Origin of the sequence: Hymenobacter qilianensis, from assembly GCF_014638675.1 — a bacterium.
Lineage (GTDB): Bacteria > Bacteroidota > Bacteroidia > Cytophagales > Hymenobacteraceae > Hymenobacter > Hymenobacter qilianensis.
In genome coordinates this window covers 692,059-807,401 of record NZ_BMFN01000003.1, presented here as the reverse complement: position 1 = coordinate 807,401, position 115,343 = coordinate 692,059, and the positions used below count along the sequence as shown (strand labels likewise).

General features: G+C 55.9%; 86 protein-coding genes, 1 tRNA gene and 1 pseudogene (2 of these 88 only partly in view). 37 read left to right on the top strand and 51 right to left on the bottom strand.

The window, feature by feature from the left end; all coding sequences use genetic code 11:
• The 4 genes from IEW06_RS17650 to IEW06_RS17635 form a co-directional block, all read right to left on the bottom strand.
• A protein-coding gene (locus tag IEW06_RS17650) for a GMC oxidoreductase (RefSeq protein ID WP_187731543.1) crosses the window boundary here: on the bottom strand, positions 1-129 show its start. Its footprint begins 1,548 nt before the window's first position; the window shows 129 of its 1,677 coding nt (coding positions 1-129); the start codon lies at positions 127-129; the stop codon falls past the left edge of the window.
• A gap of 49 nt (positions 130-178) precedes the next feature.
• Positions 179-1,063 (bottom strand): sugar phosphate isomerase/epimerase family protein, encoded by an 885-nt coding sequence (locus IEW06_RS17645; protein WP_187731544.1) that lies wholly within the window; start codon positions 1,061-1,063, stop codon positions 179-181.
• A gap of 613 nt (positions 1,064-1,676) precedes the next feature.
• Positions 1,677-2,906 (bottom strand): multidrug effflux MFS transporter, encoded by a 1,230-nt coding sequence (locus IEW06_RS17640; protein ID WP_187731545.1) that lies wholly within the window; start codon positions 2,904-2,906, stop codon positions 1,677-1,679.
• Between the two features lie 245 nt (positions 2,907-3,151).
• Positions 3,152-3,955 carry an NIPSNAP family protein gene (locus tag IEW06_RS17635; protein WP_187731546.1) on the bottom strand — a complete coding sequence of 268 codons (804 nt, stop codon included), beginning with the start codon at positions 3,953-3,955 and terminating at the stop codon, positions 3,152-3,154.
• A gap of 117 nt (positions 3,956-4,072) precedes the next feature.
• On the opposite strand from IEW06_RS17635, the gene msrB reads away from it, so the two are divergent.
• Positions 4,073-4,570: a peptide-methionine (R)-S-oxide reductase MsrB gene (gene msrB, locus IEW06_RS17630; protein WP_187731547.1), complete on the top strand. Its 498-nt coding sequence runs from the start codon at positions 4,073-4,075 to the stop codon at positions 4,568-4,570.
• Here the strand turns inward: msrB and IEW06_RS17625 are convergent.
• Entirely contained in the window at positions 4,542-5,573 is a 1,032-nt protein-coding gene (locus IEW06_RS17625; protein WP_223284452.1) for an N-acetylmuramoyl-L-alanine amidase family protein, read from the bottom strand. The two genes, msrB and IEW06_RS17625, sit on opposite strands and share 29 nt — an antisense overlap.
• Before the next feature lie 362 nt (positions 5,574-5,935).
• Between IEW06_RS17625 and IEW06_RS17620 the strand changes: the two genes are divergently transcribed.
• From IEW06_RS17620 to IEW06_RS17585, 8 genes are all read left to right on the top strand, one after another.
• Positions 5,936-8,488, top strand: coding sequence for an excinuclease ABC subunit UvrA (locus IEW06_RS17620; RefSeq protein ID WP_188548671.1), 2,553 nt, complete (start codon positions 5,936-5,938; stop codon positions 8,486-8,488).
• A gap of 235 nt (positions 8,489-8,723) precedes the next feature.
• Positions 8,724-9,524: a HipA family kinase gene (locus IEW06_RS17615; RefSeq protein WP_187731548.1), complete on the top strand. Its 801-nt coding sequence runs from the start codon at positions 8,724-8,726 to the stop codon at positions 9,522-9,524.
• A complete protein-coding gene (locus IEW06_RS17610) occupies positions 9,502-9,888 on the top strand; it encodes a DUF3037 domain-containing protein (RefSeq protein ID WP_187731549.1) in 387 nt (128 codons plus the stop codon). Before IEW06_RS17615 ends, IEW06_RS17610 begins: the two co-directional genes overlap by 23 nt.
• A 265-nt stretch (positions 9,889-10,153) precedes the next feature.
• Positions 10,154-10,591, top strand: a complete 438-nt coding sequence (locus IEW06_RS17605; protein ID WP_187731550.1) for a SpoIIAA family protein — start codon at positions 10,154-10,156, stop codon at positions 10,589-10,591.
• A 113-nt stretch (positions 10,592-10,704) separates the two neighbouring features.
• On the top strand, positions 10,705-11,868 hold the full coding sequence (locus IEW06_RS17600; RefSeq protein WP_187734285.1) for an MFS transporter: 1,164 nt from the start codon (positions 10,705-10,707) through the stop codon (positions 11,866-11,868).
• A 100-nt stretch (positions 11,869-11,968) separates the two neighbouring features.
• Positions 11,969-12,949: an aldo/keto reductase gene (locus tag IEW06_RS17595; protein ID WP_187731551.1), complete on the top strand. Its 981-nt coding sequence runs from the start codon at positions 11,969-11,971 to the stop codon at positions 12,947-12,949.
• Positions 12,950-12,979: 30 nt separating this feature from the next.
• Positions 12,980-13,519 (top strand): DUF4136 domain-containing protein, encoded by a 540-nt coding sequence (locus IEW06_RS17590; protein WP_187731552.1) that lies wholly within the window; start codon positions 12,980-12,982, stop codon positions 13,517-13,519.
• A gap of 127 nt (positions 13,520-13,646) precedes the next feature.
• Positions 13,647-15,002, top strand: a complete 1,356-nt coding sequence (locus IEW06_RS17585; protein ID WP_187731553.1) for a leucine-rich repeat-containing protein kinase family protein — start codon at positions 13,647-13,649, stop codon at positions 15,000-15,002.
• A gap of 121 nt (positions 15,003-15,123) precedes the next feature.
• Here IEW06_RS17585 and IEW06_RS17580 read toward each other — a convergent pair whose 3' ends face one another.
• Positions 15,124-17,292 carry a M3 family metallopeptidase gene (locus tag IEW06_RS17580; protein WP_223284454.1) on the bottom strand — a complete coding sequence of 723 codons (2,169 nt, stop codon included), beginning with the start codon at positions 17,290-17,292 and terminating at the stop codon, positions 15,124-15,126.
• Between the two features lie 722 nt (positions 17,293-18,014).
• Between IEW06_RS17580 and IEW06_RS17575 the strand changes: the two genes are divergently transcribed.
• From IEW06_RS17575 to IEW06_RS17560, 5 genes and pseudogenes are all read left to right on the top strand, one after another.
• Complete coding sequence (locus IEW06_RS17575; protein WP_188548670.1) at positions 18,015-20,564, top strand: DUF5916 domain-containing protein; 2,550 nt, start codon at positions 18,015-18,017, stop codon at positions 20,562-20,564.
• A gap of 171 nt (positions 20,565-20,735) precedes the next feature.
• Positions 20,736-21,353, top strand: a complete 618-nt coding sequence (locus IEW06_RS17570; protein WP_187731557.1) for a class I SAM-dependent methyltransferase — start codon at positions 20,736-20,738, stop codon at positions 21,351-21,353.
• Positions 21,354-21,409: 56 nt separating this feature from the next.
• Positions 21,410-21,895: pseudogene (locus tag IEW06_RS21090) on the top strand (ATP-binding cassette domain-containing protein); the annotation flags it as partial.
• Positions 21,896-22,402: a TOBE domain-containing protein gene (locus IEW06_RS21085; protein ID WP_444542858.1), complete on the top strand. Its 507-nt coding sequence runs from the start codon at positions 21,896-21,898 to the stop codon at positions 22,400-22,402. It abuts the pseudogene before it with no gap.
• 127 nt (positions 22,403-22,529) lie between these two features.
• On the top strand, positions 22,530-22,907 hold the full coding sequence (locus tag IEW06_RS17560) for a hypothetical protein (RefSeq protein WP_187731558.1): 378 nt from the start codon (positions 22,530-22,532) through the stop codon (positions 22,905-22,907).
• Positions 22,908-22,992: 85 nt separating this feature from the next.
• On the opposite strand, the gene IEW06_RS17555 is transcribed toward IEW06_RS17560, so the two are convergent.
• The 4 genes from IEW06_RS17555 to IEW06_RS17540 all read right to left on the bottom strand — a co-directional run bounded on the left by IEW06_RS17555 (position 22,993) and on the right by IEW06_RS17540 (position 31,204).
• Entirely contained in the window at positions 22,993-23,955 is a 963-nt protein-coding gene (locus IEW06_RS17555; protein WP_187731559.1) for an alpha/beta fold hydrolase, read from the bottom strand.
• A 386-nt stretch (positions 23,956-24,341) separates the two neighbouring features.
• Positions 24,342-25,205, bottom strand: coding sequence for a universal stress protein (locus tag IEW06_RS17550; RefSeq protein WP_188548668.1), 864 nt, complete (start codon positions 25,203-25,205; stop codon positions 24,342-24,344).
• Positions 25,206-25,630: 425 nt separating this feature from the next.
• Positions 25,631-27,496 (bottom strand): serine hydrolase domain-containing protein, encoded by a 1,866-nt coding sequence (locus IEW06_RS17545; RefSeq protein ID WP_187731562.1) that lies wholly within the window; start codon positions 27,494-27,496, stop codon positions 25,631-25,633.
• A gap of 477 nt (positions 27,497-27,973) precedes the next feature.
• On the bottom strand, positions 27,974-31,204 hold the full coding sequence (locus tag IEW06_RS17540; RefSeq protein WP_188548667.1) for an AsmA family protein: 3,231 nt from the start codon (positions 31,202-31,204) through the stop codon (positions 27,974-27,976).
• 227 nt (positions 31,205-31,431) lie between these two features.
• Between IEW06_RS17540 and IEW06_RS17535 the strand changes: the two genes are divergently transcribed.
• Positions 31,432-32,328 carry an alpha/beta fold hydrolase gene (locus tag IEW06_RS17535; RefSeq protein WP_187731565.1) on the top strand — a complete coding sequence of 299 codons (897 nt, stop codon included), beginning with the start codon at positions 31,432-31,434 and terminating at the stop codon, positions 32,326-32,328.
• Between the two features lie 302 nt (positions 32,329-32,630).
• Here the strand turns inward: IEW06_RS17535 and IEW06_RS17530 are convergent, their stop codons facing one another.
• Positions 32,631-33,638, bottom strand: coding sequence for a J domain-containing protein (locus tag IEW06_RS17530; protein WP_187731566.1), 1,008 nt, complete (start codon positions 33,636-33,638; stop codon positions 32,631-32,633).
• 264 nt (positions 33,639-33,902) lie between these two features.
• Between IEW06_RS17530 and IEW06_RS17525 the strand changes: the two genes are divergently transcribed.
• Positions 33,903-34,970, top strand: coding sequence for a DUF4932 domain-containing protein (locus IEW06_RS17525; RefSeq protein WP_187731567.1), 1,068 nt, complete (start codon positions 33,903-33,905; stop codon positions 34,968-34,970).
• Between the two features lie 63 nt (positions 34,971-35,033).
• Here the strand turns inward: IEW06_RS17525 and IEW06_RS17520 are convergent, their stop codons facing one another.
• Entirely contained in the window at positions 35,034-35,951 is a 918-nt protein-coding gene (locus IEW06_RS17520) for a histone deacetylase family protein (protein ID WP_187731568.1), read from the bottom strand.
• 782 nt (positions 35,952-36,733) lie between these two features.
• On the opposite strand from IEW06_RS17520, the gene IEW06_RS17515 reads away from it, so the two are divergent.
• The 6 genes from IEW06_RS17515 to IEW06_RS17490 all read left to right on the top strand — a co-directional run bounded on the left by IEW06_RS17515 (position 36,734) and on the right by IEW06_RS17490 (position 48,693).
• The gene (locus IEW06_RS17515; protein ID WP_187731569.1) at positions 36,734-38,260 is read left to right on the top strand and encodes a TROVE domain-containing protein; all 1,527 of its coding nucleotides are present in this window, start codon (positions 36,734-36,736) and stop codon (positions 38,258-38,260) included.
• A gap of 1,173 nt (positions 38,261-39,433) precedes the next feature.
• Positions 39,434-40,834, top strand: a complete 1,401-nt coding sequence (locus tag IEW06_RS17510) for an RtcB family protein (protein WP_187731570.1) — start codon at positions 39,434-39,436, stop codon at positions 40,832-40,834.
• A 371-nt stretch (positions 40,835-41,205) separates the two neighbouring features.
• Entirely contained in the window at positions 41,206-42,642 is a 1,437-nt protein-coding gene (locus tag IEW06_RS17505) for an RtcB family protein (RefSeq protein WP_187731571.1), read from the top strand.
• 170 nt (positions 42,643-42,812) lie between these two features.
• Positions 42,813-43,628: an SDR family oxidoreductase gene (locus IEW06_RS17500; RefSeq protein ID WP_187731572.1), complete on the top strand. Its 816-nt coding sequence runs from the start codon at positions 42,813-42,815 to the stop codon at positions 43,626-43,628.
• Positions 43,629-43,920: 292 nt separating this feature from the next.
• Positions 43,921-46,545, top strand: coding sequence for an MGH1-like glycoside hydrolase domain-containing protein (locus IEW06_RS17495; RefSeq protein WP_188548666.1), 2,625 nt, complete (start codon positions 43,921-43,923; stop codon positions 46,543-46,545).
• Between the two features lie 258 nt (positions 46,546-46,803).
• Positions 46,804-48,693, top strand: a complete 1,890-nt coding sequence (locus tag IEW06_RS17490; protein WP_229743161.1) for a CocE/NonD family hydrolase — start codon at positions 46,804-46,806, stop codon at positions 48,691-48,693.
• 3 nt (positions 48,694-48,696) lie between these two features.
• On the opposite strand, the gene IEW06_RS17485 is transcribed toward IEW06_RS17490, so the two are convergent.
• Positions 48,697-49,233 (bottom strand): MOSC domain-containing protein, encoded by a 537-nt coding sequence (locus tag IEW06_RS17485; protein WP_188548665.1) that lies wholly within the window; start codon positions 49,231-49,233, stop codon positions 48,697-48,699.
• 193 nt (positions 49,234-49,426) lie between these two features.
• On the opposite strand from IEW06_RS17485, the gene cfa reads away from it, so the two are divergent.
• Positions 49,427-50,548, top strand: coding sequence for a cyclopropane fatty acyl phospholipid synthase (gene cfa, locus IEW06_RS17480; protein WP_187731573.1), 1,122 nt, complete (start codon positions 49,427-49,429; stop codon positions 50,546-50,548).
• A gap of 88 nt (positions 50,549-50,636) precedes the next feature.
• Here the strand turns inward: cfa and IEW06_RS17475 are convergent, their stop codons facing one another.
• Positions 50,637-52,595, bottom strand: coding sequence for a DUF4394 domain-containing protein (locus tag IEW06_RS17475; protein ID WP_229743160.1), 1,959 nt, complete (start codon positions 52,593-52,595; stop codon positions 50,637-50,639).
• Positions 52,596-53,201: 606 nt separating this feature from the next.
• Between IEW06_RS17475 and IEW06_RS17470 the strand changes: the two genes are divergently transcribed.
• Complete coding sequence (locus IEW06_RS17470) at positions 53,202-53,870, top strand: Dps family protein (protein WP_187731575.1); 669 nt, start codon at positions 53,202-53,204, stop codon at positions 53,868-53,870.
• A gap of 251 nt (positions 53,871-54,121) precedes the next feature.
• A tRNA-Leu gene (locus IEW06_RS17465) sits at positions 54,122-54,204 on the top strand.
• Between the two features lie 95 nt (positions 54,205-54,299).
• On the opposite strand, the gene IEW06_RS17460 is transcribed toward IEW06_RS17465, so the two are convergent.
• The 3 genes from IEW06_RS17460 to IEW06_RS17450 form a co-directional block, all read right to left on the bottom strand.
• Positions 54,300-55,862 carry an NFACT RNA binding domain-containing protein gene (locus IEW06_RS17460; protein ID WP_188548664.1) on the bottom strand — a complete coding sequence of 521 codons (1,563 nt, stop codon included), beginning with the start codon at positions 55,860-55,862 and terminating at the stop codon, positions 54,300-54,302.
• Positions 55,863-55,966: 104 nt separating this feature from the next.
• Positions 55,967-56,734 carry an MBL fold metallo-hydrolase gene (locus IEW06_RS17455; RefSeq protein ID WP_187731577.1) on the bottom strand — a complete coding sequence of 256 codons (768 nt, stop codon included), beginning with the start codon at positions 56,732-56,734 and terminating at the stop codon, positions 55,967-55,969.
• Between the two features lie 69 nt (positions 56,735-56,803).
• A complete protein-coding gene (locus IEW06_RS17450) occupies positions 56,804-57,262 on the bottom strand; it encodes a tellurite resistance TerB family protein (RefSeq protein ID WP_187731578.1) in 459 nt (152 codons plus the stop codon).
• A gap of 242 nt (positions 57,263-57,504) precedes the next feature.
• Here IEW06_RS17450 and pfkA point away from each other — a divergent pair, with 242 nt between their 5' ends.
• Positions 57,505-58,476, top strand: a complete 972-nt coding sequence (gene pfkA / locus IEW06_RS17445) for a 6-phosphofructokinase (protein ID WP_187734286.1) — start codon at positions 57,505-57,507, stop codon at positions 58,474-58,476.
• A 52-nt stretch (positions 58,477-58,528) separates the two neighbouring features.
• Positions 58,529-59,251, top strand: a complete 723-nt coding sequence (locus tag IEW06_RS17440) for a hypothetical protein (protein ID WP_187731579.1) — start codon at positions 58,529-58,531, stop codon at positions 59,249-59,251.
• Positions 59,252-59,257: 6 nt separating this feature from the next.
• Here IEW06_RS17440 and miaA read toward each other — a convergent pair whose 3' ends face one another.
• On the bottom strand, positions 59,258-60,220 hold the full coding sequence (miaA, locus tag IEW06_RS17435) for a tRNA (adenosine(37)-N6)-dimethylallyltransferase MiaA (RefSeq protein WP_188548663.1): 963 nt from the start codon (positions 60,218-60,220) through the stop codon (positions 59,258-59,260).
• A 2-nt stretch (positions 60,221-60,222) separates the two neighbouring features.
• Complete coding sequence (locus tag IEW06_RS17430) at positions 60,223-61,299, bottom strand: glycosyltransferase (RefSeq protein WP_223284953.1); 1,077 nt, start codon at positions 61,297-61,299, stop codon at positions 60,223-60,225.
• A gap of 199 nt (positions 61,300-61,498) precedes the next feature.
• Between IEW06_RS17430 and IEW06_RS17425 the strand changes: the two genes are divergently transcribed.
• Both IEW06_RS17425 and IEW06_RS17420 read left to right on the top strand, forming a co-directional pair.
• Positions 61,499-65,599, top strand: coding sequence for a PAS domain S-box protein (locus IEW06_RS17425; protein ID WP_229743159.1), 4,101 nt, complete (start codon positions 61,499-61,501; stop codon positions 65,597-65,599).
• A gap of 69 nt (positions 65,600-65,668) precedes the next feature.
• Complete coding sequence (locus tag IEW06_RS17420) at positions 65,669-66,046, top strand: response regulator (protein WP_187731584.1); 378 nt, start codon at positions 65,669-65,671, stop codon at positions 66,044-66,046.
• Positions 66,047-66,175: 129 nt separating this feature from the next.
• Here IEW06_RS17420 and IEW06_RS17415 read toward each other — a convergent pair whose 3' ends face one another.
• The 5 genes from IEW06_RS17415 to IEW06_RS17395 all read right to left on the bottom strand — a co-directional run bounded on the left by IEW06_RS17415 (position 66,176) and on the right by IEW06_RS17395 (position 70,147).
• Positions 66,176-67,372: an aspartate aminotransferase family protein gene (locus IEW06_RS17415; protein ID WP_188548662.1), complete on the bottom strand. Its 1,197-nt coding sequence runs from the start codon at positions 67,370-67,372 to the stop codon at positions 66,176-66,178.
• A 190-nt stretch (positions 67,373-67,562) separates the two neighbouring features.
• The gene (locus IEW06_RS17410; RefSeq protein WP_188548661.1) at positions 67,563-68,072 is read right to left on the bottom strand and encodes a hypothetical protein; all 510 of its coding nucleotides are present in this window, start codon (positions 68,070-68,072) and stop codon (positions 67,563-67,565) included.
• 34 nt (positions 68,073-68,106) lie between these two features.
• Entirely contained in the window at positions 68,107-68,565 is a 459-nt protein-coding gene (locus IEW06_RS17405; protein WP_188548660.1) for a hypothetical protein, read from the bottom strand.
• A gap of 30 nt (positions 68,566-68,595) precedes the next feature.
• Positions 68,596-69,147, bottom strand: coding sequence for an RNA polymerase sigma factor (locus IEW06_RS17400; RefSeq protein WP_187731588.1), 552 nt, complete (start codon positions 69,145-69,147; stop codon positions 68,596-68,598).
• A gap of 124 nt (positions 69,148-69,271) precedes the next feature.
• On the bottom strand, positions 69,272-70,147 hold the full coding sequence (locus tag IEW06_RS17395; protein WP_188548659.1) for a DUF481 domain-containing protein: 876 nt from the start codon (positions 70,145-70,147) through the stop codon (positions 69,272-69,274).
• A 16-nt stretch (positions 70,148-70,163) separates the two neighbouring features.
• Between IEW06_RS17395 and IEW06_RS17390 the strand changes: the two genes are divergently transcribed.
• A complete protein-coding gene (locus IEW06_RS17390; protein ID WP_187309082.1) occupies positions 70,164-70,460 on the top strand; it encodes an HPF/RaiA family ribosome-associated protein in 297 nt (98 codons plus the stop codon).
• Between the two features lie 116 nt (positions 70,461-70,576).
• Here IEW06_RS17390 and IEW06_RS17385 read toward each other — a convergent pair whose 3' ends face one another.
• The 7 genes from IEW06_RS17385 to IEW06_RS17355 form a co-directional block, all read right to left on the bottom strand.
• The gene (locus IEW06_RS17385; RefSeq protein ID WP_187309083.1) at positions 70,577-71,533 is read right to left on the bottom strand and encodes a transketolase family protein; all 957 of its coding nucleotides are present in this window, start codon (positions 71,531-71,533) and stop codon (positions 70,577-70,579) included.
• Positions 71,534-71,585: 52 nt separating this feature from the next.
• A complete protein-coding gene (locus tag IEW06_RS17380; protein ID WP_229743158.1) occupies positions 71,586-73,034 on the bottom strand; it encodes a vWA domain-containing protein in 1,449 nt (482 codons plus the stop codon).
• 103 nt (positions 73,035-73,137) lie between these two features.
• On the bottom strand, positions 73,138-74,040 hold the full coding sequence (locus IEW06_RS17375; RefSeq protein WP_187731590.1) for a transketolase: 903 nt from the start codon (positions 74,038-74,040) through the stop codon (positions 73,138-73,140).
• 46 nt (positions 74,041-74,086) lie between these two features.
• Positions 74,087-74,539, bottom strand: coding sequence for a thioredoxin-dependent thiol peroxidase (bcp, locus tag IEW06_RS17370; protein ID WP_187731591.1), 453 nt, complete (start codon positions 74,537-74,539; stop codon positions 74,087-74,089).
• Positions 74,540-74,551: 12 nt separating this feature from the next.
• On the bottom strand, positions 74,552-75,112 hold the full coding sequence (locus IEW06_RS17365) for a lipocalin family protein (RefSeq protein ID WP_187731592.1): 561 nt from the start codon (positions 75,110-75,112) through the stop codon (positions 74,552-74,554).
• A 159-nt stretch (positions 75,113-75,271) separates the two neighbouring features.
• Positions 75,272-77,305 carry a M23 family metallopeptidase gene (locus tag IEW06_RS17360; RefSeq protein ID WP_188548658.1) on the bottom strand — a complete coding sequence of 678 codons (2,034 nt, stop codon included), beginning with the start codon at positions 77,303-77,305 and terminating at the stop codon, positions 75,272-75,274.
• Between the two features lie 13 nt (positions 77,306-77,318).
• Positions 77,319-77,933, bottom strand: coding sequence for a fumarylacetoacetate hydrolase family protein (locus IEW06_RS17355; protein WP_187309089.1), 615 nt, complete (start codon positions 77,931-77,933; stop codon positions 77,319-77,321).
• A gap of 301 nt (positions 77,934-78,234) precedes the next feature.
• Here IEW06_RS17355 and IEW06_RS17350 point away from each other — a divergent pair, with 301 nt between their 5' ends.
• Together IEW06_RS17350 and IEW06_RS17345 are read left to right on the top strand one after the other, a co-directional pair.
• Entirely contained in the window at positions 78,235-79,032 is a 798-nt protein-coding gene (locus IEW06_RS17350) for a M48 family metallopeptidase (protein WP_188548657.1), read from the top strand.
• Positions 79,033-79,056: 24 nt separating this feature from the next.
• A complete protein-coding gene (locus tag IEW06_RS17345; protein WP_187731594.1) occupies positions 79,057-79,620 on the top strand; it encodes a hypothetical protein in 564 nt (187 codons plus the stop codon).
• Between the two features lie 147 nt (positions 79,621-79,767).
• Here the strand turns inward: IEW06_RS17345 and IEW06_RS17340 are convergent, their stop codons facing one another.
• A complete protein-coding gene (locus IEW06_RS17340; protein ID WP_188548656.1) occupies positions 79,768-81,159 on the bottom strand; it encodes a UDP-N-acetylmuramate--L-alanine ligase in 1,392 nt (463 codons plus the stop codon).
• 424 nt (positions 81,160-81,583) lie between these two features.
• Here IEW06_RS17340 and dnaB point away from each other — a divergent pair, with 424 nt between their 5' ends.
• Positions 81,584-83,116, top strand: coding sequence for a replicative DNA helicase (gene dnaB, locus IEW06_RS17335; protein ID WP_223284954.1), 1,533 nt, complete (start codon positions 81,584-81,586; stop codon positions 83,114-83,116).
• A 158-nt stretch (positions 83,117-83,274) separates the two neighbouring features.
• Here dnaB and IEW06_RS17330 read toward each other — a convergent pair whose 3' ends face one another.
• The 9 genes from IEW06_RS17330 to IEW06_RS17290 all read right to left on the bottom strand — a co-directional run bounded on the left by IEW06_RS17330 (position 83,275) and on the right by IEW06_RS17290 (position 95,099).
• Complete coding sequence (locus tag IEW06_RS17330; RefSeq protein ID WP_187731595.1) at positions 83,275-83,748, bottom strand: lipocalin-like domain-containing protein; 474 nt, start codon at positions 83,746-83,748, stop codon at positions 83,275-83,277.
• Positions 83,749-84,070: 322 nt separating this feature from the next.
• Positions 84,071-84,526 (bottom strand): ankyrin repeat domain-containing protein, encoded by a 456-nt coding sequence (locus IEW06_RS17325; RefSeq protein WP_187731596.1) that lies wholly within the window; start codon positions 84,524-84,526, stop codon positions 84,071-84,073.
• Positions 84,527-84,653: 127 nt separating this feature from the next.
• Entirely contained in the window at positions 84,654-85,871 is a 1,218-nt protein-coding gene (locus IEW06_RS17320; protein WP_262891925.1) for a PepSY-associated TM helix domain-containing protein, read from the bottom strand.
• 76 nt (positions 85,872-85,947) lie between these two features.
• Entirely contained in the window at positions 85,948-88,395 is a 2,448-nt protein-coding gene (locus IEW06_RS17315; RefSeq protein WP_188548654.1) for a TonB-dependent receptor domain-containing protein, read from the bottom strand.
• Positions 88,373-89,740 carry an HTTM domain-containing protein gene (locus tag IEW06_RS17310; RefSeq protein ID WP_188548653.1) on the bottom strand — a complete coding sequence of 456 codons (1,368 nt, stop codon included), beginning with the start codon at positions 89,738-89,740 and terminating at the stop codon, positions 88,373-88,375. Before IEW06_RS17310 ends, IEW06_RS17315 begins: the two co-directional genes overlap by 23 nt.
• Positions 89,740-90,861 carry an imelysin family protein gene (locus IEW06_RS17305; RefSeq protein WP_188548652.1) on the bottom strand — a complete coding sequence of 374 codons (1,122 nt, stop codon included), beginning with the start codon at positions 90,859-90,861 and terminating at the stop codon, positions 89,740-89,742. Before IEW06_RS17305 ends, IEW06_RS17310 begins: the two co-directional genes overlap by 1 nt.
• A gap of 85 nt (positions 90,862-90,946) precedes the next feature.
• Positions 90,947-92,095, bottom strand: coding sequence for a DUF4856 domain-containing protein (locus IEW06_RS17300; protein ID WP_187731601.1), 1,149 nt, complete (start codon positions 92,093-92,095; stop codon positions 90,947-90,949).
• A 290-nt stretch (positions 92,096-92,385) separates the two neighbouring features.
• A complete protein-coding gene (locus IEW06_RS17295) occupies positions 92,386-93,417 on the bottom strand; it encodes an LLM class flavin-dependent oxidoreductase (protein WP_187731602.1) in 1,032 nt (343 codons plus the stop codon).
• Between the two features lie 92 nt (positions 93,418-93,509).
• Entirely contained in the window at positions 93,510-95,099 is a 1,590-nt protein-coding gene (locus tag IEW06_RS17290) for an MDR family MFS transporter (RefSeq protein WP_223284465.1), read from the bottom strand.
• Between the two features lie 208 nt (positions 95,100-95,307).
• Here IEW06_RS17290 and IEW06_RS17285 point away from each other — a divergent pair, with 208 nt between their 5' ends.
• Both IEW06_RS17285 and IEW06_RS17280 read left to right on the top strand, forming a co-directional pair.
• A complete protein-coding gene (locus tag IEW06_RS17285; protein WP_187734289.1) occupies positions 95,308-96,078 on the top strand; it encodes a sulfite exporter TauE/SafE family protein in 771 nt (256 codons plus the stop codon).
• 77 nt (positions 96,079-96,155) lie between these two features.
• Positions 96,156-96,830: a DUF6624 domain-containing protein gene (locus IEW06_RS17280; RefSeq protein WP_187731603.1), complete on the top strand. Its 675-nt coding sequence runs from the start codon at positions 96,156-96,158 to the stop codon at positions 96,828-96,830.
• Positions 96,831-96,920: 90 nt separating this feature from the next.
• Here IEW06_RS17280 and IEW06_RS17275 read toward each other — a convergent pair whose 3' ends face one another.
• Positions 96,921-97,412, bottom strand: a complete 492-nt coding sequence (locus IEW06_RS17275) for a hypothetical protein (RefSeq protein WP_187731604.1) — start codon at positions 97,410-97,412, stop codon at positions 96,921-96,923.
• A 214-nt stretch (positions 97,413-97,626) separates the two neighbouring features.
• Between IEW06_RS17275 and IEW06_RS17270 the strand changes: the two genes are divergently transcribed.
• Entirely contained in the window at positions 97,627-98,664 is a 1,038-nt protein-coding gene (locus tag IEW06_RS17270) for an SDR family NAD(P)-dependent oxidoreductase (RefSeq protein ID WP_188548651.1), read from the top strand.
• Positions 98,665-98,746: 82 nt separating this feature from the next.
• On the opposite strand, the gene IEW06_RS17265 is transcribed toward IEW06_RS17270, so the two are convergent.
• From IEW06_RS17265 to IEW06_RS17230, 8 genes are all read right to left on the bottom strand, one after another.
• Positions 98,747-100,336 (bottom strand): carboxylesterase/lipase family protein, encoded by a 1,590-nt coding sequence (locus IEW06_RS17265; RefSeq protein WP_187731605.1) that lies wholly within the window; start codon positions 100,334-100,336, stop codon positions 98,747-98,749.
• A 381-nt stretch (positions 100,337-100,717) separates the two neighbouring features.
• Complete coding sequence (mutM, locus tag IEW06_RS17260; protein ID WP_187731606.1) at positions 100,718-101,533, bottom strand: DNA-formamidopyrimidine glycosylase; 816 nt, start codon at positions 101,531-101,533, stop codon at positions 100,718-100,720.
• A gap of 247 nt (positions 101,534-101,780) precedes the next feature.
• Positions 101,781-102,680, bottom strand: coding sequence for a PhzF family phenazine biosynthesis protein (locus tag IEW06_RS17255; RefSeq protein ID WP_187731607.1), 900 nt, complete (start codon positions 102,678-102,680; stop codon positions 101,781-101,783).
• Positions 102,681-102,792: 112 nt separating this feature from the next.
• Complete coding sequence (locus IEW06_RS17250) at positions 102,793-103,680, bottom strand: M48 family metalloprotease (RefSeq protein WP_188548650.1); 888 nt, start codon at positions 103,678-103,680, stop codon at positions 102,793-102,795.
• A 362-nt stretch (positions 103,681-104,042) separates the two neighbouring features.
• Complete coding sequence (locus IEW06_RS17245) at positions 104,043-105,833, bottom strand: ABC transporter ATP-binding protein (protein WP_188548649.1); 1,791 nt, start codon at positions 105,831-105,833, stop codon at positions 104,043-104,045.
• A gap of 75 nt (positions 105,834-105,908) precedes the next feature.
• On the bottom strand, positions 105,909-107,324 hold the full coding sequence (locus tag IEW06_RS17240; protein WP_188548648.1) for an efflux transporter outer membrane subunit: 1,416 nt from the start codon (positions 107,322-107,324) through the stop codon (positions 105,909-105,911).
• Positions 107,325-107,424: 100 nt separating this feature from the next.
• The gene (locus tag IEW06_RS17235; RefSeq protein ID WP_188548647.1) at positions 107,425-108,921 is read right to left on the bottom strand and encodes an efflux RND transporter periplasmic adaptor subunit; all 1,497 of its coding nucleotides are present in this window, start codon (positions 108,919-108,921) and stop codon (positions 107,425-107,427) included.
• Positions 108,922-108,989: 68 nt separating this feature from the next.
• Positions 108,990-112,337 (bottom strand): efflux RND transporter permease subunit, encoded by a 3,348-nt coding sequence (locus tag IEW06_RS17230; protein WP_262891926.1) that lies wholly within the window; start codon positions 112,335-112,337, stop codon positions 108,990-108,992.
• A gap of 456 nt (positions 112,338-112,793) precedes the next feature.
• Here IEW06_RS17230 and IEW06_RS17225 point away from each other — a divergent pair, with 456 nt between their 5' ends.
• Entirely contained in the window at positions 112,794-113,975 is a 1,182-nt protein-coding gene (locus IEW06_RS17225; RefSeq protein ID WP_187731612.1) for an OpgC family protein, read from the top strand.
• A 73-nt stretch (positions 113,976-114,048) separates the two neighbouring features.
• On the opposite strand, the gene IEW06_RS17220 is transcribed toward IEW06_RS17225, so the two are convergent.
• Positions 114,049-115,343 carry the 3' portion of an MFS transporter gene (locus tag IEW06_RS17220; protein WP_187731613.1) on the bottom strand. It continues 400 nt past the right edge of the window, so 1,295 of the gene's 1,695 nt are visible here — the last part of the coding sequence; the start codon falls outside the window, past its right edge — the gene reads right to left on this strand; it ends in the stop codon at positions 114,049-114,051.

Sequence of the window (115,343 nt, the reverse complement as noted above, 5' to 3'; positions counted from 1 at the left end):
TACGTGTTCCACATTGCGGCCGCGCTCCAGCATGATGGTCTTCAGGCCTTTCTCTGTCAGCTCTTTGGCGGCCATGCCGCCCGAAATACCAGATCCGATGACAATGGCATCGTAGGTGTTCTTTTCCATAAGGGGTGGGATAAGGATAATGGAAACGCAAGCAAGAATCCGTACCGGACTATACCAAGGTACGCTTGATATGCGTAATGCTTTTCTGGATGCTGTCGAAGGGCGAGCCGGGCGTTTGGTCCTGCTCTACAAAGTAATATTTCATGCCCGACTTACCAGCCTGCGCAAAGATTTTCTTGAAGTCGATGACGCCGCTGCCTACTTCCGTGAAGTTCTTTTTGGGCGTGTTGTCCATGTCCTTCACATGCCAGAGCGGGAAGCGCCCGGGGTGTTGCTGAAACAGCGCCACGGGGTCTTTGCCGGCTTTCACGGTCCAGAATAAGTCGAGTTCCATCTTCACTAGCTCCTTGTCTGTGCCACTGAGCAGCAGATCGTAAGGCACTTTGCCGCTCTGGGGGGCAAATTCGAAGTCGTGGTTGTGGTAACACATTTGAATGCCGGCTTTCTTGGCCCGCTCGCCTGCTTTATTCAGCTGGTCGGCCACGTACTTATACTGGTCGAGGCCGCCACGCTCGGCGTCCGAGAGGTAAGCGCACACCATGTACTTCACGCCGGCCTGGGCTGCATCGTCCACGGCTTTATCCCAGCCGTGCAGCATGGTGCCCTGCACTGGCTGCCCTTTTTCCTGCTCCTGGCCCAGCCGGTAGTGGCTGCTAGGCATGATGAGGCCATTCTGCTTGAGCACACCAGCAAATGCCGTCGGCGTCATGCCATAAAACTTCTGGCTGCCCGTGTAAGTGGCGCCCTCCACCGAGTTGTAGCCCATCTTCGCCACGCGGGCCAGCGTACCCGCCGGGTCCTTTTGCATGGCGTCGCGCACGGTGTACAGCTGCAAGCCGATATACGATTTGGGCGCGGCCAGCAAAGCCGGCGAAACGAGTGCGCCGGCAGACAGCAGCGCGGCGGACTTCACGAAGGAACGGCGAGAGGTCATGGGGAGAAGTTAGTGGGAGGGAGAGGAAATGTACGGTCGTGAGTGGGCAATAAGCAGAGAGTAATTAAAAACTGACGCGCAAGTGTAAGATACTCGTTCTCCTGCTTAATTCATGATTGATCAGCCGTAAAAAAAGGATTTACGACAAGGCTACGGTTCACCAATTTACCCCTCCTTTTTCCGGTAATGCAAGCTTTATGCGGGGAAAGATCGGAGGCGGCCGCGCATCGCTGCCAAGGCTGAACCGCTTAGTGCACAACCCGGAAAGGGCGTTTATTCTGCTCTGGGGGACTTTTTTCGGACTTATAGCAGCCAAAAAGACACGGATAAAAAACAAGTGAGGAGCTTGCCCCTACAGAAAGGTTTTTGTGACTGCCTTTGCGTTGCTTAGCCCGCGGAGCATTGCAGGAGTGCTTGCAGTCAGTCTTTTTTCGGATGAGAAGTGCAGCCCAAGTACACGCGCTTTCTACTAAGCAGAGCCAGGCGGATTTTAGAAATATATGCCTCCTGCTGCTACCCTTTTGCTAATGCCAACGGCCCCACAACGGCGCGGCAAACTGCTGCGCTATCGTGGGGCCGAAGCCAATATCTCAGGAAGAACTCTGGCCGTTTGCTAGTGTACCGGCTCTGCCATCTGCTCAGCGGATACTTCCACCTGTTCGGTAATGTGTTTGCGGCCGGTAAGCAAAAGGACCAAAGCCACCACCGAGGTAACAGCCATAATGGCCACCATGGGTACGGCCGTGCCGTTGCTAAAAAGGCTGACCCCCATAGAGGCCAACGCGCCCATCGCCATCCGAATGGCGCCCATCAGAGCGGAGGCGCTGCCGGCGGTGCGGGAAAAAGGAGCCAGGGAAAGCGCAGCGGTATTGGGGCTGCTAAAGCCGAGGCAGCACAGGAAAATAAACAGCAGGGCAATCGTCCCGTAGAGGCCAATCCAGCCGCCGCTGATCAGCACCAGAAAAACCACGCCGGTTAGTACCTGGCAGATGAGGGCAGCATACACCAGCTGCTCATTCTGATAATACCGCAGCATGTAGCTGTTTACCTGACTGGCACCAATTAAACCCACCGACAGGAAGGCGAAAATCCAGCCGTACATCTCGCCGCTTACCCCAAAAATCTCCATGAATACCAGCGGCGAGCCAGCCACATATGCGAAGAGTCCGCAGAAGGACATGGCGCCGGTAAACGTGTAGGTGTAGAACTGCGGCTCGCGCAACACCGACCAGAAATTGGCCAGGATAGGCTTGGGCTTCAGGGACATGGTCGTGTCGGGCTCATAGCTTTCGGGGAGCCAGAAGAACGTGGCAACCAGCAGTAGTAGACCCATGACAGCTAAAACGATAAACACTCCGTGCCACCCAAATGCCGCTGTCACGTAACTGCCAGCGGTGGGCGCAATCATGGGTGAGAGGCCGATGACCAGCATGATCAGGGCAAAGACCTTCGCGCTGTCTTTCACCGGAAACAAGTCGCGGATCATCGCCACGGAGGCAACGCCCGCCGCACAGCTACCGACAGCCTGAATCAGGCGCAGGAAAATAAGCCCGTCGATCGTCTGAACAGCCGCGCAGCCGATAGAAGCCAGCACGTACACGGCCAGCCCCACATATAGCGGTTTTTTGCGGCCAAAGCGGTCAAGCAGCGGCCCGTACAGCAGCTGGCCGGCAGAGATGCCCACAAAAAAGCTGGATAAGGACAGGGTCACGCGGGCGGCCGTCGTATTCAGGTCTTCGGCGATGGCCGGAAAGCCCGGCAGATACATATCGATGGAAAATGGCCCGAGCGCCGAAAGGCTTCCCAGAATCAGAATCAGAAAAAAGTACTGTTGCTTAGACATTGATGCTACTGGGGGGCTTTTTTGCCCCTGTTTTTACGGAGGAGGTATGCGTGTATCAGGTAGCCCGAATGGTTTCAACGGGGCCCAAGGCTTTGCCCACTGAAACCATGTGCTGGGGCATTTTCCACCGCCGGATTCGCAATGGATAAGACGTGTGAACGGTCGGAGCGGCCGGATAATTCATCAGAGTTAATATTTATATAAAACAACATTACTTGCTCTTCGTCCGGCATCCGGGCAAGAGTCTAGATATCGGAATAAGCGGTGGGGCGCAGGAACAGAATATCAATCTTCGATACGTTGTTCTGATACTCAGGCGCCGCGGCCAGCTTTTTCCACTCCGGGTCTGCGCCGAAGGCTTTCCAGTGCTCGTCGCGGGCCGCTTGGTTTTCGAACGTGGTCAGGTACATGAGGTTGGGCATGCGGCTGCCGGCCACCACGCGGGCGTAGAACACCGCGTTGAAGCCTAGGCGCTCGAACAGTGGTATTTCGCCGCCCTGGGCAAACATGTGCACCTTATTGCGGTGTTGCTTCTCGGTGGCGCTTTCGTAGCTGCGCAGCTCGTACACGCGCTCCAGCCTCGGCCCTTGCAGCTTGGGCGCCCGCAGGCGCAGCTGATCGGTAAAGGCTTCCAGCTGAATCATTTCTAAGCGAAAGTAGGGAGGAGAAGTGTGGGCAGCGTTCCAGTAGGCAGGGCTGATTTTGCCAAAGTCCACGTCCTGTTCCAGGCGCTCCGCCACGCGCCCCAGCTGCGCCAGCGACGCGTAGGGGATAAGCACCACCACGCGCCGGTCGGTGGCCGTATCGTTGCCGATGGGCTTGAAAACCCCCACCTTCCGGACGCCCAGCTTATGCAGCTCCGGCAAAAAAGCCCCCCGCAGAAAATTCTCCACCTGCTCTTCCTGCTGCCCAGTCTTTACGTGGTAAATTCGGAGCTGGTACATTTCGCGGTCGGCGGCGGGTCGGTACGCCGACACGGTTAGTAGCGTCGCCAGCACAAGCAGCGCCGCGCCAATTTTGATGAGCCGCGCCAGGGATAATTTGTTCATAAGAATAAGGAGTAGAAAGTAGGAGGGAGATGAGCCGAATTTGGAAAAACACGTTACCCGAACCGGGCGCCCGTTTACCCGGAAAACCTACTACGTTAAAAACGAAGAATACGCCTTATGCTCCGCTGGCCCGACGTGCTGAAATATGCCAAATACAGCAACCCCGAACCTCCCAGACGGGTGGAGCAGTCGGAGGCGGCATGGAAGGCGCAGCTGACGCCCGCGCAGTTTGAAGTGATGCGCCTGAAAGGCACCGAGCCGCCGTACCGCAACGCTTACTGCCGCTCCTACGAGCCGGGCGTATATGCCTGCGTGGGCTGCGGCAGCCTGTTATTCAACTCCACCGAGAAGTACCACGCCATTTCCGGCTGGCCCAGCTTCACCCAGCCGATTACCAAAAATGCCATCAAATACGTCTTCGATAACAGCCACCGCATGCAGCGCCTCGAAGCCCTCTGCAACGTCTGCGACTGCCACCTCGGCCACGTATTTCCCGACGGACCTGAGCCGAGCGGTTTGCGCTACTGCATGAATTCGTTGAGCTTAGTTCAGACCAAAGAAGTGGCTCTGGGGGGCAAATTTCAGCCTAGCGATGGGAGCGGTAATCAGCTATAATGCCTTCACAGATCCAGTTGGCCAGCGCCTGCCGGTTATCAGGAATAACGAACCGGCGCTGGTCCTTGTCGTTGCGGATGTTGCCGAGCTCCATAAAAACGGTCGGGGCGAGGCTGTTGCGCACCACGTACAGCGAATTGCGCGTCGTCACGTTGCCGGAATAAGGTCGGTTGGGCTGAGCGCGGCGGTAGCGGGCGGTAAAGGTTTGGTGGATGCGCTGGGCAAGCTGCTGGCCGGCCTTGCTGTTGGAGTTGTGGTAGAAAAAAACGTCTATGTTCTGGCCCGCGCTCCTGCTGTCCACGTGCAAAGTCAGCAGGCGCTGGTAAGCGCTTTTATGCCGGGCATGCAGCTTATTTACAGTATTAATGCCCTGGCGCAGACGAGCCAACTGATTTAGCGGAATAGTCTGGCGCGGATACGTTACCTCGTCGTAATCGGTCTTGAGTACAGCTTGGTCGCGGATGCCGTCGTTGGGGTCCTGTGTAATCATATACACCTGAGCACCGTGCTCCATCAGGGTCCGCGCCAGCCGCAACGTCACATCATAAGCATATTCGTCCTCGGCCAATGCTGCATTGCCATATTGCCCAATGGCCCCCGGGTCGGGCCCGCCGTGTCCGGCCGCCAAGTACAAAACAGCCCCCCGCAGCTGCTGGTCGCGGACAACTATGTTAGCGTATTCATTGCCATACAGTTCCGCCCGTGAAATAGGCGCTAAAGTTCCTCGGGTGGAAGCCTTAGGGCTGGCTGCTTTAGTGCTTGAGCGGGCAGAAGCGGGAGGAAGGCGATATTTTCGGCCGGCAATCAGACCCTGATTTTTGCTCAGGTTGGCCCGATTCAGCACTAGAAAGGCCTGTAAATGCGTAGCCGGATTTAAGCCATGCCGTCGTAGCAAAGTGTGGGTGCCATCACCGGGACGAGCTGTTACCTGGCGAATGACGCCCTGACTAAATGCCAGAACCGAAGTCAGCAGCAGTGCCAGGAAAAGGGAAATTGAACGCAAAAAGAGCAAGCCGCAGGTAAAGAAAATTCGTGTATACCAATATGAGCGTAAAAGTACCGAGGCCGTGCTTATAAACATGAGCCAATTAACTGGCCTGGGCATGCCCTTCGGTTTCCGGCCTTCTGTAGAGACGCGTATTCGCGTCTAATAATCGTTGAACGACTTGTGTCAAAATAAGCAGTCTAAACAACGTCGGCAACGACTAGACGCGAATACGCGTCTCTGAAGAAAGCGTGAGGCATTCATAATCAATTCATTGTCAGGGGTTGACAAGGTTATTGACATTGCTGCCTGTATAATGCGACGCCAGATGCGTATTGGAAGGCTGATTTATTGACTGTCCAACTCTGTGCTCTTCCTGCATGCCTAAATTCACTTCCCAACCTGCTTCACCAGACTTTACCGGCTTTGTAGAGGTGCGCGGCGCCCGCGAGCACAACCTCAAAAACGTTGATCTGAAAATTCCGCGCGATGCATTAGTGGTATTTACGGGCGTGTCGGGTTCGGGCAAGTCGAGTTTGGCCTTCGGGACGCTTTACGCCGAGGCCCAGCGCCGCTACCTGGAGTCGGTATCGCCGTACGCGCGGCGGCTTTTTCACCAGATGGCCGTGCCCGAGGTCGATGCCATTGAAGGTTTGCCCCCCGCAGTGGCCTTGCAGCAGCAGCGCGGCACGCCCACCACGCGCTCGTCAGTGGGCTCGGTCACGACGCTTTCCAATCTCGTGCGCATGCTCTACTCGCGGGCCGGCGACTACCCGGCGGGGCAGGGAATTATCTATGCCGAAGCCTTTTCGCCCAATACGCCTGAGGGTGCCTGCCCCACCTGCCACGGTCTGGGCCGCATTTATGAAGTAACCGAGCGCTCCATGGTGCCCGACGACTCGCTCACCATTCGGGAGCGGGCCATTGCGGCCTGGCCCCAGGCCTGGGGGGGGCAAAATCAGCGCGATATTCTCGTCACGCTCGGCTACGACGTGGATCGGCCCTGGCGCGAGCTGCCCCAGAAAGACCGCGACTGGATTCTGTTCACGGAGGAGCAGCCGGTGGTGCCGGTGTATCCGGGCTACTCGCCCGCCGAAACCCAGCGCGCCCTGAAGCGTCGGGAGCCGCCAAACTATATGGGCACTTTCAGCAGCGCCAAGCGCCATGTGCTGCACACCTTTGCCACCACGCACAGCCCTCTGATGAAAAAGCGGGCCTTGCAATACATGCTCAGCACGGAGTGCCCTCTCTGCCAGGGCAAGCGCCTGCGCCCCGAGTCTTTGTCGGTGAAGTTTGCCGGCCTGGATATAGCCGAGCTTTCGCATCTGCCCCTGAAGCGCTTCGCTGACTTGTTGCGTCCTTACGCCGATGGCACGCACACCGGCCGCAAAAAGCACGATGCCGCCCACCCCGAGCAGGTTATCGTGGCCCAGCGCATCGCTGCCGATCTGGTAGCGCGCCTGGCCGTGTTGCTCGATTTGGGGCTGGGTTATCTGTCGCTGGAGCGTAGCACGCCAACCTTGTCGCCGGGGGAGCTACAGCGGCTGCGACTCGCTACGCAGCTGTATTCCAATCTGTTTGGCGTAGTGTACGTGCTCGATGAGCCCTCCGCCGGCCTGCACCCCTCCGACACGGAGGCATTGCTAGCCGCCTTGGCGAGCTTGAAGCAAAGCGGTAATTCATTGTTTGTGGTCGAGCATAATCTGGACGTTATCCGGCAGGCCGACTGGCTGGTGGATGTGGGTCCGGCGGCCGGCGAGCAGGGAGGCGAAGTGCTCTATAGCGGCTCGCCGGCCGGCTTGGCAAATGTCTCTGCTTCGCAAACGCGCCGTTATTTGTTTGGCGAAGAAAAGCCCCCCACGCGTCCGCCGCGCACACCCAGCGGCTGGCTGCGGCTGGCCGGCGTCACGCGCAACAACCTGAATGAGCTGGCTATAGCATTTCCGCTGGGCGTGCTCACGACCGTTACCGGCGTGTCGGGCTCGGGCAAATCGAGCTTAGTAAGCCAGGTGCTGGTGGAGCTGGTAGCTGAGCATCTAGGCCAAACAATCGAAGCCGACGATGAGCAGGAAGGCGACGAACTGGCCCGGGCCGCACCCATTGCCACTGGGGGGCAAATTGTGAGCGGCATGGAAAATATCAAGCGCCTCGTGCGCGTCGATCAGAAGCCCATTGGCCGCACACCGCGCTCCAATATGGCTACTTACACGGGCCTTTTTGACCACGTGCGTAAGCTGTTTGCCGCCACTAAAATGGCCAAAGCCCGCCGCTACGATGCCGGCCGCTTTTCCTTCAACGTGGCCAAAGGTCGCTGCGAAAACTGCCAGGGCGAAGGCTTTGTGATGGTAGAGCTACTGTTTCTGCCCAGCGTGTACGCGCCCTGCCCGGTATGCCATGGCGCGCGCTACAACGCTAAGACGCTGGAAGTAACGTATCAGGAGAAGAACATCGCCGAGGTGCTGGGCATGACCGTAGATGTGGCCTGGAAGTTTTTCGCCGCCGAGCCTACCGTGCAGCGCGCCCTCACTGTGCTGCGGGAAGTGGGCTTGGGCTATCTGCGGCTGGGCCAGCCCGCTACTGAACTTTCCGGCGGTGAGGCCCAGCGCATTAAGCTTGCCACGGAGCTACAGCGCACCCAGCGCGGCACTTCTGTCTACGTGCTCGATGAGCCTACCACCGGCCTGCACCCTTCCGACGTGGAAAAGCTCATGGCTCAGCTCGACGGCTTGGTGGAAGCCGGCAACACAGTCATTGTAGTAGAGCACGACATGCGCGTAGTAGCCGGCTCCGACTGGGTGATTGACATGGGTCCAGGTGCCGGCGATGAAGGCGGCCAGGTAGTAGCCGCCGATGCACCTGCCAAAGTAGCTAGGAGCAAAGCCAGCCGTACCGCCCCTTACTTAGCGCGTTTCCTCGGTAATGACAGTAAGTAAAATATAAACTCTGTCGACCAATAAGAACGTCATGCAGAGCGCAGCGAAGCATCTCGCGTGCGTCGTTGTTTAGCTTGGCAACATCAGCACGCGAGATGCTTCGCTGCGCTCTGCATGACGGTCGGACTTAATACATCCCTTTTCTGGCCACGCCTTAACGTGGTTTTTGGTTCTAGTTCGATAAACTCCCCGCATTGTGCGTCCTTTGCGGGTCATTCTTCTGTTTCGTGTGGCTATGCCGGCTAATCTTTCTTTGAGAACCGTTGATGTAACGCGCTATGTGACGCCCCTGCGGGAAGGTGGCTCCCTGCCAGCTTTGGCCGAAGCCGACGACGGGTTTCTGTACGTGTTGAAATTCAGAGGAGCAGGACAAGGCATCAAAGCGCTCATTGCCGAGCTCATTGTGGGCGAGCTGGCGCGGGTGATGGGCCTGCGCGTGCCGGAGCTGGTGTTCTGCCAGCTCGATGAAGCCTTCGGCCGCACCGAGCCCGACGAGGAAATTCAGGACCTGCTGCGCGCCAGCACCGGCGTCAATCTGGGGTTGCATTACTTGTCGGGCGCTATCACCTTCGACCCGCTAGTGACTGCAATCGAGCCCTATCTGGCCTCGCAAATTGTGTGGCTGGACTCGCTGACGCTGAACGTAGACCGCACGGCCCGCAACACGAATATGCTCATGTGGCACAAGGAGCTGTGGCTGATTGACCACGGCGCGGCCCTCTACGTGCACCACGCCGGCTCGGGCTGGGCTCAGCCAGACCGGCAGCGCGCTTTTGCGCAAGTAAAAGACCATGTGCTGCTGCCAAAAGCCGCTGAGCTGGCAGCCGTAAACGCCGAAAGCCGAGCGCTGCTAACAAGTGATGTTATTCGGGAGATTGTGGCTTTGGTGCCCGACGAATGGCTGCTGGAAGCTTTCTCAACGGACACCACGGCCCAGGAGCAGCGGACGGCCTATGTAGAGTTTTTGGAAGCTCGCCTTGCCGCATCAGATACCTTTGTTCAAGAAGCGCAGCATGCCCGACAAGCACTTATTTGAGTATGCCGTTCTGCGCGTGGTGCCGCGCGTGGAGCGAGAGGAGTTCCTCAACGTCGGCGTCATTGTGTACTGTCGGGCGCAGGGGTTTTTGCAAACGCAGTTTGAACTGCCCGAAGCCCGCCTGCGTGCCCTCTCCGGCGACCAGGTGGATATGCAGGAGCTAACGGAGCGCCTGAAGGCCTTCGAGCGAATCTGTAGGGGGCGTGCCGAGGGTGGGCCTATCGGTCAGTTGCCCATTGCGGAGCGGTTTCGGTGGCTTACGGCTACGCGCAGCACCGTTGTGCAAACCTCGCCCGTGCACCCCGGCCTCTGCGAAGATGCCGCCGCTACGCTGGCGCGCTTGCATGCACAGCTTGTGCAATGAAATCGCAGTCGTTTAGAGCTATGACACCAACCTGGCCGGGTAATTAACTAGTGGTGGGCGAAAAAGCCCCCCAGAAAAATTATAACCATTCTTGCGACAAGCTAAAATGCTATTCGTCAATCAACTAAACTGGTTTCGGGAGTAGAAAAGAACGTGAAAGGTAAATTATGTAAAAATCAGCCCTTGGTATGGTAGTTGGGGGCTGTGGGTGCTGCGTCAGCGTTCGGGGGCGGCATTTAGCAAAATTTGGGAAAGGGAGGTAAGGTTGAGAATATCGAATAGCTATCACATTTATTATGAGAACCCCGTGGGCCGGGCCGTGAACGATCCGCTGGGTTTTGCCCGTCTCATGTATCAGGCTGGCTCGCGGCCCGAGGATGACTTTAAAGCCTTGCTAAATAACGTTACGAAGCTAATGGCTCGGCGCGAGGATGGCTGCCTACTGGTAGATCAGCGGTTGATGAGTCCTTTTACACCTGAGGAGCAGGAATACGTGATTCAGCAGTGGCTGCCGCGCTTAGTAGAGAAAGGTGGCTACCGCTATGGCGCCGTTCTGGTGGCGCAAAACGTATTCGCACGCCTGGCGACGTCTACTATAATAGCCGCCGTGCGCGACTTATCGATTACATACCAGTATTTTGAGCAGGAAGCCGAGGCCGTCAACTGGCTTATTAGTCAGCAGCGGCACGCTATAAGCGCCTAGCTCAGAGTGTAGCAACAGGACAGAAAAAAGAGGACCTGTATAACCGCGCGGCGGCTATGCAGGTCTTCTTTGCGTATGAGGGGGCTTATTCTGGTGCTGCTTATCCGTTTGCTATGAGTCAGGTATTGACTGCCGAGCCCCGTGTATCTGCCACGCGGGCGCGCATTGCCATTGCGCTATTCTTCTTTGTGTCAGGGTTTGGATTTGCTACCTGGGCCTCACGCATTCCTCTGATTCAACACCGGCTGGGGCTGAATGAAGCCCAGCTGGGGGGCGTTTTGCTGGCCCTGCCGGCTGGCCTGATGCTCACGCTGCCCGTCACGGGGCAGCTGTTGCAGCGCTTTAGTAGCCGCCATGTGATGATGGCGGGCGCAGTGCTTTATAATGTAGCCTTGGCGCTGTTGGGCTTTGCTACCCACACCTGGCAGCTGGTGGCGCTGCTCTTTTGCTTCGGCTCCTCCCGCAACCTGCTCAATCTGAGTATGAACGCGCAGTCGGTGGGTGTGCAGACGCTGTACGAGCGCTCCATTATTGCTTCTTTTCATGGTGTCTGGAGCGTGGCGGGGTTCGCGGCGGCGGGCGTGGGCACTTTGCTGATAAGAGGTGCGGTGCCTATTAGCTATCACTTTCTGGGGGTAGCGGTGCTGCTCACGGCGCTGTCGCTGGCGTTTTTCCCCAATGCGCTGGCGCTGCCTCCTTCGCCGCCGGCTACCAAATCTCGCTTTTCCTGGCCCGATAAGCCGCTGCTGAAATACGGCCTTATCACGTTCGCCTCCATGGCCTGCGAAGGCACACTCTATGACTGGACGGGCGTGTACTTTGTGCAGGCCGTGCACGCACCCAAGGAGTTAGCCACGCTGGGCTTCACGGCCTACTTAGTTGCCATGACCACAGGCCGCTTCCTCGGCGACTGGGGAGTAAGCCGTTTTGGCACCAAACCAATGCTCCAAGCCAGCGGCATCCTGATGACAACCGGCTTGCTGCTGGCTGCGGCTTTCCCAACGCCGATACTGGCCGGCCTTGGGTTTGTACTGGGCGGATTGGGCGTGTCGTGCGTGGTGCCGCTGGTGTTTGGCCTCGTGGGCAAGGCCAGCCCCGAGCGTGCCGGGGCCGCCATTGCCTCCGTCTCTACGGTAAGCTATTTCGGCTTTTTAATCGTGCCGCCGCTGGTAGGGTTTGTGGCCAAAGCCTCGGACCTGCGCTGGTCGTTTGCGCTGGTGGCGCTTTTGGGCGGACTGGTGGTCTGGCTGGTGCCTAAGCTGCGGGAAGAAGCATAAAAAAGCCCCCCAGAAGTGCAAGGAGCGTTTACCACAAGCTCAACAACGGCCTTTACCATGGTCGGAGCGTATAGGATAGCCAGCACTTCAACATAGCAGCATGGACTACATTCGCTTAGGGGCCTCAGGCCTACAGGTTTCCAGAATTTGCCTGGGCACGATGACCTACGGCACCCCCACCGACCGCTGGCCGTGGGCGCTCAACGAGGAGCAGAGCCGGCCTTTTATACAGAAGGCGTTGGAGCTGGGAATCAACTTCTTTGATACAGCCGACGTGTATTCCAACGGCGCCAGCGAAGAAGTAGTAGGCCGGGCCCTACGCGATTTTGCCTCCCGCGACGAGGTGGTTATTGCCACGAAAGTGTATAATGCCATGGGGCCGGGACCCAACGATAAAGGGCTGTCGCGCAAGCATATAATGAAGGCCATTGATGCCAGCCTCAAGCGCCTCGGCACCGACTACGTTGACCTATACCAGATTCACCGCTGGGACTACGATACGCCCATTGAGGAAACAATGGAAGCTCTGCATGATGTGGTGAAAGCGGGCAAGGCGCGCTACATTGGGGCTTCCTCCATGTTCTCTTGGCAATTTGCGCAGGCCCTGTATTTGGCCGATCTGCACGGCTGGACGCGCTTTGTGAGCATGCAGCCCCACTACAACCTGGTGTACCGCGAGGAGGAGCGCGAAATGCTGCCGCTGTGCCAGGATCAGAAAATCGGTGTGATTCCGTGGTCGCCGCTGGCGCGGGGGCTGCTCACGGGTAAGCGCAGCAAGGCGCGCAACGAAACCGAGCGCGCCCGCACCGATATCTTCGGGCAGGCGCTCTACTCCCGCGATGATGACTTCGACGTGGCCGCCCGCGTGACGGAAATCGCTGAAGCCCGCGGGCTGCCCAATGCCCAGGTGGCGCTGGCCTGGATGCTATCGAAGCCCGTGGTCACGGCCCCCATTATCGGGGCCAGCAAAACCGGACACTTGGAGGATGCCGTCGCCGCTCTGGACGTGCAGCTTTCGGAGGAAGAAATCACCCGTTTGGAAGAGCTTTATTTACCGCACCCGGTGCTGGGTTTTGCTTAAATCAATAGTTATTTCTCGGTGTTTATGGGTATGAAAACTGTTTTTCTATTGCTCTTGCTGAGCCTAGCTGCTTGCGCGCCTGAGCAGGTAAAAAATATCACCCAGCAATCGGGCGTCGATTTTAAGGCTTATAAAACCTACAACTTCATGGATGTGAATGCCCGCAACGAGGCCGATTTTCAGGGCCCTGGTACCGGCATCGAAACCCTGAAGCAAGCCGTGAGCCGCGAGATGGCGCGGCGCGGGTATCAGCAGTCGGATACGCCGGATTTGCTGGTGAATATTGGGGTCGTTATTAAAGACAAAACCCAAACCCGCCAGACGACTATTCAGGAAGCGCCCTTTTATATTGGGCAGCGCAACTACCGCTGGCAAAGCCAGGAGGTGAAAACGGGCACTTACGAAGAGGGTACCGCCACTGTGGAAGTGGTGGATGCGGCCCGTAATGAGCTGATCTGGGAAGGCTCCGTGGCCAGCGTCCTGACGCCCAAGCCCGACAAGCTGACCAAGCGCATAAACGACGCCATCAGGACCTTGTTTGATAAATACCCGGTGCCGCCCCAAAGCTAGTGCCGCCGCGAAAACTGAAAAAGCCCCCAGGTCATTTTGGAATGGTTGGGAGGCTTTTTTCAGCTTTATTGGCAGCCAGCTAGCAATTGAAACGCTGCCCGCGACCTTCTGCCGCTACCTTTGCCGGATGCATACGCTCGATCAACTGCGCGCCGGCAAGCTGGCCGGCACCACTCACCTTGACTTATCCGAAGGTCTCACGGAGTTTCCCGCTGAGATTTTTGAGCTGGCTGACACGCTCGAAATCCTCAATCTTTCCGGTAATAAGCTCTCAGATTTGCCCCCCGACCTGGGGCGGCTGCACAAGCTGCGCATTCTGTTTTGCTCCAATAACGAGTTTACCAGCGTACCCGAAGTGTTAGGTCAATGCCCGCAACTGAGCATGGTCGGGTTCAAAGCCAACCAAATTCAAACCCTGCCCGCGGCGGCGCTTACGCCAGCCCTGCGCTGGCTTATCCTCACCGACAATCAGCTGACAAATTTGCCCCCCGAGCTAGGCAACTGTAAGTATTTGCAGAAGCTTATGCTAGCTGGCAACCAGCTGACGGAGCTGCCCGCGAGCATGGCGGCCTGCACGCGGCTGGAGCTGGTGCGCATTGCTGCGAATCGGTTTAAGGCTCTGCCCGAGTGGCTGTTGTCCTTGCCGCGGCTGTCGTGGCTGGCGTATGCGGGCAACCCTTTCAGTGAGGCAGCCGAGCAGGCCGCCGTAGTCCAGCACCCCATAACCACCATCGATTGGGCAGCACTAACCTTGCAGCAGCAATTGGGCGAGGGTGCCTCGGGTGTTATCTACCAGGGGCAATGGCAGCGCGAGAATGCCTCCCCGCAGGCCGTGGCCGTGAAGCTGTTCAAAGGCGCTGTGACCAGCGACGGCCTGCCGCGCAGCGAAATGGCCGCCTGCATCAGCGCCGGCGCTCACCCAAATCTGATAGCGGTGGGGGGCAAAATTGGTGGCCATCCTGCGGGCGCTGAAGGCTTGGTGCTGGAGTTGATTGATCCAGCGTTTGGCAACCTCGCTGGCCCGCCAAGCTTCGTGACGTGCACCCGCGATATTTACGATCCCGAAACCATTTTCAGCGTGGAAGACGCGCTACATATTGCCGCTGGCATTGCCGGCGCCGCTGAGCACCTGCACGAGCGCGGCATCATGCACGGCGACTTATATGCCCACAATATTCTGACCGCGGAAGGCGGCGTCAGTATGCTCAGCGACTTCGGGGCTGCCTGTTTTTTCGACCCCGAAAATGTGGCAACCGCTCATGCGCTGCAACGCCTGGAAGTGCGGGCTTTTGGCTGCTTGCTGGAAGAATTGCTAGACCGTTGCCCGGACTCGGACGCTATCGATGGACTGAAAAACCTACAGCAGCAGTGCGCGCAGCCCAACGCGGCGGCCCGGCCACTGTTCGCCGAAATCCGGCAGGCGCTGGACCTCACCCCCGGCCCCTCTCCCCGAGGAGAGGGGAGCCAGACGATACTTAAATAGGCCATTGTTAAGCAAGGCTCCCCTCTCCTCGGGGAGAGGGGCCGGGGGTGAGGTCCCGCAGCCAAACAAAAAAGCCCCCCAGAGCAGCTCTGGGGGGCTTTTTTCAAGATCGAAAATCAAGCTAGCTTTTCTTTTTAGCGGGGGCCTTCTTATCGGTTGGTTTGCTGGCTTTGGCCTCCGTAACGGGGAAGCCGCGCTCGCGCATCAGTGCTTCCGTTTTGGGGTCGCGGCCGCGGAACGAGCGGTAAGCCTCAGCCGGATCAACGGTGTTGCCTACGGAGAAAATCTGCTGGGTGAGACGCTTGCCCACGGCTTTGTCGTAAGGGCCGCCGGCTTCGGTGAAGGCGCCGTACGCGTCGGCGGCAATTACCACCGACCAGAGGTAGCTGTAGTAGCCAGCCGAGTAGCCATCAGACGAGAAAACGTGCGAGAACTGAGGCGTGCGGTGGCGCATGACAATCTCGCTTGGCATACCTAGCTGAGCCAACGTTTCGCGCTCAAACTTGTCGGGATCAATCTTTTGGTCGCCGGCCAGGTGCAGCTTCATATCAATGAGGGCGCTGGCCAGAAACTCGGTAGTTTCGAAGCCCTGATTGAACGTGGCTGCCTTTTCGATGCGGTCAACCAATGCTTGCGGAATGGGCTTCCCGGTTTGGTAGTGCACAGCGAATTTCTGCAATACCTGGGGCGTAGAAAGCCAGTTTTCGAGCACCTGCGACGGAAACTCTACGTAGTCGCGCACCACGCTAGTACCGGATAAAGTAGGGTAGGTGACGTTGGAAGAAAGTCCGTGCAGCGCGTGGCCAAACTCGTGAAACAACGTGGTGGCGTCGGTCCAGGAAATGAGCGTGGGCGCGCCGTCTTTCCCCTTCACGAAGTTGGAGTTGTTTGAAACGATGGTTGTGACGGGCTTGCCGTCCATGCGCTCCTGCTTACGGTAGGCGTTCATCCAGGCACCGGAGCGTTTGCCGGGGCGGGCATACGGATCGAAGTACCAAAGGCCCACCTGTTTGCCGGACGTCTTATCTTTCACCTCCCACACCTTCACATCGGGGTGGTACACGGGCACGTTGGTGACGGGGCTGAAAGTGAAGTTGAACAGCTCACCGGCTACCCAAAACATGCCTTCGCGCATCTTATCGAGCTGCAAATACTGCTTCACCTCATTCTGGTCGAGGTCATAGCGTTCTTTGCGCACTTTCTCCGCGTAGTAGCGGTAGTCCCAGGGCTCAATCTTGAAGGTAGCGCCTTCCTTTTTGGCCAACGCCTGCATGTCGGCCACTTCCTCTTTTACGCGTGCTACGGCCGGCTTCCATACTTCTTCCATCAGCGCCATGGCCTTTTCAGGCGTCTTGGCCATGGTGTTGTCGAGGCGCAGGTGAGCGTGCGTTTTGTAGCCCAGTAGCTTGGCGCGCTCAGCGCGTAATTGTAGAATCTGGGTAATGAGGGCGTTGTTGTCGTGGGCGCCGCCATTGTCGCCGCGGCTGTAGAACATGCGCCACGCTTTCTCGCGCAACTTGCGCTGGTCGGAGTAAGTCAGGAACGGATCAATGGAAGAGCGCGTGTTGGTAATCACGCCCGCGGCCGTGAGCTTGCGGTCGGCGGCAGCCTTAGCGGCATCTTCGCGCAGAGAAGCTGACAAACCACCGAGGTCGGCGGGCGTTTTCAGCACCAGCACCGAGTCGGTTTCATCGGCCAGTACGTTCTGGCTAAACTTGGTGAAGTGCCCCGCCAGCTCCTGATTGATGGCCGACAAGCGCGTCTTCGCCTTGGCATCAAGCTTGGCACCGGCACGCACAAAGTTGTTGTAATACACAAACGCCAGACGCTGCTGCTCAGGCGTCAGCTTCTGTTTGTCGGGTGAGTTGTACACCGCCTCAATGCGGCGAAACAGGGCCTCGTTCTGGGTGATCTGGTCGGAGAAGGCGGCCATCTTGGGGGCCATTTCGCGCTGCACCAACTGCACTTCGGGATTGCTCATTGTCCCGGTCCAGACGCCGTACACGGTCTGCACCTGGTCCAGGGTTTGGCCTGCCCGTTCCAGGGCGGCAATGGTGTTCTCAAAATTGGGAGCCTGCTTATTGCTGGCAATGGCCTCTATTTCCTTCAGGTTTTCGGCCATTGCAGCCTCCAGAGCCGGCTTAAACTGAGCCACTTCTACCTTATCGAAGGCTGGCACGCCGCCATAAGGACCGGCCCAGGGGGCTAGTAAGGCATTATTGTCGGGGCGGGTGGCGGTGGCGGTAAACGTGGGTGCCGCCGTTTGGGCGTGGCTGGAAGTTGGGTTCACAGAGGCAGCAAAACTGAAGGTGAAAAGAGTATTTGCCAGTAAAAGCCTACCAGGAGAAAAGAATAGTTTGGGCATGAGGTATACAGTAGTTGATAAATCAGTTTGAGCCTGAAAGGTAAGAAGGAACGGTTCGGTTCCTTTCAGCTGGCCGTAGTTTACTGCTGGCGTGAAAGCGGCCTTCCTATGTATGGTAGCCCGGCGTAGAGACGCAATAGTTGGAGTCTTGTCGTTGCTGCTGTTGTGTTATCTGAATCTTCGATACCAATCGTTCAACGGTGAGACGCAAGATGTTGCGTCTCTACAGGGCAACACAACCGATACTCATTGTGCCAGGAAAATATTTTTCTCTCCGTCTGTAACCTTGGCCAAATCGCGCAGTTACCAGCGCCGAATACGGTCGCTACTCGCATCGCCTATGTCAGTTGAAAAAATATTTTCATCCGGCTGTAACGTTTCGACTTCGTTCTGGTAATCGCCTCATTCAATACCCTGGCTCTCGTTTTTAGTAGCCTGCTAGCTTATCATTTATACAGCAAATTTCTGCTAGAAGCAGACTGATTTTTAGTAGCTGATTCCGGCCGCGCCAACCGGCCCTCACCTTTTTGTTTCAACCGCTTTTCGCGCCGCTTATTTCGGTCGCCGGTCATTATTGTGCCCAAATTTTTGGCTCCGAGAAATCTGCGCTTTCCCTTTCGCTTTCTACTCTAAAATTTCACCGCGCTATGTCTTTCAATTTTACGCTGCGTTTTTGCCTTTTGCTTGTCACTTTCGTGGCTGGGGGGCATTTTGCGGTAGCCCAGCAAACGCCGGCTCCCACCAGCTCCGCCACGGCCGCTCCCAAGCGCCAGCTGCAGGCCCTGCGCATCACGGAGCCCATTAAGCTCGATGGCGAACTCAATGAAGCCATGTGGCAACAGGCCACGGTAGCCACCGATTTTATTCAGCAGCGGCCCAACCCCGGCGTACCGGAAAAGCAGAAAACCGAAGTGCGCATACTCTATGATGACGCCAACCTCTACATCGGCGCCATCATGCACGACATTAGCCCCGACTCCATTCTGCGCGAAATGACTCAGCGCGACCAGTTTGGCAACACCGATCTGTTTTCCATTTTTCTGGATACTTATAATGACAAGCTCAACGGCTACAACTTCACCGTAACAACTTCGGGCGTGCAGCTGGATGCGCGCTACTCGCCGGCCAGCGGTGAAGACTGGAACTGGAATGCCGTGTGGGATGCCCAAACCAGCCAGCGCGGCACCGACTGGATTGCCGAAATGCGCATTCCGTATTCGGCCATTCGCTTCAGCAAAGCGCCTGAGCAGCTCTGGGGGCTAAATTTTGCCCGCCAGCGCAAGCGCGACAACGCGCAGTTTTTCTGGAATGAAGTGAAGCCCGAAGTCGACGGTTTTGTAAACCAGTGGGGCGAGCTGCGCGGCATCCAAAACGTGGAGCCGCCGCTGCGTCTTTCCCTCACGCCCTACGTATCGGCCTACGTAAACCACAACCCGCTGAACGCCGACGGCACGCGCCGCACAACAACGAGCTTCAACGGCGGCGCCGACCTGAAATGGGGTATCAATGAAAGCTTCACGCTGGACGCTACGCTGGTGCCCGATTTTGGGCAGGTGCAGAGCGATAATCAGGTGCTCAACCTGTCGCCATTTGAGGTGCAGTTCAACGAAAACCGACAGTTCTTTACTGAGGGCACCGAGCTGTTCAACAAAGGCAACTTATTCTATTCACGCCGCGTGGGTGCCACGCCCATCGGCTTCTATAATGTGGCTGCGGGCGAAAATGAGAAGATCGTGCGTAACCCCACCGAAACCCGTTTGCTGAACGCTACGAAAGTATCGGGCCGCACCAGCAAAGGCTTGGGAGTTGGCTTGTTTAACGCGCTCAGCAACGACGTGTACGCCACCGTGCGCAACACCGAAACGGGGGAGGAGCGCGAGGTGCAAACTCAGCCCTTCAGCAACTACAATATTGCCGTGCTCGACCAGAGCCTGAAGAACAATTCCTACGTGAGCCTCATCAATACCAACGTCACGCGCTGGGGCAAAACCTACGACGCCAACGTAACTGGGGGGCTTTTTCGCTTCGCTGACAAGAAGAACGCGTATGCCTTTGATGGCAGCGTCGTGTATTCGCGGCGGCGCGGCACCGCCTTCGGCTCCGATGACCAAGTAAGCGACCAAGACGGCTACAAATACCGTGTGGGCGTGGGCAAAATCAGCGGCAAATTTACCTGGGGCCTAAACCACGGCATTGAGTCGGATACCTACAACCCAAACGATTTGGGTATCCTGTTTGGCAACAACAAAATCACGCAGTCGCTGGACATGGGCTACTGGAAGTACAAGCCTTTTTGGAAGGTGAATAACTTCTACCTGTTTGGGCAGGCCCGCCACACGCTGTTGTATAAGCCCACGCGCTACCAAAGCACGAGCTTTTACCTGGGCGCTAACACCACGTTTACCAAGAACTTTCTGCAAGTCGGCTTCGACTTCAACGTGGACCCGCGCAACCACGATTACTTTGAGCCGCGCGTGTTTCCGCTGGGCGAATACTATGTACGCGTGCCCGGCAGCACCAGTCTGATTGTATTCTTCAATTCGGATACGCGCAAGAAGTTTGCGCTGGGCATGAACGCCGGCAACAGCACCTACGCCCTCGACGACCGCTTCGCCCGCGACCGGCGGGTAAGCTACCGGTTTGGCGCTTACCCACGCTACCGCGTAAATGACCACCTCACCTTTCGCTACAGCCTCGATTGGAGCTTTGATGGCAACCAGATTGGCTACGTAAATGGCGGAATGTCGCGCGATGAGCCTATGGATGAGCCGTTTATGGGACAGGTTATTCTCGGCCGCCGCGATGTGGCCACGGTTTCCAACGTGCTCTCGGTGGCCTACACATTCACCAACCGCATGTCGTTTACGCTGCGCACGCGCCACTACACCAGCAACGTGCGCTACGCCGACTTCTCGGCTCTGGCGCCGGGCGGCGATGAGCAGCTTGTGGACTACCGCCGCAACCGCGACAACACCTACAATGCCTTCAACGTGGACGCGGTGTACTCGTGGTGGTTTGCGCCCGGCTCCCAGATCAGCGTGGTGTGGAAGAACGCAGGCACCTCGTTTTTGCAGGCCAACGAAGCCACACCGCTCTACTTTGATAATCTCAGCAATACCATAAACACGCCCCACAATAACTCCGTCTCCGTCAAGGTGCTCTACTACCTCGACTACCTGGCCTTCCGGAAAAAATAAGGAGCCGCTTTACGTCGAAAAGCCCCCCAGCGCCGCTGTCAACCGTAGATGGCAGTGCTGGGGGGCTTTTTTGTGTCGCGAATACGGGGAAAGCTGTGTACTCGCAAATGGTAATTGCCGTACAAGCTGCTGCCAGCTCTGCCAGTTTTCAAACCAGATTTTTGCTTCCTTATGTCGTCCTTTTTAGAAGAATTTCTGCGTAACCCAGCCGTAGTGGGCTCCATGGTGCCCAGCTCCCGCGAGCTAACCGGGAAAGTAATGGCGCCCATCGACTTTGGCAGCGCCCGCTGCATTGTGGAGTACGGCCCCGGCACGGGCGTTTTTACAGATATACTTATTCAGCGCCGCAAAGCCGAAACGGCCATAGTGCTAATCGAAGTAAACCGCCGTTTCAGCCAGATGCTGAAGGAGCGCTACTCAGGCCAACCCAACGTACACATCATCCACGGCTCAGCCGACAAAACCGGCGAATACTTGCAGAAACTGGGTTTGGATACCGTCGATTATGTGGTGTGCGGCTTGCCATTTTCTTCCCTGCCGCGCCGCCTGGGCTGGCGCATTATGCAGCAAACCCAGCAGGTGCTACTGCCTGATGGTAAGCTCATTCTGTTTCAGTATTCTCTCCAGAACAAACGCCTGTTCGAGCGCTTTTTTCGCCTACTCGACGATACGTATGTACTGCTGAATATCCCGCCCGCTCACGTTCTGGTTTACACCCCCGAAACGACCGTTGCCGCCACCAATGCCACTGAAGTGGTGCAGAATAGCTCGGCCAACGTGCCAGCCTAGGCGTGCTTACTTTTGCGTACGCTTAATGCAGCCAATTCACCCTCTTTTTCGCTAGTATGAGTTTATTAACCGTTTCAGGAATTACACTGCGAGAAAAAGAGAAGTACATTCTAAATGACGTCAGCTTCAGCCAGCAAAAACAACAGAAAATAGCCCTGGCCGGCGAAACCGGAGCGGGCAAAAGCACCCTTCTCCAGACCATTGCCGGCCTAGTGCAGCCCGATGCTGGCGAAGTATGGTTTGATGGTCGGAAAGCCAAAGGTCCGGCCGAACAATTGATGCCCGGCAACCCGGGAATTTCGTACCTGTCGCAACAGTTTGAGCTGCCTAAATTTTTGCGGGTGGAGCAGGTGCTGAAATACGCCAATAAGCTGTCGGCAGAGGAGGCCCACACGCTGTTTGAAGTGTGTCGAATAGACCATCTGGGCGGGCGCCGCACCGACCAGCTATCCGGCGGCGAAAGGCAGCGGATTGCCCTGGCAAAACTGCTGCTTTCCTCACCCCAATTGCTGCTGCTGGATGAGCCGTTTTCCAACCTGGATATGGTGCATAAAAATATCCTGAAATCTGTGATTCAGGATATCGGCGAGAAGCTGCAAATCACCTGTATTCTCATCTCCCACGATCCGCTGGATACGCTTTCGTGGGCTGATGAGATAGTGGTGATGCATGGGGGGCAAATCGTGCAAAAAGGCCCCCCAAACCACATTTACAACCAGCCCGTCAATGAGTATGTAGCGGGACTTTTTGGTACCTATAATCTGATAACAAGCGTCGCTCAGGCAAAGGCTTTAGCAGCGGCGGCCGGAGTGAAAAGCAAGCGTAAAACGATGCTGATTCGGCCGGAGAATTTCAGCTTAGATCTCGTCAATACGGGCGGCCTTTCGGGTGAGGTGCAAAAGGTGCGTTTCTTCGGTTCGTATTCCGAAATTGACATTCAATTCGCTGGTAGTATCGTTAAGGTTCGCACCAGCGTAGGCCGCGCAACCCCCGGCGATACAGTTGGCCTTTCGCTGACCGCTGACGCCGTCTGGTATTTAGAGAATTGAAGGTCAAAACGCAGGCCTAAAGCAGCAGCGTAATCGGTAGAAACAAGATGGCCTATTTGTAGCGCTATGAGTTGGTGTTTTCCCGTTGACTATGGTTTGATATTCTGTCACTTTTCCGGCCCATCAAGTGAGAAAAATACGCTTCGTATGCTGCATACTGGCACTGCTGACAATTGCGGCTTGCGCCACGGCCCAAACAACGCCTAAGGTGCTGAATACTTACCGTAATAAAGCAGTAGTGGTGAGCAAGCCAGCGCTTATAACTACACCGCTTGGCGCTGAGGCACCAAATGGGTTTCTGGGGCGTACCTCCGCGTTTCGCAACCGGGAAATGTCGGTGATGGTAACGCTGACCCGGCCACTTTCCAAGGCAGAGACGCTACGCTATACCGAAACCAAATCGTCGGTGCGGGTAATCTGCGCAAGCGTCACTGTATATGACGCCAACGGTACGCTGATGGCGATGGGTGAAAAGTGCACCCTGGTGCCCGGAGAAAAGAAGTAGAACAATTTTGTAAGTTACTGACTAAGAGAGTAATAATGAGTGTAATAAGCTTAATTCAACTGTTTTTACGGGCATGAGCTGTTGGTTATGCGCTTTTACGGGGAAGCTTCTTTAGGTAGCTGAGAATGGCTTTGCGGAAAGCTTCGGGCTGCTCTACAAAGGGTACGTGGCCGGTTTGCAGCTGCGCTACTTGCTGGTTGGGAAAGCGGAACATCTTGTAATGGTCTGGCCCAACGGCATAGTCCTTGGCGCCGGTGATAATCAGCACGGGTACTTTAATTTGGGGAGTAAGGGCGGTGAAATCCTTGCGGTAGTCAGGGAGGCTGAAGCCGTAGCTGCCAAATTCGCCCGTGCCGGGGTTGCCCTTGTCGGCTTCGGTTACCTTTTGATGGCCGGCCTCGGTCTGATACTGAAGCTTGAACCAGATATTTTGCTCGCTCAGGTAGGGCATGAGCATACCGAAGCGCTCATCTAGGGGCTTGCTCTCGTCGAGGTAAGGAGCTTTATCGGGCAAAGTCACGAAGTTCAAACCATTTGTGAGCGTGCTTTTCATTGCTTCGTGAAGGCTGAGCGTACTATTCACGAGCACCAGGCCGCGCACGTGCTGAGGGTAGCGCGCGGCGTATTCCGTAGCGATGGTGCCGCCAAAAGAGTGCGCCATTACCACCCAGGTGTCGAGGCCCAGCTGCTGGCGAAGCTCTTCCATATCCTGCACCATGCGGTCGAGAGAGTAGTTCTTATTCGGGTCGTTGGCGGAGCGGCCACTGCCGCGCTGGTCGTACCAGATCACCTGCAGCTTATCCTCCAGACTAGGACCCGCCAGGGTTTCCGGCATGCCGCTCCAGGCACCCGGTCCGCCGTGCACAAACACGCAGGGAATGCCCTGCCCCGAGATTTTAGTGTAAAGCTTTAAGCCGTCGCTGGTGGTAATAGTGGGGGTGCCATTGGCGAGCGGAGTAGAACGGCCGCCGGCGAGTAAGAAAGTGGGCAGCAATAGTGCCCAAAGTAAAAGTGCATAGGTGTAGCCGGGGCGGAAGGAGTAGGCCATACAGGAAAGGTGGGTTAGGGAGAGAAAAGGAGTGGCAAAACGGGTTGCACGGCCACTACTGCTTACAGCAAAACCAGCCGGCAGAGCAGGGCCGCGAGATGCCAATAATCAGTCACGGAAAGTGGCTGGGGGGCAAATCAGCCTACAAAAATAAAAAAAGCCACCTGACTTTATATGCTTCTGAATACCTGGCCCAAGGGGGAATTGGGCACGCTTATCAGCAGGTTCACCCTACCAAAAAAGCCCCCAGCGCAAGGATGACAGGCGGGCCGGTGACGGATGGCACGGCCGGAAGGGGTTTGCGCTAATGCGCTAAACGGGCTACGACAAAACCAGTGGAGAATGGTTGTGTCGTAGCCCGTCAATTGAACTTCCGAAATACGCTTCTAATACGTCTCCGGGTGGAAGGTGAGCACCGGCGCTTTGGCTTGCACGGCTACGCTTTCGGCCGTGCTGCCGCCGTGCAGGAAGTGCCAGAGACCCGTGCGGCCGTGGGAGAGCATCACCACCAAGTCGGCGTGCGACTGCTCGGCGTAGCGCGGCACCCCGATGCTCACCTGGGGGGCATTTACCACGTCGGGCTCGTAGTTGAGAATGTGGTGACGGTCGGCGAAGGCGTGAATACGGTCGATGGCGTTGGAGTAATCCTCCGCGCGGGTGACGACGTCGAGCAGGTGCAGCGTGGCTTCGGGGAAGGCCGCGCACACCTGCCGCAAGCTCTTGACGGCGCGGTCGGCTTCCTGCGAGAAATCGGAGGCAAAAACGATGGAGCGCACCTCGAAATGAGGCGCAGGCAGCTTCACCGTAAGCACCGGACAAGGCGCCAGGCGCACCAGCCGCTCGGCGTGCGAATCCATCTCAAATAAATGCAGGAACGCCGGCGCGTGTATATGGGCCCCAATTACTACCAGATCCATGTGCTGCTCGCGGATAACTTCCAGAATAGCCTCGTCTACGTTACCGGTCGCTACCTGGTCGTGCACCGTTACTTCGGGGGCAATGCGGGCCATTTCGGCAATCAGCTGGCGCATGCGGTGCTTGGTACGCTGGAGCAGCTCCACCATAAATACGCCGTGCAGCGATGCTCCGCTCGATACACCGCCAGTAGTTACCATACCACTGCCGGCCGACGAATCCACTACGTGCAACAACGTAATCTGCCCATGCGTGCGGTGGGCCAACTGCATAGCCACCTCGAAGGCGTTGTGCGCTTCGGGGGAAAAGTCCGTAGGTACAAGGATATTTTGCATGACAGTAAGGGGAGAAAAGGGTGTATACAAATGCTGCACGCGCCGGTGAGGCTGGTGTAATAATTTACATATTATACTTCAATAAAACAATATTAGAGCTCCACTTTATGCTCCGCCCATTATCTTCCTGTGCTATCTCAATCGGCTGATAGTGAAACATAAACGGGGAATTTCTTCTCAAAAGAGCTGGATGTGCCAGCTGCCCCGGGCCAGCCGTCGCAGCAGCGGCAAAAGCAGATCGATGCGACAAAGAATAGTAGTCAGGTAGCAGCTTGCGCGTACGGCCGCGCTGGGGGGCTTTTTTGTTGAGTCTGGCTTTCACGCAGCAACCCTCAAGCAGCCCCAGCTGCGGTGTCAGCTGGGGCTGCTTGAGGGTTGCTGATAAAGCGGGGCTTTTTACTTGGTTGAAAGCTGCATTTAGATAACTACACACTCCACAGTTGCAACCCCAGCCAGCCATACGTTCCCAACACCGTGGCCACCAGGCCCAGGGCACCATAGGTGAGCAGCAGGTACCAGGCCACCACACGGCTGCGGAACAGGCGGAAGCGGCGCACCGTCAGAATCAGGCCCCAGAGCGTGAGCACGGTGAAGGCCAGCGGCGCCACAAAGAGCAGCACGCTTTGGATGCTCAAGCGCCCGGCCGCCGCCACATTGCCCCCCAGGCTGCCTAGGGCAAACCCCAGTGTTATCAGTGCTACCGTGGCCAGCAGCGGCAGTAGGCGCGGTAGCAGCTGTATGCGCGGCAGTTGTTTGCGCAAAGCATAAATCAGCCAGATCAGTCCCGCCACGCTGGATGTGGTAGCCAGCAGGATACTAAGCCAGAACAACGTAGGTGGCAGCCACCACCAGATGCCCGCCTTGAGCGCGTAGCCCTGGGGTGATATCAGCACCAGCTCCCCGTCGCGGTCTTTGGTTAAAGCCACGCTCGGCAGGGTTTGGCCGCTGAGCCGGAAAGTGAGCGGGCCGGTAGCCAGCAGCGTGTCGGGGTCGCCGAAGAGGGGCTTGAGCGTGAGCAGCTGCCCGTGTCTTTCCAAAGAAATGCCCCCCAGCAGGTGAGTGCTAAAGCCCGTTAGCGCGTTGCGGGGTGCAGCGCTCTGGTAGTGACCTAGGTAGGGAGCAATGGCTGCCGTGTCAAGAGCCAGCATGGGCGCTGTAGGCGGCGTGGGTTGGTCGCGCAGCAGAAAATCCCGCACCAGGGTACTAATGGAAGTGAGTGGCTTCGAGCCGTTGTTGGATAGGGCATAACCCAGGCCCAGCTCCCGGTTGTAGGCAAACGTGGAGATAAAACCCTCGATGCCCCCATTATGCCCACGAAACGGAGCCTTGCCTTTTTTGTTGACGATGGTGTTGGCAAGGCCATAGCCGGTTTGCAGGCCGGCGCTGGCTTCGAGGGGGCTATGCACGGTTTCCATTTCGCGCAGACTGGCAGGCTGGAGCAGGGCCGTACCGCTAGGGGTGCGGAAGTCGCGAAGAAAGAACTGTACCCACTGGGCCATGTCGGTAGCTGAGGCGCTCATGGAGCCCGCCGGCCCTGCATAAATGGGTAATAGGGGTACGGGGTGGTAACCGCCGTCGTCGTAAACATAGCCACGGGCCAGCTTCGGATCTGAGTCTTGGCGCAGGGCCGCAGTGGCTTCAGGCATATCCAGGGGGCGCAGCACGTTTTTGGCGAGGTAGTGCTCATACGGCTCCCCGCTCAGCTTTTCGAGCAGATATCCGGCCACCAGATAGCCGGGATTGGAGTACGACATTCGCTCACCGGGCCGCCAGCGGCAACGCAGCTCCTTGCGAAAAATCTGGACTGCGGCCGCGCCGCGTGGGTCGGTGGGCGTGGTGTTGTAGACGTGGTTAATCTGCATGTCGTCGAAGCCGGCGGTATGCTCCAACACGTGCACCACGCGCACTGGATCGGTAGCTTCCCAGGGGTTGTCGATGGGTACCTCAGGGGCAATCTTTCGCAGCTCGTCGTTGAGACTCAGCTTGCCTTGCTCCACCAGCTGTAGCAACCCTACTACAATAAAAGGTTTGGTAACAGATCCCACCCGAAACAGAGTGTGCGGCGTTACGGGTTTTTTCTGCTCTACATTGGCCAGCCCCAGCCCGCCCGCATACAGCACCGAGTCGCGGCTAACCATGGTGAGCAGCAACCCCGGAATATGCTCCCGCCGCATGATGCGCTCGATGGAATCGGTAAGCTGAGGAATGGTGGTAATTGGCTTAGCTGATTGTTGAGCGTAGGCGGAAAAGCAAGGCCCCAGCAGCGCCAGAAGCAGAAGTAGTTTTTTCACGATAAGCGCAGCGGTTAGGGGATAGCAACGCTGGAAGATAGCGGTTTTACTATTTGTATCAGAAGGATAAGTAGATGACGCTATGGAGCTTTAGAAGGTAGTAGCATCCCGCTGGGGGGCTATTCTGGGGAAGTGTACCTTTAAAGCGAAATAGTAGCCAGAGTCAAACCGACATATCCAATTCAACCTATTAGGCGGTCATGCAGAGCGGTAGCGAAGCATCTCGCGGGCTGACGTGAGAGTAGTAGTCTCAACAAATAGAACGTCATGCTGAGCTTGCCGAAGCATCTCTACTGGTTAGTATAATCAATACCATTGCAACCAAGCGTCAGAGATGCTTCGGCAAGCTCAGCATGACAGTTAGTGTGGCAACCTCAGCCCGCGAGATGCTTCTTTGCTGCTGGAGGCGCAAAATGCTCTGCATGACAGACGAACTTTGGGAGAGGATAACTGACCCTTAATGTTGGAAAATGCCCCCTACGGCCGCAAAAGCCGCAGCGTCGTGTCCAGAGGCTGGGTGAGGAGTAGCTGCCGGGACTGTTGGCGCAAGGTTTCCTGCTGCTCGCGCTGTTCAGATTTCTTGAATAAGCGCACCTTATAAGGGCTTTTAGCGGCGGCGCGCCGCAGGTTAATGTAGGTAGGGCGACCCCGGGCGCTACGAATCAGGCGGCCTTGCTCGATGCGCTCCACACGCTTCTGGTTGTTGCCAAAAAGCACTTGCAACGGGTTCAGGCTCACGTACAGATTGGCTCGTCCATCCAGGTGGTAGTAGCCGCTGACTTCCAGGTTGCTCAGGTTGCTGTTCAGGCGCAGGCTGGGAATCAGGATGCGGCCATCATGCAGCAAAAGCTGGGTGCTGACGGGCTCAAAAAACAGGTGACTGGTGCGCTCCGTTTTCATAAACTTCAGCGCCTCCGTGAAAAAATCAACGTTCAGCAGCTCCAGGTTGCGAATATCCGTTTTGAGGTAGCCCAGGGTGGTAGCGAATACGGGCAGGAAAGTCGAGTCTAGGTCGGTGTGAATATCGGCGGAGCAGCGCAGAGTGCCGCGCACGTTGTGACCATCGAGCAGGTTGATGTTCATGTATGTGAGCGTGGTGAAAAGCTCAGGAAGAGCAATGTCTTCCAGTTGCGTCTGGACGTGCAGGGGGTGATGATTCTGGCCCGCATTGGTGAGCATGCGTCCGCGCAGCTTAATGCGGCCCTGCAAGGCATTCAGGGAGCACTCCTCCAGCACCGCTTCGCCCTCCCGCAGCCGAGACACCAGCCGGAAATCTGTGCCGCGCACCGCAGTGTACTGTACTTTGTCGGCCTGCACCCGCACCACGGCGCTCAGAATACCACTGGAAAGCAGCGACTTGTCGCGGGCAGTGCCGTTGCCATTTACGGCCGGTCTTTTCCTGCGACTGCCATTCTGGGCGGACTGGGGGGCATTTTCTTCCTTCACGTCCAGGCCGGCCAGCATTTGCAATAGCTGCTGCACATCGAGGGTGGCGTAGCGTAGATCGAGGGTGGCATTGGCGGCCTGTACGCGGGTGCCTTCTACCTGCACAGTAGCTGTGGCTTTGCCAATACCGCCGCGCGTAGTGGCAAAGTTGAGGTAGGGCATTCGCAGCGAGCTACCCGTCTTTTCCAGGCGCAGCCGCACATCCTTTATGTTTTCCCCCGCCGAGAGATGCATGGCATCGATCGAGCAGGTAACGTGCCCGTTGGCGGCCAGCAGCAACTCCCGCAGGGCCGGACTCGCGGGCTCCTTGGCTGAGCGCTGGGGCGGACGGGCCGCATGCCGAAGCAGGTTTTGGTAGTTGAGCTGATCGTAGTTTACTGCCAGCTCGAAGCGGATGGGAGCCACTTGCTGACTTGTATCGGAAGGCCAGGACGCGCGCCCGCTCACATTTGCCCCCCACACCTGGCCACGAATATTATTGAGGAGTACGCGGCGGCCATCGTGGCGCACGGTCACGGCCAGGTGGTTGACGGTATCGGCGGGCAGGAAAAGCCGGTCGCAGCGCAACCCCACATTCAGGCGCAACCCCGGCGGAAACATGCTCATATCCAGCTTCCCCGACTTAGCGGCTGGGGGCGGTACGGTGCGCGCGGAACCGGCCGCAACCGGCCGCAACAGCTCACGCACGCGGTCCAAGCGCACCTCATCGACGGCAAAGTTGCCGGTAATGTCGGTGGTTGGGTGTCGTTTGGTCAGGTAATCCAGCAGGTGCGTAGTGGTGGCGGTGGCCCGAAACCGCATGCCATCCAGCAGCCCCGTGGCATTGGTGAGGTGCCAGCGACTATCCTGCAAACCCACCTGCACGTTTACGCCCGAGAAATTTGCCCCCCGGTCGAGCAGGGCGAAGGACGCGTCGCGCAAGGTCACCGCGCCCCGCACCGACAAGCTATCCAAATAAACCGGGGCGTTACGATCCGACTGCGGTGGCAGTGGCCCTTGCAGCCTGAGGTCGAGCTCGGCCGTGCCGCGCCGTGCCCGCACCAGCTCCGGAGCCACCACCGCTGCTAGCTCGGGCAGCTCAGTCCGTCCAATTACTTGTCCGTTCAAATACGGGCGGGTAAAGTCACGAATTGTGAGAGATACATCAAGCCAACCCGGCGCGGTATGAATGCGGCAGTGAGGCAGCGTGAGCGTGGTCGACTTAAGGTTGTGCTCGGGTCCATTGTCGTAAGTGCCGGTTAGGTCCCAGTTGTTGATGTGGCGCGTAGTGTCGGGCCAGGTAAGCTGAGCGTCGCGCAGGGCAAAGCGCAGGATATTGCGCGGCCGGATAGTGGGCCCGCTCAGCCCCCGAATAGTGTAGCGAATGTACGCCTTGCTGGGACTGGTGGCGCCCTCCACAGCTGGCCGCAGGCTTTGCGGCAACGCCAGGCGGAGCACATCGGGTAGGGGCTGGGTGCCCACAAACCGGAAATTGAGCTGGGTGCCAAGCTGGCCGGGAACAACGGTGTGCGTACCACTGATCTGCACGGTGTCGCCGTTGAGCGTAGCGCGGGTGCGGTAGATATAGCCCTGGCGCTCCCGAAATTTGTAGCGGTAGTTGACCCAGGCCTGCATGGGTTCGCGCTGAAATAAAGGCTCCGTGGTGGAGCCCAGCCGCCCAAGCTCGCCATCGAGCGTGCCATCTACCCGCAGAACGCCCTTCTGCATATAAGCCTTCAGCCGGGCCTGACTTACGTGCGCCGAAAAAAGCCCCCCGGTAAAGTCGTTGCGGGTGACGATGCGGAAGTTGTTGATGAGAAGCGCATCCAGCTTCAGGTTCATTTTCGGCGCCTTGCCCGGACCCGGATGGCGCTTGCCTTTGCGCCCCACGCTCCAGCTGCGCCCCAGCGAATCGACCCGCTCCTGCATAACAGCGTCATTAATCACCAAACGCGTAACGTGCACCTGCCCCCGCAGCAGCTCGCGCAACGACAGCCGCATATCGGTCCGGGCGATGCTTAGTACCGTCAGGGGCTGTTGGTACGCGGTATCTGTGAGGCGCAACCGCAGCAGGGAGGCCGTCAGGTGCGGAAAGTCGCGCCAGGGCGAAATCTGCACTTCAAACGGCGCCAGCACCAGGGCCGAGTTCTGCTTATGCTGCTCCCGCACCCATTGCTCCACGCGCCGCTGCCCCACGCCAGTGCCCACCAACACAGCCACTAGCCCTAGTCCAATGATTACCAGCAATAACCCCGCAATTAATACGCGCCGAAGCCAGCTCATTTTCATAAATATGACCGCTTCAGGTGCAGCTACACGTCCAATTACGGGTAATCAGAGCTTGCTGTCGAGTTTAGGGGTAGTGGGGGTAAAAGTGAAACGCAGGTAAGATAGATAGTCCTTTCCGAACAATCTCAACCTTGACTTGGCAGATGAGCGTTCGACTCAAGACGTCTTTTTGCCTAAACTCTCGTATTCGGCCATACTCACTGCCCGCTGATTCACTTTTTATGCATCCTCCCAACCCCACCGCCGAATCCGTCAAGGCGCAGTACCCAGCCGTGCCGTCCGGCCTGAAGCTGCTGCGGCTGAAGTTTCGGGTGTTGTCGGCGGTGTCCTCGGAGTGGGCGTTTCGGGAGGCCTGGAAAGTGTTTACTACGCCGCGTCGACTGCCGATCAAGGCCTGGGAAGCAAAGGCATTGGCCCATACTACCCAGCATTGGGCGCAGGCCGAAAGCGGCCGCGTAGCCTACTACGAGTGGAACCCCGGCGGCAACCGCACGGTGCTGCTGGTGCATGGCTGGGAGCATCGGGCCAGCTTCTGGGGCCACATGGCCGACGGGCTAGCGAAGGCCGGCTTTCGGGTGGTAGCGCTGGATGGCCCAGCGCATGGCCTGTCCGACGGGAAGCGGGCTACATTGGTGAGCTTTGCGGGGGCCGTGCAGGCGGTGGCTGATGCTGTCGGGCCGGTGCACGCAGTGGTGGCGCACTCCTTTGGGGCCGCCTGCACGGCGGGTGTGCCGGTGCGGTTCAATCAAGCTGCTGGGGAGCAGTTACCGCGTCTTATCCTAATGAGCGTGCCCAGCAGCACCCGCAACGTAGCCGCGCGCTTCGCCGAGTTGCTGCATTTGCCCCCCAGCGTGGTTCAGCGCATGGGGCAGTTTATTCAGGAGCAATACGGCCGGAGTGCCGAAAGCTTTAGCCTACTTGAGACCGGTCGCCAACTGCCCGTGCAGCGCGCCCTGCTTTTCCACGACCATCTTGACCCCAACGTGCCTTTCGCCGAAGCCGAAGAAATAGCTCAGCACTGGCCCGCCCTAGAGTTTCGTCCCACTACTGGCCTGGGCCACAACCGCATCATGCGCGACCTTCATGTGATTCGGCAGGTAATGGAGTTTATGGAATAGAAAGGGCAAGTTTATTTTTAAAAAAGCCCCCCAGACGTTGTTAATGATGTCTGGGAAGCTTTTTATAGTATGATAGATATGTTTCTCAAATCAGACCGTCATGCTGAGCGGCAGCGAAGCAGCTCGTGGGCTGAGGTTGTGAGCTAAAAGGCGGTCATGCAGAGCAGCGCGAAGCATCTCGCCCGCTTCGTTGCAATAGTACTCGAACATCAGCGGGCGAGATGCTTCGCGTTGCTCTGCATGACAGACGCATTGTTTGTCACGCCGTTTAATCTCTATGCCTTTCAAGAAGCCTCCGCTTCTTACACTGTTTCCTGGCTTTCGGCGGCCAGCCCGCGCAGCACTTCGCGCAGGCCTTCAGGCTCCTGAATCAGGCGGGCGACGTGCTGCACGTACTCCGCTTCGGCCCGCAAGTAGCGCTTGAGCTGGCGCAACTCCGCTTCCTGCTTTTTGCCGGTGCCGCTGAGTACTTTGGAGGGGCCGTACTTCAGCTCGTTTAATTGCTGCTTCAGCTCAATTTGCTGCTGGCGGAGCGCCTGGGTGTAGCGCGTAAGCACATCGTCATCAGCGTGGTCGGTAGGGGCAGATTCGGACAGAAGCTGAAGCAGCGTGTAAAGGTCGTTGGCTTCGTAGGCTTCCGTGATGCGCTGCATGAGCGCGGTTTTCTGCTGCTGCGCGTCGGGGTTGCGCTCTAGGTCGGGGTGGTGGGTGCGAGCGAGCTGGCGGTAGAGCGTTTTGGTGTTTGATAACAGTCGTTGCTCCACTTCTCGGGCGGCTTTTTCGGCAGCTTCCTGCGCCTTCTGAGCTTTAGTTTTGCGCCGGGCGCGGGCTTGCTCGGCCGCCTGCTCGTGCGGGGGTAGCGAAGAATCGAAGCTGGCGTTGGCGTCTGCGGAATCTGAGGCAGCACTTCGAGCCTTGCCTGACCGGCTCTGGGGGGCATATTTCAGTAATATATCCGCCGCATCTTCTCCAAACCGCTCCTGCAAAGCGCGGGCATTTCCAATGATTACCCCCGTAATCTGCTGCTCCTCGGCCCGACTAAAAAAGTGAATCAATAGAGCGTTTTCCAACGGTGCAAACAACTTCTGCCGCGCCTCCACCACCGCCCGCGCCGCTGGCCCCACTTGCTGCCAATAGCGGCGCCGAGCTACGGCCTGCTCCGCCTGCAAGTCGCGTAGGCGCTGGCGCAAGCCCTCTACCTGCTGCACCGCCTCCCGAAACGCCTGTTGGGCAGGATTGATAGCCGCATCCGTAGCCGGAATGGGTAAGGAGTTAGCGGCTGGAACGTCGGAGTGAGCGGAAGTATTCATAGGCCTGCAAAGGTAGCGATGACCATTGCGTTATAAATTCGAGAGCACCTTTACCTACACTTTCCGGTGTTAAGGGTGCGACACGATGGTAAAAAGCCTAAGCCTGGAGCAAACCACGAATACTTTTATGAGTTGTGTTGGCTCATTGCCTGCTGGCAGGTATTTTCGGCTGCCTCCATTGCATTCGTATCCAACCGACTTCTTACTGCCACGTCCGTGTTTCCGCAAAAAAACCGATTTCTTTTTTGTTGCCTGCTCGCACTTTTGCTGCTGGGCTTCCGTCCCTCGCTCCGGGCGCAAGGGCAGGCTATTACGGTGAAAACAGACCTTGGGGTAGAGTTGGTAAATGCCCTCATGGTGCAGATTTCCCCCGAATTTATAAAGGACTCGGTGGCCGACCCACACCTGTTTCGTACCACCCGGCTGATGCGCGAAAGCTACACCCACTTTGCGCCATTTCGCACCCACGCCGCCGTGCGCCGCACCCAATGGCTGGCCGACAAAATCGGTACGGGCGTGTATTTGCTACCCTTATTCTATCAGGGATTTCCGCGCCCTCGACGGCACACGCCCATTTCGACGCCGTTGCTCGAAGCCATTCACGCGAATCCAGACTCAGCAGTACGCATAGCTGATGCTTATATGCGTTTGGTGGGGCGATTTTATCAGGACTCCCACTTCGCGCAATTTCAGCGTGCCAACCAGACTGTGTACGAGGTAGCCATCTCGGAAGTGAGGCGCAACCTTCCTTCTCCAACCTTCATACCGACCATGGAGCGTTATTATGGCGCCCAAAAGGCTGCGTATTGTATTATCGTCAATCCATTTTTTAAGTCACAGTGGGGCATGGCTTGGGAAGTAGCAGGTGCCAATGGTCCGGTTGCTAACCAGATTGCGGCGCCTTTCGGAGAACAAATGCGCTTTCGCGGAAACTTGCTAAAAGCTGGGTTTGACAACGCCGAAGAAGTACGCAACCTGTCGGTGCATGAGTTCGGACACACTTTTGTCAATACCTTAACGGCCCGGCCAGCCTTCGCGGCGGGTATTAAAGCGCAAAGCACCTTGTTTCAGCCCATTCCAGGGCAGGGCCAATACCGCGACTGGGAAACGTCATTCAACGAGCATTTGGTACGGGCTGGCGAGGTTCGCCTGGCGCTGGCACTTGGCCGAGGCGACGTCAGCGAGAAGCTCCGAGCAGACTACGCGGCCTGGATGTACCTGCCATTTTTTGAGCAGCAGCTCCGGCGCTATGAAGCGGACCGGCAGCGCTATCCTACCCTGGAATCGTTCTTGCCAGACTTAATTAGTGCACTGCCGACGCTCAATCGATAGTTAGTTAAGTTGCCACTGAACTGGCCATTAGCCACTCATATTTGCGCGAGACGAGGAAGCGGCTCAAAGGCTTGTCGATTCACTCCACACTTTATACGCCACCCGAAACGTATTGCAATGCGCATCCACGATGTCGCCGATTCGCTCGGAGTAGCCGCCACCCATACTCACGGCCACCGGCAGGTTCTTCTCTCGACAAAGCTCCAGTACGAACTCATCCCGCTGGCGGCAACCCTCCTTCGTCAGGGCTAGCTTGCCGAGCTTGTCAGTCGCCAATACATCAACGCCAGCCTGAAAAAACACGAAATCAGGTTGAACTTCGGCCAGCAGGCGGGGCAAAGTAGAGGTTAGCTGCTGAAGGTACTGGGTATCAGAAGTGCCCAGCGCCAACTCCACATCCAGGTCCGATTTCTCCTTGCGCAGCGGATAATTGGCCCCCGCGTGCATAGAAAAGGTGAATACCCGCGGTTCCTGCTGAAAAATGCTGGCCGTGCCGTCGCCCTGGTGTACGTCCAGATCCACCACCAATACTTGCTTCGCTAACTCGTAATGCAGCAAGTGCGCCGCGGCAATAGCAATGTCGTTGAGCACACAAAAACCCTCACCCCGGTCGGCGAAGGCGTGGTGAGTGCCCCCCGCCAGATTCAGCGCCACGCCGTCAGTTAGGGCGCGCCGCACCGACTGTAGCGTACCAGCGCTGCTGCTCAAAGAGCGGCGTACTAGCTGCTCGCTCTGGGGCAAACCTAGTCGTCGTACTTCAGCAGGGGAGAGGCGCTGGTCACGCACTTTGTGCCAGTACTCCTGGGTGTGCACGCGCAGTATATCCTCCTCGGCACAGAGGCCAGGGTCGTAAAAGTCGGTCTGGGGGGCAATTCCTTGCCACAGGAGCTGCTCCCGAATCAGCTCGTATTTGGCAATCGGAAACCGATGACCGGGGGGCAAATCCAGCGTGTAGCGTTCGGAAGTAGCGAGGCAAGGCATAAGGTAAGGACGCGAATGAGAATGAACCAGAACATACGTGCACAACGCGATAAGGAGCGCTCGGGTCAGTAACAACCTGAATCAAGTAGTTTAATCTTTACTTAATAAAAAATTTATTTAACTAAACAATTAGAAAAACACGCTTAAAAATGATTTAAATGAGGTTTTGTAAATCAATAGTTGACGCTGATAAAATTTATTTTAAAAATATATGCATTACCTATTGCATGAATAAAATCAACCCTGCATATTTGTCCCATCAACTACACAACGCCATGCTACGCTGCACCAATTTTATTTCAAAGCAAGACGCCATGGAGCCACGGAACTCCAGCGCGGTTCGGTACAGCTAAGTAGCAGATTCTCCTCTGATACTTCCGCAACCCGAACCTAAATAGTTCGGGTTGTTTGTTTTACAACAGTTTACACCCGCACGGTCATGCGTTATCAACGCCCCACCTTCCTGCATTGCTCTCCGAATAAACGGTCAAAGAACCGTTTCCAAGATTGGTGCGACCGGGCTTTTTCCCTGGATACTTTACGTAGATAATCCTTGCGTAACCCTTCCATGAAAAAAAGCCCGGCCCCCAAAGCTGGGCTTTTTTCATGCTTATTTAACTGAAAAATAAATCATTTTTCAAGGTGGAAGAAGTGTGTCTATTTGTGAAATAAATAAAGTAATTAACTGCTTTTTGTTTGAGTATTATTACAAAAATAAGGTCAATAGTTATTTTATAAAAACGCCGCGGTAATAAACATCTCACTCCTACAAATCCACGATTATGCGCTTCAACTTTACTCTCCGCCGCAACGAAAGCGTCCGTAACCACGAGGGCGCCGCGGGCTTCGCTCTCACTCCCCAGTTGGAGTTGTACGCCGCCGTAGCCACTGCCGCTCTCAGCGACCAGTTCTACGAAACCGCCGACACTCGCTTGCTCCGCTTGCGCGAATTGGTAGCCCGCAACGACCCTGCGTTTGTGGCACGTCTGGCAGTGTATGCCCGCGAGCAGCTGTACTTGCGCACTGTGCCGTTGGTGCTCACCGTGGAGCTGGCCCGCCTGCACCGCGGTGACAACCTAGTAAGCCGCTTGGTGGCTCGGGTGGTGCAGCGCGCCGACGAAATCACGGAGTTGCTGGCCTTCTATGCCCAAGCCAATGAGCGCGACGGGGTAAAAACCCTCAACCGTCTCTCTAAGCAGCTGCAGAAAGGTTTGGCCCTGGCCTTCAATCGCTTCGATGGCTACCAGTTGGCAAAGTACGACCGCGCCGGCCGAGTGCGCCTCCGCGACGCTTTGTTTCTGGTGCACCCTACGCCCCGAAACGCGGAGCAGCAAACCTTGTTCGACCAACTCGTGCAGGGTACGTTGCCCACGCCTTACACCTGGGAAACCGAGTTGTCGGCCCTAGGGCAGCAGCAGTTTGCTTCGGCTGCGGACCGTAAGGCAGCATTCCGGTTGGCTTGGGAAACGTTGATTGGGAGCGGCAAGCTGGGCTACATGGCCTTGCTCCGCAACCTGCGCAACATCCTCGAAGCCGACGTATCGGAAGTGGCAGTGGAGCAGGTGTGTGCCCGCCTCACCGATCGGTTTGCGGTGGCACGTTCTAAGCAGTTGCCTTTCCGCTTCCTGGCCGCCTACCGCGAGGTCCTGACCGTACAGTCGGGCTACGTGGCGGTGGTGCTGGAAGCCCTGGAAACGGCCATTGCCGAAAGCGCGGCCAACCTGCGCGGCTTCGACTCCAGCACCCGCGTACTCGTGGCCTGCGACGTGTCGAGCTCGATGCAACAACCCGTGTCGGCGCGCAGCAAAGTGCTGCTCTACGACGTGGGCCTAGTGCTCGGAATGCTGTTGCAAAGTCGATACAGCCACGTAGTTACCGGCATGTTCGGTGATACGTGGAAGCGCATCAGCCTGCCCCGCGGCCGAGTGTTGCAAAATGTGCAGGAGTTCTACCGCCGCGAAGGCGAGGTAGGCTACAGCACCAACGGCCACTTGGTTATACGTCACTTGGTGCAGCGCCGCGAAGTGGTAGATAAGGTGATGATCTTCACCGACGTACAGCTCTGGAACAGCACCGGCGACGGTGACACACTGGCCCGAGCCTGGATCGACTACCGCCGCACCGTAGCGCCCAACGCTCGCCTGTACTTGTTCGACTTGGCCGGCCACGGCACGGCACCCCTAGAGGTGCGCGCCGGCCACGGCGTCGCCCTAATTGCGGGTTGGTCGGATAAAGTGTTCGATGTGCTGCAAGCCTTGGAAAACGGCGAATCGGCCTTGGCTGAAATAGAGAAAATTGATTTGGGCTAGCGCTTAAATATGGCGGTCATGCAGAGCGGAGCGAAGCATCTTGCGTGCTGACGTTGAGTTAGTAATCCTACTAAACACGCGAGATGCTTCGCTGCGCTCTGCATGACGAACTAATTAAATCACAAATACTAAAAATCACAAATACTAAACCCAAAAGTCGGGGGCCTAAATGCACAGCCAAACGGGTTAGGCCTGCTCCCGACTACTTGGAAACCAACCTACAGGCAAGGTGCCGTAGATGGGCGTTACTTCGTCGGTGAATCAGGCGGCCTTCGGGCCACCTGTTAGGGTTCGAGTCCCGCTGGGGGGCTTTTGGCCACCCAGATACGCCTACCGCTGTTGCCCTTGCCGCTGGGTTTGGTTATTGTATCCCGCCGGGTGTCGTCGGGTAGTGTTCCTTCGGGTCGCAGGTTCGAGTCCTGCCTTTTGCCTACCGCTTCAGACGGCGAAAGTAGCTCAGTTGGTAGAGCAGAATGGTTTCGGCCGCGCTTCCCATTCTTTACCCCGGTTGGTATAAATAAAAGTACCTCATTGGGTGCCGTAGCTTAGCCTTACTTCGATTCAGATTCGCCGGGTCGGGGGTTCGATTCCCTCTCGTCAGCCTTCGGGCTGGCGGTAGCTCAGTTGGTTAGAGCAGGACAGTTGGCTGGGCGCCTTGTTGCCCCAATGAGTTATTATCCCTGCTACCCAAGTGCCGTAGGAAGGCGCTACTTCGGTGAGATTCACTTGTGAATCAGCGGGTTCAACCCCCGCAACTTGTGGCTTCGGTCGCAAGAGACACGCTTGCAAAAGGGTGTTGGCAACGCCTGCCGTTCGTTGCCTTGGGTAGCAGCTTGTTTTCCTGATGGGTGCCGTAGTGCAGCCTTACTTCGCCAGAATGCTAAGGTCGAAGGTTCGAGTCCTTCCTGCTATTTAAGCAGTAGCTCAGTCGGTTAGAGCATAGCACAGTGGCTGCACGCCTCATTGCCCCAGCAGGAGCCGAGCCGGAAACGGTGTCGTCGGGTAGCCTTACTTCGCTTTCAACGAACCTGTCATAGGCTCCCCAGCTTTTTCACCCGTTTCCGTGCTTCGGTAAGCTTTTCTAGAGCGCCTTATTTTCTCAGCTGAGGAATACAGTCCGTTCGCGTCAATTCTTTCTAATCAAAGGCGAAGTATTCCTTCGCTAACCCACTCATGGCCCAACAATTACGCGGTAACGACCTCCGGCAGCTTGGCTTCCCCGAGGGCCGCGCCATCGGTCTCGCGCTGGCTCAATTGCAGCGCAAGCATCTCAAGAGGCTTTCTCTTACCAATCAACTCACGCTCTTACAGCAAATTCTAACTACTCCCATGGACTTTGTTACGCACCTCGATTGGAGCTACGTGGCAGCCGCGTTGCTTCCGCCACCTTCGCGCCATATTGAATTGGTGGCGCGCAAACCTTACGCCCTCTACGGGGCCGAGCACATTGAAGCCGGCGCCCTGCACCAGATGGACACGGCCATGAAACTGCCGGTGACGGTGGCCGGCGCCCTTATGCCCGACGCCCACCATGGCTACGGCCTGCCCATCGGCGGCGTGCTGGCCACCGACAACGCCGTGATTCCCTACGCCGTGGGCGTGGACATTGGCTGCCGGATGGCGCTGTCGGTGTATAATTTGCCCCCCAAGCACCTCACTCAGCGTGTACAAGAGCTGCAAAAGCTGCTCCTGGACAATACGCGCTTCGGCAACCGCACTGGCTTTCAGCACGGCCGAAAAATGGGCCACGAAGTGCTGGATCGGGAGGAGTTTCGCGACATTCCGTTTCTGCGCAACAAGCAGGCAACCGCCGCTGACCAAATCGGCACGTCGGGTTCCGGCAACCACTTCGTCGAATTCGGCATCGTGGACATCACCGATCCGACTAACGAAATGGGCGTACCGGTAGGCCAGTATGTGGGCTTGTTGTCGCACTCCGGCTCGCGGGGACTGGGCGCAAGTGTGGCCAATCACTATACCAAGCTGGCCATGGAAAACTGCCAGCTGCCCAACGAAGCCAAGCACTTAGCCTGGCTTTCCCTCGACGGGGAACTCGGGCAAGAATACTGGGCGGCTATGAACTTGGCGGGCGCTTACGCGTCGGCCTGTCACGAGCACATTCACCAGCGGATGGCCAAAGCCCTGGGCGAGCGGCCCTTGGCTAAAGTGGAAAACCACCACAACTTCGCCTGGCGCGAAACGCTAGCCGATGGCCGCGAAGCCATTGTGCACCGCAAGGGCGCCACGCCGGCCGGCAAAGGCGTACTCGGCGTGATTCCGGGCTCGATGACGGCCCCTGGCTTTATCGTGCGTGGTCGGGGTGTGGCCGATTCCTTAGGTTCGGCCTCGCACGGGGCCGGCCGCCTCATGTCCCGCACGCGGGCCAAGCAGGAGCTAAGCGAGTCGGCGGTGCGCCAGCACCTCACCGACCACGGCGTAGTGCTGCAAGGCGGCGGCCTCGACGAAGCGCCTATGGCCTACAAAGACATCCGAGCCGTGATGCAGAGCCAGCAGGAGCTAGTGGACGTGCTCGGCTCCTTCACCCCGAAAATTGTGCGCATGGATGGCGCATAAAAGAAGTAAAAAGCCCCCCAGAAGTTTTCGGGGGGCTTTTTTATAAAAAGAAAAAGGCGATCATGCAGAGCGGTAGCGAAGCATCTCGCGTGCTAACGCAGGATTAGTAACTGTCATGCTGAGTTTGACGAAGCATCTCTACGCAATGGTAAACTCAACGAAGCGGTAGAGATGCTTCGACAAGCTCAGCATGACCGTCTGATTCAAAATAGTTAGTACTCCTACATCAGCACGCGAGATGCTTCACTCCGTTCTGCATGACGTTCTTACAAGCACAAAACCTGCTATATCAACCTCACCAATCTAACCTCGTCCATAACCTATCACCACCAATCAGCGCTACAACCCGGTACCACCCAACTCCAGGCATCATGGCCAAAGCAACCAATAAGCTTCACAGCAAAGACCTGCGCCAAATCGGCTTTACCAACGACCAGCACATCAGCCTCGCCCTCGATATTCTGGACCAGCGCGAGCTGCGTCGCCTCGATAAGGGCAGCGCACAGGCCTTGCTACAGGAAATAAAAAACGACCCGTTCAAATACCTGCGTGACGAAAACTGGCGACCTCTGGCTGAGCAACTCGTGCCCCAGCCCTCGCGCGATGTGGCCCTCAATCCTGAAATAAAAGACTACCGCCGCTACGGCGAGGCCTTCATTGAAGACGGCGCCCACAAGCAGATGGATACCGCCATGCAGCTTCCCGTGACCATTGATGGGGCCCTCATGCCCGATGCTCACCAGGGCTACGGTCTGCCCATCGGGGGCGTGTTGGCGGTAGATAATGCAGTGATTCCCTACGGGGTGGGCATGGACATTGGCTGCCGCATGGCCCTGTCTATCTTCGACATGCCGGCCAGCTACCTTGGTAAGCATAGTCAGGATTTGCGCAAATTGTTGCTGGAGCACACCAAGTTTGGCAACAAGGAAGTGTTCAAGAAGCCTTTCACCGACGACCCCATTTTCGAGCGGCCAGAGTTTCGCGAAATCGGGGTGGTGCGGCACAAGCGCGATTCAGCCATGGCCCAGATTGGCAGCTCCGGCTCCGGCAACCACTTTGTGGAGTTTGGCTTGGTTGATATTACCGACCCGAACAATGAGATGGGTGTGCCGGTGGGGCAATACGTGGGCTTGTTGTCGCACAGCGGCTCGCGGGGCTTAGGGGCGGCCGTGGCTCAGCATTTCACCAAAGTAGCCATGGAAAAATGCCCCCTGCCACCGCAAGCGAGGCATTTGGCGTGGCTTTCGTTGGATTCGCAAGAAGGGCAGGAGTACTGGCGCGCCATGAACTTGGCGGGCGACTACGCGTCGGCCTGCCACCACGATATTCACCGCCGCCTCAGCAAAGCCCTGGGTAATCAGCCGTTGGCGCAAGTCGAGAATCATCACAACTTTGCCTGGAAGGAAACGCTACCCGATGGCCGCGAAGCCATTGTGCACCGCAAGGGCGCCACGCCGGCCGGCAAAGGCGTGCTCGGCGTGATTCCGGGCTCCATGACGGCTCCCGGCTTTATCGTGCGCGGGCGAGGCGAGCGGGACTCGCTTCAGTCGGCTTCCCATGGTGCCGGGCGCCGCCTCAGTCGCACCCAGGCCAAAGCCCAAATAGGGGAAGGCGACATGCGCCGCCAGCTGCGCGACCACGGTATAGAGCTTATCGGCGGCGGCCTCGACGAAGCGCCCGGTGCTTATAAAGACATTCACCAGGTAATGGCCCACCAGCGCGACTTAGTGGATGTGCTGGGTACGTTCACGCCCAAAGTAGTGCGCATGGATGCGGGCGGAAGCAGAGGAAAAGGACGAGGGGAGTAGCTGGGGGGCTTTTTTGATAGCAAATGAAGCTTTTCGCAATAACTATCAGCATCTTTCAACCTCCTCCGTAGCAACCCCAGCCCCAAAAATCGAGTACCGCTGAACTTGCCTTTGTGTGACCAGCTTCCTGCCGCGCCACGCTCTCTAAGCTTTACTCCATACGTACTCTTATGTCTTCATCTTCTACCAAACGCTTAACTAATCAAGTAGCGCTCGTAACCGGCGCCAGCTCCGGTATTGGAACGGGTGTAGCCGTGGCACTGGCCGAGGCGGGCGCAACCGTTGTGGTCAACTACCATAGCGATGCCGAAGAGGCGGAGAAAGTAGTAACGCGAATAAAAGAGAACGGCGGCAATGCCGTAGCCATCAAAGCCGATGTAAGCAAGGAAGACCAGGTGCAGGCGATGTTTCGGCAGACCATCCAGCAGTTTGGCACGCTTCACATTCTGGTTGCCAACTCCGGTATTCAGCAGGACGCGACGCTGGTCGACATGACCCTGGAGCAATGGCAAAAGGTGATTGACGTGAACCTGACGGGCCAGTTTCTGTGTGCCCGCGAGGCGGCGCGGGAGTTTATCAAGCGCGGCGTGCAGCAGGACATATCCAGGGCGGCCGGCAAGATTATCTGCATGAGCTCGGTGCACGAAACTATTCCGTGGGCGGGTCACGTAAACTACGCCGCTTCCAAGGGTGGCCTGATGCTACTCATGAAAAGCATGGCTCAGGAGCTGGCTCCGCACAAAATCCGGGTGAACAGCATCGCGCCGGGTGCCATCAAAACGCCCATCAACAACGAAGCCTGGGAAACGCCCGAAGCGGCCAATAAGCTGCTGGAGCTTATTCCCTACGGCCGCATTGGGGAGGTGGAGGATATTGGGCGGGTAGCCGCCTGGCTTGCCTCCGATGAGGCTGATTATGTCCATGGAACCACCCTGTACGTAGATGGTGGTATGACCTTGTATCCGGGCTTTGCCGACAACGGGTGAACGCTTTGCTTGGTGGAAAGAGATAAACAACGAGCTCCCCTCCTTACTAAGGAGGGGATGTTTCAGCGTAGCTGAAACGGGGGTGGTTGCGGTCGTTGCTGATGTTGATTAAAATAGTGTTACAAAAAAGCCCCCCAGCGTTGTTCGTGGCCCGTCGTTCAACTAAACAACGACGCAACCACCCCAGCTTTGGCTTCGCCAAACCATCCCCCTTCTTACTTCAAAGGAGGGGAGCTTGTCCGCCCTCCAAATATTACTCAAGCAAGGCGTCACACTGCATTTATCATTCATAATGACGCAAGAACAACTACGCTTAGCTGAATCAAACGCTCAAAATACTGTCTGGAAGAAGTTTGGTCCTTACCTCACGGAGCGGCAGTGGGGCACCGTACGCGAAGACTACAGCGCCAGTGGCAACGCCTGGGAGTACATCACCCACGACCTGGCCCGCAGCTACGCCTACCGCTGGGGCGAAGAGGGGCTGGGGGGCATTTCTGACCACCGCCAGCGCCTGTGCTTTTCGGTGGCGCTCTGGAATGGGGCCGATGGCATTCTGAAGGAGCGCCTGTTTGGCCTGACCAACGGCCAGGGCAATCACGGCGAGGACGTGAAGGAGTATTATTACTACCTCGACAGCACGCCCACGCACTCCTATATGAAGATGCTGTACAAGTATCCGCAACAGGAGTTTCCGTACGTGAATCTGGTTCAGGAAAGTGCCAAGCGCACTCGCGAACAGCCCGAATACGAGCTGCACGATACCGGCATCTTCGACGATAACCGCTACTTCGATGTGTATATCGAATATGCGAAGGCAGGAATCGATGACATTCTGATTCAGATAACGGTGCACAACCGGGGGGCAAAATTGGCCCCCATCATGGTGCTGCCGCAGGTGTGGTTTCGCAATACCTGGTCGTGGGGCCACGACTCTTACCGGCCGGAGCTAAGCACGCCTGAGCCCAGCCTCGTGCGGATTGCGCATAAAGAGATGGGTACCTACCAACTCTATTGCGACCAGAATCCGCCCTTACTTTTCTGCGACAACGACACGAATGGCGAACGGCTTTACAACCTGCCGGCCGATGGCTTATTCTTTAAAGATGGCATCAATAATTTCGTCGTCGATGGCAAGCTAAACGCCATTAACCCATCGCAGACCGGCACCAAAGCCGCCGCCCAATACACGCTGCACATCCCGCCGGGCGAATCGCGGTCGGTGCGCCTGCGCCTGAGCCAGGCCACGCTGGATGCTCCATTCGCTGATTTTGCCGAAATATTTGCTACCCGTCAGCAGGAGGCCGATGAGTTTTATGACGTTGTGCAAGAGAAAGTGAAGGAGCCCGATGCGCGCAACATTCAGCGGCAGGCCTTTGCTGGCATGCTCTGGAGCAAGCAGTTCTACTACTATGATATGGCTCAGTGGATCGACGGCGACCCACTGATGCAAGCGCCGCCCAATGAGCGGCGCACGGGCCGCAACAGCAACTGGCGCCACCTCTACAACGACGACATCATCTCGATGCCCGACAAGTGGGAGTACCCGTGGTATGCGGCCTGGGACCTCGCTTTCCATTGCATCCCGCTGGCCATGGTCGATGCGCAGTTTGCCAAGCACCAGCTGCGCCTGCTCACCCGCGACTGGTATATGCACCCCAACGGCCAGCTGCCGGCCTACGAGTGGAACCTGAGCGACGTGAACCCGCCCGTACACGCCTGGGCCACCTGGCGCGTATATCAGATGGATAAAGAGCAGAACGGAGGTAAAGGCGACACCCACTTTCTGGAGTCGGTGTATCATAAGCTGACGCTCAACTTTACTTGGTGGGTAAACCACAAGGACAAAAGCAACCGCAATATCTTTGAGGGGGGCTTTTTGGGACTCGATAACATCGGGGTGTTCGACCGCTCGGCCCCGCTGCCCACCGGCGGCACCATCGAGCAATCGGATGGCACCAGCTGGATGGCTATGTACGCGCTCAACCTTATGCGCATCGCCCTGGAGCTGGCCCAGACAAACCTCGTATACCAGGATATCGCCAGCAAATTCTTCGAGCACTTCCTCTACATCGTGGAGGCCATGACCCGGAGCGGCGACGGCGCTTTCAACTTGTGGGACGAGGAGGACGAATTTTACTACGACGTGCTCCACACGCCTGATAATACGCGCACCAAGCTCAAAGTGCGTTCTATTGTGGGTTTGATTCCTTTATTTGCAGTAGAAGTGCTGGAAGATGAGCTGCTGAAGGCTATGCCCGATTTCACGCGCCGTCTTCGCTGGATGCTCGACAATCGGCCCCAACTGGCTGAGCTTGTATCGCGGTGGTTGGAGCCAGGAAAGGGCGACCGACATCTGCTGTCTTTGCTACGCAGTCATCGCCTTAAGTGCTTGCTCCGCCGCATGCTGGATGAAGCTGAATTCCTATCAGAATTTGGAGTGAGGGCTATGTCGCGCTATCATCTGAAGAATCCCTATGTGTTCCCCACGCCCGAAGCCAACTTCATTGTTAGCTACGTGCCGGGGGAGGCAGAGTCCAGCATGTTCGGTGGCAACTCCAACTGGCGCGGACCTATCTGGTTTCCGATTAACTACCTGATTATCGAGTCGTTGGAGAAGTTTTATACCTACTACGGAGACTCTCTGAAAGTAGAATACCCAACGGGCTCCGGCGAGCTGCGCAACCTCCGCGATATTGCCGCCGCGTTGTCTGAGCGCCTGACCAAGCTGTTTCTAAAAGATAAAAACGGCCACCGACCTGCATTCGGCCCCTCCGAGCTGCTGCAAACCGATCCGCATTTTAAAGACAACCTTCTCTTTCACGAATACTTCCACGGTGACGACGGCCACGGCATGGGCGCCAACCACCAAACCGGCTGGACTGGCCTAATTGTGCGCCTGTTGCAGCCCCAGTCTTAAGACGTTCAGTAGTGATTACTGGATTAACTCACCAACCGTCATGCAGAGGCGGAGCCGAAGCATCTCGCTCGCGGTAGTGGGATTAGTAATCTAACGACCGCGAGCGAGATGCTTCGCTGCCGCTCTGCATGACCGTTTATAGAGGTTTGTTATCAGAGCAAGCATCAAGAAAGTGATCCAAGACGATGTCAGGCACCTGTTGAACATTTTATTGCCTACTATTGAAACCGCATTTCTCCGTTTCACCTGCTTTCTAAGATGCTCCGTTTTAGCGCCGCTGCCGCTTGCCTGGCTAGCCTTTTCTTCTTTGCTGCGCCTTCGGCTCAAGCCCAGCAAAATGCCCCCCAGGATTCCATTTTCGTCCGCCAGAATTACCGCAAGCTCGACCGCCTCATTCCGATGCGTGATGGAGTGAAACTGTACACGGTCATCTACGTGCCCACCGACGCGACGAAGAAAAACCGGTATCCGTTTCTGCTGGAGCGCACGCCTTATTCGGCCGCGCCATACGGCGAAACGAATTACCCCAAAACCGGCCCTGGCACAAGCCGGGCATTGTCGCAGGAGAAATACATTTTCGTGTATCAGGATGTGCGCGGACGCTACAAAAGCGAGGGCCAGTTTGAAGAAGTAACGCCCAACATACCGGGCAACAAAACAAAGCAAACTGACGAAAGCTCAGATACTTACGACACCATTGAGTGGCTGCTCAAGAACGTGCCCGGCAACAACGGACGCGCCGGCATCACGGGCATTTCCTATCCCGGTTTCTACGCCACAGCCGCTTTGCCCGACGCGCATCCGGCCCTGAAAGCCGTGTCGCCGCAGGCCCCGGTGACGGATGAATTTATTGGCGACGACGCCCGCCACAACGGAGCTTTTTTTCTGCTTGATAACTTCTCATTCACCAATTATTTCGATGCGCCGCGCACCGGGCCAGTAGAGGAGTATAAGTCGTTTTTCCCTTTCAAGGCAAAGGATGTATACCAGTTTTTCCTCGACTTAGGCCCCATCAAAAACGCCAACGCACCGCAGTATTTTAATAACAAGGCTAAGATCTGGAATGAGTACCAGGAGCACGATACGTATGATGCCTACTGGCAGGCTCGCAACATCCGAACGGCTCTGAAAAATGTAAAGCCCGCGGTTCTGGTTGTGGGGGGCTTTTTTGACGCTGAGGATTTGTTTGGAGCGCTCAATACCTATAAAGCCATTGAGGAGCAAAACCCCAGAAACAACAGCCGCCTGGTGATGGGCCCCTGGACTCATGGTGCATGGTCGCGGGGGGAGTGGAGCCAGTTTGGGCCGCTGCGCTTTGGCAGCAACACGGCCAAGTATTTTCAGGAAGATATAGAGTTGAAATTTTTCAACGCCTACCTCAAGGACAAAGGCAAATTCACGCAGGCTGAGGCCACAATATTTAACACCGGTACGAATGAGTGGAAGACGTTTGAGCAGTGGCCACCGGCCGCTACCCAAGCCCAAACGCTGTTCTTTCAGCCTAACGGTGGGCTTACATTCTCGGCCGCTACCGCTTCGGAAAGCTTCGCCGAGTACGTGAGCGACCCCAGTAAACCAGTGCCTTACACCGATGGTATTTTTGCGCGTCGCAACAACGAATACATGATCGAGGATCAGCGCTTCGCCGCTCGCCGGCCCGATGTACTGGTCTTCCAAACCCTGCCGCTCACCGAAGACTTAACCCTGGCTGGGCCGCTCACCGCCGACCTATTCGTAGCTACCACCGGCACCGACGCCGACTTCGTGGTTAAGCTCATCGACGTGTTCCCCGATACGGCCCGCAGCCCCGAGCCCAATCCGAAAAATCTCCAGATGGCTGGCTACCAGCGTCTGGTGCGCGCGGAGGTGATCAGGGGGCGTTTTCGCAACAGCTTTGAGAAGCCGGAGCCGTTTCAGCCGGGTCAGGTGGCGGAAGTGAAATACGAGCTGCCCGGCGTGCTGCACACCTTCAAAAAAGGCCACCGCCTGATGGTACAGGTGCAAAGCTCCTGGTTTCCGCTCGTCGACCGCAACCCGCAGACGTTTGTGGATATCTCGGAAGCCGAGGAGAAAGATTTTGTGAAGGCCACCCTGCGCTTGTACCATGATGCCCAACACCCATCGGGCCTGAAAGTGACGAAGCAGTAGCCGCTATGCCGGAGCTGAAGTAGCCGATTCGAGCACGCGCACCACGTCGCCCACCCGAATTTGCCCCCCACGGATGATGCGGGCCGTGAGGCCGCCGTGTCCGCGCATGGCGTTGTAGCCGCCGGGCCCTAGCTCTTCTTCCATGCGTGAGCAGGGGTGGCACTCGCCGGTTATTTCCAGAATTACCTCTTCGCCTAGCTGCACCTGGCGGTTTTTCAGCGCCAGCAGGTTCAGGCCACTCACCACCAGATTACGGCGCAGCCGGCCCGGCTCTACAGGACCATCGAGCCCCAAAAAGCCCCCCACGGCCGATAAGTGCTCATGCTGAATGAGCGTAACCTGCCGCTTGCCGCCGGGCTTGGGCCGGGCGTGGTCGCCGCGCAGGTGCTTATCTGTCAGTACTTCTACCTCGGGCAGCGATACTAATGGTTCGCGCCGCACCGGCCGGATCCCGATCCACTCAACGCGACCGGTTTGGGGCAACGTGGACAGCAGTCGGGCAATGGTCGATTTATCGTCGCCGAAAAAAGGGAAAGGCATCTTATAGGAGTTAATGTGCTTGTGATTGCAAAAGTAACGCTGACCAATGATGCAGCTTACGTGCGGGGTGCCCCGCTGATAGGCTTAACATCGGCTTCTCTGCTTAAGTCGGAGGGAGAATATATTTTATTATTGTAATAATTAATTTAATTATAGCCTTATTGTAAGAGCAGCTGACATATACGATCCGCGAATGAAGGCACAGCAATTACAACAAAACGTAGCCCAGATTCTTGCTCCGGCGGGCATACAGGTGAATGGTTCGCAGCCCTGGGATTTGCAAATCCACAACGACCGGTTTTATCAGCGGGTGCTAAGCCAGGGTACGCTGGGGCTGGGCGAATCGTACATGGACGGGTGGTGGGACTGTGAGCAGATAGACGAGTTTATATTCCGGGCGCTGCGGGCTGATCTGTACAAAACGGCCCGGCTGGGCTGGAAAAGCATACTGGAGGTGCTGCTCACGCAAATTTTCAATCGCCAGGCCAAGGATAAAGCCGCTCGCAACGCCCAGCGCCACTACGATATCGGCAACAACCTGTACGAGTTGATGCTAGATAAGCGCATGACCTACAGCTGCGGCTACTGGAAGAATGCCGACAACCTCGATCAGGCGCAGGAAAACAAGCTGGACCTGATTTGCCGCAAATTATACCTGAAGCCCGGCCAACGGGTGCTCGATATTGGCTGCGGCTGGGGCAGCTTCGCCAAGTTTGCCGCCGAGCGCTACGACGTAGAAGTAGTAGGCGTGACGGTAGCCCGCGAGCAGGTAAAGCTGGCGCAGGAGCTGTGCAAAGGCCTACCCATCGAAATACGCTTGCAAGACTACCGCGACGTGCGCGAGAAGTTCGACCACATAGTGTCGGTGGGGATGGCCGAGCACGTAGGTCACCGCAACTACCGCACCTACATGCGCACGGCCGCGAACTGCCTTAAGGATGATGGCCTGTTTCTGCTGCACACCATTGGCATGGCTTACTCCCGCACCTCCGCCGACCCGTTCACGAATAAGTATATTTTCCCCAATTGCCTTCTGCCTTCTATCAAGCAGCTTGGCGGAGCAATGGAGCATCTCTTTGTACTCGAAGATTGCCACAACTTCAGCGTGTACTACGACTATACGCTGCTGGCTTGGTTTAAGAATTTTGACCAGAGCTGGGGCCAGTTGCAGCCTACCTACGGCGACCGGTTTTATCGGATGTGGAAGTATTATTTACTGTCCAGCGCTGCGTCTTTCCGTGCGCGCCACAACCAGCTCTGGCAAATGGTGCTTTCCAAACGCGGCCTGCTGGGAGGCTATGAGTCGGTACGCTGAGCCTGATATAATGCTAGAGTTTAAAATAGCGTAAACAAAAAAGCCCCCCAGCAGCACTGGGGGGCTTTTTTTAGTGATGTACTTTGTGTTAGCGAACCATCAGTCGCTTCGTTACTACGCCTTCAGGAGTTGAAAGCTGAAGCATGTAAATGCCTTTCGCCACATTGGTAAGCGAGAGACGCTGCGTGACGCCGTCGCGGGCGGAAAGGGTACGGCTTAATACCGACTGACCTAAAGCATTAACAAGCGTAGCCTGCACCGACTGCTTAAGCAAAGAAGCGGGCATATTGATGGACACCTCGCCGGTAGCTGGGTTTGGGTACACATCTACCTGCGCGCTAACTTTGGCCGAAGCCTTGTTACTGGATAGAACAGTACCCGAAATCAGTGCTGATACGCCCGTGATAGGCATGCCGGTACCAATAATTTCCACTTCGGTGGCCGCGCCTGTCGTCAAATTTACAGTATATAGTCTGTCGCTATTAACAAAATTTCCGGTACCCGTGCTGGCTACCAGGAAAGCCTTGTTCTGAGTAGCGGCAGGGGCAGCTGGATCGAAGTAGATATCGAAATCAACGCCAGCTGCCGCATTTACGGTAATACCGGAGGCGCCTACCGTCGCGAACGTACCAGCGTTGGCGTCGGCTTGCTGAACAAGCTGATTGTTGGCTGCATTGTAGTTGTAAAGAGCAGTAGTTGCAGGCGCAGCGCCTGGGCCGCTATTGGTATAGGCCGCCGATGAGATAACCCCGCCAGCAGGGTTCAAATCGGGGTCGGTCGCTGCTATTGCCCCATTCGTAGGGTTGAGGCGGTAGTTCTTGTTATTAGTGCTTACCACCCGGATCCGGTCAGCAACAGGGTTAAAGTCAAAGCCAACGCGGGCTGCTGCATCCCCAAGCTCTAAGCGCTGGGCAGCGCCTACAGCCGTAAGAGCACCCGTGCCAGGGTTTATAGTATAGAGCTGGGCATTTGCGGTAGGAGCAGCAGCAGTGGCGTTGTAACCAAGAGCGAATAGCTCGCCGGTAGCTGGCCGGAAATCAAGTCCCACTAGGGTCTGGCCAGCGGCTAAGTTGGTGACAGGCGTTGAAGTGCGAATAACGCGAGGATTGCTCGAGTCGAAGGAAATTAAATTGCTTCCCGTCAGTGCAAACATCAGTTGGCCCGTGAGTGCAGCCGGTGGCGACACTGGGTCAACGGCGAACGTAGCAAACGTAACGTTGCTGATGGATAAGCCATTGCCAAGCGTACCTCGTAGGGTAGCAACCCCCGAGCCCAAATTGATTTCGAATAACTGGGTATTCGTGCTGGTACCTGTAGCGGCGGCCAGTAGTACCAGGTCTTCACCTGATCTTACTGAATTGATATCCAGGCTGATACCGGAGTTACGGTTCACTGTAATGCCCGATAAGATACCAACAGGCGTTAACACTCCGGCATTAGCTGGCGACTGATAAAAGAATTGATTTAGAGCCTCATCATATACAGCTAGCGATGAGTTGCCAGTGCCGAAGAAATTGTTGGAGTAGGCAGCGGCCGAAATAGTCGGAACCACACCACTTGATCCCGTGATAGTTAAGTCACCATCGCGCTGAATGCCGGCAGTAGCGGGGTCAGCATCCACTACGGTACCATCCGTAGGGTTGAGGCGGTAGTTAGCTCTGTTCGTGCTTACTACGCGCAGAAGGTCAACAAGGGGATTGAAGTCTATGCCGATACGCGCCGTAGCTGCGCCCAATTCTAAGTCTATGGCAGCGGCACCTACGGGGGTCGCAACGGCGGTAGTAGGGTTGATGGTGTACAGGCGCGCATTGGCAGCAGTTAGCGCAGCATTATAAGCCAACGCGTATAGCTGACCCGTGCGAGGACGAACGTCCATACCTACGATTATCTGACCAGTCGCTATGCCTGTAATGGGAGCGGTTGAGCGGAGGGTAGCAGGTGCCATTTCGTCAAAGGACACCAAGTTCGTAACAGTGCCAACCACCTGCGTGGCATACATAAGCTGCCCGGCCAGGGGAGGGAGCGTTTGGGCCATTGCTGGTGCCATAGCGCTAAGGCATAAGCCTAGCGTAGCCCCTGCTAGCCAGGATGCACGGCGGGTAGCTTTACCGAAGGAGGGAGAGAGTATGGTTAATTGCATTCGACTAAGGGTTTTAAAAATGGAAATTATAATACCGTTTAAGCTGTCTGAAAGGCGAAGAAGGTCTGCAAAGCTAAACTTTTATATAGCTTTTGTTACGAGGAAAATATAGGAAATGGATTAATAAATGGGCATATTTTTTCATTGGGCATATTTTATTGAAAAAACATTGGTTTTGGCAACTAGCCCTTAATTGTGTCGTATGTGACATGTTTCAGCACCTAGCAAAATACTGATTCAGGTAGCAGCTTTTAGTATTTTGCTTCTATTTGCTCCTTAGGTACATAAGTAGCAGCCGTAGTAAACGGAGAGGGCTACTATTACTGGCTGAAGTAAGCTCGCTGATGGGGTGATATACGCATGATGCTTTTTACTAAAAGCTGACAGTAAATAAGCAGATCGTGCTAACCTGCGGGGCAACCCTGCGTATTGACAAGAAGCGGAAATGGACTGCTGAATTACCAGCCAAGCGCCTGCGCCCGTTTCCTTTTTGTTTTCAAATCTCACCTTTCTATGGCAACCAAAACCACTGATAAGAAGCCGGCCGCTGCCAAAAAAACGGCGGCTGACGCACCTAAAAAATCGAATGGCGCCGCTGTTAATCAGGGCAAGATTCAGCCCGGCAATGTGGAGCAGCCTATTGTAAACCAACGCGCCGCCGCTATTCAAAAATTTGGGGTTGTATCTCCTCGCATGCCAGTAGGACTGGAGGAGAAAGTGCGCCAGCAGAGCGTTGACATGCTCAATCAACTGCTGGTAGACACCATTACGATTCGTGATCTGTACAAAAAGCATCATTGGCAGGTCGTAGGACCTACTTTTTACCAGCTTCATTTGCTTTACGATAAGCATTATGAAGAGCAAAGTGTATTGGTAGACGCTATTGCAGAACGCATTCAACTGCTGGGAGGCGTAAGCTTAGCCATGGCTGCCGATATTGCCGAAACAACTCATATTCCGCGTCCGCCCCGCGACCGGGAAGAAGCACCCGTGCAGGTTTCGCGCTTGCTTGAGGCCCACGAAATTATTCTGAAAGAGTGCCATGAGTTTGCCAAGAAAGCCGACGAATCTGGCGACGATGGCACCAATGACCTGATTGTTAGTCAGTTGATTCGGACCAACGAGCTCCAAACCTGGTTTGTGTCAGAACATGTAGTTGACACGCCTTTGGCTCGTTCGTAGCCAGCGCTCGAATAACACAAGTTGATGATACGGCGGCCTTTCCAATGAGAGAGGCCGCCGTATTATTGTCAGAATGAAACTGCGCTGCATCTAAAAAAGCCCCCCAGCAATTCCATCAAGCCTTTAATAGTGAAAAAATACTGCCTGGCATTTGCGTAGGGCCTTTCGAGTGCCTACTTTTGTGCCCACTTCGCCGCCTCAGCGAAGCCGAAAACGCAGATTTTCGGAATTAAGCGTTTTGTCAGCCTACTGCGCACGTGGTGAAACTGGTAGACACGCCATCTTGAGGGGGTGGTGCCCTCCGGGTGTGGGAGTTCGAATCTCCCCGCGCGCACAAACAAAAAAGCCCGACCGTAATTGGTCGGGCTTTTTTGTTGCACAACATAAAGGACTGTAAGCCTATAGGGCAGCTTCTTTACGGGAGCGCAACTATTTGCCCCCCACGCGCTCAAAGGGGTTAGCGGGCACCACTAGCACTACTTTTTCCCGCTCTACCAGTACTTGTCCGGGCAAAGCGCCTTTCGGCTTGCGTACAAATTTCTTGGGTGTAACGGTAACCGGACAAAGCGAATCGTGCTGCCGACGCGAGTACCAGGCCGCCAGCTGAGCGGCACGCTCCACCACCGAAGCCGGCACCGCGTGGCCCGCCCGGTGCCGAATAACCACATGGGAGCCGGTTACGTCCTTGGCGTGCAGCCAGAGATCTTCTTTGTGGGCATACCGCTGGGTAAGCAAGTCATTATTGGCTGCGTTGCGCCCGACCAGAATGGTAAAGCCTTCATCTTCAAATACTTTGAATGGCAGCTCAGTAGCAGCCTTGGCCTTGGTCTCGGGCTGCAGGTCGTGGGTTTTGCGCCAGGTGCGCAGGGCGCGCAAGTCGAAAATGCCCCCCAGCTCCTCCAGGCGCTCCAAGCACCAAAGGGCGTCGGCCTCCCGGCGCTCTACGCGCTCCTGTAGCTGCCGCGTTTCAATTTGCTGGTTTTTGGCTTTACGGTAAAGGTTTTGGGCCGTGCGCTGGGGTGTCTCGGTGGGCTTGAGCTTGATGATACGAGGCTGATTATCCTGATAAAAATCAACGACTTCCACCTGCGCAGCCCCGGCCGGAATCTGGGTGAGATGGGCCATAATGAGGTCGGCGGTCTGGCGGTAGCTGGCGCCGTGCTCCAGGGCATGCAGGCGGGCGCGGGCTTGGCTGGCGCTGATAGTTGCTTCTTCGGCCCGCCGCTCCAGCTGCTGCCGTACTTGTCGAGATTCCGTTTCGTATGCCCGCCGACTCAGGAACATCGGCACAAACGCACGCAACGCCGCCACTGGGTCGGGCGGTAAGGTCTGCTCAATCTCGCCTAAGGGCAGCAAGCTCAGGCGGGTACGACCCTCCAGCTGAATGATGTAGAAGTGCGGCGGATTTTCCAGAAGCGCTACCACTTTCTTTACTCTGCGTTCTTTTTCAGCTTCAGGTGCCGAATCGGAGCCATGCGCCCGCAGGTAGCGGGGGGGCAAATCGCCGAGCGCCGGATAGCTTTTCAGCGGGTCAGCTGCTTGGCGGGGCGCTACAGCATCAGGCTGGGGGGCTAATTCAGCGTCGGTGGTATAGCGTTGGTGAAACAGCTGGGCGGGTGCATCAGGGGCGGGGCGGAAGATAGCATTCGGCCGCGGACCGTAGAGCTTGAAAAGCAGGGAGGCGCCGTCGGTAAACTGTAGGGTGAGCACCCGGTCGTTGGGGAAAACACCGGCGCCGGCCAAGGTGCGGCCCACTAAATCCGGCAGCAGATCAACGGAGTTGGTTCGGGTACGGTGAAAGCTGGTGGGCAGCGCCAGAACCGGAAAAGAAGCCGTAAGCTGCGCTTTAAGCCAAAACTCAGCGCCGCCATTCGTCAGGCCAATAACCAGTTCGTCTTTTTCCTGCGAAAAGCAGGCCGCCACCTCGTAGCCCGAAAGCTGCGCGGCTAGAGCAGGAGCGAGTTGGCGCAGGAAATAGTAGTTATTATGCACAGATGATGATGATGCCCCGACAGCGGAAGATGTAAGTATTTAGGCAGCCAATTCTATGAGTTGGTGCCGACAATACACGAAATGCAGACAAGGATAGCTAGAGGCTACATCTCAATCTTTAAACCATCATAGGCCAGCCGGATAAACTCCGGCAATTCGGCTTCTACGTCGCGGTGCCGACCCAACAGGTGGCTGATATGCGTCAGATAGCCGCGCTGGGGGGCTAAATCCGTAAGAATATCTACGGCTTCGGGCAACGAGAAATGCGAAATATGCGGCTCCCGCCGCAGAGCGTTCAGCACAATCACGCGCGAGCCCCGAATCCGCTCCATGGAGGCCGGTGAGATGTAATTAGCGTCGGTCAGGTACGTAAAATCCCCGATCCGGTAGCCCAGTACTGGGAGCTTATAGTGTAAGGCTCTGATGGGATGCACCTCAATGCCTTCGACCGAAAAGCTGTTTTGGTCGTCCAGAATGGGAATGGTTTGCACGCGGGGCACACCGGGGTATTTGTATTCGGCAAAAATGTAGGCAAACTCCCGTTTCAGCTGATCGAGCACCCGCTGCTCCGCATACACAGGCATATCGCGCTGCTGCTTAAAGTTGTAGGAGCGGATGTCGTCCATCCCGGCCGTGTGGTCTTTGTGCTCATGGGTGAACAGCAGCGCATCGAGGTGGTCAACCCGCTCCCGCAGTACTTGCTGGCGAAAGTCGGGGCCCGAGTCAATGACGATACTTTTGCCCCCCACAGCCACATGCACCGACACGCGCAGGCGCTTATCACGATAATCCAGGGAGCGACAAACGGCGCAGTGGCACCCAATGACGGGTACGCCCTGCGAGGTGCCCGAACCGAGAATGGTAATTTGCATGCCAGAGAAAAATCAGCTGTCGGGCGTGCCGACCAGCTACAATACAACGGCCAAGATACGGCCTACCTGCTAGTCGCAGCCAGCACCGCTGTTTTGCTCGTTGAAATTTAAAAATGCCTGAGTTTCTTCCTTAATCTGTTCGCGGGGCAGGCCATCTTTCACACCCAGCGAGATTTTGCGCACCAGCACCCCCACAATAGCTTTGCGAAAGCCCAGCTTGCAGGCCATATCAACGCAGAACTCCATCTCGTGGTCATCGATCACGCCATCGGCCAGCATCATATCCACCAAATCGAATATCTGATCGAAGCGCTCGGAGTCATTATCGGGCAGGAGCATGTTTACGCTGCCTGAATTAGCCACCACACTCCGCACATCAGCAGGGCGCATACCGTTTTTTTGGCCAATAGCCACGATAAAGCTCATTTCCCGCTCATCAATATGCCCATCGGCCTTAGCAAGCGCGGCCAAGTTCACGATATGGCTTTTGATCTTCTTGGTTTGCTCATTTTCAAAAAAACCAAACATACAGAGCGTTGCTTAAGTACAGGGTGGGATGGGAACGGCATGGTTAGTCGAAACGCAGGCTCCGACCAAATGGTAAGGTAGGAGGTTGGCCCGAAGGTTCCAATAGCGCCCTTTACGCAGATGGCCAAAAAACAGCCAGCCGTGGGGGGCTTTTTAGAACTCGGCCATTGACTGCTGCAATATTAGCTTGTATTTGCCACCTTTGCCCCGCCGCTTTAGGCAGCTTTCAATTTTGATTAATGATGAAACGTATTGCAGTTTTTACCAGTGGTGGCGATTCGCCCGGCATGAATGCCTGTATCCGTGCCGTAGTGCGCACGGCCGTGTACCACGGTATTGAGGTTTATGGTATCATGCGCGGCTATAAGGGCATGATTAAAGGAGAAATCGTGAAGCTTGACTCAGCCTCGGTCTCAAACACGGTGCAGAAAGGTGGCACACTGCTCAAATCAGCCCGCAGCCAGACATTCATGACCAAAGAAGGGCGGCAGCAGGCCTTCGACCAACTTAGCAATCATAAAATTGACGGCCTGGTAGCTATTGGCGGCAACGGTACGTTTACCGGGGCCATGCTCTTTGAGCAGGAGTTCGGAATCCCTACAGTAGGCGCGCCCGGCACAATTGATAACGACCTTTACGGCACTGATTACACCATCGGCTACGATACGGCCGTGAATACAGCGCTGGAAGCCATTGATAAAATACGTGACACGGCCGACTCGCACGACCGCTGTTTTTTTATTGAGGTAATGGGCCGCGACTCAGGCTATATCGCCATTCCTTGCGCTATTGGCGGTGGGGCCGAAATTGTGATGATTCCGGAAACGCAGATGTCGACGGAAGCGGTCATTGATACCTTGCGAACTGGTTGGAAGCGCTCCAAAACTTCTTTCATCGTCATTGTAGCTGAGGGCGACGAAGAAAATAACGCCACTACTGTAGCGGCCAAAGTAAAAGAAGCCATTCCTGAACTTGACACCCGCGTGACCATCATCGGCCACGTGCAGCGCGGCGGCTCCCCAACTGCCGCCGATCGGCTTTTAGGCTCCCAGATAGGCATTGCAGCAGTGGAAGGCCTGATGAATGGCATGCATAACGTGATGGCCGGCATCGTAGACCGCAAGCTGGTTTACACGCCTTTTCACGAAACCATTTATAAGAAAAAGCTTATTAATCAAAGCTTTATGCGAATGGTAGAGATTCTGTCCGTATAAAAGCCGGATAAGTCTGAGTATTTATTAAAAGCGCCCGAAAGGGCGTTTTTTTGTGCCCTTTACCTTAAATATATATTTATATAATACATTGCTGTGCCGTATTCCTTTTTTACAATTTATACTTCTTCAATCCATACCTATGACTTTGTATCGCCGTATTATTTTTGCCTTTATACTCACTGTAGCTGTCTCTTCAGCCAGCGCCCAGTCAACCAACACAAGCTCCCCAGGAACGCTTCAACTGGGAGTGGGAACGGCCATGATGGGCACCGGCGATTATAAGATGCTAAAAGCGCATTTGGAATACGAAATGCCTTTTTTAGGATACTTCGGCTCAGGTACACGTTTGGCTTTTGCCGGTGGTAGTAGCGAAGAGAGAATTCAAACGGTATATAATCCGCAGAAACCGGGGAGTACCGGCGTAAATGTGCCCTTATCGCAGAGCTATCATACGGCTAATCTGGAGCATGAATTTTATCTGTATCCATTTGGGAATGATCGACAAGCCCGCTTTTTTGTGGGTGGCGGCGGCTACGTAGGCTACTCTAACCGATACGGTTATCCGCAGAATCACATTGATTTTGCCACCAATGAAACCAGCTTAGACCTAGACCACGAAAAGGGTGTGCATGCCGGCTATATGTTCTCTCTCAACTTTGATGTCCGGCTTGGTCAGACACAAGATTGGCTGATTGGCGGCAAAACCTCGTTTCAAAACGATACGTTTGGCAATTCACTCCTAGCCCTGCAATTCAAAGTAGGCCGCCGCTTTTAAGTCTATCTAATCCGCTTTCTTGCTCGGCTCTTCATTAACTTGAGCGGTCAGCAACGCCATGATTTCCTCTTCCGCGGTATCAGGGTGCAGCCATTGATAAGCCGGGTCGCGGCGCAGCCAGGTGAGTTGGCGCTTGGCGTAGCGGCGGGTGTTGCGCTTAAGAAGACGCACGGTTTCAGGCCAGTCCTGCTTATCGTCCAGAAAACCAAATATTTCCTGATACCCCACGGTTTGCAAAGCGTTGTGGTGTCGATGTGTAGCTACCAATTCTACTTCCGCAAGCAGGCCCGCCGCCAACATCTCATCAACGCGCTGATCAATGCGGGCGTACAGTTCTTCCCGCTCCCGCGTAAGGGCAATTTTCAGAGATTGAAATGGGCGCTGGGGGGCATTTTTCTGCGCATGAAAGCTTGAAAACGGCTGACCTGTTCCGCGTGTAACTTCTAAGGCACGCAGCACTCGTTGGGGATTCTGGCGGTCAAGCCGGGCATAGGTAACGGGGTCGGTAGCCAGTAACTCGGCTACCAGTGGCTCCAAGCCGTGCGCAGCGAGTTCCTGCTGCAAACCAGCCCGCACCTCAGGCTCGATGGGTGGCATCACGTCAAAGCCTTCCGTCACAGCCTGCAAATACAGACCCGAGCCGCCTGTCAGAATAACAACAGCGTGCTCCTGAAATAACTGCTCTAACAGAGTCAGGCAATCTACCTCGAAGCGGCCCGCGTTATAATCCTCTGCAATAGAGTGTGAATCAACAAAATAGTGAGGCACGCCCTGCATTTCGGCAGCGGTAGGCTTGGCGGTGCCAATGCTCAGTTCCCGAAAAAACTGCCGCGAGTCGGCCGATACCACAACGGTTTGCAGGTGCTGGGCTAGGCGAACACACAGCGCCGTTTTGCCCACGGCCGTAGGACCAGTCACTACAAGGAGCGTGGGGCGCTGGGGGGCATTTTTTGACAAAGAATTGAGCATAGCTAGGCCGGTACAGAAGCCGGTTGGAGTAAGGTAGCGTAGAGTACCAACAGAGTTTGCTCCTCGCGCTGCCAGTTCAGCTCAAGGCGGGCTCGGCGGCAGTTTGAAGCTAGCTGATGATAACGTTCAGGGTCATCAAACAATAGCCGATTGATAGCTGCGGCTAAGGCATCGGGCGTTAGCTCTACTACCTCCGCCACGTCGTACAAATCATTGAGGCGGCGGTATTCCGGGAAGTCCACAATGAGCTGAGGCACACCGGCGTGCAGATAATCGAAGAACTTATTGGCCAGAGAATAATAGTAGCTCAAGCCCCGGTTTTCGAGCAGCATAATGCCTAAAGATGCCTGCTGCGTAATTAGCCGTAACTCGTCGGGCAGTACAAACCCCCGAAATTCAACCTGCCCGCTGGCCAGCAGCCCTAGTTTCTGAGCCTGCTCCCGCAACGAAGCAGATAAGTCGCCTTCCCCACAAATTACCAAGCGAGTTTTTACCTGGGGCATTGCATCGAGGAGTGCTTCCAGGCCACGTCCCTCATTCAACACTCCTTGGTAGAGAATATATCCGTTGGCAGGGGCTGCCATGGGCATGGGGGGCAATTCTGCTACCTCTAGACGGCTTATGTTGCGCACTACGGCAAATGGTTGGCCGTATTGTTGCACAAACCAATCAGCTATAGCTGGACCAACTGTGTAGGCTAAGGTAGCCCGCGGTACAATAAATTTCTCTACCTGCTGCCACACGCGTTTTATTATCGGACGACCCACAACCTCAGGTACTTCCGTAAATAACTCGTGCGCATCATACACAAAAGGCTGACCACCCAGCCTAGCCCGCAGCCACATAGGAAGCGCCGTATCCAGATCGATGGCGCACCACGCGGATGCTCGCTGCCGAACTAAATACAAAAACAATTTTAAGTTATATTCTAAATAGAATAACTTGCCTTTTTTAAATAAACACCGTAAACGATGCTGCTTGTATGGCTGGGGGCTAAGAGGCTGAGAGTGCGGCCATTCGCGCCCGATTAAAAGCACAGAGTAGCCATGAGCAGCTAAACTGCCGCAAATTCGCTGCATGCGCTGATCATAGTTTAAATCGGTGGTGACCGCAAAGAGCAAAGGACGCATACGAAAGCGGGCACAAAACGCTAGTTACCGATGGGCGAAAGCAAATGGTAAAGCGCAGTTTTTGATATATTTTTGACAAATTTAGAAGTTAAACCGCGTACCGGCCGGTGGTTTAATTTGAGTTGACCTGCCGGTGCTACCTCTTGCAATGCCTATTCGCTCCGCATCATCGCTTCCTCCTTCCGCGCTGGGAGCCATGCCGGCCCAGTCCGACTTCTACCGCACCCTGTTCGACGATGCATATGATGGATTATTACTCTATGATGAGCAGGGCCGACTGGTAGATTGCAACCAGACGGCTTTACGCATGCTGGGCACCACGCGGCCTATGCTGCTGACTTCCGGCCTGATGGCCTTTGCCATGCCGCCAGCCGATGAACGTCAGGATCACTGGCTTTCAGAGCTCATGCTTCGCGAAGCAGTACTGCTGACAGCTCGGACGGGTGAGCGATTCTCGAAGTGGTGGCATGGCCGGCGCACCGATCATGTCATGATAGATGGTTGGGTCACGCTTCACCGCATTCAGCTGCCCGTGGGCCTGCGCGTGCAGCTCACCCTGCGCGACGTAACCAAGGGTCGTCGTCGCCACGAGGCCAGCGAGCAGCGCCAGCAGGCCGATAGGACGCAGCAGCAATTGCGTGATGTGCTAAGCCGCACCGATCTGTCGTATGTATTGGTGAACCGTGAAGGTATCATTCAGGATGTCAATGATTTCTTTCTGGATTTCACTGAGTACTCGCGTGCCGAGCTGATCGGAAAAAACTATTTCGATCTGTTCCCGCCGGCCTCCGATCAGGAGTTGAGCCGCCAGGCGTTTCTGCAAAACATCAAAGAGGAGAGCGTTGCTGATGCGTGCGAGTTTCCGCTCTTAACCAAGCTGGGCCAGACGCGGCTGGTGCATTGGCACGTAGAGTTTGCCCGCGACTTTGATCAAAATGTGACGGGGGCCTTTTTTGTGGGCCGCGACCACACCGACCGGCTGGTGGCCGCCCGCGCCCTCACCGACAACCGCAACCGCCTCCAAGACTTCCTCGACAATGCCCACGATCTGATTCAGAATCTGAGCATTGACAACCGCTTTCTGTTTGTGAACAAAGCCTGGAAAGAAAAGCTAGGCTACACCGACGATGATCTTACTCAGCTGACTCTCAACGAGGTAGTGCACCCTTACTACAAAGCTAAGCTGCTCTATCAGCTGCGCAACCTGTACAAGGGGGAGAAGGTGAATAAGCTTGAAACCGTATTCCTGACCAAGACGGGCAAGCCGGTTCACCTGATCGGCAGTATTTCCTGCTCGTGGCAGGATAACGAGCCGGTTTCGACCCGCGCCATTCTGCATGATATTACCGACCGCATCAAGGCGGAACGTCTGCAGAAGGTTTATTACAGCATTGCTAATCTGGCCATTAGCTCCAAAGATTTGAACTCGCTTTACGGCGCAATTCATCGGGAGCTAAGCAAGATTATCGAAACCAATAACTTCTATATTGCCCTCTGCGACGACGCCCGCACCACGTTGCAGTTTGCGTATTTCGTGGATCAAAACTCCCAGGGCAGCCGGGGCATGGGCGCTCGTCCGTTCTCAACGGGCGTATCGGAATATATCATCCAAACCGGGCGTCCGCAGTTTTTGCTGAAGCAGGAGCTACACGATCTGATTGCGGATGGTACCATTACCGCTTTTGGCCTGATGCCGGAGGTAATGCTGTGTTCTCCGCTGAGCATTGGGGAGCGTATCATCGGCGTGATTGCCGTGCAGGATTATCATAAAGCTGACGCCTACGCGACGACTGATATTGAGATTCTGCACTTTATTTCCAACCAGGTAGCCCTGGCAATTGAGCGTAAGCGCAATGAGGAAATGATTAATAAGCAGAACGCGCGTCTGAACGCTATTTTCGAAAGCGGCTCCCATTTGATGTGGTCCGTGGATATGCATTCGCGTCTCACGTCCTTCAACCGCAACTATGCCGCCTATTTCCTGCGGCGCAACGGTGTGTACCCGGCGCTGAATGTGAACCTCTGGCAGGCTGATATGGCCATGATGGACGAGGAGGCGCACGATATTTTTCAGGAGAATTACAAAAAAGCCTTCCAGGGCCTGGCTCAACGATTCGAAGTGCGCCTGCGCGATGCTCGTGGTCAGGATACGTGGCGGGAAATTTACCTCAACCCAATTTACCTCGACGACGGCTCCTTCGAGGAGATTTCGGGCATGGCCCACGATATCACGGCGACAAAGAGCTCGCAACTGGAACTCGCAGCTCAGGAGGAGAAATTCCGGGCTATCTTCGAGTCCTTCCAGGATATCTACTACCGCACTGATGATCAGGGCATTATCACTATCGTGAGTCCCTCGGTGTATGATGTGCTGGGTTATAAGCCGGAAGAGGTATTGGGTAAGCGCATTGTGGATTACTATGTAAACCCAATAGATCGTGACCGACTGCTACTTGAAGTTTCAACTGTAGGGGCGCTGCGCAACTTCGAAGCAGCTCTGCGGCATAAAGATGGGCACGCAGTACCGCTGCTCATCAATGCCCGTGCGGTATCGGGGGCGATGAGCGGGACAGAAGGTATTGCGCGCGACATTACTGAGTTGAATCAAATTCAGGAAGATCTGCGGGGGGCTAAAAATGAAGCGGAGGCCGCTTTGCATGCTAAAACCCAGTTCCTGGCCAACATGAGCCACGAGCTGCGGACGCCCATGAATGGCATTATCGGCATGATTGACCTTTTGCACCAGACGGTAGCAAGTGAGGAGCAGGAAGACTATGTGGATACGCTACGCAAGTCGTCGGATGCGCTGCTGGCTATTCTGAATGATATTCTGGACTTGTCGAAAATACAGGCGGGTAAGCTTCAGCTCAGCGAGTCCGGTATTGACCTGTCTTACACGCTTGACAAGTTGCACTCGCTGTTCTCGAACCGCGCGGCCCAGAAGGATCTGCAGTTCAAATACAACGTGACGCCGCACACGCCGCGCTTCATTCACACCGACGAAACGCGCCTGCTTCAGATATTATCAAACCTCACTTCCAACGCCATCAAGTTCACCTCGCAAGGGCTGGTGAATATTCAGGTGTCGTCGGTATCGACGGATGGCGACAACCACACGCTGCGCTTCGCGGTGCAGGACTCCGGCATCGGAATTTCGTCGGAGAATGAGAAACTGCTCTTCACCAATTTCACCCAGCTCGATACCACACCGACCAAGTCGTTCGGTGGTACCGGTTTGGGCCTGGCTATCAGCAAGCAGCTTGCAGAGTTGCTGGGGGGCGAAATTGGCGTGATATCCAATGAAGGCGTCGGCAGCACGTTCTGGTTTACTATTCAGTGCACGGTGGCGCGCAATGAGGACGAGATCTTACAGGAGCGCATCACGGCCCGCGAGCGAACGCAGGAAGTATCGCACTTCGCAAATGCCCCCCAGGTGCTGCTCGTCGATGATAACCCAATTAACCAAAAGGTAGCCGTGCGGCTGCTCGACCGTCTGGGCTGCAAGATTGACGTGGCCAGCGACGGATTCGAAGCCATCAGCAAAGCCACCGATCCGAAGGCTACCTACGATGTCATCTTCATGGACATCCAGATGCCGGAGATGGACGGCGTGACGGCGATGAACGAGATTCGGCGGCGCTTAGGCAAAAAAACGCCCCCCGTAGTGGCCATGACGGCTTATTCTATGAAGGAAGACGCGGAGCGCTTTGTGCAGGAAGGCATGGATGATTACGTGTCGAAACCCGTCAAAACCCAGGACCTATACGCGGTGCTGCGGCGCTGGACCACGATAACGATGGAGCCTGCCACGACTCCGCGCCTCGTGGGTGTAGAGGCAGCCGTGCAGGAACCCGAACCTGTGCCTGCGCCCGCGCCGGTTGCGGAGCCGCTGCCCGAAGACACAGCCAGCAGCATTGATACCGCCGTGCTGGAGCAGCTGCGGCAGCTGGGCGGCAATGAATTTGCGGCACAGCTCTACGATGACTTTGAGCGGGAGGTAAGCCAACTGCTGGATGAGGCCATGGCACTGGTTAAGGCAAAAGAGTACGCGCTGATTCTGCCCCATTTACACCAACTGAAAGGCACAGGCTTCACGCTGGGCATAAATAAGCTGGCCGAATGCGCTAAGAGTCTGGAACATACTATTAAAGAAGGTAAGTTTACCGGCATTGAGCAGCGTTTCTCCTCCTTGTTGCGTTACTTTAGGGAGTTCGTTTCAACTTACCCTGAAGTTACCCAAGCAGTCTAATTCATCTTATACCCAATATTTTCTGGTCTTTTCTCTCTCCACCTCATCTGAAACTAAATCTATTCCATCATGGCCGAGTCCAAAACGATTCTGATTGCGGAGGATAGCTCCGTTATTCTGAACCTGACAAAAAAAATTCTGGAACTGCAGAAATACCACATCCTTTCGGCCAAAAACGGGAATGAGGTCATTAAGCAGGTAGAGAGTCAACCCATCGACTGCGTGTTGATGGATATCAACATTCCGGTAAAAGACGGCATGGAGTGCACCCGCGAAATCCGGCGCAGCTCTAACCCGCAAGTTGCTCAGGTGCCTATCATTGCTATCACGGGCAATGCGAACAACTACTCCATGGAGCAGTTCCGCGAAGCCGGCATTACTGATTATCTGCCGAAGCCTCTCGACTTTGATGCCTTGGTACGTGTAGTAAAGCAGTATGTAGGATAAGAATTAGCTAGTTAAAAAAACGTCTGTCATCCTGACGAAGGAAGGACCTTCTCACTTTAGCGCTGGTCGTTTTTCGGTGAGAAGGTCCTTCCTTCGTCAGGATGACAGACGTTTTTCTATGTTCAGGCTTTACTGACCGGTTACGTAGTTAATCGCTCGCAGAAGAGCCGCACAGGCTTCATCAATTTCACCGTCGGTGATGGTGAGAGGTGGCGCTAAACGCAGGGAATTATCGCAGAATAAAAACCAGTCGGTCAGAATACCCTCGTGCTCCAGGGCACGGTCGATGATGGGCTTGAGCACGTCATAAGAGTCGAACTCAACGGCCATTAGCAAGCCCTGACCGCGCACCTCCCTGATAGCCGGATGCACCAGCTGCCGCCGAAACCGGGCTGCTTTTTCCGCTACTCCTGCTAACAGGTTTTCCTCTAAAATAACGCGCAACGTAGCTAGGGAAGCCGCACAGGATACCGGATGCCCGCCAAACGTAGTGCAGTGCCCCAGCACCGGATTGCTGCGGATGCCGGCCATTATAGGTTGGGGGGCAATAAAGGCCCCGATAGGCATACCACCACCCATGCCTTTGGCGCAAACCAGAATATCGGGCCATATCCCGAACTGCTCGAAGGCCCAAAAGGAACCCGTGCGCCCAAAACCACACTGAATTTCGTCCAGAATGAGTAGCGTACCGGTGTAGAGGCAGCGCTTGCGCAGGGCTTGCAGGTAGTTATTCTCCGGCACCCGCACACCCGCTTCCCCCTGCACCGTCTCAATGATGATGGCGGCCGTTCGCTCGGTAATATGCTCTAAATCAGTGAAATCGTTGAATTCGATGTGGCGAATATCGGGCAAAAGAGGGCGGTAGCTGCGCTTAAATCCTTCGGAGCCGGTAACAGACAATGCGCCGTGAGTGGAGCCGTGGTAAGCGCGGTGGCAGGAAATCAGCTCGGTGCGGCCGGTGTGGCGCTTGGCTAGCTTGAGAGCTCCTTCAACCGCCTCGGTGCCCGAATTGGTGAAGTAAACCGCATCGAGGTGGGGCGGCAGGGTTTGGGTCAGGGCGTGCGCTAATTCGGCCGGGGGCGCTTGCACCAACTCACCGTATACCATCAGGTGCAGGTATTTATCAAGCTGATGGTGAATGGCTTGAATAACCTTTGGGTGACGATGGCCTACGTTGCTGACCCCAATGCCCGAAATCAAATCCAGGTAGCGTCGGCCATCTGGCCCGTACATATATACGCCTTCCGCCCGCTCTATTTCCAGGAGTAGGGGAGAGTCGGATGTTTGGGCTTGATGCCGAAGAAAGAGCTGGCGAGGGGTAAGCATGCGAATGGGTAAAAAGATTCTGGGGGGCAAAAGTAAGCACCGCGATGTCGGAAGCTAAGGTGTGGCCCGCTCTCAAGCGCAATTCCATATTTGTGCTTGGATTTTGCCTCCCAGCTATTGGCCAGTAACCAACAAAAAAGAGGCTGAATGCTCAGCCTCTTTTTTGTTATTTCTTTGGCATCACGCTCAGTTAATTGGACGTGCCTGGGTTAACCGCCGGTCGGCCCGACCGCCCGCGCGGGCCGCTGGCCTGGCGCTCGGTTTTCATTTCCTTCATCATTACGCGGCCAAACTCGCGCTCAGCCTTGTACAGCTGCGCAACCTGTCGGGCCGAAATCACCTTCTGAAATTTGGCGAAATAATCCTCCGTCATGTTCAGCTCATTTTTCGATACCGCAATGATCTGCTTGAGATTATCGCGGGCCTGGTCGTCCGTCATGGTGGGCGTAGCGCTGCGGCGCAGCTGATCGTGGGAGCGGCGTAGCTCACGGCGCTTGGTGCTGTATTCGTTATACAAAGGCCAGAAGCGCTGACCTTGCTCGGGGGTAAGCGCTACTTCGCGGGTGATATAGGCAATGCGCGCATTTTCAATACGAGCCTCAATATCAGCGGATCGGGTATTCTGGGCGCGCAGGTTTGGCAGAGCTAGCAGCAGGAGCACCAACGCCAAACCTAAGCGAGAAAAAAGGGAATTATTCATAGTGGGAGGAAGGCAAAAAGGGAGAAAAGTACGGTTAGTAGTAAGCTTCATCAAGACTGGGAGGCCCCAGTGCCGCTTCCAATTCCTGGGGTGAGGCTTGCAGGAAATAGGCCATCAGGTTATCATCCGGCAAAGGCAAGCTGGCCAGATCCTCGGTTTCCAGCTGATTGTTAACGGCCAGATAATTAATAAGATCAGCCTCGGGCACAGCAGCCAGCGAAGTTTTGGGGGGCAAATTTGGAGTTTGCGTAGCGGGTTGGCTCAGGTAGAAAGCTGTCGAAAAGCCCCCCAGCACCACCGCCGAGGCCAGAGCCGTGCGCAAAGGGCGGGAGAGGTTCGTCAGCCAGCCCCACGTCACCGACTCAGAGGCGGCTTCGGGCTGCACGCGCGCCATTATCTGACGGGGCAGCTGGTCGAAGTAACCCGCTGGGGGAGAGACTAGTGGCGGTTGCGGCCGGCGTGGGTGGTCATCGAGCCGAAATGGAGTTTTCATATGCATTGGATGCGGCTAGGGCCGCGAGGTTTAATCGGCGGAAGATTCTTCGGTCACGTATTGCTCAATCTTTTTCACGGCGTGATGGTAGGACGCTTTCAGGGCACCTACCGACGTACCCGTGACGTTGGCCATCTGCTCGTAGGTCATCTCGTCGTAATACTTGAGGTTGAACACGAGGCGCTGCTTATCGGGGAGGCGCAGAATGGCTTTTTGCAGCTTGCGCTCTATCTCATCGCCGGCCAGCAGCGGGTCGGCTTCGATTTTGGCCGCTAATTCGGCCCCCACATCATTCAGCGGGAGGAAAAACTTACGGCGCTTGCTTTGCAGAAAGCTCAGGCACTCGTTGGTAGCAATCCGGTAAATCCAGGTATAGAGCGACGCATCCTGGCGGAAGTTGCCGAGGTGCTTCCACACTTTCACGAAGGTGTCCTGGGTGAGGTCGTCGGCATCGTTGTGGTCTACCACCATCTTGCGCACATGCCAGTACACCTTCTGCTGATACTTGCGCACCAGCTGATTGAAGGCCACATTGCGGGCCGCCGGGTCTTGGAACTTGAGGAGGATTTCTTGGTCTTCCAAGTAGGAGGGAGAGGATTAGGAGCGGCGTGGTTTGATGGCTTAGAGGGGAGGGACAGCTGAGGGTTTATTCAGGTTTTAGAATTAGTTGTCTCAACTACTATAATGCTCTGTATACCAAATCTCTCTACTTATTTGTCGCGTAAGAAACTCCCACTGTTACGTTGGTATTGTCATTAAATCGGCCTTCAATTACCCGGCTTTCGTGGGTGTAGTTGTAGGTGAAATTTACAGCCAGGCGGCGCGTAAGCTTCAGAGCAAGCGTAGTTAAATTGCTGAAGCGATAATCACCAAAGTCGCTGAGGGAAGGCTGATAATACGTGAGGGCACTCAGCGTAATGATGCTGCGCGAGTAAGCCACCTTCAATCGGGCAGAATTGCGGGCCGTTACGCGCTCAGTGCCATTCTGGAAGTTGGTCGACTCACGGATGATCAGATTGCTGACTGATATTTCGCGCCCCAGCGAATCGGAGTAAAAGGCCCAGCCCGGCCCGGCTCCTAACTGTACCCGGCGGTCGATGCCGCGCAGATTGCTGCGCTCGAAGCCACCGATACCATAGAAGCGAAAGCGGTTGAGGCGGTAATAAGGCGTAGCATTCAGGAGCAGCTCGCGCTCTTTGAGCAGGCGATCTTGCTTACCATAAATAAAGCTGCCGCTTAAGGGCAAGCCGATATGTTCGCCGCGTGTAAAAGTGGCGGTGTGGGCTGTAGAGAGCAGCGCTCGGTTCACGCCGCCCGCGCTGTAAGCGCCCGTCAGCTGGCCGGTATACACGATTAAAGTCGTGTCGGGGGGCATATCCTGGGCGAGGGTAGGGCGCGCTAGCAGCAAAGCAAGACACATGACTACTCCCAGAATACTGTGGCCCGACAGGCTTCGATTCCGGATTTTGAGCAAGTATTCCGCCAGGACACTCGGTGGCCAGTGATAACCGCGAGGCGCGGTTCCCGTATTGAAAAAAGCCCCCCGCATGCGCTCAGCAATACCGGGGGGCATTTTTTCCATTCTTACCGTTTGTTCTATGCAATACAATATCGATAACATCAAAGTAGATTTACAGATGGTGGGCTTCTCTGAAAGCCCCGCCTTGGTGGATCAGGTAGAAAGCGAGCTGCGCCGCGTAATGCGCTTCCGCCAGGACATTGTAGCCGCCGACGTGTACCTGCGTGAGGAAGGCACAAACCCCGAAAACAACAAGACCGTACGGTGGCGCCTCGGTATTCCCGGCAAAGATCTGTTTGCGGAAGGTGCCGGTGCTTCCTGGCCCGCCAGCCTACGCGATGCCAGCGAGAAGCTGAAGCGGCAGTTTGTTGACTAACGAATAGCGAAGGTATAAATAGTAAGCAACTGCTGTGCTTCGCTACTTGCTATACTCTGCTAAAAAAAGCCCCCCAGAGAATATCCGGGGGGCTTTTTAACTTAAAAAAACACGCACTACTTCTTACGAGCCATTACTCGTTCTACCGCTGCCACGATGTCGTTTTCCATCAGGCCATATTTCTCCATGAGCTGATCGGGGGTGCCGCTCTCGCCGAAAGAGTCGTTGACGGCAACCATCTCCAGAGGCAGGGGCTCTTCACGAGCGAGCAGCTGTGCGATGCTGTCGCCGAGGCCGCCGTTCATCTGATGCTCCTCTGCCGACACCACGCACCGCGTTTTGCGCGCCGACTGGAGGATAGCAGCCGCATCCAAAGGCTTGATGGTGTGAATGTTGATGATTTCGGCATCAATGCCTTTTTCGGCCAGCAGTTTACCCGCCAGAATGGCTTTCCACACCAGGTGGCCAGTGGCAAAAATGCTCACATCGGCACCCTCATTGAGCATTACGGCTTTGCCAATTTCGAATTGCTGGTCGGCCGGAGTAAAGTTGGGCACCACAGGCCGGCCGAAACGCAGGTACACGGGGCCTTCATGCTCGGCAATGGCGATGGTGGCAGCCTTGGTCTGGTTGAAGTCGCAGGGGTTGATGACGGTCATGTGGGGCAGCATGCGCATCATGCCCAGGTCTTCCAGAATCTGGTGGGTGGCACCGTCTTCCCCCAGCGTAACGCCGGCGTGGGAAGCGCAGATCTTCACGTTCTTGCCCGAATAGGCAATGCTTTGCCGAATCTGGTCGTACACGCGGCCGGTGCTGAAGTTGGCGAAAGTGCCCGTAAAGGGAATTTTGCCCCCTATGGTCATGCCAGCGGCCATGCTCATCATGTTGGCCTCCGCAATACCTACCTGGAAGAAGCGCTCCGGAAAGTCTTTCTTGAACGCATCCATTTTGAGCGAGCCCGTGAGGTCGGCGCAGAGAGCTACTACGTTTTCATTGGTTTTGCCCAGTTCGTGCAGGCCGGCACCGAAGCCTGAGCGCGTGTCTTTGGATTCGGAGTAGGGGAATTCTTTCATGAAGGAGATGTAAAATGTTGGAGTTGCTCGTTCTGCTTATTCCTCAAGCATATCATTTCCCAAACATACTCACCGAAGTAGTCTGTCCGCTGCGGATGGTGAAATTGCGCACGTCCGTAAACTGACTACCCGTGGAATTTTTGGTGCGAAATACCAAGCGGTAGGCGCCCGGCTGCATCGTCAGGTTGATTTTACTGGAAGTTTCGGGGAGGTTATAAATCCAGGTTTGTGATTCGTCGTCGTTGAGTTGATAGATGCTGCCGTAGCCCGCCAGATCCGTCACAATGTTCAGCGTGCCGGGCGCCGGATACGTCACCATCGTTTCCTGCCCTTGCTTGATCGTGACGCGGCGGACGATGCGCGGCAGCGTAAGTAACTCCACCTCATAATTGCCCCCCAGCAGCTTCTGCCGACTCCCGAAAGGCAGCGCCACTACGGTACTTGCCTCGCCCTGGGCCCGCACCACCGTCTGCACCGTGCCATAGGGATTAGGTGTCATATTGGGTCCCTGCAAGCGGAGGGTTCCTTGTGGGGTCTTGTACGTCAGCAAGTTATCTTGCCCTGGCTTGATTTTTAAGTCGGCCTGCCGCACTGGAGGCACCGTATTAATGATGAGGTCGTAGGACTGGAGCGCGTCGATATCGAGCACGTCGGGCTGGCCTTTGGTGTCGCGGTAATGCACGTAGTTGTACTCGGGCTGACCGGTAGCGCTGTTCACGAAGGTCATGTTCACGTTGCTTTCCACGGGCTTGCCGTCGGCATCGGTCAGGTTTACCCGGACGGTAGTTTTTTGCAGGGTCTGGGTAATAACGTTATCGAGCACGGAGCGGAAGGTTTTAACATCAGCCGCGTTGTAATACTGCCCCAGACATTCGAGCTGCTTGCCAAACTCTTTTTCGGCCCCAATGCCAATGACAAAAGGCTTCAAAAAGATGTGCTTGCGCTGCAAAGCCAACGACGTAGCGCACGGGTCGCCCTGGCACGACTCAAGACCGTCGGTGATGAGAATGAGCACGTTGCGAGCCGTTTTATCGGCCGGAAAGTCGTTGGCCGATTGCAGCAGCGAATACGTGATGGGCGTATTGCCACGCGGTTGCAGGGTTTGTAGCTTGGCCTTGATGGCCTTCGCATTCTTCGCAGCAAAAGCTACTTCCAAACGCGAGTCCTGGCAGTTATTTTCCTCCCGACCGTACTGATGACCATACACGCGTAGCCCCAATTCCAGATTTGGGTAAGTGTTAAGCGAATCGACCATCTTGGCCAGCAGGCTCTTGGCAACTTCCATGCGTGGCCGACCTTCCCACACAGCCCCCATGCTACCAGAGGCATCGAGCAAAAACAGGATGCGGGTAGTGCGGGGCTTCGTGGGGGGCAAATTCTGAGCATACAGCGGTGCCGTGAGCAACAAAATGCCCCCCAGCAGTAGTCCGCACAGATACCCGAGTCGGCTCATAAGCAGGTAAATGGCTTTGACCGTCATGCAGAGGCGGAGCCGAAGCATCTCGCGTGTTTAGTGGGATTACTAACCTCACTATCGCTGGCGAGATGCTTCGCTTTGCTCCGCATGACGGTCAAAGTTATAAAGCCAAGCCTGCGGCTCGGCTTTAGTAATCCGAGGCTTCTTCTACCAAAAGCTGCTGCAAGGCCTTCTCCAGCTGCTCATCGTTCGGGGCTACGCCGTGCCACTTGTGCGAGCCCATCATGAAGTCAACGCCGGCGCCCATCTGTGTGTCCATCAGCACCATTACGGGCTGTCCCTGACCGAGTAGCTGGCGTGCTTCCTCCAGCGAAGCAATGAGCTTTTCGAGGTCGTTGCCGTCGGTTTCGAGCACCAGCCAGCCAAACGCTTCAAACTTGGCGCGCAGGCTGCCCAGGTTCATAATCTCCTTGGTAGAGCCATCGATTTGCTGGCCGTTGCGGTCCACGATGGCAATCAGGTTGTCTACTTGGCGGTGAGGAGCGTAAAGGGCCGCTTCCCATACTTGGCCTTCATTCAACTCGCCGTCGCCCATGAGCACATACACCGTGCGGTCGTCTTTATTAAGCTTTTTGGCTTGGGCAGCCCCAACGGCTACGCTCAGGCCTTGGCCCAACGAACCCGAAGCAATACGCACGCCGGGCAAACCTTCCTCCGTGGCTGGATGGCCTTGCAGGCGCGAATTCAGCTTGCGGAAGGTAGCCAGCTCGCTCACCGGAAAGTAGCCCGAACGCGCTAATACAGAGTAAAATACCGGCGAAATGTGCCCGTTCGATAGAAAAAACAAATCCTCATCGTGGCCTTCCATCGAAAAGTCAGGATTATGCTTCATGATGCGGAAGTACAGCGCTACCAGCAGATCGGTACAGCCTAGGGAGCCGCCGGGGTGGCCCGAGTTCACGGCATGAACCATGCGCACGATGTCGCGGCGTACCTGCGAGGCAATCTGTTTTAGCTCCGCAATGCTTCTTTCGCGCTGAGCGGGCTGGGTTTCGGTCTGTACGTGGGCGGCGGGGCTTGACTGCGACATATAGTAGTTCTTAGTAGGAGGTTGGGAGCGAAGATAAGCAGTGAGATTAAGCGCCAAGCAGTTGAGCCGCGTGATTTTTGGTATCCACTTTCGTAATCACCTTTTCAATGTTGCCCTGCTCGTCAATTAGGAAGGTGTAGCGCATGGTGCCCATGTACTTACGGCCGTACATCGATTTTTCCTGCCATACGCCGTAGGCTTCCACTATCTGCTTGTCCTCATCTACCAGCAGAGAAAAAGGTAGGTCGTATTTGGTGGCGAACTTCTGATGCGACTTTTCTCCGTCGATGCTCACCCCCAGCACCTTAATACCAGCGGCGCGCAGCTCGGCCTGGTTGTCGCGTAGATTGCAGGCCTGAGCCGTGCAGCCTGAGGTGTCATCTTTCGGATAAAAATACAGGGCTACCTTCTGCCCGCGCAGGTCCTGCAGACGGATGAGGTTGCCATTTTGGTCGAGGGCTTCGAAGTTGGGGGCGGCGTCGCCGGGCTGAAGAGACATGGGGGGCAAATGCTAGGGTAAGTTGGCCGCAGGTTGGGGCGTGAAGATGAGCTTTTCCACCGGAAAGCCAGCAGATTGTGCCACGGCAATAAGCTGCTCGCGCACGGGCTGTGCCAATTGCGGCGTGCGGCTCAGCAGCCACAGGTTTTCGCGGCCGGGCTCACCTACCAGCGCGTATTGGTACTCGGGGTCGAGGTCCAGAATCCAGTAGTCGCCCTCGAAAGGCCAGATAAAGCTAACCTTTAGCTTGGCGTTGGTCTTAGAATCAATAACACGAGCCACACCGCGCGCTATTTCCAGCGGACCCGTTGGACTGTTTTTGCGGCAGCTGTTTATCACGGCTACTTTCCCATCAGGCCGCAACGAATACTCGGCCGTAACGTGCTGGCAACCCTTCTCGAAGCGAGTAGGAAGGCGAGCAATTTCATACCATACGCCCATATAGCGCGCCAGGTCAACGTGCTCAGCTACGGCCAGCGGCACCTGACGACGATTTCGGGAGTACACCAGGCCCACAGCCGCTACGGTAACAGTAGCGGCAGCAGCGAAAAGAACAGGACGGCGAGTTTTCATAGGTTGGTGTTTGATAGATAGTGCTTTGTTAAAAACGTCTGTCATGCAGAGCGGTAGCGCAGCATCTCGCATGTTTAGTTAGGATTACTAACCTCTCGTCAGCACGCGAGATGCTTCCCTACCGTTCTGCATGACGGCCTTTTGCCCCCCAGCCGCCAGCTAAATCTTAAACTGCAGGATTTTCTCGTTGCCGGCCTGGTCGGTCAGGCGTAGCTCTGCTTCGCCGGCAAGCGGCACTGTTTTATCCTGCGGATCGGTGAATAAGGTAGCGTTTTTGTACTCGTAGCGCAGCATACGCCACTGCCCGTTCACCAGCAAACGGTAGCTGCTGAGCCCCGAAAGATTATCGCCTACAATGAAAGTGAGGCCCGCCGGCGACTTCCGCACCAGCCGTGCCGTGGGCGCAAGCGTATCGGTCAGGATGCGGAAGGAGCCGAAGGTTTTCACGGGAAACGTGATCTGTTCACCCTCCCATTTGCCCCCCTGATAGATGCGGGCACCCTTATAGTTAATCATATACACCGCCGAACGGGTTTTGTCGGCTACGGCTACGGGCGGCTTCAGGGTAGCTTGCATCGGCTTAAACAAAGGCGTGCGCGCATTATGAATCGTCCAGAGCCCGTCTTTGTAGCCGTTTTGCAGATACAAAGTGTCAAACAGCGTGAGCGGAAAAAAGACCAGGTTCTGCAAACCGTTGGCAAACGACTGCTCTGTGGCAGATGGGATAGGAACTTTAGGCTCGAAGGCCTTGGTCAACTGCCCAAAGCGAATGGAATCGGGCAGGCCGGCACGCAGATCGTAGAGGTACACATTCTCGCTTTGCACTGTGTAGCTCGGCACTACCTCAAGGCGGCGGTTTCCGCGCATCAGCGTAATATTTGCCCCCTGGCGGCTAGTGTCCGGGTCGGTAGCTATTACCTTGAGAATGTTGCGGTTAATATCATAACGCAGAGCCGGCTTGCGCACGCTGGCATTGCGCGTCTTGTAGTAAACTGGCTTTTGGCCGCGTAGCACAAAAGTGAAGGGCGTGGTGTTGCCGTAGGAGTCGCTCAGGCGCACTTCAACGTTGTATATCGAGCCTTCTTCTACCCGCAGCTTGCCCTTTGTACCGTTCGTATTATAAATCGGGAGCGTGTTGCCATCATCCACGAACAGCTTCTCCAGGGTCCGGCCGTTGGTCTGTTGCCATTGATAGTCAATGTGCTGCGAAATCTGCCGCGAGTCGCTGAAGGGAACAGCATCGATCGTATGACGGTAATGCGGCTGCCCATTTACGCGCACTTCTACTCGTTGCAGACCATTGCGGTTAGTCGCTATGTCGAAGCGGTCAAAGCCTTGCACCAGCAAACCCACCATACCGAAAGCGGCAATAGTATCGGGGTAGGCATAGGGTGTGCTCGGCGCAGCAGGCGTGGGGGGCTTTTTTGGCGTAAAAACGGCTTTGTCAAAGCGCCCTTGTACGCGGGCGTCAATGCTGAGCGGCTCTACGGCAAATGCCTGCAGGGTAGGCGCCACATGGTCCTGAATCTCCGCAAACCCTCCAAAGCGTAGCGGGTTAAGCTGCCGGTCTTCCGCGTCGCGCACTTCCCAGTGCAAGTGCGGGCCGCCCGAGCCACCCGTGTTACCTGACATGGCTACAATGTCGCCGCGCTTCACGACAAACTGGTCTTTTGTCGGAAACAGCTCTAACTCAAAGGTCTGCTTGGCGTATTGTTGCTGACGCAGGAAATCAGCCACCGGACCCTCGAAGCGGTTGAGGTGACCATATACCGTTGTCATCCCATTGGGGTGGGTGATATACAGCACATTGCCGTAGCCAAAGGCTGACTGCTTTAGCCGCGACACGTAGCCATCGGCGGAGGCGTATACAGGCAAATCAACTCGCCCATCGGTTTTGATGTCAAGCCCACCATGAAAGTGGTTGGCGCGAATCTCTCCCATGCTGCCCGTCAAAAAGTTGGGTTTGCCCGGCTTAATAGGAAACATGAAATAGCCGGCCGGTACGCTATCTATGGGCGTGATGTGTCGGCTGGGCTTGGTTTCGGGTGCCGCCTGGGAAGTGCGGCGCGGCGCAACAGTTCCGTTAAAGGGCACGGGCCGCAGACTCATAGCCGTGAGGGCTACCGCACCAGCTACCACGCCTAACCCACTCCACTTTACTATTTTACTAATGCCTCGAACTTGGTACTGCACAATTTTCAACCCTTTACTTAACAGCAACATCCAACAGCTTTTCGTTCTCTATATACCCCTCCAGCCGGTCGCCGATATGTACCGGGCCAACACCGCTGGGCGTGCCCGTAAAGATCAAATCTCCCATTTTTAACGTGATAAAGCGGGAGATGTAGGCAATCTGGGCGGCGAAATTGTGCAGCATCATGCCGGAGTTGCCCTGCTGCCGAACCTCACCGTTCACTTCCAGCCGGAAGTTGATATTGGCCAAGTCGGCAAACTCTGCCACGGGCTTAAACGTGGTAGAAAGGGGTGCCGAGCCATCGAAGCCCTTCGCCAGCTCCCAGGGCAAGCCTTTCGCTTTGGCTTTGCTTTGTAAGTCGCGGGCCGTGAAATCGATGCCCAAGCCAATGGCATCGAAGTAATTGGTGGCAAACTGCGGCTCTATGTTCTTGCCATTCTTGCAGATGCGCATCACCAGCTCGATTTCGTGGTGAATATCCTGCGAGAAATCAGGGTAGAAAAAGGGCTGATTTCGCTGTAATAAAGCCGTATCGGGCTTGGCGAAGATGACGGGCTCGTCGGGCGTTTCGTTCTTAAGCTCAGCTATGTGTTCGGCATAATTACGGCCGATGCAAAGTATTTTCATTTCTGTATGATGCTTAGTGACTTCAGCTTAGCCTGTCAGCCGGGGATTTGCACTTAGGGTATAGGCCCCCAACGCCGCAAGCGTGTGCAGCCAAAATTAGGGCTATTTCTGTGGGGTAGGAAATAAATAAGACCTCTTTCACCTTCATGGGCGCCACAGCTAAGAGGTAAGCAGTAAACATTTACCCCATGCGCTATCGTATAGGCAATAGCTATCTAAGCTGGGCGGGAAGGCATTTTGGCCTTATAAATGCTATGCCATGGTAGTTAAGTGACATTTTCTTTAAAGTAACCCCTCCGTCATGTTTAAAAAGTTTCTTGTAGCCAGCTGCCTGTTTGTAGCAGTAGGCTGCTCTACGGTTCCAATAACGGGTCGTCGCCAGCTTAGCCTGGTGTCTGACGCTGAGATAAATACCCTGGCTGCCCAGCAGTACCGCGAAGTAATCGGCCAAAGCAAGCTTTCTACTAATTCCACCCAAACGGCCATGGTTCGGCGGGTGGGGCAGCGGATTCAGCAGGCCGTTGAAACATATTTCCGGCAGCAGAATGCTCAGGATCAGCTAACGGGCTATGCCTGGGAGTTTAATCTTATTCAGGATGATGCCCAGCAGAACGCCTGGGCGATGCCGGGGGGCAAAACCGCCGTTTATACCGGTATACTGCCGATTACTCAAGACGAAAATGGCCTTGCTGTGGTAATGGCTCACGAAATAGCGCACGCCGTAGCCAAGCATGGCAGCGAGCGTATGAGCCAGGGCTTGGTGCAGCAGTTGGGTGGTCAGGCCTTGGGGGCTGCTCTTTCAACCAACTCCGCCACTACCCAGCAAGTAGCGCTGCAAGCTTTTGGCGTAGGCTCTCAGCTAGGAATGTTGCGCTACGGCCGCAACCAGGAATCGGAAGCTGATCGATTGGGGCTTATCTTTATGGCTATGGCGGGCTACAACCCTGATGGAGCTGTTGGTTTCTGGCAGCGCATGGCGGCCCGGAGCAACGGAGCATCGCCACCCGAGTTCCTTTCTACGCACCCTTCCAACGAAACGCGTATCAACGATATTCAAAGCCTTCTGCCAGAGGCGCGTAAGTATTATAAAGCGCGCTAAGCCTGCTGCTACTGTCTGTATCCAATGAAATTTGCCCCCCATTCCTTAGTACGGCATGTATTGCCCTTGCTTGTTATCCTGCTGACCGCGCTGCCGGCCTGTGAAACCAGTAAGCGCGGCATTCCGGAGGTGAATGCTGCGGATGGCACTGATCTGGAGCGGAGGCAGTTAGAAGTGAGCAGCAAGCTGGTAGGGCGGGTAATTGAAGGCCAGGTAGAATACGTGGTGCCTCGCGCCCAGCTCGCAACAGCCTTCATCCGGCAGTTCAACGACGGTACCGTTGTCGACAAAACCAGTATCCGCAAGGTGCAGGGTAGCCCCAAAGACAAAGCCATTTATTACCTGGTAGGCATGGGACTGCGCAATGGCATGTACCGCGCCATGGCTATTCCTTTAGAAACCTCTACCGACAATAGTTTGTACCTGCGCTCCAATGCCGAGCGTTATATCGTAACGAGCGTGGGGTGTACGTTCTGCTATTTCTCTTTCGATAAAAACCGTATTACCGGCACCGAGTGCGAAGAAAACACCGGCGGCAGCCGCTGCGACCTGGAAGTAGAAAGCAACAACAATTTCTTTCCTCGCTAATGAGCCGCAAGTGGATAATTCGCCTCACTCTCACCGCGTTGGCTTTGCTGCTGACCACGGATAAGCGCCCGGAGAAGAAACCAACCAACGACAAATAAGAAAGGGCCGCTGTATAGCGGCCCTTTCTTATGGTCTGTAACTTCTGGATTAAGACTCCTTGGTCACCGCCTCGGCTAGCTTCGCTAAATCCAGTCCATCAAACGTGCCCGAAGACATCATGAGCAAGTTGGCATCGGTCCAGTTTTGCTCGTGCAGGAAAGCGGCCAGGGCGCGGCTGTCGGTAAACACGCGCAGGTCAGGGCGCTGAAAGGCGGCCGTTACCTGCTCGGGGGGCAAATCGGGGAGGCGTTTGTGAGCCAGCACCTGCGGATTGAAGTACACGATAGCCACATCAGGCGCATCAAACGTGTGAGCATATTGGGGCAAAAAGGCCGGATTGAGGCTGCTGAACGTGTGCAATTCCAAACAAGCTACCAGCCGACGCTTCGGAAACTGCTTTTTCAGGGCGGCCGCCGTGGCTTTGAGCTTTGAAGGCGCGTGCGCGAAGTCCTTATATACCACCGAATCGTGGCCGGCCCGCACCAGCTCCAGGCGGCGTGCGGCCCCTTTAAAGGTAGCCAGCGCCTCAAAGAAGTCCTTGCCCTTAATTCCCAGCTGCTTACACACTTCTTTCGCGGCCGAGATGTTGCGCAGGTTATGGTCGCCGAAGATCTGAATTGGAATCTCGTCGTCCTTCTTAGTGAGCAGAAAGGTCTTACCATCGCGCACTACATGCTCGTGCGGTCCGTAACCGATGTATTTCACGTCCGGATCAGTGGGCACGCTTACTAGCTGCACCTGCTCGTCGTCGCGGTCAAAGATGAGCACGCCGGCTTTGGGCGTCATCTCGGCAAAAATGCGAAACTGCTCGCGGTAGTCTTCCTCCGTCGGAAACACGTTGATATGGTCCCAGCTAATACCCGAAATCACCCCGATGTGGTGGTGGTACAGGTGAAACTTCGGTCGCCGATCAATGGGCGACGAGAGGTATTCGTCGCCTTCAATGATGATTATCGGCGCATCTTCCGTGAGTTGCACCATCAGATCAAACCCATCCAGCTGAGCACCTACGGCGTAGTCGAACTTGCGGCCATGGTGGCGCAGCACATGCAGAATAAGCGATGTGATGCTGGTTTTGCCATGACTGCCGCCGATAACTACCCGCTGTTTATCGCGAGAAGCTTCATAAATGAACTCCGGGAATGAGTAGATGCGCAGCCCTAACTCCTGAGCACGTAGCAGCTCGGGGTTGTCGGCCCGCGCGTGCATGCCCACAATCACGGCATCTAGGTCAGCGGTTATCTTTTCCGGAAACCAGCCCTCGCTGGGGGGCAAAATTCCAGCGGCAGCCAAGCGGCCGTGAGCAGGCTCAAAGATTTCGTCGTCGGAGCCGGTAACCTGGGCGCCGCGACGGTGCAACGCCAAGGCCAGGTTGTGCATGATGCTTCCCCCGATGGCAATCAGGTGAAGGCGGTGGAGCGCGGTGGGGGTGGGGGGCATTTTTGAAGAAACAAGCAAGAATAAATCGGCGGAAAGCCAAGCCGGTTGGCAAAGTTACTAGCCCAACGCAGAAGTTGATGCTCGGTGGGCCCAGTACTTGGCTCGTGCCGGGACGAACGAGCATCTCAACTGTTACAAGGGTGAATGCCATAATTTTTACTTTAGATCAGATAGCAAAAAGAAAGCACTTTTCCCCCTGCTAATTCTGAAAATATGCCCCTAGATTTGCACCCCTTTGAGCATAAAAAGACGGTTGGCAGTGCGAAGGTGAGCAACAATAAATCCTGAGGGTTGCGAACCAAAACCTTCCAAAGCTGACTACCTTGTACAACACCCAGTGATGAACGACCAGATGAATGAGCGCGTAAAGTTGCAGGCCTCCCGGGGCATCGCTGCCCTGAATGGCCGTCCTGCCGCTTTATCCATGACCGGACCGGCGGGCAAATTGCCCCCCCAGGCCCGTGAGCTAGAGGCCGCAGTGCTCGGCGCTTTGATGCTCGAAAAAGACGCGCTGACTACCGTTATTGACATCCTGAAGCCCGTGAGCTTCTACGATGATAAACACCAGCGCATTTTCAAGGCTATTCTGAACCTGTTTGATAAGTCGGAGCCCATCGACATTCTCACCGTGGTGCATGAGCTGCGGGAGATGGGTGAGCTGGAGCCAGCCGGCGGCCATCACTACGTTGCCAACCTCACATTCAAGGTTAACTCGGCGGCGAATATCGAGTACCACGCGCGCATTATCACCGAGAATGCCATTAAGCGGGAGCTGATTAATATCGCTTCCACCATTCACCGCGATGCTTTCGAGGATACTACCGACGTATTCAACCTCCTAGATCAGACGGAACAAGCCCTGTTTGAGGTTTCGGAGTCCAACATCCGCAAGAACTTCGATGATATGCGCAGCCTGATGGGCAAGGCAATCAAAGAGCTGGAAGAGAAGAAAAATCAGAAGGATGGCCTTACCGGCGTGCCCAGCGGCTTCTCGGCCCTCGACCGCGTAACCAGCGGCTGGCAACCCTCTGACTTAGTTATTATTGCGGCCCGGCCTGGTATGGGTAAAACCGCGTTCGTGGTTTCCGCCATGCGCAATGCGGCCGTCGATTTCAAGAAGCCGGTGGCCATTTTCTCGCTGGAAATGTCCTCTTTACAGCTCGTCAATCGTCTGATTTCGGCAGAAGCGGAGCTTGATTCTGAGAAAATCAAGAAGGGCAATCTGGCAGATTATGAGTGGGCGCAGCTTAACCATAAGATTTCCTCGCTGTCGAGCGCGCCCATCTTTATTGACGATACGCCTGCACTCAGCATCCGGGAGCTTCGCACCAAATGCCGCCGCCTAAAGGCCCACCACGACATTCAGATGATCATCATTGACTATCTGCAGTTGATGAGTGGCAACACCGATGGCGGCAAGGGCGCCGGCAACCGTGAACAGGAAATTGCCTCCATCTCGCGGGCGCTGAAAGGTATTGCCAAGGAACTGAACGTACCCGTATTGGCCCTTTCCCAGCTCTCCCGCTCCGTGGAAACGCGCGGCGGCGACAAGAAGCCGCAGCTTAGTGACCTTCGCGAATCTGGCTCCATTGAGCAGGACGCTGACATGGTTGTGTTCCTCTATCGCCCTGAGTACTACAAGATTACAGAGGATGAAATGGGTAACCCCACCCAAGGCACCGGCGAAGTAATTATTGCCAAGCACCGGAATGGCTCCCTTGAAACCGTACAGCTCAAGTTTATCGGCCGCTTCACCAAGTTTGCCGACTTGGATGGGGTAGGCTTCGGTGGCGATGCAGGAAGCTTCAACACCGGTGCGTTCCCCGCCAGCACCTTCGACGAGGATCCTAGCAGCTTTGCGCCTAATACCATACGCCTGGGAAGTAAAATTAACGACGGTGCCAGCCCGGTGCCTTTCCCCAAAAGTAATTTCGGGAATGACGACCCGCCGTTTTAACAAACAGCTCACGACATAAAAAAACGGAGTGCTCCATACTTAGTCTACTGTAGGCTAAGTATGGAGCACTCCGTTTTTGAGCCTAGGTTGCTTATTACATAAAAGCGGCGGCTCCTGATCAGGAGCCGCCGCTTTTATAAGAAGTATGCAGGCTGATATTAGCGCGTGTACTCTAGTTCGGTGTAAGGCTCACCAGCTTTGGCTACGCTACGCAACTTAAGCGAAGAAGCAGACAGCGAAGTAACCTGGTATTCTTTGGCTTCACCCAAGTTGAGCGTTAGCGCTTTCTTGTCGGTGCTAAGAGCCCAAGTGCCTGGCTTGGCTGGCGTTTTAGAATCTTTATCGCAAACATTAGCGCCTTCCAGCTCCGTCAATTCACCCGTTGCTTCAAAATGCAGCTTGTTATCCTTGCTGCACTCATCTAGCATCATGAAGATATTGGTGGTTCTAACGTTGTTTGGGGTTGGCACGATGCCTTTGTAGGCTACTAGCTGCCAATCACCGGCCAAGGAAGCATCCGTCGAAGACTGGGATGAAGCGCGGGGAGTGGGAGATTCTTCTAGCTGCTTTTCGCAAGAGGCAAACAGCATGGTGCCCAACGAAAGGGCCGTAAGCAGACGTACTTTGGTCATGAAAAGAGAGAATGGTGGATAGAAATGAACGCGTAGAAATAGACCGTATAGCTATGAATTTAGGGGGATGCGCAGAAGCGCTAGAAGAGTGAAGAGCAGTTGAATTACCTTGAAGAAGTGTAATTACTCATGTATCCTGGCTACAAATATAGATACCCCTTTTGTATACACCACCAAAAGCAGGCTAAAACGCACCTATAAAATTATGTCAATTGCATTTTGTTAATATATATTTAGGCTCAGAAAGCTGATGAATAAGAAAGCCTGCTAAAGCCTCACACATGGGTAGCTTTAGCAGGCTTATATGGCCTATATAACAATATTATGATTTAGTCTTCGCCTCGAGTAGCGTGACTACCTCTTTATTGTTGGCAGCCTTAGCGCTGGTAAGGGCTGTGTTTCCGTCTTCATCTTTTGCCTGCAGGTCGGCACCACCGGCTAACAGTAGCTCAATGAGCTCTTTACTGCCTTTTCCGGCCGCATAGTGAAGTGCAGTTGCCTGAAAAGCATCACGCCAATTGATTTTTGCTTTGTACTGAAGCAGCGATTTTACGATAGATACATTATTATTTGTAGCCGCTGTAATCAGATAACTAGTAGGAAAACCAGGAACAATTTCGATAACGTGATTGGGGTCGGCTCCTGCTTTTAACAGGGATTCGACAGCGGCGGTGTTGCTTTTTAAAACCGCCGTATATAACTCCTTGCTTTTATCCTGAGCTGCTGAAACATATGCTAAGCACATAAATAACAAGCAAAGGAAGGCAATCTTTTTCATACAAAAGGGTGGTAAAGTGAACGTGATATTGCGTAAAAGTACAATATCACGTTCTTTCTATCAATACCCTCTTTTACCAAATTAAATGGTAGCAGCAACATATGAGTCCTCTTTGAATGGAAGCCTCTTAGCTGGCTGCGGCCAGATGCTTTTGCTTCTTCTTTTTCTCCTTTTGTAACCGGTTAAGCCAAAGAATAACGCCGGTAATCGGGAATGTAACGCCCAACACGCATACTATTAAGGCAATGATTTTGGAAGGCATCCCAAAAATGGCCCCCGTATGCACGGGCTTAAAGGAGCGGCGTACACGTTGCCCTAAATTACGATCCTGGAAGTCGAGCTTGCCCAAAACCTGGCCGGTATACTGATCCAGGTATAGTTCATCATTGGCTGACTCGTGGGGGGCATTTACCGGCAACATAGCTATGCGCACCGACTCGGTGGAGTCCTTGGGGAGCTGAATGCTGAAGTTTTGGGCCGTAGGCACCCGCTGACGCGCTATTGCATAGGCAGCATCATACGTGAGGCGCGAATCGGTGGCGGCGACTACTGACTTTGGTGGCTCGGGGCCTTTCATCTCCGAATTGGTGAGTGTGAAAATGCCTTTATTAAACCACTCAAAGGACCAGGCCAGGCCCGTAAAAGCGAATACAAACAGGAATAGCGCGCTATAAAACCCGAGCACGATGTGCAGATCATGGTTGAGGCGCTTCCAACTGGCATCCCACTTTACGGAAAGGCGCTGACGTAGTACCTTCCCCGTTGCAGGCCACCATAGGACCAAGCCAGTACCGATGATAAACAGGAAAAACAAGGTGCTCACGCCCACTATGAACTTGCCAACCGCACCGGCCACCATGCCCCGGTGCAGGGCAAACATGGTGTAGAAAAACGTGTCGCGGTAAACATAAGGGCCCACAACCTGCCCGGAGTATGGATTGACAAAGTATTTGGGGCTACCTCCGCCTTCACCGCCACCTTTTGGTTTTTCGCCTGCTTTTGCTCCTTTAGCATTACCAGCCGGGCCTGCTTGCGCCACTGGGGGGCTTTTCTTGTCCGATTTGTCGCCAGCCAAGCTCACTTCCACCGTACGCAAAGGGTCGGCGTACACCTTCATGCCCGTTACCTTGGCCTGAGGCACCGAGGCTTGCACTGCCTGGGTTATTTGCTGAAGCGAAAGGCGAGTCTGGATGGTGGGCGCCTCAACAAAGTAGCGCTCTGGGTGCCAGGCCTGCTCCAGCTCTTTTTCAAAAACCAGAACCGCCCCTGTGAAGCAGAGCACCGCTATAACCAAGCCGGATGCAAGACTCAAGTATAGGTGAATTGTGCGGAAGAAGATTTTCATTATGGTAGCCTTAAATTTGTTTAAGGGGAGTCATGTCGCTCTTTAGTTGAAAAATAATCAATTGCGCCACAATTATTTACCACTTTACTCCCACGGTGAGGAAGTAACTGCGGCCGTCGGAGGGAAGAATACCGGGGCCGGGGTAGCCAGTGGCGCGGCGGGTAAAGTAAATGTTATTGGTCAGATTGTTCACGCTGCCCTCCAGTTTCAGCCAACGATGCTCCCATGACACAGAGGCATCCATGACTTGATAAGCCGGAATGCGGCCGACCACGGCCGAAACGCCACCGTCTGTGGCATTGGTGGCATCCGTGAACTGGTCGGAAAGGTAGGTGTACTGAAAGGATGCTTTTAGGGGGCCGTAGCCCGCTCGCGTGCCGGCTTTTAGGTTTAGGTTTGGCACAAACTCTACCTGGTTGCCCTTTACGCCAGCTATTTCGCTGGCCGTGTAGCGGCCGTGAATTAGGGCTACGTTGCCAAATGTCGACCACGACCACTGACCGGCCTGGGGCTGCCACAGGCGCAGCACATCGGCCTCGGCATAGGACTCTACACCCAGAATCAGGGCGCGGCCAATGTTGCCGCGGCGGCGCAGCACCCGGTCGTTCTCATCGTAGGTCTGCACTTCGCCAATGCGGTTGCCGTAGTTCAGGGCAAACAGGCTCACGTCGTAGGTGAGCCACTGGCCTTGCTCCCCGCGCAGGCCGGCGTCGGCCGAGAATCCGCGCTCATCCTGGAGGTTGGGGTCGATGACGGCCGAGGGGTTGGCGATGCGCATGTCGCTGAAGGTGATGGAGCGGTAGTTCTGCGAGATATTGGCGTAAAACTCGTGCTCTTCCTGGGGTTTGTAGCTCACCCCGACGCCTCCCAGCAGGAAGCCGCGCGGGCTGGTGCGCTGCTCATCCTGGCGCGTTACTTCCGAAATATTGCCGGCCAAATCCCGGTCGACTACGCCATAAAAGCCGTTGGCGCGGGTGCGGATATACTCGAAGCGCAAGCCGGGCGTAATCGAAACCTGGTCGTTGAGGTACAGAATGTTCTCGGCGAAGAGGGCGACGTTGTGGTTGGGAAAGCGGTAGTCGGAGTAGCTGGAAGTGGAAAGCGCGTCGGGCTCCACGAAGCGAAAATCGGCGCCTCGGCCGGCGGGGCCGAAGCCCTGAACGCTATGATTATAGCCCCGGTAGTAGCGCGTGCCCAGCAGAAGCACGCCATTTTTGCCCCCCAGAGTGTAGCGGTTGAGGTAGCGAGCTTCAAGACCAACGTTGCGGAAGTCGCCAGTAATCAGGTCGCGGCCCAGCTCGTTATCATCTTTGGTGTCGACACGGTTGGGCCGAAAACCCAAGGACTTGCGCGTGGCTAGCAGGCCGAAGGTGGTCAGGTTGAGGTTGGCGCGCTGGTTCAGCTTCCAGTCAGCCGAGACGTTGAACAGGTTCCAGTTCACCTCAAACCAGTTCCGCTCCCGGTTCGACTGGCGCGGGTCGCGGGCAAACTGCTGATCGCTCAGGCCGCCGGGTTGCTGTGCCAAGTAGTCCATGTGTGTTACTTGAGCGCCCACCTTGAAGTTTTCGGTGAACTGGTAGCGCAGGTCGGCGTAGGCGGTTTTGCTGTCGAAGTTGGAGTTGGGCCGCCATCCATCGCCGCGCTTGTACTGGGCAAAAGTGTAGTAGCTCAGCTTCTTTACCGTGCCGCTCACGCTGTTGAAGGAGTTAAAAAAACCGTAGGAACCCACAGTTTGCCGCGACGTAATGGCTACAGTCTTGTCAGTCTCAGGAGCGCGCAACTCAAAGTTGATTAGGCCTCCGAACTGAGTACCGTATTGCAAAGAAGCCGCTCCGCGCACCAACTGAATACGCTTGATGGCCTCGATGGGCGGCGTATAATAGCTTTCGGGGTAGCCCAAGGCATCAGCCGAGATGTCGTAGCCGTTCTGGCGCACGTTAAAGTTGGCCGTGCGGTTGGGGTCGAGGCCGCGCCCTCCGATACTTAATTGCAGGCCACCTTGGTCATTTTCCCAGATGTTGAGACCCGCCACGCGCGCGTACACCTGCCGAGCATTGTTGGTAGCCAGGTTAGCCACCAGGTTATCGGGGATAATCACTTCCGACTTTTTGGCCGCGAAAATGGCCGTTCCCTCCACTTCCCGCAGCCGAGTTTGCCCAAACCGGCTCTGGGGGGCAGATACTACTACTTCTTTCAGGGTCCGCTCGCGGCGCGCCAAGGTAAACTCCTGACGGCCCAAGTTTTCCGTCAGGCTTACTTCCACTCTGAGCGGCTCGTGGCTGATGGAGGAGAGCTGCAACTGCTGACGGCCCGGTGCCAGGTTAGGAACTGTAAACAAGCCGGCACTGTCGGTGCGGGCAATCTGGCGGGAGCCTTTCAGGTACACTTCGCAGCCCGCCACGGGCTGGCCGGTGCTGGCTTCCCGCACTAGGCCGCTGAGCGTGAGGCGTTGGGCCAGGGCAGGATGCTGGAACAGCACGCTAACCACGAGCAGCCAAAAACTATAAACCGCTAATCGCATCATCAAAAGGTAAAATCCAAGGCTTGGGCCGCCAAGTATCGGTTTCGCGGGCCAAGTCTACGGTGGAGTCGACATAAGATTTGCCCAGCCGTCCGTTCAGGCTCACGTAGGCGTCGGCGTACACCTGGGGGCGGCGAACGCCCTGGCGGGCGTAATAGTCGCGCAGGTAGTGAGCAAACTGCACCATCATGTCGGGCTGGGTAGACAGCATTTTTTCCTGCAACACGCTCAGATGCTCATCGTTGTTCACCAAGCGGGCCCGGCCCGTGGCGCTGTCCACGACTTTAAACTGCACTTGCCCCATTTTCTCCATAAGCATTACCCGCCACGAAAAACGGTAGCCTTCCTCGGTCCAGAATAGTTCATTGGGATAAAGCAGATAGCGAAACGGCAAGAGCAACTGCACCACAAAAAAGCCCCCCAACCCCAGAAGAAGAAGTTGGCGGGCCACCGGTCGGTACACCAGCGGCGCAGCGGCGCGGGGGGCAAAAGTGGGTAAGCGCAGCACGCGGCTCAGGAACCGCAAAGCCCGCTCGTGCGCTGCAGCCGGGAAAAAAATCAGGGCCGCCACTATCATCACGTACGGAAACATGCCAATGGGAAAAAGCACGGCCGTAAGCACATGAAACACGACCACGGCCGCGTAGGCGTAGGGCCGGGTGAAGCGGTTGAGCAGAAAAAACGGCACTGTCAGGTCGTAGAAAGCACCAAACCAACTGAAAGCGTAGGCCACCCAGGGGTAGCTGAACAGAAAGCCGAGCAGGGGCAGGTCGTTTTTGGCGGGCAGCCAGATGCGCAACGGCATGGCCTCAAGCAGCCAATCGGAGTTGAGCTTGGCCAAACCAGCATAGAAATACACGATGCCCAATAGCAGCCGCAGAGCATCCACGGTCCAGCGGGGCACCTGGTCGTGCCATCGGCGGGGGTGAAGGCGGGCATCCAGGGAAAAGTAGCAGCCCGCCGGCAGCACCATAAGCAGCAGGGCCACCAGACTCACAAAATAGTAGTGGTTCAGATAAGTGCTTTTGTCCATGAGCTCTATGTAAGTAAAGCTCAGAAACAGCCCGATGGCCGCCGCGCGGTACCACCAGCCCACGGCTACGAGCAAGGCGCACAGGCCACACACCGCAAAAAGCCCATACGTAAGCGGCCCCAGGGGCTTTATCCACTCAAAGCCATAATAGGAAAAGAAAAACTTGGGCTTCAGATACAGCTCCGCAATCCAACCCTTACTCCAGAAACGAACTACGCTGGCCAGTACCAGCAGGCCAAAAGCCAACCGGAACGTAGCCAGCGGAGCCGCTGAGGTGTAGGTATGCAAGTAGCGCTGCAGGTGGCGATCCAGCATTAGTCGCCGTCGTTGTCGACGTAAGTAACGGTGATACCCAGCGCCGAGGTCATATCTACTTTGATCATGCGGACAGCCTTCTGCATCTCATTATACGCGGCTACCGCGTCGGCATTGCGGGTGCGGATGGTGGCGTACAGGTCGGGGCTCAGGGAGCTTAGCTTCTGGTATGATACGCCGAGCTGAGCGTTAACCAAGTCGCTCAGGGTCTGGTTGGTGCGGCTGTCTTTGGCCCCCAGCGCATTGAGGTAAGCTTTCAGGGAAGGCTGACTGGCACTACGGCCGTTGAAAAACAGTTGAACCGCCGCGTGGGCCGTGGCAGCTAGCTGCACGGGCAGCTCTCCACGGAAATAATACGCTTCAATCTTATCGGGGGCGGGGTTACCCGTCATCGTACCGGCCGGGATACCTACTTTGCCCGCCCGCAGGTAGCGCTCAAAATACAGAGAGTAGGCATTGATTACCCGCGACAGGGAGCTGCTGGCGTCGGTGCCGACGTTGTTGATGAAGGTGTTGCGGTAAGAGCCATTCCACTCTCCGTACACCTTGCCGAACTTCTCATCCATTTTGGCCACCACATCCGTGAGGTAGCGGCGGTGATTGGCGGAGGCTACGTACTGCTGCACGATGGCCGCGTCATCGGCGGCCAGGCCGTTGAGCAGATAGTCCAAAGCCGGAAAGCCTTGCTGGGGAATGGCCGTGGCCAGGTCGAAGTTGTACGTGCCGGAGCTGATGTTCTGGCGGATGCCGACGGCATCGGTGGGGTAGATGTTGAAGTGGTTGCGCAGGCTCACGGTTTCGGCGGGGCCAAACTCAAACATTTCTACTTTCTGCCATTCCACATAAGCTTGCTGCCAGGCCTGACGGGCGTCCAGCAGGGTGGCCGTAGTGGGCGCGGCCGTGAAAGCGGTCGTCTTGGTTTTCAGGGCCGCCAACTTATCGTTGAAGCGCTGGTAGCCAGGTTTTACCAAGCTGTCGGCCCACTGGGTGAGTAGGGCTTTGCGGTCGGGCGTGGTGCCGGGGTTAGGTTCCGGGGTGCCGCTGCTGGGGTCTTTCTGGCAGCTGAGCATCACCAAGGCCATAAGCAGGATGGAGAGAGCGGAAATGAGCGTCTTTTTCATTGGACCGGTTATTATTGCCAAAACCGCCCTGAACAGCTTGCTGATCAGGGCGGTAGTTGTAGTCCGCTAGCGGGCGGACCTAAGACTATTGAATGCTAAACTTTGACTTAATGGCATTGATAGCGACATCGGCCTGGGCATTGGTCAGGCTCCAGGCACCCTGGCTGCCGGACAGCAAGCCATTGAGCAGGCCATCGGAGAAGGCCGCGTCGGCCCCGTATTTCGTGCAGAAGCGCAGGGAATAGATAAAGCCGAGTCCTTCGCCGAGGGCATGGGCTTTGGCAGGCAGATCGGGTAAGCTCTTCCAGTTGTTCAGGTAAGAAACTGCCGACAAGGCAATGGTCTTTTCGAGCTCCGTGCGGATTAGGTCGGCCTGGGCCTTCAGCGTAGCCTTGTCGTTGTTGACAATGGCGGCGCGGCCTTTCAGGAAAGCCATATATACGCCGGGCGAGGCCGGGCCGTTTTTCTCATTCAGGTAGCCGGCCAGGAAACGCTCCCGCGGCGTGACGTTGATGTCAGTGACCATAATGGCATTGGTGGTCATGTAGCCGTAGGCCATGTCCCAGTTGTGTTCCAGTTCCGTGTAGGGCTTGCCCTCAACGGTCTTGCTGTTGTTGGCGTTCAGCGCCTGGTCGGTCAGCAATACGTTGTCGATCTGATCAAGCAGCAAGGCTCCGATTAGTGCCTTCTGAATCACCTGATTTACCTCAACCCCTTTACCATCAACCAGGTAGCGGCCAAGGCGACCGGCGTTGCCGGGTGTGGCCGTATTGTTCACCGACTGGCTAGCCACCGCTAAAGCGGCCAGATTATTATCAATATAAGTGCGGACTGCCTCGGCGTTGGTTGTGGGGAAAGAGGCGGCCGTAGCAGTGCGCAGCTGCACCCCTGAGGAGTTTAGGGCCGCTGCCGAAAATGGGGCGCCCGTATTGCTGTAATAGTTGCGCAGGGTAGCGGCATCCAGAGTGGAGGGAGTAGCTGGCGCAGCTACGGCCACCTTGGCCATATAGGTATTCAGCTCCGAGAACATATCCAGGCGCACTGCTGCGGTGCCTAGGTCAACGGTCGATTGCCCGCTGGCATCCTTGAATGACTCGGTGTATTTAGAACTAGAGGTTAGCGTAGCAGCATCAATGCTTGTCCGCAAGGCTGGCGCCGTTTCGTTTTCATTTTTGTCACAAGCAGTAAAGCCAAAAGCTAGGGCGACTACTGCGGCAGCGTATTTAAACGACATGTTAGGTAAGGTACAGGTTAGGATTTGATGCTGCAAATATAGAGGTGTTATCTGGAATGCTTATAAATAGCCATCCCTTTTTTAGAAATTTTCTAAAGAGTGAGATGCTAATCCCGAAAAGCAATTGATTAACAAGCAGCGAACCGAGTTCTCCAGTTGAGCTACTCAAGGAGAAAATGCTGAGTATTGGCTTAACGGGGCATATATGAAGGGGCAGCCAGTTGGCTGAACAGCTGCCCTTTAAACAATCACCAAAAAATGCCCCCCAAGGATCGGTTGGGCTCTACCTGCTAAACAACAGCCTGCGCTACGGGCGCCAACTCAAATACTTCGGCCAGCAATTCATAGGAACGCAGCCTGTCAGCAAAGTCGTAGGTGATGGTTACGGCGGTAATTTCCTCTACTCCATAAGATGCGGCCAGTGCGGTAAGTTGGGCGTGTACTTGCTCGGGTGTGCCGCTTACCATGCGCTGCCGATGATACGTGAGACGAGCACGCAGCTCGGGCGTAAGCGGGTAATCGCGCACGGTATCGTAAGAACCGATAGAGGTTCGGTCGCCGGTTTCGAGCTTCAGCATTTGTAGGGCCAGCGATTCTGCCAGTTCGGTGGCTTTTGCTTCCGTATCGGCGCACAGCACGAAAAGGGCCACCGTAGCACGCGGCGCGGCCAACTCATCCGACGGCCGGAAACGCTCCTTGTACAGCCGCACCATGTCAGGGCCTCCGACGGGATTGATGAAATGGGCAAACGAGAACGAAGCTCCCAAATGCGCCGCAAACAGCCCGCTTTGCCCGCTGGAGCTGAGCAGCCACAGCTCCGGCATGGTGGTAGCAAAAGGCGCGGCCTTCACTTTTTCATGAACGGTGTTAGGTGTTACCTCATCGCGCAGGAAACCCCGCAGATCCATGAGCTGGTCTACAAAATCTTCATCGCGGAAGGTGTTTTGGGAATTAAGCACATGGGCCGTGAGGCGGTCGGTGCCGGGCGCGCGGCCAATACCTAAGTCAATGCGGCCGGGGTAAAGCGTTTCGAGCAGGCGAAAGTTTTCGGCCACCTTCAAGGCGCTATAGTGGGGCAGCATTACACCACCGGAGCCCAAGCGAATATGCTGAGTTTCAGCCCCCAAGCGTCCTAAAAGAACCTCGGGAGTTGAGCCGGCCAGCGTACCGGTATTATGATGCTCCGACACCCAGAAGCGGGTGTAGCCCAGTTGATCGGTGAGGCGAGCGAGCTGTATCGTTTCTTCAAGCGCCTGGCGGGCCGTGCCGCCCTGCCGAACGGGAGACTGGTCGAGGACGCTGAGGCGAAGTGTATTGGTCATGATGCGAGTTTGTATAGCCTTGTAACGGATGCTATAACCCCAAGGCGACTCATCATGTTCAGTCTATACCGTTTGGTTGGCCTGCTGCGCAGCTACTCGGCGGCTACGGCCACGGGTTGGCTGATGGCGTTGCTCTTGCGCAGCGGCAACTCTGGAATAAACAATGTTGCTACCCACCCAGCCATTACCAATAATAAGGTACAGAGATAGATACGGGAAATAGAGTGCGTAAAGGCTGCCCGAACAGCCGGTGTAGAATTGCCGGCAACCTCAGCCAGGCCGGGGGGTAAACTGGGTCCTTCCGTGACGCTTACCTCTGTAGATGTGGCCGGCCCGGCAAGCGTGGCAGGCAACGACTGAGCTAAATTGAAGGTAAGTATCGCGCCGAGCCCAGCCGCGGCAATAGCGCCGCCAATCTGCCGGAAAAACTGGCTGGCCGATGTTGCCTGACCCAGCAAACGGGGCTCGATGGCATTCTGTACCGCCAGCGTATAAAGCGGCATGCTAGGCCCAAGCCCTAAGCCGCAGAGTACGACGTAAAACACTACCTGATAGTAAGTTACGTCGGCGGACATGTTGGCCAGCAGACCTAGCCCGATCATCAGCACTACGCCGCCGCCCAGCATCCAGCGCTTGTAGTGGCCGAAGCGCGACACCATTTGGCCCGCCAGCATGGAGCCTGTTACTACTCCCAACGAGAGCGGAATAAGGCTAACTCCCGCCTGCGTAGCGGTCGTGCCCAGCACGTTCACCATGAATAAGGGTTCGAAAATAATAATGCTCAAAAAAGCCCCCCCGAGGAGAAACAGCGCCAGATTGGCCGTCCGAAACACCTTATTGTCGAACAGCGAGAAGTCGAGAATGGGGTTGGCGGCGCGGCGTGACCGAACCACGAACAGCGTAAGCGCCGCCAGGGCCAAGGCAAAAAGGCCCAGCGTAGTCGGCGAGGTCCAGCCGTACACGGCTTTATTCAGCTGCAACGCTATTACCAACGGCCCTAGTCCCAGCATCAGCAGTATGGCGGCCAGATAGTCGAGGGGCTGCTGCTCCCCACGGGGGCGTAAGGCTGGCATCCGGGACAGGATAAACCACAAGGCCAGGGCCCCCAGCGGGATGTTGACATAAAAAACCAGGCGCCAGCCTTCTACGCCCGGCAGCAGTCCGTCGCCGTGGTCGGTTAAAAGGCCCCCCAGAAAGGGTCCCAGCACCGACGATAAGCCAAACGTGGCTCCCACAAAGCCCTGGTACTTACCGCGTTCGGCGGGCGGAAATAAGTCAGCAATGATGATGAAGGCCATGGCAAACAGTCCGGCTCCGCCAAGACCCTGAATGGCCCGGAAGATGATCAGCTGACTCATACCATCGCCGAGTAGGGGCAAGGTGCCGAATTCGCCCGCCAGTCCGCACAATGCCGAGCCAAACAAGAACACCAGAACAGCCGTGACCTCAATGGTGCGCCGCGAGTACATATCGGCCAGCTTGCCATAAATGGGCACCAGGGCTGTGCTGGCCACTAAGTAAGCGGTAGCAACCCACGTAAAACGATCGAGGCCGTGCAGGTCGCCCACGATGCGCGGCAGGGCTGTGGCCACAATGGTTTGGTCGAGGGAGCCCAGGAAAAGGGCCAGCAGCACACCGGCCAAAGTCATCAGCTTGGTGCGTTGGGTAAGCGAGTCAGTCATATTCAAACGGGTCGGACTGAGGTACGCGGTATCCGGCGCTTAGTTGGAATCAGGCAGCAACTGCCGCCGGATATGATCGGAAATTCAACTCTAAAGTTGCCACAATACATGAAGCAGAGCGTGCTCACGCCACAAATGTTTTGGATAAATAAGAAACAGCCAACCCAGCAAACTACCTTCGCCGGCATTATTCAAAAAAGCCCCCCAGATGACGCTCACCCTGGCCTTACTGTGTTTTTTTGCCTTTCTGGCTGGTTTCGTGGATTCGATGGTGGGCGGCGGCGGCCTGATTCAGCTGCCGGCTATGTTGCTGCTGCTCAAAGGCGTGCCCGTGCCTGTTGTATTCGGAACGGGGAAAGTGTCATCGTTGGCGGGCACGGCCACGGCTCTGTGGCGCTACTCGGGGCGGGTGCCTATGCAGTGGCGCAGCGTGGGCGCGGCAGCAATTACGGCCGGCTTGTTTTCTTTCGCCGGCGCACGGGTGGTAAGTCTGCTGCCCAGCGAGCTGCTGCGGCCGTTGGTGCTGGGCTTGTTGGTTGTGATTGCCGCGTATACGTTCTGGCGCAAAGATTTTGGTGCAATTCACGCCCCGCGTCTTACGCCCAGCCGCGAAACGCTCTACGGCGTGCTGGTAGGCGCGATTCTGGGTTTCTACGACGGTTTTTTTGGCCCCGGTACGGGCAGTTTGCTGCTGTTTGCCTTCGTGGGGCTGTTTGGCTACGACTTTCTCACCGCTTCGGCTTCGGCCAAACTGGTGAACGTGGCCACCAACCTCACCAGTCTGCTTTACTTTGCCTTCACCGACCAGATTCTCTATCACATTGCCCTGCCCATGGCCGCCTGCAATATGCTGGGCTCTACGCTCGGGGCCCGCATGGCTTTAAAGCAAGGTACTGGCTTCGTGCGCGTGCTGTTTCTGGTGGTCGTCTGCGGCATCATTTTGAAGCTGGCGTACGATACGTTTGGCCACGCAGCTTAATCTCAGATTTGCTTAAGAACCTCAGCATCAATTCGCTGTCATCAACATTAGTGCGCCTTATCTTGGCAAAAACATCTATGATTCTTCGATTCTATCCTCTGATTCTGGGAACATTATTATTGGTTGGCTGTGATAACACTTCCACCGCCTCTGATGCCGTACAATCACAAATGGGTAGCGCTGGTGCTATTGATTCAGCCTCGGCTCGCACGTATCGGTTACGGCTCACGCAATTAGGCGCCGCCGATCAGCAAGACAGGCAGGAGTTTATGACTACGCTGCGTCAATACGGTCCGGGCTCAACTCAGTTCGCTACTGTCCGCCGCCAGATGGAACACCAGGATTCAGTGCGCTTGCGGGAGTTTTTGGCACTTGAAAAACGCTATGGCTGGCCACAGAAAAGCCAGGTAGGGGCCGAAGGCGTAGGATACGCCTATCTGTTAATCCAGCATTCGCCGGAACAGATTCAGGTTAGCTACCAGTCTAAAATTCAGGCTTCTTACGAGCGCGGGGAGCTCTCCGGAGCTGATTATGCGACGTATCTGGATCGGATGCTTGGGTATCAGGGGAAGCCGCAACGCTATGGTACTCAATACGCTATCCGGGTATTATCGAATGGTCGGGAAGAAAGCTATCTGCTGCCCATTGAGGACCTTTCGCAGGTCGATGAGCGCCGCGAAACCGTGCAGCTAGAGCCTCTGCTGCCCCAGCTCGTGCCCGGAACGCTGGTTTTCAAGCCGGGAATGAAGTGATGTGCTTCTGAAATATATAGTTCTAGATTCAAAGCATAAAAAAGCCCCCCAGAAACTCTCTGGGGGGCTTTTTTGCTTGCAAGAAAGTGTTTAGTCCTGATTGCTGGGCAGGCCGGGCACCGGATTGCCTTGGGCGGCACTTGTGTTCGGAACGCCCATCTTCTCTTCGCGCTTGCGCTGATAGCGATTAAACTGCTCCGGCGACAACACGTCTTTCAACGCGGCCAGCCGCGACTGGCCAATGTCTTCCACGATGCCGTTTAGCTTTCGCAAGTCGGTGCGGTAGCGCAGGCGGGCGGTTTCCACGTTGCGCACGCTGGTCAGGTTTATCTGATTCACTTTTACGACTTGCGGCGGCGTGAGGCCCAGCGCCTGGCGCATATTATCGGTGAGCGCTTTGGCGCGGGCCTCCACTTTATCGGCAGGGGGAGTGGGGGCCGCGGCGCTTGGCTTGGCGGGAACTGCCGCTTTCGGTTTGGCAGCTGCTGAGGCGGCAGCTTTGGGCTTGGCGGCGGTTTGGGCCTGCGTAAGGCCTGGAGCCAGAGTCAGGAGAAGGAAGGCAGAAAAAAAGGAAATCTTCATGTCGGAAAGTATAGATCGGTAGCCGAAAAATGGCCCCCGGTGCAAAGATGGGTCAGAAAATTAGAGCTGGAAACAAGCTTATCAGCACGTAAATATGGTGCCAGAAAGGAGCAACAGGCTTATAACGCAAACCAGCAGGTATTTATGCCAGAGTGAAGCAAAAAAAGCCCCCCAGCCAGCGTAACCTTTCCTGCGGCATTCCATACTAGAAAGCATGAAGCAAAAAAATCAACCTAAATGGCTGGCTTTGGCTGGCATGGGCGCCGTGGTAGCCGCTGCGGCGCTGTGGTCTAACCGCCGCGGCTCATACGAGTTGGCGGGCCGCGTGGTCCTGATCACGGGTGGCTCGCGCGGACTGGGCTTGGTGCTGGCCCGCCAGGCCGTAGCCGAAGGCGCCAAAGTAGCCATCTGTGCCCGCGACGCCGAAGAGTTGGAGCGCGCCCGCCAGGAGTTGGCCGCCGGCGGCACCGAAGTAGTAGCCTTGCAGCGCGACCTCACCGATCCGGAGGCCGTTCGTTCCCTCATTGCCGAGGTGCAGGAGCAGCTGGGCTTTATCGATGTGCTTATCAACAATGCCGGCATCATCACCGCCGGCCCCCTCGACCACATGGAGCTGCGCGAGTACCAGGATTCGATGGACACGCACTTCTGGGCGCCGCTACACGCCATGCAGGCCGTATTGCCGGCTATGCGCCGCCGGGGTGAGGGCCGCATTATCAACATAGCCTCCGTGGGGGGCAAAGTTCCGATTCCGCACCTAGCCCCGTACTGCGCCAGCAAGTTTGCGCTGGTTGGCCTCTCCGAAAGCTTCCGCATTGAGCTGAAGCAGCACGGCATTCTGGTCACTACCATTTGCCCCAACCTGCTGCGTACGGGCAGCGCCCGCCATGCCATTGTGAAGGGCAAGCACAAGGAAGAGTACGCCACCTTCGTCGTGGCCGACTCTCTGCCGGTGCTGACGCTGGATGCCGAAGCCGCCGCCCGCCGCATCTGGAGCGCCTGCCGCCGCGGCGATGCTGAAGTGATAGTTGGCACGCCGGCCAAGCTGCTCGCGGGTTTGCACGGCCTGATTCCCGGCACCACCACCGATCTGCTGAGCCTGGTAAATCGTGCCTTGCCGGGCGAAAACGGCGAATTGGGCGACGAGCGCCGCCACGGCTACGAAAGCGAATCAGCCGTTAGCCGCTCCTGGGTAACAACGCTCACGCGCAAAGCTGAAAAGGAGAATAATGAGCTTACGAGTGATGAGTAGCCATTATTAAATAGCGCTAAGATGTAGAGACGCAACATCTTGCGTCTCTACATCATAACTCTGCTCTTTTTTTGCAACTGAGTCATTTGCCAAAAATCTGATCAAGAAGCAGATAACGGGCGCGATTCTGCTCGGGTTCGGCTTTCGTCGTAACGTCGATGCGCAGAACCTGCGCGTTGCCGCCGGCTTTTGCGGCCGGCCAGGTGGGCAATCCGTTACCATTCGGATTGCCGTTTTTGATGAAGTTGGCAAAATAGCTCTGCATCGTTTCCGATACTTTGTAGTCGTCCGGCGTCCAGGCGTACACTTTGTTGGTGGCCAGGTTGCCGAGGGCGTACTCAATCTCGGCGGAGTGCGAGGCTCCCTTTGCGGCGGGCTCGTTGCCTGCGGTTGGGTTCATGGCCGGGCGGGGGCGAGCGTAGAGGTAGCGATACACGGGCTGCCCACCGGTTTGGCCGTGCATATCGGCCCATTTCCAGGTGCTGTAGGCAATAAATCGGTCGCCGGCCAAGTCGGTGGCCGCCTGTTCCGCTTCCTGCGCGGTAGTGGCCGGGTAAAGCTTCAGCACCTCCTCGGCGCGCTCACCGTAGAATTTCTGCACCGCACTCCGAAAGTTTTCGGGCGTGGCGGGCTCCTTTCCGAGCAGAAAAGGAGCGCTCATTTCCTGCGAGTTCCACCCCACGAGCAACGGCACGCGCGCTTGCTGGCCAGCGGCAAACGTAGCCGTGGGCAATTGGGTGAAAAAGTAGCCATCGATGGCAGGAGCGAAGCGCGGCACGCCGGGCTTGCTGGCCGCTTCCAATAGCTGCTGGGCCGGCAACGCCCGCAAAGCGGCCAGCGAAGCCGCCCCAATGCTGGCAGCAAAAGCAGCCCCGTTTTTCTCGGCTTCGGCTAAAGGCAGTGGCCCAAAGCTGGTATTGAGCATAGAGCCGCTTTCGCCGATTGCTCTGGCAAACAATGCTTTAGATAGGGGCGATGCCATCTGCGCGCTCACCGACATTGAGCCCGCCGACTCTCCGGCAATGGTTACCTTATTAGGGTCGCCGCCAAAGGCCGCAATATTCTGCTGTACCCAGCGCAACGCCGCATTCTGGTCCAGAAAACCATAGTTGCCGGATGCCTTGTGCGGTGATTCTTTGGATAGCTCCGGATGAGCCATAAAGCCGAAAATGCCCAGCCTGTAGTTTACCGTTACGGCCACGATACCGCGCCGGGCCATGCTTTCGCCATCGTAGCGCGGCTCCGAGCCGTCGCCTGCAATAAAGCCGCCACCGTAGAAGTACACCAGCACCGGTAGCTTCGCCGCCGCCGATTTGGCCGGCGTCCACACATTCAGGTACAGACAATCCTCGCTTACCCCATCGGAGCGAAAGTTCATGTCGCTGTAAATGGGCAATTGCATTGCCTGGGGGGCAAATTTTTTGGCTTGGCGCACGCCTGTCCAGCTTTTTACCGGTTGAGGCTCCCGCCACCGCAACTCTCCAACGGGCGGCGCAGCAAACGGCACGCCCTTAAATTCACGGATTCCGCTGGCCGTGGTGGCTCCTTCCAGCAACCCATTCGCTGTCTGCACGCGGTTGGATATGATGGCTGTGGTGGGCTTTTTCGCCTGACCAAAAGCGGTAGGCAAGCCTGCCAGAGCAAGGAGCGTGAGCAGCAGTATCGTTTTCATAGGTAGTTGAGAGTGTGGTTCTTTATGCACTAGTTCATAATGGAATACGTCTGGCTTACGGTCGTAGTAGCCTGGCGCTTTACTTAAAGCAGGAAATCCTGTTTTTGCCGCTGCCATATTAGTACGACTACCGCCACTTTTCTATCGGAATTCTGGAATGCCGTGGCGTACCTCGGCACCTCATGGCCGACCGCTATGTGCAATGTTAGTTTATGGCCCTTTCTGGAGCCTGACCGAAGCACAGGCCGTAGCCGTTGGGAAGGTACGGGTTGAGCGGCCGGATCATGCACGGGAACCTCATTTTATCGTTGCCAGCAGCAACGCCTTCCCAATCATCCACAAAAAAGCCCCCCAAAACCAGTTCCGGGGGGCTTTTTTTAGCTAAACAACCTGGCAGCGCGGACACACATACGTTGCTCGTCCGCCCACGTAGCTTTTGTCAATCAGCGTTTTGGGGTGGCGGGGGCAAAACTTGTGCAGCTCCGAGCCCGGCGTGGCGGAGTCGTCCCACTCGCGGGCGTGAATGAGGAAAGAAGCCGGAAAGTGGCGGTAGGTGGCCTCATGCTGAATGGCTGTTTGCAGCACCAGCTGAATGGCAACACTTAAGGCGTTGAATTCTTTGTCCGTCAGCGAGTTGGCAATTCGCTCGGGATGAAGCTTCGCCTGGAACAACACTTCATCTACAATCCAATTGCCCAAGCCCGCCGTGATACGCTGATCGAGAAGGAGGGGCTTGAGAATGGTTTTTTTGCCCCCCAGGGCTTGCTTGAGATAATCGGCGCTGACGTCGAGGGCATCCGGGCCGAGCTTTTTGGCTTTTTGGTACGCTTCTACGCTAGCAGCCAGACGGATGCGCCCGAACTTGCGAGGGTCGATGAAAGCCACGCGCAGGCCGTCGGCCAAATGCAGGGCTACGCGAGTGAAGCGGGGCGCGTCGTGGTCGTCGCGGTAGGCGCCTACGTCGCCGGTCATGCCGAAGTGCAGGGCCAGTACGGCACCGTCGTTCAGCTCCAGAAAGCAGTTTTTGCCGATGCGGCGAGTGGCAGCTACCTGCCGGCCGACCACGCCTTGGCGTAGCGTGTCTTCGTCGGTGCCCAGCACGTGCGCGTCACGCACTTCGAACGCAGTAATCGGTTGATGGAGAATAATATCGTCGAGAAAGCGACGGTAGGTTTCTACTTCGGGTAGTTCGGGCACTGAGGTAGCGGCTTAGGAAGAATAAGAATCGAAAAATGCCCTTGGGGGCATTTTTCAGAAGGAAGTTTAATCCCGTATTCCTAACCAAATTCCCTCTCCGAAGTTCAGTCAATAGCAAGCGCTTTAACGCAGCAGAGACGCAATAATATGCGCCTCTGCGTTGAACGGCCGGCATTACTAAACAACATCAGCAGCGACGAGACGCAAGTATGCATCTCCACACCGTTCGAAGGGCTAAAGGTCTGCCTTAAATTCGCATGGTGCCTACGGCCACCACTACGGCTGTGCCACCAATCTGCACCATCTCAATGGATTCATGCGAGCCCCGGACACTGACTTGCACGGTGCCGGGCCGATCGAGCCAATGACCCTGCTCGGCCACAAAATTGAGCGTATCGAGGTAGCGATAGTGCCACAGATAAGCTGCCATGCCACCCGTGGCGGAGCCCGTAACGGGATCTTCGATGGTATCCGGGGGCACGCCGAAGTGGCGGGCGAAAGTGTGGCCGGCTTTTGTAGCGCCCCCCAGACAGAACAAATGGGGACTAAAGAAGTCGCTGGAGGCGCGGTACTTACGGAATGCAGCCGGCTCGGGGGGAGTGGCGCGGCGCAGGGCGTCGTGGTTGCGCAGCAGCACCATAAGCTGCGGTGTGCCGGTACTCACCGTCTGGATAAGAGCGCCGGGGTAAAGGTCGTCGGGGGTGAGGCCAAAGAAGGGCATTACCACTTCTGGATCGTGCACGGCACCAAATACCGGGCGGCGCTGGGTCATCACGACGTGCGTCGGTTTTTGCCCCCCAGGGGCCAGTACATCAATCTGAATCGGGCCTTCCTGCAACTCCATTTGCAGAGTGGTATGGATGCCCGCCAATGGCAGTCGGCCCGCATAAATAAGGGCCGTGACGGCGGCAATGGTAGGGTGGCCCGCCAGCGGCAATTCTTCAGCCGGAGTAAAGTAGCGCAGCCCAAAATCGGCCGTAGCTGAGTGGCGCACAAATACTGTTTCCGATTGGTTGAACTCGCGGGCTACCTTCTGCATGGTTTCCGGGGAAAGTTCATCAGCATCAAACACCACCGCACACGGATTGCCGCTTAGCGCTGTTTGGGTAAAAGCATCAACAAGCAAAAAGGGGTAAGAAACGGGCATAGGCGCGGCAAGAACGGAACCTCTAAGGTAGGAAGAGTACGGGGAGTTAGATATAAAAAAAAGCTAATTCCCCGGGGGAGGAATTAGCTTTAGACAAAAACTCAACCAATACTTACGAAGGGTCGGAGAGGCGGCCCACCTGCTCGCCGTCGGTGTCATATACGCCGCCATTAGCGCTTACATATAAGCGGCGCTGCTGCCCATCAGTGAGTACATAGGGAAATGTGCGGCTGCTGGAGCGGGTGAGGCGACCGACTACCTCAGCCGAGCGGCTGTTGCGCCCCAGGCGCACTACACTCAGCCGATCCGTGAGATAGTACTGCTCGTCGGGGTTATCGCGGAAGGTAATTTTGCCAATCACGCTGACCGTATTGCTGGCCGTATGCACCGGAGTAGAAGGCGGGGTGCGCTGGGTTAAAACGGCCGGAGCAGCAGAAGGAGCAGAAGCGTTTCTGCTGGCTGCAATCTGCCCGTTGGCGCGCTGCCAGCCCTCGCCAATGGCTTTGAGGCGGGTAGGGCGGCCAGGGTGCGTGGCCGAAGCCTGATCGTCGGCAATGACGGCCATGGCAGCCTGAGCCTGGGCTAAGCTAGCGCCCATTTTGCGCAGCACGAACCCCGAAAACTCATCGGCCTCCAACTCATCGGTGGGGTTGCTGCCGCCGGCACGCAGGGTGTGGCCATTGAGGTGGTGCCCCATCTCGTGGGCAAGGATGCTAATGCCAGCCCAGTCGGTGCGGCCCGCTTGGTTCACGGCACCCACAAACTGCGGGTTGTATAGCAAGTAGCGCTGCCCGTTGTAGACGACAGCCGCCGCATTCTGCACATCCGATGTGGAGCGCAGCTCGAAGCGGGGCTTCAATCCGACCACATCCGTGATTTCGCGCAGCACGTCGCGCTGGCCGCCATTACTCGATTGGGCGGAAGCTGCGTTACCAGATAAAAAAAGCCCCCCAGCAAGCAACAGGCCTGCAAAACGGCGGAAGATGCGGTTGGTTTTCATAGACAAAGTTTGATAAAGTTGACGCTTTACAAAGGCAACTTTCCGGCCAGAGGCACAAAGCAGTCAGCTTGTCAGCGGTTCGAAATCATAACGTCGTCTGGGGGGCTTTTCGTTTGAAAAACGTAGAAAAAGTAAAATTTAGTTGTCGAGCTATAAGGCGGTTACGTGAGAGAAGCCTATAGTACGCATATCATCATTAGCAAGGCCGTTGTCATAAATGAGGCGATCATGCAGAGGCAGAGCCGAAGCATCTCGCGTGAGTGGGATTAGTAATCCCGCATCAGCACGCGAGATGCTTCGCTGCGCTCTGCATGACGGTATTTATTAGTTACATACTTGAATGATTAATCTGTGTTCTAAGATTACGCTAATGCCGGGATGCCTTCGGTGGGTGTAGAGGTTGTGCGTTCGCCAATCTGCTGACGCCACATGGCGTAATACAATCCTTTGGTAGCCAGCAGTTCGGCGTGGCGGCCTTGCTCTGCGATGCGGCCGCGCTCCAGCACATAAATGCGGTCGGCGTGAAGCACGGTGCTCAGGCGGTGGGCAATGAGAATAGTAATGTGCTGGCGCGAGCCCGATAGCTCCCGCACGGTCTGGCTGATTTCTTCTTCGGTGAGTGAATCGAGGGAAGAGGTAGCTTCGTCGAAAACCAGCAGAGTTGGGCGGCGCAACAGGGCCCTGGCGATGCTCAGGCGCTGCTTTTCGCCCCCCGACACCTTCACGCCGCCTTCCCCAATAACGGTGTCCAGACCTTGCGGAGCGCGGGCCAGCAGCGAGTCGGCGGCGGCTTGGTGCAGGGCGCGCACGCACTCTTCGTCGGTGGCCTGGGGCGCCACAAACAGGAGGTTTTCGCGGATGGTGCCAGCGAAAAGCTGAGTATCCTGCGTTACAAATCCGATCTGTTCGCGCAATTGGTCGAGGTCCAGTTCGGTACCGGGCAAGTCGTTATATAAGATCTGACCGCTGGCGGGCGGATAAAGGCCCACGAGCAGCTTCACCAGCGTGGTTTTGCCTGAGCCAGAAGGCCCCACGAACGCAATGGTTTCACCGAGCTTGGTATCGAAGGAAATACCATCCAGCGCCGCGTTATTGGCCGATAAATGCTGAAACCGGACATCAGCAAATCGGAGCGTCTGGATTTGCTCAATGCGTTTTGGGTTGGTGGGCTTCACTTCCTTGGGCGTGTCCAGAATCTGCTGGTAGTTAGCCAGCGAAGCCTCCGTTTCGCGATAGATATTGATGATGTTGCCCAACTCCTGCAACGGGCCAAAAATGAAGAACGAATAAATAAAGAGCGAGAAAAACTCGCCCACCGTAATGCGCCCGTTCACCACCAGAAACAGCATAAGCAGCAGAATGCCATTGCGCAGCAGATTCACGAACGTGCCCTGAATAAACGATAAAGAGCGGATGTAGCGCACCTTCTTCAGCTCCAGCTTCAGAATCTTATCGGTGGTGGCATTGAGGCGCAGCGTTTCCTGCTGACCTAGCCCGAGGCTTTTGACCAGCTCAATGTTGCGCAGGCTCTCGGTGGTAGCCCCAGCCAAGGCGGTGGTTTCGGCCACGATGGTCTTCTGTATTACCTTGATTTTCTTGCTCAATACAGAGCTCAGAATACCCAGCAGCGGAATGGTGAGAAAGTACACCGGGGCAATAACCCAGTACACCGTAATGGCATATACGACCACGAAAATAATGCCCACCAGCGAGGTAAACAGCACGTTTACAAAGCTTTGAATCAGCTTCTCCACGTCGGAGCGCACCTTCTGAAGCTTGCCCAGAGTCTCCCCCGAGCGTTGATCTTCGAATACCTGATAAGGCAGCTCCAACGAGTGGCGAAGACCATCGGAATACAGCTGAGCGCCCAGGCGCTGGGTGATGACGTTGACGTAGTAATCCTGGAAGTTTTTGGCGATGCGCGACACCATAGCCACGCCCATTGCGGCCAGAATCAGCAGGCCTGCCCCCCGGATAAAAGTGCTTGGATTGATGTCGTGCAGCTCGCCGCCGGGCTGCACCACGTACTGGTCAATGATTTTGCGAAAAATCCAGGGGTCGAGGAGGGAGAAGATCTGGTTGACGGCCGCCAGCGCTAAGGCCAAGGCCAATAAGCCTCGATATTGGCGCAGATATGAGTAGAGTAGGCGCATGGGAGGGGGAGAGTTATGACAGAAAAGCCTCGAGCCTGCGTAGAAGTTTAAGAAAAGCCTCAGGCAATACCCAATTTACTCCCAATTTCCGCCTAAAGCCCGCACCAGCTGTACGGTATAGCGCAGCTGATTAGCCTGCGTCTGAACCCGCTGGCGGGCCGCATTCAGCGTAATGCGGTCGGCATCGACCACTTGAAAATAATCGGCCAGACCGCGGCGGTAGCGCTCCAGGGTGAGGCGCCCCGCCTGACGGGCGGCCGTGAGGGCGCGCTGCTGAGCGGCCAGCTGAGCAGCGGTTTGCTGCACATCGGCCAGCGCCGTTTCCACTTCCTTAAAAGCCACCAGGGCCCTCTGACGATATTCGGCCGCCTGCGCATCGTAGCGAGCCTGCGCAATCTGTTGGTTGGCCCGCAAGCGGCCGCCGTTGAAAACCGGAATCGAAATGCCGCCGCCCAGGTAGTAGGTGTAGTTGTCCGAAATCCGGGGCAAATCACGCAGGTCGGCGGCCTGGGGCCCAATGAAGCCGTTGAGGAGCAGTGTAGGCAGGCGGGCGAGGCGGGCCGCATCCAGGCGCGAGTCGGTGGCGGCAAGCAGGCGCTCAGCCTGTAGCAGGTCGGGGCGGGTAGTGAGCAGCGCGGCCGGAACGGAAGCCGGAACCTGGGGGGCATTTAGAGGCCCGCGCCGGGGCGCCAACGTAAACGCGCTGGCGGTTTGGCCGGTGACGGTGGCCAAGGCGGCTTCAAGCCCTTTGCGCTGGCGCTGCGCCTCAAACAAGCTGGCCTCCACGGTGGCCAATTCGGTTTCGGCACGGCGCACGGCTATCTCATTGTCGACGCCGGCGGTAAAGCGGGCGTTGGTAAGGGCCAGACTTTGCCGCCGAGCCAGCAGCGTGCTGTCGAGCACGGCCAGCTCCGCATCGAGGCCGCGAATGCCGAAGTAGTAGGTAGCCCCATCGGCCGTGAGGCTGAGCTGCACGGTGCGTAGCTCGGCTTCGCTGGCCTCCGATTCGGCCCTGGCGGCTTGCACACCACGGCGCAAACGGCCCCATACATCTACCTCATAACTCACATTGAGCGGCACATAATACTGCGTTTGGGTAATGCCGTTGGTTGGGGTGGCACCACCATTTTCGCCCCCCAGGGCAAAGGGCACGGGCCGCAAACCGGAGAGGCGGGTGATATAGGCCTGCGGATCGAGCGTGACTTCGGGCTGGCGCGTGGACGTGGCTACCCGGATGGCAGCGCGGGCTTCATCAACGCGGGCCACCGCAGATTTGAGGCTAAAATTGCCCCCCAGCGTCTGTTCAGCCAGCTTGGTCAGTTCGGGGTCATTAAACACCGTCCACCAGGCTGGTATGGCTGGCTGCTGGGCCACGGTGGCGGGTGCTGGAGCTGGCAGCGGCGCGGCGGCGGCCTGGGGGGCATTTTTCCAGGCGGGGGGAGAAGCTACGTCGGGGGCCTGGTAGCGCGGGGCGCGGGTGCAGCCGGCCAAGCTACTGAGTAACAGTAACGTCAGAAGGTAACAGCTATATGAGTAGAGCAGGGGCCTCATGCAGAATGGACAGGAAAAAGGTATGAACCCAGGCAGGCGGTTACTTATCTGATTTCTTATCGGCGGGCGTTTCCACGCGGGGCCGGTCGGGGTCGTAGGGGCGCTCGGGCGCTTTGGGCTTTGACTGGCTACCGGGTTTCTCGTCTTCTTTCTTGGGCTTACGGGCCTCTACCTGTTGGCCGTCGCGCAGACTTTCGATAGGATTCACAACCAGCATTTCTCCACCTTTCAACCCCTTTGTTACTTCTATCTGGTCGCCAAAATCCCGGCCGGGTACGATTGTCTGGTACCGAATCTTATTGTTGGCGACCACCACCACGCGTGGCTCGATGCCGCTAGGCACCAAGGCATTAGCTGATATGACAACGCTGGGCCGGGTGCGCGGCAGCTGAAACCGAACCTGCGCAAACATGCCGGGCCGCAGCAGCTTATCAGTGTTGGGTACCTGTACCTGGGTGAGCAGGGTGCGCGTTTCCTCGTTCAGCGCCCCCGCATCGCGGGCTACGCGGCCGGCGAAGGTGCGGTTGGGATATTCGGGCACCAAAATCTCGGTTGTCATGCCGGGCTCGATGCCGGGAACAAAGTTCTGGGGAATGTTGACGAAGGCGCGCAGGGTGTCCGTCTGCTCAATCTTGAAGAGCTGGGTGCCCTCCGCGTTGCTGGCTGATACCAAGGACCCGACCTCCACGTTTCGCTGGGTAACAATACCCCCAAATGGGGCCGTAACCCGCCGGAACCCTTGCTGCGCGAGCAACCCGTTGAGCACCGCTTGCTGGGCTTCGTATTGGGCGCGACCTTCATCCAGCTCCTGCTGCGAAATGGCCCCCGGCAGCTCAATACTGCGTAGCCGCTCGAAGCTAGTGCGCGCCAGGTTAAGACTGGCCCGCGCCTGCGCTACCTGTTGGTCGAGCTCGGGAGTGGAGAGCAGCGCCAAAATCTGGCCGCGCTTTACGCGGGCGCCGATATCTGTGTACCAGGTTTTTACAAAGCCATTGGCACGGGCAAATACAAAGGTCTCGCGGTTGGAGCGGGTGTCGGCGGGCAGCTCTACGCGGGTGGTGTCGGGGGCGGCAGCAGCAGGCTCCACGGTTACGATGGTCAGCGCGTTGGCGTCTTTTTCGGCTTGTTCTTTCCGCTTTTTGTCTTTGCTCAGGCGTGGTAATAAACCAGTCAGCAGCAAGGCCCCAAACACGGCCCCGATGCCGAGCATGATCAGCCAGATGCGGCGCTTTTTCTTGCCGGGAGGCTTTTTTTCGTGGTCTTCCTCATCCGAATCGTGTGGTTCTGCCTGCTTATCATCCTTCAACTCACTCGCTTCTTTTTTGCCATCTTCCGCTTTGGGGCTGGGCGGCGAAGACCTCTTCCAATCTCCCTCCGACGGTGCCTGGGGGGCTTTTTTACCCTCAAACGTGTCGACTGGCTCCGCCTGCTGTTGAACGTTTTTAGGCCGATTATCCTGGTCAGAGTCCGCAGTTGGCTCGTCGGGGCGCGGGTCGTCCTTGGGCGGGTCTTTATAGTCGTCGGAGATAATAGCCATAGGGGCGGAGAGCGTTATTTGAAGCGGCGAGCTTCAGGTATCATGATAAGTGCTTGACTATTGCGCGCTTAAGCGGCTACGCGGTCTTGTTCGGCTTCTTTTTCTTCGGCTACCAGCTGCTTCTTTTTGAAGTAGCTAAATACGACCGGCACGAAAAACAAGGTGGTAAACGTGGCCAGGATCAGGCCGCCAATAACTGCGCGGCCCAGGGGGGCGTTTTGTTCACCACCCTCGCCCAGCGCCAACGACAACGGCAGCAGACCGATGATGGCGGCCAGCGCCGTCATCAGCACCGGGCGCAGACGGGTAACACCCGCATCGATGGCCGCGTCGCGGGGGCTGAGGTCGGGTTGGGCCTCGCGCCGCTCGTTGGCAAATGACACGACGAGAATACTGTTGGCCGTGGCAATGCCGATACACATAATGGCGCCCATGAGCGAAGGCACACTGAAGGTGGTTTGGGTAACAAACAGCATCCATAGCATACCCGAAATGGCCCCCGGCAGCGCCGTGATGATGATAAACGGATCGAGCCAGCTCTGAAAGTTGACTACCATCAGCAGGTAGAGCAGCAGGATAGCGCCCGCCAAACCAATGCCCAGACCCGTGAAGGAAGTTTTCATGCTTTCCACCTGTCCGCGCAGCTCGATGGTGGTGCCTTTCGGCAGATTTTCGCTCGCTTCCTTAATGATTTTGCGGATTTCCGTGGCCACGCCGCCCAAGTCGCGGCCCTCCACGCTGGCGTAGATATCTACCACGCGCTGAATGTCATAGTCGCTTACCACGGCATCGGTCTGGTCGCGGCGGGTTTGGGCAAAGCTGCTTAAAAGCTGAGCCTGGGTTTGCGTAGGGCTGGTGATGCCGATGGTGCGCACATCATCCAGCGTGGTAAGCTCTCTGGGGGGCGTTTGCACGGCCACCGTGTAGTTCACGCCGCTCTCTGGGTTAAGCCATTGGTTGGGGTCGGTTTGAGTGCTGGAGCTGAGGTTAACCAGCACATTGTCAGCAATGTCGGCCTGGCTGAGGCCGGCCCGCTGGGCCCGCACCCGATCCACGTCCAGGCGAATCTGGGGGGCTTTTATTTGAAAGATAAACGCATCAACCACACCCGGAATAGCCGCGATTTTCTGCTGAAGCTGCTTGGCTACCTTCTCGTTTACCTCCATGTCGCGGCCTGTCACTTGCACGTCGATGGGGGCGGGCAGACCGAAGTTCAAGGTCTGGTTCACGATGTCGGCGGGCTGAAAGAAGATGGTCAGGTCGGGGTGCTCGCGCTGCACGCGCCGCCTGATTTCGGTGATATAATCCTGGGTTGGACCGTGGCCTTTTTTCAGCGAAGCCAGAATCTCCCCATCAGCCGAGCTGATAACGGGGTTGTCGCTCAGCAGCAGATTTACCGGAATGCTCGGCAAGCCAATATTGGATAGTACCAGCTCCAGCTCTTCGGCTGGAACTACCTCCCGAATAATACCTTCCACCTCCCGAAACCGCCGTTCGGTTTCTTCCAGGCGGGTGCCGGTAGGAGCGCGCACATGCAGGCGCATTTGGCCGGCATCTACTTTAGGAAAGAAATCCTGCCCAATAAAAGGATATAAGCAACCAGAGCCAATAAACAGCACCGTAAATCCAATAACCACGGTTTTGCGGTGGTCGAGCGCCCAGTTTAGCGTACTTTGGTAAGCCTCGCGCACCCTATCAAACCGTTTTTCAAAGGCCTGATGCGCCCGCCAGACCCAGCTTTTCTGGATGGTTTTGGCACCCTCCTTTTCCTCGGCCGTGAGGGGCTGTTCTTCGTCTTCACCATCGAGATTGGCGGCCTGCTCCTCATCTACTTGCTGACGGCGCAGCTGGGCCAGCTCTTTTTCTCGCTCACTTACTTTTTTGCCGTTGCGTAGGTGGTCGCTGGGCACTTCCTCAGGGCCTTGCTCGTGGTAAATGGGCAGTTCCTTGCGCAGCAGCACGCGGGCCAGCGTGGGCAACAGCGTCCGGGAAAGGAAATACGACACGAACAGCACGAAAATAACCGTGAGCGCCAGCGGCGTAAAAATGTCGGCCGATACGCCCGAGAGAAAGAAAATCGGGACAAACACAATGGCCAGACCCAGCGTGGAAACCAGCGCTGGCAGTGCCACCTGGGAGGCACTGTCCAGAATAGATTTCTTCACTCCTTTGCCCATGCCCATGTTGCGGTGAATGTTCTCGATTTCCACCGTCGCGTCGTCCACCAGATTGCCGATGGAAAGGGCAATGCCGCTCAGGGTCATGATGTTAAGCGTCTGCCCAAAGGCGCGGAGCAGCATAATGGTCACCAGCACCGAAAGCGGAATTGAGATGGTAATAATGAGCGTGGAGCGCCACGAGCCTAGAAACAGCAGAATCATGATGCCGGTGAGAGCCGCCGCCACGCAGCCTTCTACCGCCACCCCCGAAATGGACGAGCGCACGAAGAAAGATTGATCAAACAGCAGCTTCACATTCAAGCCTTCCGGCGAAGTGGCCACTACATCAGGCAGCTCTTTTTTGATACCATCAATTACATCAAGCGTGCTGGCAAGTCCGCTTTTCAGGATGGGAATAACGGCAGTGCGCAGCCCATCCTGGCGCACAATATTGGTTTGAACGGCCGCGCCCTCGTGCACAAACGCCACGTCGCGGATATACACCGTGATGCCGTTTACCACCTTCACGGGCAGATCGTTGAGGGTAGCAATCAGCTCGGGGCTGCTGTTGAGGCGCACGTCGTATTCCCGGTCCCCGATTTTGGCCGTGCCAGCGGGCAGAATCACGTTCTGCGCGGTCAGCGCATTCACCACATCATTGCCGGAAAGGCCTTTGCCTGCCAGCGCATCAGGCTTCAGATCAACCATGATCTGCTTGGATCGGCCCCCATTGGGCACCAGCAGCGAGGCACCTTTCACTACCGCCAGGCCCGGCCGCACGAAGGAGCGGCTGGCATCGTAGAGGTCGGCTTCACCGAGGGTTTGGGACGAAAGGCTGGCCTGGGCGATGGGCACGTTGGCCGCCGAGTAGCGAATAATCAGCGGGGGGCCAATTCCCTGGGGCAAGCCCCGAATGAGGGTTGCCGTAATGGCCGTGAGCTGGGCTACGCCCGCGTCAGGGTCGGTGCCGGGCTGGAAGAATACTTTGATGATGCCAACGCCTTTAATAGCGCGCGATTCGAGGTGCTCAATGTTGTTGACCGTAGTCGTGTACACGCGCTGATTCACGTTGAGCACGCGCTGGTTCATTTCTTCGGCGCTCATGCCCGAATAGCTCCACACCACGCCCACCACTGGAATGTTGACTTCGGGAAAAATATCCACCGCCATGGTGAAGATGGTCAAAATGCCCCCCGCCAGAATCACTAGGGCCATAACGATAAAGGTATACGGACGCGAAAGCGCCAAACGAACCATCCACATAGGCTAGACTATAGAATAAGGAATAAGCAAGGCCCCGATAAATAGCAGTGGCGGTGGGCCGTGCTGTCGAGGTATGTATTCGTAGCTGTTCAGACCAATAGAAATAGCTTATGGGGGGCAAATTCAGATTACCAACCCCTTACAGGCCGGAAGGTTGGAGATGAAGCTAAAACGTGAGTATCTCTCCTCCCTACTTTAACTTTGAAAAATGCAAAAATGATTACGTGGCTGTAGTCTTACCTGCGCCGTGTTTGCTCGTGCTTGTTTAAGGCGCGTAGGCCCCTGCTAACTGTCTGTAAATTTTTTTATTGATAAAAACCTTCCTATGATCTAACTTTAAAAAGTTAAACGTCAACTGATTATCGTCTTATAAAAAATAATATTTCCAAAGAACCATATTTAACCCTTATTTAGAGGAAAAATTATAACTGTTAGGTTAATAATATAACTATGAGAAGGAGTCTTCAACTCGATTTCTTTAGAGGTATTCTATTGATATTGATAACGGTAGATCATTTTCTATCCGGAAATGACGTAATCAAATACTTTACATACGAGTTTGTTGGGTGGGTAACTGCGGCTGAGGGCTTCGTGTTTTTATCAGGATTAACGGCAGGTATAGTCTATACCCGTAAAATGAATGATAAGGGCGAAGCTTTTGTCAATGAAGCAGTAAAGAAAAGAGCCTGGTTAATCTACAAGAATCATACAGGTATATTGCTTTGTGCTCTAGTTGCTCTACTGTTTGGCTATGGTTTGAATGAATACTGGATAAATGATTACGGCTTGTTATCTCAAAAGCCCTTTATTGCTATTGCCCTAAGTGCGCTATTATTATATCAGCCTGCTCAGATGGATATATTGCCTATGTATATGATTTTTATACTGTTTGTGCCAATGGTGATTAAATATCTTAAAAGAGGATATAAGTGGCAATTAGTGACATGTTCAATTGCGATTTACCTGCTTCCTGTCATTAAAGGGTTAACTTCTTTAGATACTATAACACAAATCGGAGATGTAAATACCGGCTTCTTTAATCTTTTGTCATGGCAACTCCTTTTCTTTTTAGGCGTGTTTGCTGGATTTGCTTATTGTTCTGGTAAGGCAAAGCAGCTCATGCAAAGCAAAGTCACACTTGTGCTGTCATTAGCCATTTGTTTGACGCTTTTTGCAATAAAACGTAGTCATATTGATTTAAGTGGATTTGAAAATTTGTTTTTGAGAGATGTATTGGGACCAGTAAGGCTTCTTAATTGTTTAGCACTTATTTCAATTATAATATTAGTTTGCTCCAAAAAAAGCGAATGGTTTACGTTTAAACCTATTTGTTATTTAGGGCAATATTCACTGGAAGTGTTTTCATTTCATGTAGTTTTCATAGTTGTCTTTAAGCCTTTAAATGAAGTGTTAAGCAATATTTACTTTTATCAAATATCTAATCATTTATTTATCTACCCATTATCTTCGATAATGCTTCTTTTTATCGCGTTGCCTGCCTTGTACTTAGCTCCTATTCTTTTAAGTAAAAAGGCTTATAGATTTAATAGAAGTGATATAAAGCCTGCACCCAGCGAAGATTGGTTGACAAGTGCTAGTGTTTTAACACAGGACTATAAACAGATGGTCTAGAGAGGTCATATTTCAAAGTCATTTGCTTTGTGTAGAAAATTGAAAAAACAGGCGGCGTAGATGCTTTGAATGACTAAGCCGACGTCTCGCCGGCGGTGCTGGCGATGTGGCGGGTGCTGCCCGGCACCATTACGCGGAGTGGCTGGGCCGGCTCGGGGTGCTGAGCCAGCAAACGGGCTACATAGGGCATGTCGGGGCCGATATGCAGCTCCCGGGCACGATTCTTTATTTCGGCCTCTTCCCGGCTTACACCCCGGTCGTGAAGCTGCTCATACTCTTCCCACGACTCCACCATAAAGTATTCTACCATGCGGGTGGGGTCGGCCAGATCGGCGTAGAGACCAACGCGGATAGCCCCTTCACGGCGGCGGATACGGCTTAGCTCCTCCATGAGAGCCGCGAAAGCGGCGCGGTCGGAGGGGGCAACGCGGTAGGTGGTCGTGATGATGATGGGGCCGGCATCCGGGGCCGGCTCATCTTCGGCCAGCACGGGCGTTGGGCGCTGGCGCGCGGGAGTGAAGTCGAGGCTTTCCGGAGCATTGATAAGTGAATACCGGAACACCAGCAGCGTGCTCAGTCCCAGCCAGATAGCCGCCCCGGATAATGCAACAGGCAGACCCCACTGCGAAGCCACCGTTCCCCATACCACGCTGCCCAGAGCCATACCGCCCTGAATAGTAAGCAAGTACAGGCTGATGGTGCGGGCCTGAACCCAGCGCGGCACCACGGTTTGTACGCCCACGCTGAAGGAATTAAGCACCAGCATCCAAGCCAGTCCTACCAGCACCAGCAAGCCATAAAGCAGCCAGTAGTTATCAGCAAAAGCCAGCCCCAGCAAGCCCATCGCAAAGGCAATAGTAGCAAGCGTCACGCGGTGGTCGATGGTGAGGCCACGGTTGAGACGAGGCAGCACAACCGCCCCAATAACGGCTCCCAGGCCCATGCACGAAAGCAGCGTGGAGTAGAAAGAAGTAGGCAGCTGAAGCCGTTGGGAAACTACGGCCGGCATGAGCGCCAGCAGGGCGCTGGCCCCGAAAGTAAAGCTGACGCCCCGCACCAGAATACGCTGCACCGGCGGCGCAAACCGGGCGTAGCGGATACCACCCCGAATAGCAGCTACTACCCGCTCCGTGGCCAGCGTGGAGGTGGCTTGGGGCTCGCGCTTCCAGCGCCACACCATATAGATAGTAGCCAGAAAGGATAGTCCGTTAATCAAAAAAGCCCCCCCGGCTGAGTAATAGCCAATTACAATGCCCCCTAAAGCCGGCCCAAACGCCCGCGCCAGATTGAAGCTCACGCTATTCAGGGCAATGGCCTGGGGCAGCTCGGAGCGGGGCACCAGCTCGGGCGTTACGGTCTGCCACACCG

What these genes read in the sequence shown, in the direction of transcription:
- IEW06_RS17365 (WP_187731592.1), bottom strand. Translation starts at nt 75,112, where the DNA reads ATGAAAACTCGCCGTCCTGTTCTTTTCGCTGCTGCCGCTACTGTTACC.
- IEW06_RS17265 (WP_187731605.1), bottom strand. Translation starts at nt 100,336, where the DNA reads ATGAAAACGATACTGCTGCTCACGCTCCTTGCTCTGGCAGGCTTGCCT.
- IEW06_RS17315 (WP_188548654.1), bottom strand. Translation starts at nt 88,395, where the DNA reads ATGATGCGATTAGCGGTTTATAGTTTTTGGCTGCTCGTGGTTAGCGTG.
- cfa (WP_187731573.1), top strand. Translation starts at nt 49,427, where the DNA reads ATGAAGGCACAGCAATTACAACAAAACGTAGCCCAGATTCTTGCTCCG.
- IEW06_RS17235 (WP_188548647.1), bottom strand. Translation starts at nt 108,921, where the DNA reads ATGGCTATTATCTCCGACGACTATAAAGACCCGCCCAAGGACGACCCG.
- IEW06_RS17420 (WP_187731584.1), top strand. Translation starts at nt 65,669, where the DNA reads ATGGCCGAGTCCAAAACGATTCTGATTGCGGAGGATAGCTCCGTTATT.
- IEW06_RS17305 (WP_188548652.1), bottom strand. Translation starts at nt 90,861, where the DNA reads ATGAAAAAGACGCTCATTTCCGCTCTCTCCATCCTGCTTATGGCCTTG.
- IEW06_RS17495 (WP_188548666.1), top strand. Translation starts at nt 43,921, where the DNA reads ATGACGCAAGAACAACTACGCTTAGCTGAATCAAACGCTCAAAATACT.
- IEW06_RS17490 (WP_229743161.1), top strand. Translation starts at nt 46,804, where the DNA reads ATGCTCCGTTTTAGCGCCGCTGCCGCTTGCCTGGCTAGCCTTTTCTTC.
- IEW06_RS17555 (WP_187731559.1), bottom strand. Translation starts at nt 23,955, where the DNA reads ATGGCCTACTCCTTCCGCCCCGGCTACACCTATGCACTTTTACTTTGG.
- dnaB (WP_223284954.1), top strand. Translation starts at nt 81,584, where the DNA reads ATGACCGGACCGGCGGGCAAATTGCCCCCCCAGGCCCGTGAGCTAGAG.
- IEW06_RS17375 (WP_187731590.1), bottom strand. Translation starts at nt 74,040, where the DNA reads ATGTCGCAGTCAAGCCCCGCCGCCCACGTACAGACCGAAACCCAGCCC.
- IEW06_RS17595 (WP_187731551.1), top strand. Translation starts at nt 11,969, where the DNA reads ATGGACTACATTCGCTTAGGGGCCTCAGGCCTACAGGTTTCCAGAATT.
- IEW06_RS17620 (WP_188548671.1), top strand. Translation starts at nt 5,936, where the DNA reads ATGCCTAAATTCACTTCCCAACCTGCTTCACCAGACTTTACCGGCTTT.
- IEW06_RS17295 (WP_187731602.1), bottom strand. Translation starts at nt 93,417, where the DNA reads ATGACCAATACACTTCGCCTCAGCGTCCTCGACCAGTCTCCCGTTCGG.
- IEW06_RS17290 (WP_223284465.1), bottom strand. Translation starts at nt 95,099, where the DNA reads ATGACTGACTCGCTTACCCAACGCACCAAGCTGATGACTTTGGCCGGT.
- IEW06_RS17485 (WP_188548665.1), bottom strand. Translation starts at nt 49,233, where the DNA reads ATGCCTTTCCCTTTTTTCGGCGACGATAAATCGACCATTGCCCGACTG.
- IEW06_RS17515 (WP_187731569.1), top strand. Translation starts at nt 36,734, where the DNA reads ATGCGCTTCAACTTTACTCTCCGCCGCAACGAAAGCGTCCGTAACCAC.
- IEW06_RS17345 (WP_187731594.1), top strand. Translation starts at nt 79,057, where the DNA reads ATGAAATTTGCCCCCCATTCCTTAGTACGGCATGTATTGCCCTTGCTT.
- IEW06_RS17425 (WP_229743159.1), top strand. Translation starts at nt 61,499, where the DNA reads ATGCCTATTCGCTCCGCATCATCGCTTCCTCCTTCCGCGCTGGGAGCC.
- IEW06_RS17225 (WP_187731612.1), top strand. Translation starts at nt 112,794, where the DNA reads ATGAGAAGGAGTCTTCAACTCGATTTCTTTAGAGGTATTCTATTGATA.
- IEW06_RS17355 (WP_187309089.1), bottom strand. Translation starts at nt 77,933, where the DNA reads ATGAAAATACTTTGCATCGGCCGTAATTATGCCGAACACATAGCTGAG.
- IEW06_RS17405 (WP_188548660.1), bottom strand. Translation starts at nt 68,565, where the DNA reads ATGAAAACTCCATTTCGGCTCGATGACCACCCACGCCGGCCGCAACCG.
- msrB (WP_187731547.1), top strand. Translation starts at nt 4,073, where the DNA reads ATGCTCCGCTGGCCCGACGTGCTGAAATATGCCAAATACAGCAACCCC.
- IEW06_RS17640 (WP_187731545.1), bottom strand. Translation starts at nt 2,906, where the DNA reads ATGTCTAAGCAACAGTACTTTTTTCTGATTCTGATTCTGGGAAGCCTT.
- IEW06_RS17430 (WP_223284953.1), bottom strand. Translation starts at nt 61,299, where the DNA reads ATGCAGCGAATTTGCGGCAGTTTAGCTGCTCATGGCTACTCTGTGCTT.
- IEW06_RS17330 (WP_187731595.1), bottom strand. Translation starts at nt 83,748, where the DNA reads ATGACCAAAGTACGTCTGCTTACGGCCCTTTCGTTGGGCACCATGCTG.
- IEW06_RS17590 (WP_187731552.1), top strand. Translation starts at nt 12,980, where the DNA reads ATGAAAACTGTTTTTCTATTGCTCTTGCTGAGCCTAGCTGCTTGCGCG.
- IEW06_RS17325 (WP_187731596.1), bottom strand. Translation starts at nt 84,526, where the DNA reads ATGAAAAAGATTGCCTTCCTTTGCTTGTTATTTATGTGCTTAGCATAT.
- IEW06_RS17340 (WP_188548656.1), bottom strand. Translation starts at nt 81,159, where the DNA reads ATGCCCCCCACCCCCACCGCGCTCCACCGCCTTCACCTGATTGCCATC.
- IEW06_RS17415 (WP_188548662.1), bottom strand. Translation starts at nt 67,372, where the DNA reads ATGCTTACCCCTCGCCAGCTCTTTCTTCGGCATCAAGCCCAAACATCC.
- IEW06_RS17380 (WP_229743158.1), bottom strand. Translation starts at nt 73,034, where the DNA reads ATGCTTCGGCTCCGCCTCTGCATGACGGTCAAAGCCATTTACCTGCTT.
- IEW06_RS17255 (WP_187731607.1), bottom strand. Translation starts at nt 102,680, where the DNA reads ATGCCCGTTTCTTACCCCTTTTTGCTTGTTGATGCTTTTACCCAAACA.
- miaA (WP_188548663.1), bottom strand. Translation starts at nt 60,220, where the DNA reads ATGCTCAATTCTTTGTCAAAAAATGCCCCCCAGCGCCCCACGCTCCTT.
- IEW06_RS17300 (WP_187731601.1), bottom strand. Translation starts at nt 92,095, where the DNA reads ATGTCGTTTAAATACGCTGCCGCAGTAGTCGCCCTAGCTTTTGGCTTT.
- bcp (WP_187731591.1), bottom strand. Translation starts at nt 74,539, where the DNA reads ATGTCTCTTCAGCCCGGCGACGCCGCCCCCAACTTCGAAGCCCTCGAC.
- IEW06_RS17250 (WP_188548650.1), bottom strand. Translation starts at nt 103,680, where the DNA reads ATGAAAACCAACCGCATCTTCCGCCGTTTTGCAGGCCTGTTGCTTGCT.
- IEW06_RS17395 (WP_188548659.1), bottom strand. Translation starts at nt 70,147, where the DNA reads ATGGAAAAAATGCCCCCCGGTATTGCTGAGCGCATGCGGGGGGCTTTT.
- IEW06_RS17535 (WP_187731565.1), top strand. Translation starts at nt 31,432, where the DNA reads ATGCATCCTCCCAACCCCACCGCCGAATCCGTCAAGGCGCAGTACCCA.
- IEW06_RS17645 (WP_187731544.1), bottom strand. Translation starts at nt 1,063, where the DNA reads ATGACCTCTCGCCGTTCCTTCGTGAAGTCCGCCGCGCTGCTGTCTGCC.
- IEW06_RS17385 (WP_187309083.1), bottom strand. Translation starts at nt 71,533, where the DNA reads ATGAAAGAATTCCCCTACTCCGAATCCAAAGACACGCGCTCAGGCTTC.
- IEW06_RS17520 (WP_187731568.1), bottom strand. Translation starts at nt 35,951, where the DNA reads ATGCCTTGCCTCGCTACTTCCGAACGCTACACGCTGGATTTGCCCCCC.
- IEW06_RS17245 (WP_188548649.1), bottom strand. Translation starts at nt 105,833, where the DNA reads ATGCGCCTACTCTACTCATATCTGCGCCAATATCGAGGCTTATTGGCC.
- IEW06_RS17505 (WP_187731571.1), top strand. Translation starts at nt 41,206, where the DNA reads ATGGCCAAAGCAACCAATAAGCTTCACAGCAAAGACCTGCGCCAAATC.
- IEW06_RS17500 (WP_187731572.1), top strand. Translation starts at nt 42,813, where the DNA reads ATGTCTTCATCTTCTACCAAACGCTTAACTAATCAAGTAGCGCTCGTA.
- IEW06_RS17570 (WP_187731557.1), top strand. Translation starts at nt 20,736, where the DNA reads ATGTCGTCCTTTTTAGAAGAATTTCTGCGTAACCCAGCCGTAGTGGGC.
- IEW06_RS17550 (WP_188548668.1), bottom strand. Translation starts at nt 25,205, where the DNA reads ATGCAAAATATCCTTGTACCTACGGACTTTTCCCCCGAAGCGCACAAC.
- IEW06_RS17310 (WP_188548653.1), bottom strand. Translation starts at nt 89,740, where the DNA reads ATGCTGGATCGCCACCTGCAGCGCTACTTGCATACCTACACCTCAGCG.
- IEW06_RS17635 (WP_187731546.1), bottom strand. Translation starts at nt 3,955, where the DNA reads ATGAACAAATTATCCCTGGCGCGGCTCATCAAAATTGGCGCGGCGCTG.
- IEW06_RS17615 (WP_187731548.1), top strand. Translation starts at nt 8,724, where the DNA reads ATGCCGGCTAATCTTTCTTTGAGAACCGTTGATGTAACGCGCTATGTG.
- pfkA (WP_187734286.1), top strand. Translation starts at nt 57,505, where the DNA reads ATGAAACGTATTGCAGTTTTTACCAGTGGTGGCGATTCGCCCGGCATG.
- IEW06_RS17600 (WP_187734285.1), top strand. Translation starts at nt 10,705, where the DNA reads ATGAGTCAGGTATTGACTGCCGAGCCCCGTGTATCTGCCACGCGGGCG.
- IEW06_RS17530 (WP_187731566.1), bottom strand. Translation starts at nt 33,638, where the DNA reads ATGAATACTTCCGCTCACTCCGACGTTCCAGCCGCTAACTCCTTACCC.
- IEW06_RS17585 (WP_187731553.1), top strand. Translation starts at nt 13,647, where the DNA reads ATGCATACGCTCGATCAACTGCGCGCCGGCAAGCTGGCCGGCACCACT.
- IEW06_RS17280 (WP_187731603.1), top strand. Translation starts at nt 96,156, where the DNA reads ATGATTCTTCGATTCTATCCTCTGATTCTGGGAACATTATTATTGGTT.
- IEW06_RS21085 (WP_444542858.1), top strand. Translation starts at nt 21,896, where the DNA reads ATGGTGCATAAAAATATCCTGAAATCTGTGATTCAGGATATCGGCGAG.
- IEW06_RS17475 (WP_229743160.1), bottom strand. Translation starts at nt 52,595, where the DNA reads ATGGCACCAGCAATGGCCCAAACGCTCCCTCCCCTGGCCGGGCAGCTT.
- IEW06_RS17470 (WP_187731575.1), top strand. Translation starts at nt 53,202, where the DNA reads ATGGCAACCAAAACCACTGATAAGAAGCCGGCCGCTGCCAAAAAAACG.
- IEW06_RS17390 (WP_187309082.1), top strand. Translation starts at nt 70,164, where the DNA reads ATGCAATACAATATCGATAACATCAAAGTAGATTTACAGATGGTGGGC.
- IEW06_RS17270 (WP_188548651.1), top strand. Translation starts at nt 97,627, where the DNA reads ATGAAGCAAAAAAATCAACCTAAATGGCTGGCTTTGGCTGGCATGGGC.
- IEW06_RS17510 (WP_187731570.1), top strand. Translation starts at nt 39,434, where the DNA reads ATGGCCCAACAATTACGCGGTAACGACCTCCGGCAGCTTGGCTTCCCC.
- IEW06_RS17285 (WP_187734289.1), top strand. Translation starts at nt 95,308, where the DNA reads ATGACGCTCACCCTGGCCTTACTGTGTTTTTTTGCCTTTCTGGCTGGT.
- IEW06_RS17410 (WP_188548661.1), bottom strand. Translation starts at nt 68,072, where the DNA reads ATGAATAATTCCCTTTTTTCTCGCTTAGGTTTGGCGTTGGTGCTCCTG.
- IEW06_RS17575 (WP_188548670.1), top strand. Translation starts at nt 18,015, where the DNA reads ATGTCTTTCAATTTTACGCTGCGTTTTTGCCTTTTGCTTGTCACTTTC.
- IEW06_RS17230 (WP_262891926.1), bottom strand. Translation starts at nt 112,337, where the DNA reads ATGGTTCGTTTGGCGCTTTCGCGTCCGTATACCTTTATCGTTATGGCC.
- IEW06_RS17450 (WP_187731578.1), bottom strand. Translation starts at nt 57,262, where the DNA reads ATGTTTGGTTTTTTTGAAAATGAGCAAACCAAGAAGATCAAAAGCCAT.
- IEW06_RS17540 (WP_188548667.1), bottom strand. Translation starts at nt 31,204, where the DNA reads ATGAGCTGGCTTCGGCGCGTATTAATTGCGGGGTTATTGCTGGTAATC.
- IEW06_RS17320 (WP_262891925.1), bottom strand. Translation starts at nt 85,871, where the DNA reads ATGAAAATCTTCTTCCGCACAATTCACCTATACTTGAGTCTTGCATCC.
- IEW06_RS17455 (WP_187731577.1), bottom strand. Translation starts at nt 56,734, where the DNA reads ATGCAAATTACCATTCTCGGTTCGGGCACCTCGCAGGGCGTACCCGTC.
- IEW06_RS17275 (WP_187731604.1), bottom strand. Translation starts at nt 97,412, where the DNA reads ATGAAGATTTCCTTTTTTTCTGCCTTCCTTCTCCTGACTCTGGCTCCA.
- IEW06_RS17350 (WP_188548657.1), top strand. Translation starts at nt 78,235, where the DNA reads ATGTTTAAAAAGTTTCTTGTAGCCAGCTGCCTGTTTGTAGCAGTAGGC.
- IEW06_RS17610 (WP_187731549.1), top strand. Translation starts at nt 9,502, where the DNA reads ATGCCCGACAAGCACTTATTTGAGTATGCCGTTCTGCGCGTGGTGCCG.